This is a genomic window from Shewanella sp. JNE2, assembly GCF_023159115.1.
In the GTDB taxonomy this organism is placed as follows: domain Bacteria; phylum Pseudomonadota; class Gammaproteobacteria; order Enterobacterales; family Shewanellaceae; genus Shewanella; species Shewanella putrefaciens.
In genome coordinates this window covers 3,575,626-3,690,968 of sequence record NZ_CP096169.1, presented here as the reverse complement: position 1 = coordinate 3,690,968, position 115,343 = coordinate 3,575,626, and the positions used below count along the sequence as shown (strand labels likewise).

Annotated in this window: 92 protein-coding genes, 3 pseudogenes and 1 other annotated feature (2 of these 96 only partly in view); of the genes and pseudogenes, 57 read left to right on the top strand and 38 right to left on the bottom strand. The window is 44.6% G+C overall.

From position 1 onward, the window contains the following. The 3 genes in view from MZ182_RS16505 to MZ182_RS16495 are tightly spaced (at most 13 nt apart) and all read right to left on the bottom strand, a layout consistent with a single transcriptional unit that may run on beyond the window. Window positions 1-1,572 carry the 5' portion of a polyamine aminopropyltransferase gene (locus MZ182_RS16505; RefSeq protein ID WP_248069173.1) on the bottom strand. 153 nt of this gene lie to the left of the window's left edge, so only the first 1,572 of its 1,725 coding nucleotides appear in the window; it begins with the start codon at window positions 1,570-1,572; its stop codon lies beyond the left edge, outside the window. A gap of 4 nt (window positions 1,573-1,576) precedes the next feature. Then, window positions 1,577-2,476 carry a DUF350 domain-containing protein gene (locus MZ182_RS16500; protein WP_011919909.1) on the bottom strand — a complete coding sequence of 300 codons (900 nt, stop codon included), beginning with the start codon at window positions 2,474-2,476 and terminating at the stop codon, window positions 1,577-1,579. Between the two features lie 13 nt (window positions 2,477-2,489). Beyond that, the gene (locus MZ182_RS16495) at window positions 2,490-3,473 is read right to left on the bottom strand and encodes a hypothetical protein (protein ID WP_011919908.1); all 984 of its coding nucleotides are present in this window, start codon (window positions 3,471-3,473) and stop codon (window positions 2,490-2,492) included. 225 nt (window positions 3,474-3,698) lie between these two features. Between MZ182_RS16495 and glnE the strand changes: the two genes are divergently transcribed. Beyond that, window positions 3,699-6,563: a bifunctional [glutamate--ammonia ligase]-adenylyl-L-tyrosine phosphorylase/[glutamate--ammonia-ligase] adenylyltransferase gene (gene glnE, locus MZ182_RS16490; protein WP_011788235.1), complete on the top strand. Its 2,865-nt coding sequence runs from the start codon at window positions 3,699-3,701 to the stop codon at window positions 6,561-6,563. Window positions 6,564-6,639: 76 nt separating this feature from the next. After that, on the top strand, window positions 6,640-7,611 hold the full coding sequence (locus MZ182_RS16485; protein WP_011788236.1) for a sensor domain-containing diguanylate cyclase: 972 nt from the start codon (window positions 6,640-6,642) through the stop codon (window positions 7,609-7,611). Between the two features lie 82 nt (window positions 7,612-7,693). Here MZ182_RS16485 and MZ182_RS16480 read toward each other — a convergent pair whose 3' ends face one another. Further along, window positions 7,694-8,653: a sodium-dependent bicarbonate transport family permease gene (locus MZ182_RS16480; protein WP_014611238.1), complete on the bottom strand. Its 960-nt coding sequence runs from the start codon at window positions 8,651-8,653 to the stop codon at window positions 7,694-7,696. 138 nt (window positions 8,654-8,791) lie between these two features. Here MZ182_RS16480 and MZ182_RS16475 point away from each other — a divergent pair, with 138 nt between their 5' ends. The 8 genes and pseudogenes from MZ182_RS16475 (at window position 8,792) to MZ182_RS16445 (ending at window position 17,793) form a co-directional block, all read left to right on the top strand. Then, window positions 8,792-9,787, top strand: a complete 996-nt coding sequence (locus MZ182_RS16475) for a LysR family transcriptional regulator (protein ID WP_115017249.1) — start codon at window positions 8,792-8,794, stop codon at window positions 9,785-9,787. A gap of 569 nt (window positions 9,788-10,356) precedes the next feature. After that, a complete protein-coding gene (locus tag MZ182_RS21480) occupies window positions 10,357-10,437 on the top strand; it encodes a potassium-transporting ATPase subunit F (RefSeq protein WP_105252297.1) in 81 nt (26 codons plus the stop codon). Window positions 10,438-10,445: 8 nt separating this feature from the next. Further along, window positions 10,446-12,170: a potassium-transporting ATPase subunit KdpA gene (gene kdpA / locus MZ182_RS16470; RefSeq protein ID WP_248069175.1), complete on the top strand. Its 1,725-nt coding sequence runs from the start codon at window positions 10,446-10,448 to the stop codon at window positions 12,168-12,170. Window positions 12,171-12,172: 2 nt separating this feature from the next. Then, entirely contained in the window at window positions 12,173-14,191 is a 2,019-nt protein-coding gene (gene kdpB / locus MZ182_RS16465) for a potassium-transporting ATPase subunit KdpB (protein WP_198780649.1), read from the top strand. 9 nt (window positions 14,192-14,200) lie between these two features. Next, window positions 14,201-14,799, top strand: a pseudogene (gene kdpC, locus MZ182_RS16460) (potassium-transporting ATPase subunit KdpC). Window positions 14,800-14,833: 34 nt separating this feature from the next. Then, on the top strand, window positions 14,834-14,965 hold the full coding sequence (locus MZ182_RS21315) for a hypothetical protein (RefSeq protein ID WP_262917363.1): 132 nt from the start codon (window positions 14,834-14,836) through the stop codon (window positions 14,963-14,965). A 15-nt stretch (window positions 14,966-14,980) separates the two neighbouring features. Beyond that, the gene (locus tag MZ182_RS16450) at window positions 14,981-15,604 is read left to right on the top strand and encodes a TorF family putative porin (protein ID WP_248069178.1); all 624 of its coding nucleotides are present in this window, start codon (window positions 14,981-14,983) and stop codon (window positions 15,602-15,604) included. Between the two features lie 2 nt (window positions 15,605-15,606). Further along, complete coding sequence (locus MZ182_RS16445) at window positions 15,607-17,793, top strand: DUF4118 domain-containing protein (protein ID WP_248069179.1); 2,187 nt, start codon at window positions 15,607-15,609, stop codon at window positions 17,791-17,793. A 272-nt stretch (window positions 17,794-18,065) separates the two neighbouring features. On the opposite strand, the gene MZ182_RS16440 is transcribed toward MZ182_RS16445, so the two are convergent. Beyond that, on the bottom strand, window positions 18,066-19,100 hold the full coding sequence (locus MZ182_RS16440; protein WP_248069889.1) for an IS110 family transposase: 1,035 nt from the start codon (window positions 19,098-19,100) through the stop codon (window positions 18,066-18,068). A 102-nt stretch (window positions 19,101-19,202) separates the two neighbouring features. Here MZ182_RS16440 and MZ182_RS16435 point away from each other — a divergent pair, with 102 nt between their 5' ends. Together MZ182_RS16435 and MZ182_RS16430 are read left to right on the top strand one after the other, a co-directional pair. Further along, complete coding sequence (locus MZ182_RS16435) at window positions 19,203-19,706, top strand: sensor histidine kinase (RefSeq protein WP_248114729.1); 504 nt, start codon at window positions 19,203-19,205, stop codon at window positions 19,704-19,706. 49 nt (window positions 19,707-19,755) lie between these two features. Then, on the top strand, window positions 19,756-20,439 hold the full coding sequence (locus MZ182_RS16430; RefSeq protein WP_011788245.1) for a response regulator: 684 nt from the start codon (window positions 19,756-19,758) through the stop codon (window positions 20,437-20,439). Between the two features lie 27 nt (window positions 20,440-20,466). On the opposite strand, the gene zapE is transcribed toward MZ182_RS16430, so the two are convergent. Then, window positions 20,467-21,684, bottom strand: coding sequence for a cell division protein ZapE (gene zapE / locus MZ182_RS16425; protein ID WP_248069382.1), 1,218 nt, complete (start codon window positions 21,682-21,684; stop codon window positions 20,467-20,469). A 256-nt stretch (window positions 21,685-21,940) separates the two neighbouring features. Here zapE and MZ182_RS16420 point away from each other — a divergent pair, with 256 nt between their 5' ends. Then, on the top strand, window positions 21,941-22,768 hold the full coding sequence (locus MZ182_RS16420; protein WP_011788247.1) for a M14 family metallocarboxypeptidase: 828 nt from the start codon (window positions 21,941-21,943) through the stop codon (window positions 22,766-22,768). A gap of 63 nt (window positions 22,769-22,831) precedes the next feature. On the opposite strand, the gene MZ182_RS16415 is transcribed toward MZ182_RS16420, so the two are convergent. The 3 genes from MZ182_RS16415 to MZ182_RS16405 form a co-directional block, all read right to left on the bottom strand. After that, window positions 22,832-23,746 (bottom strand): L,D-transpeptidase family protein, encoded by a 915-nt coding sequence (locus MZ182_RS16415; RefSeq protein ID WP_011788248.1) that lies wholly within the window; start codon window positions 23,744-23,746, stop codon window positions 22,832-22,834. A gap of 171 nt (window positions 23,747-23,917) precedes the next feature. Further along, window positions 23,918-25,471, bottom strand: a complete 1,554-nt coding sequence (gene norR, locus MZ182_RS16410; protein WP_011788249.1) for a nitric oxide reductase transcriptional regulator NorR — start codon at window positions 25,469-25,471, stop codon at window positions 23,918-23,920. 226 nt (window positions 25,472-25,697) lie between these two features. Then, window positions 25,698-27,983, bottom strand: coding sequence for a nitric-oxide reductase large subunit (locus tag MZ182_RS16405; RefSeq protein ID WP_248069384.1), 2,286 nt, complete (start codon window positions 27,981-27,983; stop codon window positions 25,698-25,700). Between the two features lie 611 nt (window positions 27,984-28,594). On the opposite strand from MZ182_RS16405, the gene MZ182_RS16400 reads away from it, so the two are divergent. Then, window positions 28,595-30,319, top strand: coding sequence for a potassium/proton antiporter (locus MZ182_RS16400; RefSeq protein ID WP_011788251.1), 1,725 nt, complete (start codon window positions 28,595-28,597; stop codon window positions 30,317-30,319). A gap of 66 nt (window positions 30,320-30,385) precedes the next feature. Here MZ182_RS16400 and MZ182_RS16395 read toward each other — a convergent pair whose 3' ends face one another. Then, window positions 30,386-31,312: an LpxL/LpxP family Kdo(2)-lipid IV(A) lauroyl/palmitoleoyl acyltransferase gene (locus tag MZ182_RS16395; RefSeq protein ID WP_248069386.1), complete on the bottom strand. Its 927-nt coding sequence runs from the start codon at window positions 31,310-31,312 to the stop codon at window positions 30,386-30,388. A 103-nt stretch (window positions 31,313-31,415) separates the two neighbouring features. Between MZ182_RS16395 and hldE the strand changes: the two genes are divergently transcribed. From hldE to MZ182_RS16380, 3 genes are all read left to right on the top strand, one after another. Next, the gene (gene hldE / locus MZ182_RS16390; RefSeq protein ID WP_011919901.1) at window positions 31,416-32,846 is read left to right on the top strand and encodes a bifunctional D-glycero-beta-D-manno-heptose-7-phosphate kinase/D-glycero-beta-D-manno-heptose 1-phosphate adenylyltransferase HldE; all 1,431 of its coding nucleotides are present in this window, start codon (window positions 31,416-31,418) and stop codon (window positions 32,844-32,846) included. Next, a complete protein-coding gene (locus MZ182_RS16385; protein ID WP_248069388.1) occupies window positions 32,843-33,670 on the top strand; it encodes a hypothetical protein in 828 nt (275 codons plus the stop codon). The genes hldE and MZ182_RS16385 overlap by 4 nt, the downstream gene beginning before the upstream one ends. A gap of 152 nt (window positions 33,671-33,822) precedes the next feature. Continuing rightward, window positions 33,823-34,302 (top strand): TetR family transcriptional regulator, encoded by a 480-nt coding sequence (locus MZ182_RS16380; protein WP_248069390.1) that lies wholly within the window; start codon window positions 33,823-33,825, stop codon window positions 34,300-34,302. A gap of 107 nt (window positions 34,303-34,409) precedes the next feature. Here the strand turns inward: MZ182_RS16380 and pntB are convergent, their stop codons facing one another. Both pntB and MZ182_RS16370 read right to left on the bottom strand, forming a co-directional pair. Next, window positions 34,410-35,894, bottom strand: coding sequence for a Re/Si-specific NAD(P)(+) transhydrogenase subunit beta (gene pntB, locus MZ182_RS16375; protein WP_248069392.1), 1,485 nt, complete (start codon window positions 35,892-35,894; stop codon window positions 34,410-34,412). Window positions 35,895-35,905: 11 nt separating this feature from the next. After that, window positions 35,906-37,432 (bottom strand): Re/Si-specific NAD(P)(+) transhydrogenase subunit alpha, encoded by a 1,527-nt coding sequence (locus MZ182_RS16370; protein ID WP_248069394.1) that lies wholly within the window; start codon window positions 37,430-37,432, stop codon window positions 35,906-35,908. A gap of 420 nt (window positions 37,433-37,852) precedes the next feature. Here MZ182_RS16370 and MZ182_RS16365 point away from each other — a divergent pair, with 420 nt between their 5' ends. From MZ182_RS16365 to MZ182_RS16345, 5 genes are all read left to right on the top strand, one after another. Beyond that, complete coding sequence (locus MZ182_RS16365) at window positions 37,853-39,652, top strand: assimilatory sulfite reductase (NADPH) flavoprotein subunit (RefSeq protein WP_248069396.1); 1,800 nt, start codon at window positions 37,853-37,855, stop codon at window positions 39,650-39,652. Window positions 39,653-39,751: 99 nt separating this feature from the next. Continuing rightward, the gene (gene cysI, locus MZ182_RS16360; protein ID WP_248069404.1) at window positions 39,752-41,449 is read left to right on the top strand and encodes an assimilatory sulfite reductase (NADPH) hemoprotein subunit; all 1,698 of its coding nucleotides are present in this window, start codon (window positions 39,752-39,754) and stop codon (window positions 41,447-41,449) included. Beyond that, window positions 41,442-42,224 carry a phosphoadenylyl-sulfate reductase gene (locus tag MZ182_RS16355; RefSeq protein WP_115017280.1) on the top strand — a complete coding sequence of 261 codons (783 nt, stop codon included), beginning with the start codon at window positions 41,442-41,444 and terminating at the stop codon, window positions 42,222-42,224. The genes cysI and MZ182_RS16355 overlap by 8 nt, the downstream gene beginning before the upstream one ends. A gap of 581 nt (window positions 42,225-42,805) precedes the next feature. Then, window positions 42,806-43,591, top strand: coding sequence for a monofunctional biosynthetic peptidoglycan transglycosylase (mtgA, locus tag MZ182_RS16350; RefSeq protein ID WP_248069405.1), 786 nt, complete (start codon window positions 42,806-42,808; stop codon window positions 43,589-43,591). A gap of 255 nt (window positions 43,592-43,846) precedes the next feature. Next, the gene (locus MZ182_RS16345; RefSeq protein WP_011788262.1) at window positions 43,847-45,583 is read left to right on the top strand and encodes a hypothetical protein; all 1,737 of its coding nucleotides are present in this window, start codon (window positions 43,847-43,849) and stop codon (window positions 45,581-45,583) included. Between the two features lie 116 nt (window positions 45,584-45,699). Here MZ182_RS16345 and MZ182_RS16340 read toward each other — a convergent pair whose 3' ends face one another. From MZ182_RS16340 to MZ182_RS16330, 3 genes are all read right to left on the bottom strand, one after another. Beyond that, window positions 45,700-45,885 carry a hypothetical protein gene (locus MZ182_RS16340; RefSeq protein ID WP_011788263.1) on the bottom strand — a complete coding sequence of 62 codons (186 nt, stop codon included), beginning with the start codon at window positions 45,883-45,885 and terminating at the stop codon, window positions 45,700-45,702. An 84-nt stretch (window positions 45,886-45,969) separates the two neighbouring features. Beyond that, a complete protein-coding gene (locus MZ182_RS16335) occupies window positions 45,970-47,391 on the bottom strand; it encodes a cytochrome c biosynthesis protein (protein ID WP_011919895.1) in 1,422 nt (473 codons plus the stop codon). Window positions 47,392-47,618: 227 nt separating this feature from the next. Further along, window positions 47,619-48,044 (bottom strand): organic hydroperoxide resistance protein, encoded by a 426-nt coding sequence (locus MZ182_RS16330; RefSeq protein ID WP_115017283.1) that lies wholly within the window; start codon window positions 48,042-48,044, stop codon window positions 47,619-47,621. A gap of 134 nt (window positions 48,045-48,178) precedes the next feature. Between MZ182_RS16330 and MZ182_RS16325 the strand changes: the two genes are divergently transcribed. The 5 genes from MZ182_RS16325 to MZ182_RS16305 all read left to right on the top strand — a co-directional run bounded on the left by MZ182_RS16325 (window position 48,179) and on the right by MZ182_RS16305 (window position 54,292). Then, on the top strand, window positions 48,179-48,685 hold the full coding sequence (locus MZ182_RS16325; protein ID WP_011788266.1) for a MarR family winged helix-turn-helix transcriptional regulator: 507 nt from the start codon (window positions 48,179-48,181) through the stop codon (window positions 48,683-48,685). Window positions 48,686-48,790: 105 nt separating this feature from the next. Next, on the top strand, window positions 48,791-49,966 hold the full coding sequence (locus tag MZ182_RS16320; RefSeq protein WP_248069407.1) for a glycerol-3-phosphate dehydrogenase/oxidase: 1,176 nt from the start codon (window positions 48,791-48,793) through the stop codon (window positions 49,964-49,966). A gap of 76 nt (window positions 49,967-50,042) precedes the next feature. Beyond that, window positions 50,043-51,212: a 23S rRNA (uracil(747)-C(5))-methyltransferase RlmC gene (gene rlmC, locus MZ182_RS16315; RefSeq protein ID WP_248069408.1), complete on the top strand. Its 1,170-nt coding sequence runs from the start codon at window positions 50,043-50,045 to the stop codon at window positions 51,210-51,212. 128 nt (window positions 51,213-51,340) lie between these two features. Further along, entirely contained in the window at window positions 51,341-52,492 is a 1,152-nt protein-coding gene (gene chrA / locus MZ182_RS16310) for a chromate efflux transporter (protein ID WP_011788269.1), read from the top strand. Window positions 52,493-52,627: 135 nt separating this feature from the next. Further along, window positions 52,628-54,292, top strand: a complete 1,665-nt coding sequence (locus tag MZ182_RS16305; protein WP_011788270.1) for a methyl-accepting chemotaxis protein — start codon at window positions 52,628-52,630, stop codon at window positions 54,290-54,292. A gap of 75 nt (window positions 54,293-54,367) precedes the next feature. Here the strand turns inward: MZ182_RS16305 and fdhF are convergent, their stop codons facing one another. After that, window positions 54,368-58,642, bottom strand: coding sequence for a formate dehydrogenase subunit alpha (gene fdhF / locus MZ182_RS16300; RefSeq protein ID WP_248069417.1), 4,275 nt, complete (start codon window positions 58,640-58,642; stop codon window positions 54,368-54,370). 496 nt (window positions 58,643-59,138) lie between these two features. On the opposite strand from fdhF, the gene prfB reads away from it, so the two are divergent. From prfB to MZ182_RS16285, 3 genes are all read left to right on the top strand, one after another. Further along, window positions 59,139-60,237, top strand: a protein-coding gene (gene prfB, locus MZ182_RS16295; RefSeq protein ID WP_014611215.1) for a peptide chain release factor 2 whose coding sequence is annotated in 2 segments (ribosomal slippage) — window positions 59,139-59,213 and window positions 59,215-60,237 — 1,098 coding nt in all. Because the reading frame shifts where the segments join, the coding sequence is not laid out codon by codon here. A gap of 29 nt (window positions 60,238-60,266) precedes the next feature. Further along, window positions 60,267-61,769 (top strand): lysine--tRNA ligase, encoded by a 1,503-nt coding sequence (lysS, locus tag MZ182_RS16290; RefSeq protein ID WP_011788273.1) that lies wholly within the window; start codon window positions 60,267-60,269, stop codon window positions 61,767-61,769. Window positions 61,770-61,947: 178 nt separating this feature from the next. Beyond that, a complete protein-coding gene (locus tag MZ182_RS16285) occupies window positions 61,948-63,321 on the top strand; it encodes an IS4-like element ISSpu9 family transposase (protein WP_014610643.1) in 1,374 nt (457 codons plus the stop codon). Window positions 63,322-63,379: 58 nt separating this feature from the next. Here the strand turns inward: MZ182_RS16285 and MZ182_RS16280 are convergent, their stop codons facing one another. Continuing rightward, window positions 63,380-63,718 (bottom strand): DUF2846 domain-containing protein, encoded by a 339-nt coding sequence (locus MZ182_RS16280; protein WP_264302499.1) that lies wholly within the window; start codon window positions 63,716-63,718, stop codon window positions 63,380-63,382. 461 nt (window positions 63,719-64,179) lie between these two features. Between MZ182_RS16280 and pbpG the strand changes: the two genes are divergently transcribed. Continuing rightward, entirely contained in the window at window positions 64,180-65,148 is a 969-nt protein-coding gene (gene pbpG / locus MZ182_RS16275) for a D-alanyl-D-alanine endopeptidase (protein ID WP_248069880.1), read from the top strand. A gap of 52 nt (window positions 65,149-65,200) precedes the next feature. On the opposite strand, the gene MZ182_RS16270 is transcribed toward pbpG, so the two are convergent. The 3 genes from MZ182_RS16270 to MZ182_RS16260 form a co-directional block, all read right to left on the bottom strand. Then, entirely contained in the window at window positions 65,201-66,574 is a 1,374-nt protein-coding gene (locus tag MZ182_RS16270) for an IS4-like element ISSpu9 family transposase (RefSeq protein WP_014610643.1), read from the bottom strand. A 127-nt stretch (window positions 66,575-66,701) separates the two neighbouring features. Beyond that, window positions 66,702-68,267: a S41 family peptidase gene (locus MZ182_RS16265; protein WP_011919890.1), complete on the bottom strand. Its 1,566-nt coding sequence runs from the start codon at window positions 68,265-68,267 to the stop codon at window positions 66,702-66,704. Between the two features lie 241 nt (window positions 68,268-68,508). Further along, window positions 68,509-69,390 (bottom strand): phospholipase A, encoded by an 882-nt coding sequence (locus MZ182_RS16260; protein WP_248069501.1) that lies wholly within the window; start codon window positions 69,388-69,390, stop codon window positions 68,509-68,511. Between the two features lie 438 nt (window positions 69,391-69,828). Between MZ182_RS16260 and cobA the strand changes: the two genes are divergently transcribed. The 5 genes from cobA to cysC all read left to right on the top strand — a co-directional run bounded on the left by cobA (window position 69,829) and on the right by cysC (window position 75,571). Further along, complete coding sequence (cobA, locus tag MZ182_RS16255; RefSeq protein WP_248069499.1) at window positions 69,829-70,662, top strand: uroporphyrinogen-III C-methyltransferase; 834 nt, start codon at window positions 69,829-69,831, stop codon at window positions 70,660-70,662. 65 nt (window positions 70,663-70,727) lie between these two features. Then, entirely contained in the window at window positions 70,728-71,636 is a 909-nt protein-coding gene (gene cysD, locus MZ182_RS16250) for a sulfate adenylyltransferase subunit CysD (RefSeq protein WP_011788279.1), read from the top strand. Window positions 71,637-71,718: 82 nt separating this feature from the next. After that, window positions 71,719-73,161 (top strand): sulfate adenylyltransferase subunit CysN, encoded by a 1,443-nt coding sequence (gene cysN, locus MZ182_RS16245; RefSeq protein WP_248069506.1) that lies wholly within the window; start codon window positions 71,719-71,721, stop codon window positions 73,159-73,161. A 3-nt stretch (window positions 73,162-73,164) separates the two neighbouring features. Further along, window positions 73,165-74,889, top strand: coding sequence for an SLC13 family permease (locus MZ182_RS16240; protein WP_011788281.1), 1,725 nt, complete (start codon window positions 73,165-73,167; stop codon window positions 74,887-74,889). Between the two features lie 64 nt (window positions 74,890-74,953). Then, window positions 74,954-75,571 carry an adenylyl-sulfate kinase gene (gene cysC, locus MZ182_RS16235; RefSeq protein ID WP_011788282.1) on the top strand — a complete coding sequence of 206 codons (618 nt, stop codon included), beginning with the start codon at window positions 74,954-74,956 and terminating at the stop codon, window positions 75,569-75,571. A 57-nt stretch (window positions 75,572-75,628) separates the two neighbouring features. On the opposite strand, the gene MZ182_RS16230 is transcribed toward cysC, so the two are convergent. Then, complete coding sequence (locus MZ182_RS16230; RefSeq protein ID WP_011919885.1) at window positions 75,629-76,468, bottom strand: TIGR03899 family protein; 840 nt, start codon at window positions 76,466-76,468, stop codon at window positions 75,629-75,631. 468 nt (window positions 76,469-76,936) lie between these two features. Between MZ182_RS16230 and hemG the strand changes: the two genes are divergently transcribed. After that, the gene (gene hemG, locus MZ182_RS16225) at window positions 76,937-77,458 is read left to right on the top strand and encodes a menaquinone-dependent protoporphyrinogen IX dehydrogenase (RefSeq protein WP_011788284.1); all 522 of its coding nucleotides are present in this window, start codon (window positions 76,937-76,939) and stop codon (window positions 77,456-77,458) included. 33 nt (window positions 77,459-77,491) lie between these two features. Then, window positions 77,492-78,037 (top strand): cytochrome b/b6 domain-containing protein, encoded by a 546-nt coding sequence (locus MZ182_RS16220; RefSeq protein ID WP_014611208.1) that lies wholly within the window; start codon window positions 77,492-77,494, stop codon window positions 78,035-78,037. Between the two features lie 48 nt (window positions 78,038-78,085). Here MZ182_RS16220 and MZ182_RS16215 read toward each other — a convergent pair whose 3' ends face one another. The 3 genes from MZ182_RS16215 to MZ182_RS16205 all read right to left on the bottom strand — a co-directional run bounded on the left by MZ182_RS16215 (window position 78,086) and on the right by MZ182_RS16205 (window position 80,751). Beyond that, window positions 78,086-78,838: a DsbA family protein gene (locus MZ182_RS16215; protein WP_011919882.1), complete on the bottom strand. Its 753-nt coding sequence runs from the start codon at window positions 78,836-78,838 to the stop codon at window positions 78,086-78,088. Between the two features lie 303 nt (window positions 78,839-79,141). Further along, window positions 79,142-79,786, bottom strand: coding sequence for a DNA-J related domain-containing protein (locus MZ182_RS16210; protein WP_011919881.1), 645 nt, complete (start codon window positions 79,784-79,786; stop codon window positions 79,142-79,144). A gap of 311 nt (window positions 79,787-80,097) precedes the next feature. Beyond that, window positions 80,098-80,751 carry an oxygen-insensitive NAD(P)H-dependent nitroreductase NfsB gene (locus MZ182_RS16205; RefSeq protein WP_011788288.1) on the bottom strand — a complete coding sequence of 218 codons (654 nt, stop codon included), beginning with the start codon at window positions 80,749-80,751 and terminating at the stop codon, window positions 80,098-80,100. A 203-nt stretch (window positions 80,752-80,954) separates the two neighbouring features. On the opposite strand from MZ182_RS16205, the gene MZ182_RS21475 reads away from it, so the two are divergent. The 4 genes from MZ182_RS21475 (at window position 80,955) to MZ182_RS16190 (ending at window position 82,818) form a co-directional block, all read left to right on the top strand. Then, window positions 80,955-81,044, top strand: coding sequence for a hypothetical protein (locus tag MZ182_RS21475; RefSeq protein ID WP_372931182.1), 90 nt, complete (start codon window positions 80,955-80,957; stop codon window positions 81,042-81,044). Window positions 81,045-81,121: 77 nt separating this feature from the next. Next, window positions 81,122-81,478 (top strand): DUF6547 family protein, encoded by a 357-nt coding sequence (locus MZ182_RS16200; RefSeq protein WP_248069497.1) that lies wholly within the window; start codon window positions 81,122-81,124, stop codon window positions 81,476-81,478. Window positions 81,479-81,668: 190 nt separating this feature from the next. After that, complete coding sequence (locus MZ182_RS16195; RefSeq protein ID WP_248069495.1) at window positions 81,669-81,962, top strand: hypothetical protein; 294 nt, start codon at window positions 81,669-81,671, stop codon at window positions 81,960-81,962. 118 nt (window positions 81,963-82,080) lie between these two features. After that, complete coding sequence (locus MZ182_RS16190) at window positions 82,081-82,818, top strand: hypothetical protein (protein WP_248069493.1); 738 nt, start codon at window positions 82,081-82,083, stop codon at window positions 82,816-82,818. A 477-nt stretch (window positions 82,819-83,295) separates the two neighbouring features. Here the strand turns inward: MZ182_RS16190 and MZ182_RS16185 are convergent, their stop codons facing one another. From MZ182_RS16185 to MZ182_RS16170, 4 genes are all read right to left on the bottom strand, one after another. Beyond that, window positions 83,296-84,021 (bottom strand): amino acid ABC transporter ATP-binding protein, encoded by a 726-nt coding sequence (locus MZ182_RS16185; protein ID WP_025007605.1) that lies wholly within the window; start codon window positions 84,019-84,021, stop codon window positions 83,296-83,298. Then, window positions 84,014-84,694 (bottom strand): amino acid ABC transporter permease, encoded by a 681-nt coding sequence (locus MZ182_RS16180; protein ID WP_011788294.1) that lies wholly within the window; start codon window positions 84,692-84,694, stop codon window positions 84,014-84,016. Before MZ182_RS16180 ends, MZ182_RS16185 begins: the two co-directional genes overlap by 8 nt. A 7-nt stretch (window positions 84,695-84,701) precedes the next feature. Continuing rightward, on the bottom strand, window positions 84,702-85,436 hold the full coding sequence (locus MZ182_RS16175) for a basic amino acid ABC transporter substrate-binding protein (protein WP_106649620.1): 735 nt from the start codon (window positions 85,434-85,436) through the stop codon (window positions 84,702-84,704). 425 nt (window positions 85,437-85,861) lie between these two features. Then, window positions 85,862-86,752, bottom strand: a complete 891-nt coding sequence (locus MZ182_RS16170) for a LysR family transcriptional regulator (protein ID WP_011788296.1) — start codon at window positions 86,750-86,752, stop codon at window positions 85,862-85,864. A gap of 122 nt (window positions 86,753-86,874) precedes the next feature. On the opposite strand from MZ182_RS16170, the gene MZ182_RS16165 reads away from it, so the two are divergent. The 5 genes from MZ182_RS16165 (at window position 86,875) to MZ182_RS16145 (ending at window position 92,208) form a co-directional block, all read left to right on the top strand. Further along, the gene (locus MZ182_RS16165) at window positions 86,875-87,309 is read left to right on the top strand and encodes a CidA/LrgA family protein (protein WP_011788297.1); all 435 of its coding nucleotides are present in this window, start codon (window positions 86,875-86,877) and stop codon (window positions 87,307-87,309) included. Between the two features lie 2 nt (window positions 87,310-87,311). Continuing rightward, the gene (locus MZ182_RS16160) at window positions 87,312-88,031 is read left to right on the top strand and encodes an LrgB family protein (protein WP_248069491.1); all 720 of its coding nucleotides are present in this window, start codon (window positions 87,312-87,314) and stop codon (window positions 88,029-88,031) included. 147 nt (window positions 88,032-88,178) lie between these two features. Next, a complete protein-coding gene (locus MZ182_RS16155; protein WP_011788299.1) occupies window positions 88,179-88,682 on the top strand; it encodes a GNAT family N-acetyltransferase in 504 nt (167 codons plus the stop codon). 112 nt (window positions 88,683-88,794) lie between these two features. Next, entirely contained in the window at window positions 88,795-90,267 is a 1,473-nt protein-coding gene (locus tag MZ182_RS16150; protein ID WP_011788300.1) for a carbon starvation protein A, read from the top strand. A gap of 258 nt (window positions 90,268-90,525) precedes the next feature. Further along, the gene (locus MZ182_RS16145) at window positions 90,526-92,208 is read left to right on the top strand and encodes a glucan biosynthesis protein (RefSeq protein WP_041408330.1); all 1,683 of its coding nucleotides are present in this window, start codon (window positions 90,526-90,528) and stop codon (window positions 92,206-92,208) included. 73 nt (window positions 92,209-92,281) lie between these two features. Here MZ182_RS16145 and MZ182_RS16140 read toward each other — a convergent pair whose 3' ends face one another. Next, entirely contained in the window at window positions 92,282-93,010 is a 729-nt protein-coding gene (locus MZ182_RS16140; protein ID WP_248069489.1) for a type 1 glutamine amidotransferase, read from the bottom strand. A gap of 84 nt (window positions 93,011-93,094) precedes the next feature. On the opposite strand from MZ182_RS16140, the gene MZ182_RS16135 reads away from it, so the two are divergent. Continuing rightward, entirely contained in the window at window positions 93,095-93,910 is an 816-nt protein-coding gene (locus MZ182_RS16135) for a helix-turn-helix transcriptional regulator (RefSeq protein ID WP_317246820.1), read from the top strand. Between the two features lie 248 nt (window positions 93,911-94,158). Further along, on the top strand, window positions 94,159-95,628 hold the full coding sequence (locus tag MZ182_RS16130) for an inorganic phosphate transporter (protein ID WP_248069504.1): 1,470 nt from the start codon (window positions 94,159-94,161) through the stop codon (window positions 95,626-95,628). Window positions 95,629-95,837: 209 nt separating this feature from the next. Here the strand turns inward: MZ182_RS16130 and MZ182_RS16125 are convergent, their stop codons facing one another. Beyond that, complete coding sequence (locus MZ182_RS16125) at window positions 95,838-96,734, bottom strand: DUF72 domain-containing protein (RefSeq protein ID WP_248069485.1); 897 nt, start codon at window positions 96,732-96,734, stop codon at window positions 95,838-95,840. A gap of 393 nt (window positions 96,735-97,127) precedes the next feature. Here MZ182_RS16125 and MZ182_RS16120 point away from each other — a divergent pair, with 393 nt between their 5' ends. Continuing rightward, entirely contained in the window at window positions 97,128-98,555 is a 1,428-nt protein-coding gene (locus tag MZ182_RS16120; protein WP_025007610.1) for a GGDEF domain-containing protein, read from the top strand. A gap of 127 nt (window positions 98,556-98,682) precedes the next feature. Here MZ182_RS16120 and MZ182_RS16115 read toward each other — a convergent pair. Beyond that, window positions 98,683-99,681: pseudogene (locus tag MZ182_RS16115) on the bottom strand (methyl-accepting chemotaxis protein); the annotation flags it as partial. A gap of 45 nt (window positions 99,682-99,726) precedes the next feature. Between MZ182_RS16115 and MZ182_RS16110 the strand changes: the two are divergent. After that, a protein-coding gene (locus MZ182_RS16110) for an IS3 family transposase (protein ID WP_165564867.1) occupies window positions 99,727-100,943 on the top strand; the annotation gives its coding sequence in 2 pieces (ribosomal slippage) (window positions 99,727-100,009 and window positions 100,009-100,943; 1,218 coding nt in all). Continuing rightward, window positions 100,005-100,121: a sequence feature (AL1L pseudoknot), on the top strand. (Overlaps the previous gene by 117 nt.) A 39-nt stretch (window positions 100,944-100,982) precedes the next feature. Here the strand turns inward: MZ182_RS16110 and MZ182_RS16105 are convergent. The 7 genes and pseudogenes from MZ182_RS16105 to MZ182_RS16075 all read right to left on the bottom strand — a co-directional run. Further along, window positions 100,983-101,885, bottom strand: a pseudogene (locus MZ182_RS16105) (cache domain-containing protein); the annotation flags it as partial. Window positions 101,886-102,094: 209 nt separating this feature from the next. Then, window positions 102,095-104,728 (bottom strand): aminopeptidase N, encoded by a 2,634-nt coding sequence (gene pepN / locus MZ182_RS16100; protein ID WP_248068148.1) that lies wholly within the window; start codon window positions 104,726-104,728, stop codon window positions 102,095-102,097. Between the two features lie 256 nt (window positions 104,729-104,984). Further along, window positions 104,985-105,578 (bottom strand): penicillin-binding protein activator LpoB, encoded by a 594-nt coding sequence (gene lpoB, locus MZ182_RS16095; RefSeq protein WP_014611191.1) that lies wholly within the window; start codon window positions 105,576-105,578, stop codon window positions 104,985-104,987. Window positions 105,579-105,647: 69 nt separating this feature from the next. Beyond that, on the bottom strand, window positions 105,648-107,051 hold the full coding sequence (locus tag MZ182_RS16090) for a COG3014 family protein (protein WP_011919866.1): 1,404 nt from the start codon (window positions 107,049-107,051) through the stop codon (window positions 105,648-105,650). Next, window positions 107,051-107,596, bottom strand: coding sequence for a peptide deformylase (gene def / locus MZ182_RS16085; RefSeq protein ID WP_011788312.1), 546 nt, complete (start codon window positions 107,594-107,596; stop codon window positions 107,051-107,053). Before def ends, MZ182_RS16090 begins: the two co-directional genes overlap by 1 nt. 53 nt (window positions 107,597-107,649) lie before the next feature. Further along, window positions 107,650-107,862, bottom strand: a complete 213-nt coding sequence (locus tag MZ182_RS16080; RefSeq protein WP_248068155.1) for a SlyX family protein — start codon at window positions 107,860-107,862, stop codon at window positions 107,650-107,652. A 9-nt stretch (window positions 107,863-107,871) separates the two neighbouring features. Then, window positions 107,872-108,822: a WD40 repeat domain-containing protein gene (locus tag MZ182_RS16075; protein ID WP_025007612.1), complete on the bottom strand. Its 951-nt coding sequence runs from the start codon at window positions 108,820-108,822 to the stop codon at window positions 107,872-107,874. Window positions 108,823-108,976: 154 nt separating this feature from the next. On the opposite strand from MZ182_RS16075, the gene fkpA reads away from it, so the two are divergent. The 6 genes from fkpA to MZ182_RS16045 form a co-directional block, all read left to right on the top strand. Next, window positions 108,977-109,747: an FKBP-type peptidyl-prolyl cis-trans isomerase gene (fkpA, locus tag MZ182_RS16070; protein WP_011788315.1), complete on the top strand. Its 771-nt coding sequence runs from the start codon at window positions 108,977-108,979 to the stop codon at window positions 109,745-109,747. Window positions 109,748-110,225: 478 nt separating this feature from the next. Further along, entirely contained in the window at window positions 110,226-112,856 is a 2,631-nt protein-coding gene (gene exeM / locus MZ182_RS16065; protein WP_248068157.1) for an extracellular exonuclease ExeM, read from the top strand. A gap of 226 nt (window positions 112,857-113,082) precedes the next feature. Next, window positions 113,083-113,520 (top strand): PaaI family thioesterase, encoded by a 438-nt coding sequence (locus tag MZ182_RS16060; protein ID WP_011788317.1) that lies wholly within the window; start codon window positions 113,083-113,085, stop codon window positions 113,518-113,520. Between the two features lie 115 nt (window positions 113,521-113,635). After that, window positions 113,636-113,863 (top strand): YgjV family protein, encoded by a 228-nt coding sequence (locus tag MZ182_RS16055; protein ID WP_248068160.1) that lies wholly within the window; start codon window positions 113,636-113,638, stop codon window positions 113,861-113,863. A 233-nt stretch (window positions 113,864-114,096) separates the two neighbouring features. After that, complete coding sequence (locus tag MZ182_RS16050; protein ID WP_011788319.1) at window positions 114,097-115,092, top strand: dienelactone hydrolase family protein; 996 nt, start codon at window positions 114,097-114,099, stop codon at window positions 115,090-115,092. Window positions 115,093-115,271: 179 nt separating this feature from the next. Continuing rightward, window positions 115,272-115,343 carry the 5' end (the start) of a type II CAAX prenyl endopeptidase Rce1 family protein gene (locus MZ182_RS16045; protein ID WP_227498142.1) on the top strand. Its footprint extends 672 nt past the window's final position, so the window shows 72 of its 744 coding nt (coding positions 1-72); its start codon is at window positions 115,272-115,274; its stop codon lies beyond the right edge, outside the window.

The following is a 115,343-nucleotide window of genomic DNA, read 5'->3' as shown; positions in this document are numbered from 1 at the left end:
CCAATCATCTTTGATAGGGAATTCCGTTAACTGCGCAAGCCTGTACTGTGCATCCCGTCCACCAGCGGTAGCAATGCTCCATCCCCATTCGCCAAAGCTGGGGACATTATGGTGATATTGCTTAACGTCAAATCCTGCTACAACTAAGGTTTTTGCCACTGAAATAAAGGCCTTAGGAGCATGATAAGGCGAGGTTGACTGTACAGTCAGTGCGCCATCACTGCTCATTAGTTCCTTTAATTTACGGTAGAAATAATCTGAGTACAGCTTATTGAGATCGGGGTGGCTCGGGTCGGGTAAGTCCACAATAATGGCATCGTATTTCACGCCTGTGGCAATTAGTTTATCGACGCCGTTAAAGGCATCATCATTGATGATTGTGACACGGGGATCATTCAGTGCGTCGCCATTTAATGCCAGCATAGCTTGAGTTAAATTTGCAGGCATATCTGTATCGGGTGACTTAAATAACTTAACCAGATCAGCATCAAGATCGAGTAGGGTAACCTGCTCCGGTTGCCAACGCAGTACCTGTTTTAATCCAAGCCCGTCACCACCGCCAATAATGAGTACTTTGTTATGGCGGGCACTGGCGGCGAGTGTGGGATGCACGAGAAATGTATGGTAGATGTGCTCATCTATGCTCGAAAATTGTAAACGGCCATTGATATATAAAGCATATACAGGTGCTAATCCATTACCCCGTAGGCGTTCAGTAAACGTCAGTTGTTGGAATCGAGTTGCCTTGCTATAAACCACTTTATCTTTATAAAGCAGATTGTTAAATTCTTGCTCCCAGCGTGGGCCGTGTATCGCTAACACCAACAAGACGCCTGTGACAACAAGATGCCCGATTAACAGCAGTTTAGCTTGGCGGATTTTCGGCCAGAATCGCCAGATAAACACAAAACCCGCTAATAGGTTAAAACTGGCGGTTAAGGCGGCGGCGAGCTGAATATCAATGGCAAGCATAAAACCCACCCAAATGGCGGCACCTATGCCTGCACCTATGTAATCAGCACCATAAATAGTGCCAGCATTATGGAGCAAATGTTCATCAGAAAGGGATTGGCGTACCCTTGCGATAAGGGGGATTTCCATACCAATCATCAAGCCTAGCAACACACCCCACATATAGGGTAAGTATTCACTGAGTTTTTGCAGCGTACCTATCACACCGCCATCCGGTAATTGATCCGGTGGTAACCCTAATGTGCTTGCAATGATTAAAGGCAGTTGTTGACCAAAACCAATCACCGCCGCGGTGATTAAAATGGCGAGTGAGCCACAAAGTGCGACGGTGAGTTCTAATATGACAAAACCTGTAAAGGCATCTCGGATTTTACGTGCAGCAAAGGCCCCCAATCCCATAGAAACGATCATCAAGCCAATCATAGTGTAGATGGCGGCTTCTAACGCCCCTAAAATACGCCCCGCATAATGTGACAGTAGATATTCGTAAATCAGGCCGCAGCCTGCTAATACGGCCATAATGCCCAATAATAGGACATCGTCAAACCAACCTAAGCGGCTAGGTTTAGCCGCTAAGGGAGCTAAACTGTTTTCTTGCATTCGATTAGGCCATCAGTGCCGTAAGAATAAGCGCGATAGCGATACTGATCGCCATTTCTACTGCAGCAATACCAATATTGTGCTGTCTTTCCACTTCATTAGCCAAATCGATGCGAGCCAAGACTAATTTTTTCACCACAAATATCAGTAGTGAAAGCACAATCAGCATAATGATTGAAAATACCAACCAGCCAATCACATTTGTTACGTATGCTGTTGGATTAAAAATAATAAAATGACTTGCGGCATTAAAGCTCAATGCCATTGCAATCATGTAGCCCGCGTGGCGAATCGCCAGCGCAGTGTGCCCTTGTTCGAGCGCATGTTGCATAGAAGAGTCTTGGTTGCGGCTTGCAAAACGGTTTTCACGCCAGCGAGTCAGTAATACTAGCATTAATTGCGAAATCGCAAATGCACTGAAAATTGCGATGAAAGTATCGACCGTTAAATCCTCAGCCCAGAGCAAAACAGCGCGGATAATAATGGCGGTCGCAATGGCGGCGCTTGCATCAACGATGGCAACAGAAATATTTCCTTTAATGATTTGCTGATTTTTATCCAGTTCATTTAAGGCGATTTTATCGTGCAAAAAACGTCCGAGCTTGATTAGTACTAAACCAAACAGTCCATAGGCGCTCATGCCTATCGCCTCGGTCATATAGGAGTGAGCTGCAGCCCCTGTTATTGCCCCAGTTAATACAATGCCGAGAGCAGCAACTGCGCCAGCGGTACTGATACCAAAGGCAAAATTATCTCGCTCGGCGAGTTCTTTACTGCTATTAACTTTTACACTCCAGCCTTGTAAATAACGCATTAAGGTTAGCAAGATAACTGCAATAGTAAGATCGATAGCGAGTATCGTGACTAGCTCTGATGTGATACCGAAATCCTGAAATAGTGTCATTGGAAATCCTTAGTTACTTGCCCCGGCGCACACTGCGGGTCGTACGATTGCTGGAATTACGGAAACTACTGTCTTTAGAATAGTTTGAACGGAACTTACTGCTTGAATTATTCGCAGAACTTTTACTCGCGCTCGTTGTATTGGCTTTGGGTGTACTCGTGCTTTCACGGGATAATGCCGTGGCTCCTGTACGTGGTTTCGCATAGGGACTATCAAAACGCTTACCTTGAGAGTCAAATCGTTTTTTAGTTTGTTCAAATGTTTTCGCTTGGGCATCGGCTTGCTTTGGTGAGGTATAGCGATAACGGCCTACGTCATTGTAATAACTATAGCCACGATTACCTGACCAGCGGTCATAGGCAATGGGACGATTAAAAATATTTGAGAACATGGAATACATGCCGTACCAAGCCCAAAATGACGTACCACTGGAATCGGTTTGCCAACTGCCGTAGGCAGGGTTACCAACAAGTTGGCTACCAGGGCCAAAGTCTTCTGCGCCATTGGCTAATGCTGCGGCTTCACGGCTAATCGCATTTACGCGGGCGAGCTTACCCTCGGACATATCGGCAACCACGTTAACGGGATCGGACAGCATATCGTTAAACAGGCTCGGATCTGCCGCTTGATAGAGGTTTTCAGCTTCGGCTAATTGCTGATCGAGATCGGCAAAATTTGCCGCATTTTTAGACTCTTCTAAGCGACGTTTTAGTGATGTATACATAGGCCCTTTGGGGCCTGAATCCTTCGCTAGTTCATCAAGCAGTGGTGCTAAATCGGGTTTTTGCTGTTTTAACAGTGTGCTGTATTGTTTTAGCAGATTGGCGTTACGCAATTGCCCGTCATCGAGCATAGTGCCGAGCGACGCGAGACGCTGCTCAGTGAGTTGTTGATACTTAGCTATTTTATCCGGTCTATCATCACCACATCCCGTCAAGGATAAAGTCACCGTAATCAAGAGTATCGATATGAGAACATGCCTTAGCATTCCTGCCATGTTGTCTCCAAAAGGGTTGAAATAAAACTCAAATACTTGCGGGCAAATAATAATCCTCTTGCCCAATATGCCTGTTGCACAGGTTATAGTACCCTTAAACAGCACTGATAAAAGGGCATTCCTTTATTTGTGTGTTACATCAGGTAGCTGCAAGTCTCGTTGAACATGTCAATCTATATCATTTACGACATAATATGTCGATAGTTTAATTTGTTAGGGATTATTATGACCATGCAAAAAGACAGTAAGAAGTCATTGTCTACACTCATCACACAAACCGCAGAGCGCCATTGGCAGCGGCTAGAGGATGTATGGTCCGATGGGCTGTCACATTTGACACCAACAGCTAAACAAGAATTAAAAACGGTACTGGGGTTAAGTGATTATGTGGCCGCGCAGTTAAGTAGACATCCCGAATGGATTAATCGACTATTCATGGGAGACTTAACGGATGTTAATCGTAAACATTATGATGTTGAATTACATGAGTTGCTAAGTAATGCGACTAGCGAGGATATGGCTAAATCCGTATTACGTCGTTTTCGTAATTATCAAATGGTACGCTTAGCTTGGCGTGATTTTTTAGATTACACCAGTTTAGAAACCTCCCTTCTCGATTTATCTGCACTGGCTGAAGCGTTAGTGATCTGTGCCCGCGATTGGCTTTACAAAGAGATGTGCGCGCAATATGGCACACCAATGGATAAAGCAGGTAATCCGCAACCGCTGCTGATTTTAGGTATGGGGAAACTCGGTGGTCGTGAGCTTAACTTTTCCTCGGATATCGATCTGATTTTCACTTTTCCCGAGCATGGCGAAACCCTTGGTGGCCGTCGGAGTTTAGATAACCAACAATTTTTTATTCGTATGGGGCAAAGGCTTGTCAATCTACTCGATCAAATAACGGTCGATGGTTTTGTTTTCAGAGTCGATATGCGTTTGCGTCCTTATGGTGAGAGTGGTCCACTGGTGGTGAGTTTTAGTGCACTTGAGGATTATTACCAAGAGCAGGGGCGTGATTGGGAACGCTATGCCATGGTTAAAGCCCGCGCACTTGGTCCGTGGAATCATTTTTCCGATGAACTACACAGTTTACTTCGCCCCTTTGTGTACCGCCGTTATATTGATTTTTCGGCTATCGACTCCCTACGAAAAATGAAGCAGCTTATCGCTCAAGAGGTACGTCGTCGTCAGCTAACTGACAATATCAAACTCGGTGCTGGCGGTATTCGAGAAGTGGAATTCGTGGTGCAAAGTTTTCAACTTATTCGCGGTGGAAGAGAGCCAGCACTTCGCCAACAGAGTTTATTTGGCGCTATGGACACGCTTTATAGTCTTGGGCAGTTTGAATACCTGGCGGTGGACGAATTAAAACACAGTTACTTGCTGCTGCGCCGAGTCGAAAATCTACTACAAGCGATTGATGATAAACAGACTCAAACCTTACCGAATAATCCCCTCGATTGGGCAAGATTATGTCATGTACTCGATATGGCAAATGAGGTTGAGTTACGCAGTCATATTGAAGCGGCAATGGCGAAAATACACCGTCATTTTAAAGCGACCGTTGGGGGTGAAGAAGGGGAAGAAAAAACAGAGCATTGGACTGTGCAATTGTGGAATGTACAGCAGGATGATCATGCACTTGCATTGTTTGCCGAGCAACAGATCGAAGATGACAAGCTATGGCCTATGCTTAGCTGTTGGCGTGAAACGGTGATAAAGCGATCTATTGGACCTCGAGGCCGGGAAACTTTAGATAAATTAATGCCAAGATTATTGGAGGAGCTTCTCAATCAACACAGTCCGTCGGCGGCCTTCGAACCCGTTTCTAAGGTACTTGAACAGATTTTAACGCGCACCACTTACCTCGAGCTTTTATGCGAAAACCCTGGTGCGCGTCAACAATTAGTGAGCTTGTGTTGTGCAAGTCCTTGGATTGCCACTCAGTTAGCTAAATTTCCTATGTTATTGGATGAGCTTATCGATCCCGCGCATTTGTACGACACCACTTCATTGGACGATTATCCCAGCGAGTTGCGCCAATATCTGCTTAGGGTGCCGGAAGATGATATGGAGCAGCAAATGGAGGCGCTGCGACAATTTAAACTTTCACAACAACTTAAGATTGCCGCAGCCGATGTCACAGGCGTATTACCTGTAATGCAAGTCAGTGATCATTTAACCTTTTTAGCTGAAGCTATTATTGAGCAGGTTGTGATGCAAGCATGGCAACAGGTGGCGCAACGTCATGGTGTGCCTGGGTATCTTGAGAGCAGTGATACTGGTTTTGCCGTTATTGGCTACGGTAAGTTAGGCGGTATTGAACTTGGGTATGGATCGGATCTGGATTTGGTATTCCTATACGAAGCCCATAAAAATATGGAAAACAGCCTAACTAATGGCGATAGACCGATAGAAGTAGGACATTTTTACCTTAAACTTGCCCAACGCATTTTGCATTTATTCTCCACTCGCACCACATCAGGAGAATTGTATGAGGTCGATATGCGTCTGCGCCCCTCTGGCGCCTCGGGGTTGATGGTCAGTGAGATTGAACGCTTCGGGGAATATCAAGCTAATGAGGCTTGGACTTGGGAGCATCAAGCCTTAGTTCGCTCACGTTTTGTTTTTGGTGACAATAGTTTAGCGGTTAAGTTTAGTCATATCCGAGCCTCAGTGTTAGAACAGTCGAGGGATAAAGCGGAGCTTAAAAAAGCCGTGCGTGAGATGCGCCAGAAGATGCGTGATCATTTGTTAAAAGTGACCGAAGGCCAATTCGATTTAAAACAAAGCATTGGTGGAATCGCCGATATTGAATTTATTGCTCAGTATCTTGTGCTTGCTAATGCCCATGAGTATCCAGAACTATCGATTTGGTCTGATAATGTGCGAATTTTTGCTGTGTTAGCCGAACTTGCGCTTTTACCTATTATGAGTGCGCAACATTTAACTCAATCCTATTGTTGGCTAAGGGATGAGAATCACCGACTTACACTACAGCAAAAGTCGGGGCAGTTGCCTTACATTGAGGTTGCAGAACATGCAGAGCGGGTACTGAACATCTATCGAGCCGTGCTTGAATCGTAAACTTTTGTCTATTCAAATTCTCTAGGTCGGGGGATTTGGTCTAAAGTTTAATGCAGAGCAGCTATTAGAGAGTGCCATGGAATTACCTCCCATCCCAGAAAATGAGCTGCAACGTTTAGCCACGTTGCGAGCTCTCAATGTGTTAGATACCGATGCAGAGGAGCGCTTCGACCGTATCACTCGCCTGACTCGGCGAATTTTTTCGTTGCCAATTTGTGTCATTACCCTTGTAGATGCTCAGCGCCAGTGGTTTAAATCTCGCCAAGGACTTGAAATAACTGAAACATCACGGGATATTTCCCTTTGTGCCCACGCAATAAACTATGAGGGTATTTTTATTATTAACGATACTCTCCTCGATCCGCGGTTTTGTGATAATCCTTTTGTGGCACAAGAACCCTTTATTCGTTTTTATGCAGGTTACCCACTCACGATAAATCATCATTACCGAGTAGGAACACTATGTGTAAATGACACTGAACCTCGGGAGTTTAGCCAAGAAGATATTGAAACCTTGACAGATCTCGGCCAAATGGTTGAGGCCGAGTTATTATCTATCGCGCAGAATACCTTAGATCCTTTAACGGGCATTTCAAATCGTCGAGGATTTGAGTTATTAGCACATCAGGCCATAGCGAGTTGTCGACGCACTGAATCGGAGGCGGCTTTAGTGTTCTTCGATCTCGATTTTTTTAAAGAAGTGAATGATAGCTTTGGTCATCGTAAGGGCGATCAGGTGTTATATGATTTTGCCCATATCTTAATGACTGCTTTTAGGGAGTCGGATGTGATCGCAAGGCTTGGCGGCGATGAGTTTGTGGTGCTGTTAAGTTTTGTGCATAGAGATACAGTTAATCGAGTCATCGAGCGCTTTACGCAGTTACTTGAGCAATATAATCAACAGCATCCTAAGCAACATCGATTGGCGACCAGCATAGGTATCGCCCATTGGACGCCGGATTCAGATATGGGCTTAGAGGATCTGTTAGATTCCGCCGATAAAGCCATGTATCAGAATAAAGCCGCACATCACAGTGATGCATCTTAAATTGCTTATGCCAGATGAAAAGGGAGACAATAATGTCTCCCTTTTCATTGGATCTGATTAGGCGAAAAACTAAACACCGGCGTTAAGCCGTAATGAGCATGACCCAATGTTGATATAAAGGTAAGCCAATTAATACGTTAACTGGAAACGTGATCCCAAGAGAAGCTAGCATTGCTAAGCCTATATTGGCTTCAGGGATTGCGGCACGTATGGCTGCAGGTGCCGCGATATAGGATGCGCTAGCACTTAAGCCCGCTAATACTAAAATACTGCCAGCGGGTAGATCTAGCCATACACCCACACCAATGCCGAACCAGGCTAAAACGAAAGGAACCACCGCCGCAAATACGAGTAGGCGCCATTGTTTGAGGGGCAGAGGTAAGCATACCTTGGCCGTGACTAAACCCATCTCGAGTAAAAATAAGGCCAATAAGGTTTTAAAGCCACCGAGTAGCACGGGCGTTATTGGTGCCAGCCCATTTGGGCCATAGAGCCAACCAATAGCGACACCACCGAGCAGAAGGACAACACCACGACTGGTTAAAGCTTCGTGCAATACATTTGATTGTGCCTCCACTTTAGGCATTGTTTCTGTAGCATTTTTAGCACTTAAATATCGATGTAGCCAGAGCATCACAATAATTGCAGGCAGTTCGAGTAACACTAAATACAGTGTTGTTTCGGGTCTTAAGGTGAGTCCGGTATTTTCCACGATCGCCATGACTACCGCAAAAGTCCCCGCACTCACAGAGCCATAATGGGCGGCAATGCTAATGGCATCGGTGCGGCCTATGCGTACCAGTTGGGTTAATACTGGATATAGGACTAATGGAATGATTAAACCTAGCGCAATGACGGCTAAGAGTTCACTAAGCACTAAGTTTTGGGTGTGCCCATGGAGTGACATCCCTCCCTTTAATCCCAAAGTCAGCATCAACAGAATAGATAAGGTTTCGTAAATAGCTGGGGGGACTTTAAGATCTGATTTTACGAGGCCAGCTAATAAACCTAAAGCGAAGAAGGCAATCACAATATCGGGCATAAGTATCTCATTAGTTTTGACTTTTACCCCCTGCTATACAGGGTGAGTAGTCGAGTGATCCTGATGGCTGGTGATTTTGAACCTAATTGGTTATATTGGAAAATAAATTGTTTACCACTTAGGTATAGAACATTATCTATGGAAAAGCATTCGTCATTGACCCCATTTAAATTGCGGCACTTAAGTTTTCGTTTATTGCAGGTCTATGTGCAGGTTGTTCGGCTTGGCAATATTTCCGCAGCAGCAAGGGTTTTACATTTAACTCAGCCGACAGTGTCATTGCAACTTAAGAAACTGGCCGATGTGTTGGGCGAGCCATTACTGGAGAGCCGTGATGGCCGCATGTTGCCTACTTTGGTAGGTAATGAACTTTACCGCGCCGCCTGCGATACCTTAAGTCGTTTTGAGGATGTTGAAGCCTTTATGCAGCAGGCTAAAGGTGGCAGCGTTGGTCATATCAATATTGGCATAGTCACCACTGCAAAATACGTATTACCACGGATTTTAGGTGCATTTTATCGGCAATTTCCACAGGTTAAAGTGACCTTAAATATTGGTAATCGTGCCCATGTGTTAGGCCGATTTGAACGCCAAGAAGATGATTTATATCTGTTTAGCCATCCACCAAGTGGTGATAATGTGTTATCCGCGCGCATCATTAAAAACCCACTGCAATTGATTGTGCCTAAAGATCACTGGGCGGTGGGCCGCGAGCAAGTGAATTTTAATGAGCTTAAACATGAGCGTTTTATCGTGCGCGAACCAGGCTCAGCCACGCGCTTGATGTTTGAGTCTTGGTGTAGTGCTCAAGGCATAACCCTAAGCGATACGATGCAAATTGAGAGCAATGAAGCCATCCGTTTGAGCGTTGCGTCGGGTTTAGGATTATCCGTCATATCAGCACACACACTGCAAGAAGGGCGTGAAAAACCAGCGGTTTTGCCTGTTATTGGTTTTCCTCTTGAAAGTAATTGGTATCTGGTTGGTCGTAAAGATCGCCGCTTACCCTATGCGGCCATGCAGTTAGTGGATTTTATGGCAGCGCACTTGGCCGAATGTATTGAACCAGAGTGGGTTGCTACGGATATCCAGCAGCTTAGCATGCATTTTAATCCTGCAAGTCTATCTAGGTAGGGGGAATCTAGCTGAACTTTTTTTAGTGATAGCAAGATTTAATAGGACTTTCATCTTGATAGGATGATGAAATATGAATAATTGGGTTTTACTGAATCTTGGCGATGCGCTATTGGCTGGCAATCAGCTCAGCAGATTACAAAAAACTTAATTGATTTATATCATCGGTATAAACAGCCTGATTCATTTGCCGCCTATTATCGATATGAGTCATCGTGATAAAAATAAACTCGGCAAAAGAATGATGGCTTTTTTATTTTACTTTTACAGCTAATTCTATGGCTTTTTGCGGCCTTAATTACCACTGATTATGATGATTCAATCAGCTTTGGCTTGGAATGATAACTTATTGTTAATTGGAAATAGAATCCTAATTGATATTCTGCTGTTTGAGTGACTTTATCATCCGCAAAAAACACACTAATTTTACATGTTCCTCATCATGTTTATTCTCTGATAGTTGATGATTTTTACGTATTCTTTACGGGATTAGTCATTTGAACTCTAGAGACTTTACACCGTTAATTCATATATTTGTCCCGTTACTCAATTTCTTAAGGACAAATTATATGGACTGGATATTTCTAATACTTTCCATAGCACTTTTCATTTACTTAGCAGTGGCAATGTTTGCCCCTAATAAGTTTTAGGAGTCGTTATGTTTGAAATTACCCTTATTTTCATTACTGCGCTTGGGCTCGCATGGCTGTTGGGATCCTATATGACAGGGGTTTTCTCTGGTCAGTCCCATTTTTCAGATCGGTTATTTAATCCCATTGAAAAGTGGATTTATCGGGCTATAGGCGTCAAGGCCAATACTGGAATGAGCTGGAAATCCTATGGTGCGGCTTTTCTTATCAGCAACTTAGTACTTGGTATTTTGGCGTTTCTTATCCTTCTATTCCAACATCTGTTACCGCTCAACCCCGATGGCATAGGGCCATTATCTTGGGATCTGGCTTTGCACACTGCGGTGTCATTCCTCACTAATACCAATCAACAGCACTATTCCGGGCAGGCACAGCTCAGTTATCTATCCCAAGGTTTTTTAATTGTCACGCTGCAATTTGTCACTCCAGCCATGGCGCTGGCGGTTTGTGTGGCGACTTTACGGGGAATGTTAGGCGGACTTAATAATGACAGCGCCAAAGAGGGCGAGGCTCGAAATCTGGGTAACTATTATGTTGACCTAGTGCGCGGTGTACTCAGACTTATGCTGCCATTAGCGGCTATTGTGGCGCTGTTACTGACTTGGCAAGGCGTACCGAGTAGTTTTGACGGTGCACAAAAAGTGAACACCTTAGATGCGGCAGCACCTATCTCTGAGCAGGTCGTTCCGATCGGCCCCGTTGCTTCAATGGTTGCTATCAAGCAATTAGGTACTAATGGCGGTGGCTGGTATGGCCCCAACAGCAGTAACCCGCTTGAAAACCCAACGCCAGTCAGTAATGCCATCGAAACCATAGCCTTAGTGCTGATCCCTATGGCCGTCGTCTTTATGGCTGGCGGAATGCTAAGACGCAAAAAATTTACCCTAATGGCTTTAGTTGCTATGGGTCTATTGAGCGTCAGTTTTCTGGGGGCGACTGTGTACAGCGAGTTGCAACCCAACGCCGCCTTTACGGGATTAAGCGCCCAAGGGCCGAATATGGAGGGTAAAGAAGTTCGCTTTGGACCTGAGCTATCGGCGCTCTGGGCTTCTTTTACCACACAAACCTCTAACGGTTCGGTCAATGCCATGCACGATTCCTTCAATCCAATCGGGGGATTGATGACGCGATCAGGCATGTTACTCAATGCGATATGGGGCGGTATTGGCTGCGGTTTTGTTAACTTTATCGTTTATGTGTGGATTGCTGTTTTCTTATCGGGATTGATGATTGGCCGTACGCCAGAGATATTTGGTCGTAAGCTCGAAACCCGTGAAATCACCCTTTTGGGAAGTCTATTAGTTTTACCTACCTTATGCGTCTTAGGTTTGACGGCGATCAGTGTGGCTATCCCGAGTATTACGGGCAACAGTAACCCCGGCTTTCATGGGATTTCGCAAGTCTTTTACGAATATACCTCCGCTTTTGCTAATAACGGTTCGGGTTTTGAAGGCTTAGGTGATAACACGCCTTGGTGGAATATCAGTTGCGTTATCGCCTTACTACTCGGTCGATACCTGCCGCTGTTTTTACCGCTGGCGATTGCGGGGATGATGTCGAGTAAAAGAGTGAGCCCCGACAGTAACGCGAGCTTGAAGCTCGAGAGTCCCACCTTTTGTTTCACCCTTATTGCCGTGATTTTAATCATTAACTTCTTGTCTTTCTTACCTGCGGCGGTATTAGGGCCTATTGGCGAAGCTTTAGAACTTGCCACTATGAGTCTGGAGAAATAGTCATGCATAAACCTGCTCAAATATTAGATAGCGCCGGCGTGAAGCAAGCTGCCTTTGGTGCTGTAAAGAAAATGTCCTTAGTGAGTATGGCTGGCAACCCTGTGATGTTCGTGGTGATGGTGGGCGCTTTACTCGCCGCTTTGATCACTGGACAAAAGTTCTTCAATGGCGAGACGGTTGCTTTTGAGTTAACCACGACCCTTATTCTTTTGCTTACCGTGTGGTTTTCTAACTTTGCTGAATCGGTGGCAGAGGCAAGGGGTCGCGGACAAGCGGCCAGCTTAAAGTCGGCGAAAGAGGCCTTGCAGGCGAGGCGCATACGCCACGGTGAGTTGGAATCCGTATCCGCAACTTTGCTTGTCAAAGGCGATAAGGTGAAGGTTTTGCAGGGTGATTATATTCCTGCCGATGGTGAAATCATCGAAGGGATAGCCACTATCAATGAATCGGCGATTACCGGTGAATCTGCGGCTGTGCTGCGTGAAGCAGGCACAGATCATTCAGGTGTGATTGGCGGCACTAAGGTACTTACGGGTGAAATTACCGTGCTGGTTGCCAACGATCCTGGGAATAGCTTTTTAGATCGCATGATAGGGCTGGTCGAAGGGGCGAAGCGTCAGAAAACACCGAACGAAACGGCGTTGACTGTGCTACTTGCATCATTGACTGCGGTTTTCCTGATCGTGGTGGTGACTTTGCCACCCATGGCGGGTTTCGTCGGTGCAAGCCTTGATTACACTATGTTAATTGCGCTGTTAGTGTGTTTGATCCCAACGACGATTGGTGGCTTGTTACCCGCTATTGGGATTGCAGGCATGAACCGCGCCTTAGCCGCCAATGTGGTCGCTAAATCGGGTAAAGCCGTGGAAGTTGCGGGGGATATCGATACGTTACTGCTGGATAAAACGGGCACTATCACTTTCGGTGATCGTCAAGCGACCGCATTTTTACCCGTGAAAGGCATTGCAGCTGAGATGTTGCGTGATGCGGCGGTGCTTTCTTCCCTCGATGACCCCACCCCTGAAGGGAAATCTGTACTCAAATTGGCCATAGATTTGGGCGCGGTATTGCCCGTCAAACCTACGGATGCGACTTTTATCCCATTTACGCCAGAGACTCGGGTTTCTGGGGTGATTTTAACCGATGGTATTCAAGGCATTAAAGGCGCTGGCGATGCGATGCAGTTTTGGGCGCAGCAGCATCAAATTCACTGGCCTGAATCTGTTAACGCGCTTATCCGCAAAGTGGCGTTGCAGGGGGGCACTCCCTTAGTCGTCGCCAGTGGCACACACATTTTAGGGGTTATAGCTTTAAGTGACGTGATTAAGCCGGGCGTTGCGGAGCGGTTTGCTCGTTTAAGGGCGCTCGGTGTACGGACCATCATGGTGACAGGGGATAATCCGCTAACGGCTGGCGTGATTGCCGCCGAAGCTGGGGTCGATGATTTTGTCGCTGAAGCTAAACCTGAGGATAAACTTGCCCTTATTCGTGCAGAGCAGGCCAAAGGTCGATTAGTGGCTATGGTGGGGGATGGCACTAACGATGCGCCAGCATTAGCGCAGGCCGATGTAGGTCTTGCGATGAACTCGGGTACCCAAGCCGCTAAAGAAGCGGGCAATATGGTGGATTTGGATTCTGATCCCACTAAATTACTGGCTATCGTTGAAGTCGGAAAACAATTGCTGATCACCCGCGGCGCCTTGACTACATTCTCCCTCTCCAATGATGTGGCTAAGTATTTTGCCATTATTCCAGCGGTATTTGCGGGGGCTTTGCCTGCGATTGGTGCACTGGATCTGATGCAGCTTCACAGCCCAACCTCAGCCGTACTCGCAGCGCTCGTATTTAACGCTCTTATCATTCCCGCCTTAATTCCATTGGCTTTAAAAGGCATCAAACTCAAACCCATAAGTGCAGAAAAATTACTGCGAAATAACATGCTGATTTATGGCTTAGGCGGGGTGATTTTACCCTTTGTCGGCATTAAAGCGCTCGACTCAATCATTGCACTTATGCTCTAGGAGACAGTAATGAATTCAATCGTATATGCCACTAAAACCCAGCATGCCGTTATGGGATTGAGAGCCAGTTTCGCCCTGTTATTTGTGTGCGGCGTTGTCTATACCGGCACTGTGACTCAGCTCGGTGGCGCTTTATTTCCCGTACAAGCTAAGGGCAGTGTGATCCACAGGGATAATGTCGCTATGGGTTCTGAGTTCATCGCTCAGCCCTTTGTTAATCCAGCCTATTTTTATAGTCGGCCGAGCGCTGTCGGTTACGATCCTATGGCGACAGGCGGTAGTAACCTTGCACCGAGTAACCCGGCGTTACGTGAACGTGTGATGGCAACGAGCCAAGAAATCCAAGCTAGGGAATCCGTTCAGGCCGCTGATATCCCAGTCGATTTACTCGCCACATCGGGGGCGGACTGGACCCTCATATTTCACCCGCTGCAGCCAAACTGCAAGTCGCGCGCGTGGCTCAGGCTCGACAGTTAGCCGAACCACAAGTGTTGACCTTAGTGGCGCAATTTATCGAACCACCGCAGTGGGGCATTTTTGGGCAAGCGCGCGTCAATGTGCTCAAGCTCAACCTCGCTCTCGACCAGATTGCTAAACACGCTCAATAAAACAATATTCTACTGAATTTAAGGATAAATTTTTATGTTACATATTAAGTCGGCTCTTTGTTCACGTTGTTCGCGCCTCTGCGCGAGTGTGATGATGGCATTATCTTCACTCTCTATGGGCGCGCTTGCCAACACTGAGGCGCAAGGGGGCAATGCCTCTTGGTAGAGTCAAGGGAGTGTGATGCTCATCAGTGATTATGCGTTTCGCGGTATTTCTCAAACCGATGAAGGACCTGCAGTTCAAGCTGGATATACCTTAAACCATGATTCTGGCTGGTATGGCTCACTTTGGGGCAGTAACATCGAATTTGGGGATGGAAGTTTAGAACTCGACTTGTCCGCTGGCTGGGCCAAAGATTGGGATAATGGCTTAACAACGGACCTAGGCGTGATACGTTACCAATACTCGCAGGACGATACCGACCTGAGTTATAACGAAATTTATGCTGTGGTAAGCTACGCCGATGCTAAGTTAGGGGTGGTTTATTCTCCTGATTATTTCGGCGAGAATGTGGACGATTTTCAGTATGTCTACGTAAGCTATGAGCCGCAACTGTTCTCTAATGTAAGCCTCGCTCTGCATCTTGGGAGTAATTTTTTTGCGTCCCAGCAAGATATGGCGCAGTTCTTAGGCTCTATGGTCGCAGACAATAACCACTATTGGGATTGGCGAGTGGGGCTGAACCTCAATATGACTGAGCAGGATGTGTTGAGTGTCGGTTATGTCGATACGGATTTATCGCAGAGTCAGTGCCAGTCCCTGTGTGATGCGCGCTGGCTAGTGAGTCTTTCAAGGAGTTTCTAATCGTGGTTCCAATCAGTCAAACACAGCAAGCCAATGCGCTTTTAAGTCAGATACAGCAAAATGATAAAGGTAAACTGACGGTTTTTCTTGGGGCGGCACCTGGCGTGGGCAAGACCTATGCAATGCTCAGTGCGGCAAGGGAAATAGCGCAACAAGGTGTCGATTTGCTGGTTGGACTGGTGGAAACCCATGGGCGTGCCGATACCGAGGCCATGCTAGCAGGTTTTGAGGTATTGGCGCGTAAACCCATTGATTATCACAATAATCGTTTAACAGAATTTGACTTAGATGCGGCGCTGCTTCGTCGGCCTAAGCTGATCCTCGTCGATGAACTGGCCCACACGAATGTTCCCGGTAGTCGCCATAAACGGCGCTATCAAGACGTTGCAGAATTATTGGCTGCGGGTATCGATGTCTATACCACAGTTAACATTCAACATTTGGTCAGTTTGAATGATCTGGTTTTGCAAATTACTCAAGTGCGGGTACGGGAAACCGTACCTGATCGCTTCCTTGATGAAGCCCATGAAATTATATTTGTCGATTTACCGCCATCAACACTTATCGAACGCTTACAGCAAGGCAAAGTTTATCTGCCGGAGTATGCTCGCTCAGCCTTAGATGCTTTTTTTTCGGTCTCGAATTTGACGGCTCTGCGCGAATTGGCAATGAAAAAAGTCATAGAGAGAGTCGATGCAAAACTGATTTGTGAACTCGATGCCAAAGCACAGGGAACAGATTTTGTTCTCAAAGACAGATTGTTGGTTTTAGTCAGTAACAGCAGTGATCATCAATATTTGATCCGCATAGGTCGGCAGATTGCTGAGCGGCGGCAAATTCCTTGGTTAGTGCTTTGGGTCGATACCGGTAAAGCGCTGGGCCTTTATCAGCGAAAAAGACTAAATGAGGCCTTTGCCTTAGCCAAAGAACTCGGTGCGCAGACCGAAGTATTACGTGGCACGAGCAGTTATCAGGCCATTTTACCCTACATAGCCCTACATCGAATTAATACAGTGTTAGTCGGCGCGGGTGTGAAACGCACCTATCCTTGGTGGCGTAAAAGGCTCTACCAACGCTTGATTGAATCTGGTTTACCCGTTGAAGTCAGCGTATATCACGCCCCCGACAGTCAAGTACAAGTACGAGACCCTATCAAGCCTAAAGTCAGTTTTGGTGATCTTCGAGGCCATATTCTTGGGCTGATTGGTGTGGTGGTTATTTTCCCGCTGGTGGCATTTTTAGATACTTGGCTCAGTAATGGCAATCTGGTGTTGTTATATGTTTTCTTGATTGTCAGCATTGGCTTAACCTATGGCGCTCGGCCTGCGATGGCGACGGCGGTATGGTCATTTTTTAGTTTTAATTTCTTTCTCACTGAGCCTAAATTCACTATGAATGTGAATAGCCAGGATGACATTGCCACCTTAATCTTTTTGGTTTTTATCGGGCTTATCAGCGGCCCGGCCGCTTCTCGGATCAGGAACCAGTTTATTTTACTGCGCGAGTCAAATCGTTATGCAGAAACGTTAAAGGATGTCGCCCAAGAATTATCGGTCGCCGATGATGAAAAAGCCCTTTGGCAAACGATAGGACGCAAGATTACAGGTTCAGTGAATGCCGATTGTTATATTGTTTTGCAGCGTAAAGACGGTCAGCGATCCTATTTACCGCTGCTGAATACGCCATTTAACGACCTCGATTTGGCGGCAATCGATTGGACCCTGCGCCATGGGCAAGCTGCGGGGCGTTTGAGCGATACCTTGAGTGCATCGGGTGTCAGTGTGTTCCCCATTGAACTTGAAGGTACGACGATTGGCGCGGCGATTTTAGATTGGCAACCCACAGTCAACGAACTCAGTCCGTTTGATAGAGAGCTTATTCTTGCCATGTTACAGCAAGGCGCTAATACTTGGCGGCGTATTCAGTTAGTGTCAGATCTTGAATCGGCACGGGTGAAAACAGAAATTGAGCAGTTACGTTCGGCATTATTATCATCAGTATCTCACGATCTAAAATCACCACTCTCAGCTATGATGGGGGCGGCGGAGAGCTTAAAACTATTGAATAAGCAATTGCTAGAGGCCGACCGAAACGAGCTACTCGATACTATTTTGCAAGAAAGCCGTCGCTTGGACATATATGGTCACCTTGGGGTTAGCAAGGTCAATGTCCTACTTTATTCAAACTAATTTGTGCTAATCGATAAATCACCTTTCACAACGGGGTATCAGTCGTTAATGGTTCGCGGTCTTGCGACATATATCCGGCGTCTGTTGCGCCCTAATGAGATCCAAATTGACGTCTTACCCTCCTTGGCAGCCATATGGCCTCGAAGGCCACTGTCCCGGTCAGGTTTTGGGTAAGACAAACCGTTTAACTCATTAATACCATTACCGCTGTTGTGCTTTGATGGACATTTATCTATTTACATTTTGAGTCTATTTACGCAAAAAACGCTGTATTATGCCGCCACTTTACATGCCTTATTCATATCAAATACTTGTCCGCGGCTCATCACCACAAACACCATCCGCGCCATCTTATTTGCTAAGGCAACCGTCACTTTGCAGACGTGTTGGCGTTGTTTAAGCCGTTGGAGCCATTGACTAAGTGAGTCGTCTTTCTTATCGCACCAGTTCATCACGGTTCTTGCACCATGGATAAGTAACCGCCGAAGCGTTTGATTTCCGCGCTTGGTTATCTTGCCGAGCCGATTGGTCGTGCCACTACTGTATTGTGAAGGGGTTAGTCCTAGCCATGCCGCCAATTGCCGGCCATTTTTAAAATCATTCACTTCATTAATACTGGCTAATAATGTGGATGCGACCATAGGGCCGACACCGGGGATGGTTAGCAATAATGGATACTGTGGCATGGCTTGGGCAAGGGCTAATATGTCCTGTGCAACTTGGTCGATTTGTTCATTTAAATACAACTGAAACTCATAGAGTCGTTGAATAAACCCTCTGGCAACCGTGGATAATTCGTTGTCAGCATCTTCAAGAATGAGCGGAATGGCTAACATCAACTGGCGGCGGGTCTTTGCGACAATCAGGCCGTATTCCGCAAGGAAACCACGCAGTTGATTGCAGTTAGCCGTGCGATTCTCCACCAAGCGTTCACGAATGCGCAGTAAAGATTGAATATCCTGCTGCTCGACCGTTTTTGGACGAAGTAGACTCACTTTAGGGCGACTAGCCGTTTCTCCGATAGCAACCGCATCATTGGCGTCATTTTTATTACCAACCAGCATAGCTTTCACCATTCTGGCGGGGATAAGCTTGACGGTATGGCCGAGCTTTTCGATAGCCCGTCCCCAGTAATTAGCACTGTAACAAGCTTCCATCACCACTAATGTCGGCTCGCATTGCCTGAGCGTATCAAGCAATGCTGGGCGATTGATTTTACGGTTAAAAGCAATCGTGTTATCTGGGTTAAATGCTGCCACTTGGAAGACTGTTTTTGCCAAATCAATGCTGATAAGTTTATAGTTCATATCGGTCACCTCGAGTCAGATTTTGTGCACCTAAATCATGGCACATTGCGATGCCGAGACCGAGGTGACCATCTCAGCAGCTATATCCAAAATTTACTCGACATGACACGCCTAGGTCATGGCACTTTGAGCATAGAGCGTGATTGGGTTTCGGCAGATGACATTATTGGCAGCGTACTTGGTAGGCTTAAACGCTATTTCCCTAACGCAATCGTTGAATATCACAGAGAAAAAGAACCCCCACTCCTCTTTGTGCATGCGGCGCTGATCGAACAAGGATTATTTAACATTCTAGAGAATGCCGTTCGATTTTCACCACCAGAAGAGCCTATTTGTATTGAATTAACCATTTCCAATCACCGTTGCTGTATTGCCATTGAAGACAGAGGGCCGGGGATCCCCGTCAGCCATAGGGATCAAATTTTCGATATGTTTTATGTGGTTGCCGATGGCGATCAGAAAAAACAGAACACAGGTATGGGGCTGGCTATTTGTAAAGGCATGATAGCTGCACACGGGGGGAGTGTTCGCGTTACCGATTGCCTACAGGGGCAAGGCACTCGTTTTGAAGTTGAATTGCCGTTAGACTACCCTGTTCCTGGCTAATTATTTTTAGTCAAAATATCCTTACTAAACCACAGAATGGACTAGAGACGTGGCAATAAAAATCGTGGTTATCGATGATGAGACCCAAATACGCCGCATGTTGCGGATTGCACTCGCCAGTGAAGGTTATGATGTTACTGAGGCAGAAAATGGTCAGCAAGGACTCTCAGCTGTCGCTCGCCAGCAACCTGAATTAGTGATTTTGGATTTAGGCTTGCCGGATATGGAAGGCCATCAAGTGCTACAGGAGTTACGGGGATGGTCCGATGTTGCTGTGATTGTATTGTCGGTTCGCAATCAAGATAAGGAAAAAGTCGCAGCATTAGATGCAGGCGCGCAGGATTATGTAACTAAACCCTTTAGTGTGGAAGAGTTACTGGCAAGGGTGCGGGCAATTTTAAGGGACCATATCAAACCTGAAAAATTACCCATATTAGATGATGGTAAGTTGCAGATTGATTTAAGTCGTAGGTTAGTGAAAGTTGATAACCAAGTTATCGAACTCACACCCAAGGAATACGCGGTATTGTCTAAATTGGCGTCGTCACCTAACTGCGTTGTTACTCAGACTCAGCTACTAAAGGAAATTTGGGGGCCAGCCCACACAGAAGACACACATTATCTACGAATTGTGGTCAGTCACTTAAGGCAAAAATTAGGCGATTCCCCGAGTGAGCCTCAGTATATGCGGACTGAACCTGGTGTCGGTTATCGTTTATATTTTGAGCTATAGGTTATAGATATATTTTTACTTTGAACCTTAAGTGCTGCGGCTCATTTCGATTAATCGACTGTAGGTTCTGCGAAATTCGAAACTGAGCGCGCCACCTTGGTAGAGTTCATTAAGTGGTATATTGCAACTCAGATATAAACGGACGTGTTGATCGTACAGTTCATCAATTAAACTGATAAAGCGCCGTGCTGGGTCGTCGTTGACGGCATAGGAGAGTTTACGCTCGCCTGTCGCGGCGGCTTGGTTTTCTCCTGTGCCATCCTCGGTACCGCGGGCGCGGATCCAACCTTTGACTTCACCGCCTAGTTTAGGGACACCGCTTACCATTACGATTTTAAATCGACTTGCGATTTCGATGTAATCGAGCTGGGATCTTGGGCCGTCACAGAGAGCATGAAAGTCGAACCAAGCAATTAAGTTGTCTGTGTGGGCTAATGTAGCGCGGATAACTGGGATTTCACGGTTGCAGATGGTAAGGCTGGTATTGCTTAAGTAGGGAGCATTTGGGGTTAATTTATTCACAATATTGTCAAATATCTGCTCGAAATTAAGCGTTCCACTAAGACCTATATTTAGGGACGTTGAGGCGCTGATATCAGCTATCGAATCAGTATGTACCCTATGGTCTTGATTGCCTGCAAGGTGCAGCATTTGCGTATGTGTTTGCAACAGTTGGATACAGGGCAAAAATCTGTGTCTGGCTAAGCCGTTTTCATATAAGCGCTCTATGGGGATATTTGATGTGGCGACCAAGACCACACCTTGTTTGAATAGGCACTCAAACAGCCCTGCGAGTATCATGGCATCGCCAATATCTGAAACAAAAAACTCATCAAAACAGAGCACCTTGCACTCTTTCGCTAGATTTTTGGCAATCACAGTTAAGGGATCTCGTTTACCCGAATGTTCGCGTAATGCTTGGTGGATCATCGCCATAAATCGGTGAAAATGCAGTCTTAACTTTCCCTCTGTTGGTAAACAGTCGAAAAATAAATCCATCAAAAATGTTTTGCCCCGACCGACATCACCCCACAAGTACAGACCTTTAATCTGCGAGTGCTGTTGCTGGCGTCTATTTTTAGTGGGTGAAGTCAATTGATGGAATAAATCTTCTAGGGCAAAAACGGCCTGTTGTTGGGCAGGATCTACAACCAAATTTACACCAACTTGAGCTTGGTAAATGGCCAGTGGAGATATGTTGGTATTTTTAGTGATTTTTTGATTTAAAAGCATAGTATTAGCCATATTCACAATCTAGTTTACTCTCACCTTTTCAAGCCGCCACTCCAAGTCGTCGCCACGCAGGCAGCTTAGCTGCTAAGTCGGGGGATTATTCTGCCTGCTCTGGTTAAAAATGTCGCACTTTACTTTGTGAGTATTGGTAAGGCGTAGGGTAAAGTCAGAGACTCGTCGGATTTCATCGAATTCAGTTGAATATCATTCAGTTTTCTAAAAGAACTGCTATGATGGCACAGTTCTTTTTCTGGCATAAGTACAAGATATGGTAAGCAGATCTCCGTTCGAATCCTTTCAGTGGAAAAGCGATATTTTTAACTGTGAAAGCACTGATATTGATAATTTTTATCTACTGCTTGAGCAAGAAATGTCCCGTTTGGGCATGGTTGAGAAGGTATTGGGTGAAGTAGGTAAATATAAGGTTAGCTTGTATCAATCTCCTGCCGCTAAATCGAGCTTACCGTCTTTATTAATCAGTGCTGGTTTTCACGGTGAAGAATCCGCTGGGCCATGGGGGTTATTGCACTTCTTAAGTGAGGCTTCCTCCGAGTTATTTGAGCGCGTTAACCTAAGTTTACTGCCCCTCGTTAATCCAACAGGATTTAATCGCGGCCATAGATTCAACAAATTCGGTGAAAACCCTAACCGTGGATTTGTGTTTGAAAATGGTAAACCAAAGGCGAATGAAACCACATCAATAGAAGGTAAATTATTACTCGAACATGCACAGTTACTGATTGCTGCGAGCCGAGAAGGGATTTTAACTTGCCATGAAGATGTGTTAAGCCATGAAGCCTATGTGTATTCGTTTGAACCAAGCCAAGTACCTGGGCGTTTTAGCCTCGATTTACGCGACACTTTAGGGGGATATTTCCCTATTGCACCCGATGGTGAGATAGACGGTTGTCCTGTAAAGGATGGTTTGATCTTCAACCACTTCGATACTTCATTTGAGGCTTGCTTGGTCCGCAGTGGTGCAAGAGTCGGGGCTTGTACCGAAACCCCTGCACTGCAAAATTTTGATCAACGGATCCTGGCCAATAGTGCGGCGATGACGCACTTTTTAGCACTTTGTGCACCATTATGTGATTGAAAAACCTATTTATAGATAAAAAAATACCCGCGAATAAGCGGGTATTTTTTTAGCTGTGCAGTATTACTGATTGATAACGGTGGGCACGCCAGTACGTTCATCAAGCAGTTTTTTAATCACAGAAGAATCGGTATCCGCCTTCGCGATAAACTTAACGATATCCTTGGGTAAGGAGATAGCAACAGGTTCATTTGATTCAAACTCTGCAATAGTACGCGATAGCGGTTGATGTACCGCTAAATAGCGTTTTCCATCAGGCTCTTCTGTCGCTTTAATCGGTTGATTAACAAATTGTACACGAGTGCCGACAGGCACTGTTTTAAATAAATGCTCGATATCTTCGTGGCGTAAGCGCACGCATCCTTGACTGACGCGTAAACCAATACCAAAGCTGGCGTTAGTACCATGGATAGCATACAAGTTGCCAATATAGAGCGCATATAAGCCCATTGGGTTATCAGGGCCTGCTGGCCATACCGCGGGGAGAATTTCGCCTTTTGCCGCGTATTCTTTGCGGATACGTGGTGTTGGTGTCCACGTAGGATTGGCACGCTTACGTTGAACGCTAGTCACCCAGTTTTCTGGCGTATCTTTGCCAATTTGTCCAATACCAATAGGCAGGACTTCAACGGTCTTTTTGCCCTTCGGGTAGTAGTACAAACGCATTTCCGCAACGTTGATCACAATGCCTTCACGCGGGGCGTTTGGCAGAATTAACTGGTGTGGAATTAATAACTGGCTGCCAGGTTTGGGTAAGAATGGATCGACACCAGGATTGGCTTCCATCAAGTTACTTAGACCCAGCTGGAATTGAGCCGCGATATCTTCTAGGGTGTGTTTACCCTCTGGCACAGTGTAATAATGGTTTTCGCCAACTAACCGACTTGAAGGCGGCGGTAAAGGGTATTCCGTTGCTAAAGCGGAGAGACTTGGGAACGCTAAAGTCAATAATAAAGCTGTGGTGCGAAGCATACTCATAAGCGGATACTACGATTCCTGTTAATAAAAAAGCGTGTTGAACGCTGCTTTCTCTACCTAAAATAGCGCGGCAAATTGACGGGCAACATGCTCTGGCGCGCGAAGCTCGCATCCTTCCTTATTTTGAACATTATTTCAACTGAAATATGATCCGTACAGCGTATTTATCACTTATTTTAACTTTAGACGCTTAGCCAAGCGATGTAGATTGCCAGGATCGACGCCCAATATCCTTGCTGTGGCGGCCCAATTGTTATCTTGCGTAGCAAAGACGCGTTTAATGTAATCGCTCTGAAATGACTCAGTCGCAAGCGTTAAGTTTAAAAATTCCCTCGTTTCTCGTGCGGACACATCGCTAGTCGCTATTGATTGGCTCGTTTCGAGGGGATTGAGTTTCAGTGGTAAGTCAAAATGCTGTGGCTCAATGGTGCAGCAGCCATTTTCGGCTGATACGCGTGCTAGAACCGTTGCCCTATGGATTGCATGTTCTAGCTCTCGTACGTTACCAGGCCAAGTGTATTGGTTGAGTAGTAATAAGCTAGTGGGACTAAAATTGAGTTGTTTTATCCCAAGCTTTTGCTTGTAACGCTCGGCAAAGAAACCACTTAGTAGTGTGATATCTTGTCCACGCTCCCGTAGTGGGGGCACTAATAGGGGAAATACGCTTAATCTATGGTAAAGATCGGCTCTAAAGCGTCCTTCTAGCACTTCAGTTTTAAGCACTTTGTTGGTAGCAGCAATAATCCGCACATCGACTTTTAGGCTGCGATCGTCTCCTACTCTTTGTAGATCACCGTATTGCAGTACCCGCAGTAATTTTGCTTGTAGTGTGAGTGGTAACTCACCTATTTCATCTAAAAATAAAGTGCCTTTATCCGCCATTTCGAATTTGCCACTACGATGGCTTATTGCACCAGTAAAGGCGCCCTTAACATGCCCAAAGAGTTCACTTTCTGCGACCGACTCGGGGAGGGCGGCACAATTTAGGTAGACTAAGGCTTTAGTCGCTCTTGCTGATTTTTGATGTATGGCTTGAGCGACTAATTCTTTTCCTGTACCTGTTTCGCCTAGGATTAATACATTGAGATCACTGTGGGCAACGACTTCGATTTCTCGATTTAGACTTTGTATGATGGGAGAATGACCAATGAGTTCGCCATCCGTATTCAAGTTTGGGGCATTTTCTTCTGTATGGCTGGCGTGGCTATTAAGGGCCAAACGCTCAAGTTTTTCTACCAATAATGCATTGCTTAATGAAGCGGCTGCGATAGCACTTAAACTGCGTAGCTCGGTATTGCTAAATTGATCAAATTGAAGGGGATCAAACGCATCAATAGTGACAGCCCCGATAAGACGTTCATTGGAAAAGAGTGGCAGACCAATGCAGGCGTGTACTTTTAGTTGGTCAGCTTGATTCGGAATTAAACCATCGTAGGGATCGGGCAATTCACTATCAGCGGGAAAACGCACTATATCCCCCGCCCTTGCGATGGCTTCAAGCCTAGGGTGTTCACTGAGGATAAATCGTCTACCAAGCACATCGTCATTTAAGCCATTGATCGCCAGTGGCGTAAAGTATTGTCCATGGAAAGTGAGCAGTGCCGCGGCATTACAGTGGAGATTTTGTCTTACGGTATCTAGTAAACGTGAGAAACGATCCCTATGACCTAAACCTGAAGTGATATCAAGGGCAATACGGGTCAGTTCGGTTTGACTTAATGCCATACAAACTCCAGTGTATTCAGTGGGTATAAATAATTGTGATATTGACACAGGTAGTTTAAACAATGCCAGTCTGCTTTGAACTGGTAAGTTGAGTTATTATGTAACCGACGCAATAAAATCCAGTTTGATGCATGGTGGCTAGACTGACTATGGCTAGACTCACCGCTGTTAAACTATAAGTCCAAGGCATCGTAAATGATGCCTTGGACAAGTTTAAAAGAGGGCGTTAGCGATTGGGTTCGAGTAATTCATGCTGAACTTGCGGTGTTTTATTCAGTGCTTTTTTAATCAGATCGAATAGGAATGCTCCCATCAACAAACCGCCGACACTAAAAATAACGTCCCCAAACATGCGCATCCAGACGAGCCGTTCGACTAATGGGCTGTGGATAACCTCAGGCGAGCGAGCATACCAATATCCATGGTCGATGACGGCAAAGAATTGTGTAATGCCCACAGGTAGCAGTGACATAAAGACCATAGCGGCAAGACCGATATTGAGGCTCCAGAAGGCTCCTTTTAGCATTTTTTCATTCCATTGCATCTTGCCTGTTAATCCGCGTAGACAGAAGAGCATCAAGCCCATGCCTAACATACCGTATACTCCCATAAATGCCGCATGAGCATGGGTTGCCGTTGTGTTTAAGCCTTGTATGTAATAAAGGGCGATAGGTGGGTTGATTAGGAACCCAAGTATGCCTGCCCCAACTAAATTCCAAAACGCAGTAGCGACAAAGAACATAATGGCCCAATGATATCTTTGCATCCAGTGACTGGCTTTGCGTAGGCGATACGTTTCCATCGCTTCAAAACCAATAATGGCTAATGGGACGACTTCTAATGCGGAGAAAATCGCACCCCAAGCAATAACGGATGTGGGTGTTCCGGTAAAATAGAGGTGGTGTAAGGTGCCAATGAGCCCGCCAGTTAAAAAGATCACAGTGGTAAAAAGTACGGCGCTGTTGGCGCTGCGACCACGTATTAAACCAAGACGCACTAACATCAGGGCGATAACGGCGGTGGCGAAGGTCTCAAAGAAGCCTTCAACCCACAAATGCACCACCCACCAACGCCAATATTCGGCAATCGCGAGGTTAGAGTGTTTCCCCATAAAAAGACCTGCGCCATAGAATAATCCAATAGCGACGCAGGAGGCGTAAAGTACCCATATAACGGGTCGCATTTCACTTTGGACTTTGAGCGCAGGTTTCATTGCCGCAGTGACTAGGGCTAACCAAATTAATAGTCCAATTAACAACAGTATTTGCCATACGCGGCCTAAATCTATGTATTCATAACCTTGATGGCCGAAAAGGAAATTCATATCAAGATCAAAGTACTGCTGTACTCCCATCCACTCACCAGCCATTGAACCAACTACAATTATGACTAAGGCGACCCATAGCACGTTAACACCAAGGCGTTGAAATTTTGGCTCATGACCTGATAATGCTGGGGCAATATATAATCCTGTGCCTAGCCAAGCAGTGGCAATCCAGAATACTGCTAATTGAGTATGCCAAGTACGAGTGACTGAATAGGGGAGGATTTCTGCAAGGGGGAAACCGTAGAATTCTTGGCCTTCCACCGCATAGTGGGCGGTAATACCACCGAGTAAAATTTGTAGTAGAAAGAGGCCAATAGCGGTAATAAAGTATTTACCAACCGCTTTTTGTGAGGCGGTTGGTTTAGCCAAGAATAGTGGATCTTGCTCGGCAGGTTTAGGTAGGCTTTCGTGTTTACCACTGGCGTGATGCCAGATTAAGCCACCAATTCCTGCGATTAAAGTGACAATACTGAGGATTGACCAAACAATATTATCCGAGGTTGGGGTATTGCCTAGCTGCGGATCGAAGGGCCAGTTATTTGTATAAGTATATGAAGCATCTGGACGTTCAGTGATTGCGGCCCACGCCCCCCAGAAGAGAAAAGCATTGAGTTGCTCACGGCGGGCAAGATCGGGCACAGTGCCTTCTTTCATTGCATATTGCTCGCGTAAGTTTTTTAGCTCAGGATCGCTACCAAACAATGAGAGGTAGTGCTGGCTGACCTTATTAATGGCTTCAACTCGTGTTGTAGATAATCTGATAATACTCGTGCCATCAGCATGTTGTTCTACAGTATTACGACGCAAATCATCCCTTAGTGCTTGTTCTAAACCAGCCTTTGCAGGATTAGTCAGTTGTTCAAAGGGTTGTTGATATTGTTCCATTGCGCGTATGTTGAGCCAAGCCTCCGCTTCTTTGTGTAACCAGTCGGCAGTCCAATCAGGGGCAACATAAGAACCATGTCCCCAAATGGAACCCAGTTGATGACCTCCCATAGATCGCCATACTAATTGGCCTTGTTCTATATCTTGTCCACTAAACACTGTGTGTCCACTGGCATCGGTAAAGGCTGTTGGTATGGGTGGTTTTTCTCGATAAATTTCACTGCCAATACTAAGCAGTACCGTAAATGAAGCAATTAACACTAATAATAGTGCAATTACTGTGAGTTTTTGTTTGCTCATAAATCCCCTTAATACAACGTCATTTTGATACCTTTGTGTTATCTATAGCTGGAAATGTGCCAATATTTATCCTATTGAAATTAAATGAATATTTATTGAATGAGTGTCTTTTTGATACGTTTTTAAAGTGTCATAATGACAATTATTGTTTTTATGACACTATTTATTGAGTTGTGTCTTTAAAACAATCGTATTTAGGCTTCTTATCCTAGAACTTACTATTTTTATTGGTATTTTTATTGTTTGTGCTAATTTTCATAGTATATCGGGGTTTCTATTGCGTTATTGCTTGGTTTTAACGTCAATTAGGTAGGTTTTAATTGAATGGTTATTTTCTTAATGTATTGATATTTAGCTATTTTAATTGCAATTTATTGGGTTGTTGGTGTTATCGTGAAATTAGAATTTTTTACTGGTTTTTACATCAAAGCTAATACAAAGTTACTGTTGAAGCTATTTGTCTGTAGATGATTGAAATTTAATATTTAACGCTCCAATAATTCGCTATTTTTGTGCTAATATAAAATCATAAAAATCGTAAGTTGAGTCATTTTTAACCTCGGTGATTTGTCTATCGTTTAACTAAACAACCTGTATTTAAGGAGGCATGTGTGGATGCAGATTCCATCAATAGTTTTTTTCTGATCGGTGCCTTGCTTGCAGCAGTGAGTGTTTTGCTTAGTCCAATGTCTTCCCGTTTAGGCATTCCAATTTTATTGATTTTCCTTGCTGTAGGTATTTTGGCTGGTGAAGATGGTCTTGGTGGTATCCAATTTGATGATTACTCCACAGCTTATTTAGTCAGTAACTTAGCCTTAGCGATTATTTTGCTCGACGGCGGTATGCGCACGCGCGTAGCCAGTTTTAGGGTGGCGCTATGGCCTGCATTATCCTTGGCGACTTTTGGCGTTGCGATTACCACCAGTATTACTGGCTTGATGGCCGCATGGTTGTTTGATTTGCATTGGCTGCAGGGGTTACTGGTTGGGGCTATTGTGGGCTCGACTGATGCGGCTGCGGTATTTTCCTTACTTAAAGGACGAAGTCTTAATGAGCGGGTTGGGGCAACCTTGGAAATTGAGTCCGGTAGTAACGATCCTATGGCGGTATTTTTAACCGTCACATTAATTGCTATTTTGGCTAATGTTGATACTGAGCTTTCGGTTAGTTTTATGCTGGTAAGCTTTATTAAACAGTTTGGTTTGGGAATTTGTTTAGGTTTAGGCGGTGGTTGGCTGCTATGGAAACTGGTTAATTTAAGTAAGCTTGCAGAGGGGCTTTACTCAATTTTAGTCTTAAGTGGCGGACTGATTATTTATGCTGTATCTAACAAGTTGGGTGGAAGTGGCATTTTATCCATTTACTTAGTCGGATTATTCCTCGGTAATAAACCCACTCGTGGTCGTCATTCTATTTTAAACGTACTCGATGGTATGACTTGGGTCAGCCAAATCGGTATGTTCCTTGTCTTAGGCTTGCTACTTACCCCTTCTGATTTATTTGATATTTTGCTGCCTGGTTTTGCCTTGGCATTTGGGATGATCTTATTCGCCCGTCCTCTGGCTGTGTGGCTGAGCTTATTGCCCTTTAAAAGCTTTAGTAGCCGGGATCGTTGGTTTATTTCTTGGGTGGGGTTACGCGGCGCTGTACCGATCATCTTAGCAGTATTTCCTATGATGGCGGGCCTGCCAGGGGCTCAGTTATATTTCAACTTAGCTTTCTTCGTCGTGCTAGTCTCGCTGCTGATCCAAGGAGCTTCGTTAACTACGGCAGCGCGCTTGGCAAAGGTGGAACTGCCCCCAAAGCCGCTCCCCATTTCACGCTCGGGTGTTGAAATTTATCCGAGTAGTGAATGGGAGGTCTTTGTTTACTGTTTGAGCGAAAATAAATGGTGTGTTGGTGAGCCCTTAAAACGGTTATCGATGCCTGATGGTACGCGTATTGCGGCTGTTTTTAGGGGAGACAAACTATTGCATCCCTCTGGTAGTACTTGCTTAGAGGCGGGAGATATACTCTGTGTTCTCGGTCAGGAGCGAAGTTTAGATGCATTAAGTCATCTTTTTAGCCAAGCACCTGAAACTAAGGAAGTTCCACGTTTCTTCGGTGATTTCTTTATTGAGACTGATGTCAAGTTAGCTGATCTGGCCCCTATCTATGGTTTGGACTTAGATGAGGAGGCGAGTGAGATGACAGTGGCTGATCTTGTGGCATCTGAGCTTGGTGCACATCCGGTTATAGGGGATCATTTCCAATGGCAATCTTTACACTGGGTTGTTGCAGGATTGCATGAAGGCAAAGTGACGAATATTGGGATTCGCTTACCGCCAGAAACCTAGCATTCTAGGGCCTATAAAAAATGCCAGCTTAATTGCTGGCATTTTTGTGTTAAAAAGTGTGTTAGGTTACTGATATACAGATTTATCAGTGGGATCAGGACGAGTCTTAAAGCGGCGATGCAACCACATATATTGGGCGCGGTTTTTATCTATGATGGACTCGATAATCTTGTTACCGCGAATGGCATCGGCTAATTCATCTTCGCCGGGGAAATTATCCAGCGGTGGCATGATTTCAATTCGATAACCTTCATCACCTTCAGTACGCTCTACAAAAAAGGGTAGCACTTTAGCTTTACCGAGTTTGGCTAAGGTCGTCGCGCCCGTAATCGTTGCCGTATCAGGCATGGCATAAAAGGGAATAAATACGGCACTTGAACGGCCAAAGTCCTGATCGGCAGTGTACCAAATTACATCGGGATTACGTAGGCAGCGCACCATTTGGCGTAAATCCCGTTTAGAGACCAAACCTTTGTTGGAACGTAAACGCCCCTCGACCTGCAGATATTCCATGACTGGGTTATTGTGTGGGCGATAAACGCCAACACCGGGTTGAAATTGGCCGAAGATACGTGCCCCCATTTCTAGCGGTAAACAATGCACGGCAAAAAGGATGACTCCGTGGCCAGCATCGAGTGTGTCTTGTACATATTCTTTGCCTTTAATACTCATGTGTTGTTGCACTTTTTCATCGGACCACCACCACGCATTAATCGTATCAAAAATGGCTTTACCCGTTTCTTCAAAGTTACGTTTGAGCAGATTTTCCCTTTCAGTTTCAGACATATCTGGGAAGCAAAGGGTTAAATTGCGGCGTGCGGTATGGGTGCGGCCAGCGGCAAATTTCATCACTAAGCGACCTAACCCCTTACCCAGTTTCATCTGCCAAGACAGTGGTAGAAACTGAGTTAAACGCATCAAAAATACGCCAAACCACATGGGCCAATGCTTGGGATGATATAAAGAAGATGAAAATTCGGCTTTCTCGACCACAAAAATACTCACTCGTTTTGAAAATTACTGCTTATTCTAACTCAATTTTTACTGAAAATTAGGTACAATCACGGTTAAATTTCTGCATGAAGATAAGAGCGCTATGAAGGTTTCTCTGCCAGCATTTGAAAAAGCCAGAGTGTTAGTCGTCGGCGATGTGATGTTAGACCGTTATTGGGTTGGCCCTACGGGACGTATCTCCCCTGAGGCTCCCGTACCTGTAGTGAAGATTAATCAGGTTGAAGACAGACCGGGTGGCGCGGCTAACGTGGCCCTCAATATCGCAACCTTAGGTGGCCAAGTCCAGCTTGCAGGGCTCGTTGGCCAAGATGATACCGCCGTAGCCTTAACACTCGGTGTGCAAACCTTAGGGGTTGAACCCCAATGGTTAAGTATTGCGGATAAACCAACTATCACTAAGTTGCGGGTATTATCACGTAATCAGCAGCTTATTCGCCTCGATTTCGAAGAAGCCTTCGACAAGGCTGACAGCGTGCGTTTACTTAAGCAATCCGAAGCCTTACTCGACTCTGTCGATGTGGTGGTGTTGTCCGACTATGCCAAGGGCGCTATCGATCAGCCGCGAGATTTTATTGCCTTAGCGCGTTCTAAAGGTGTGATGGTATTAGTCGATCCTAAGGGCAGTGACTTTGGTCGTTATCATGGCGCGTCACTAATTACCCCAAATATGAGCGAGTTTGAAGCTGTTGTGGGTACGGTGACCTCTGAAGCCGATCTACTAGAAAAAGCCCGTGGTTTACTCAAAGAACATCATTTCGATGCCATTTTAGTGACCCGCTCTGAAAAGGGCATGACCTTAGTGACTGCTAATGCGCCTGAATTACACATCCCAACCGTTGCCCGCGAAGTCTATGATGTGACGGGGGCTGGCGACACTGTGATTTCGGCCTTAGCAACCTCATTAGCCGCAGGGGCCGATTTACCCCAAGCTTGTGCTATTGCAAATACGGCTGCGGGTGTGGTGGTCGGAAAACTTGGCACTTCAACCGTGAGTCGTATCGAGCTTATCGAAGCCTTAGCTTTGCACCATGGAGAATCGGGTTTTGGTGTGGTGAGTGAAGATCAGCTTGCCTACGCCTTAGAGCAAGCCAAACTGCGCGGTGAACGTGTGGTGATGACCAATGGTTGTTTCGATATTTTGCATGCGGGTCACGTGAGCTACTTAAAGCAGGCTAAAGCCTTGGGTGATCGTTTAATTGTCGCAGTAAACGATGATGCCTCGGTTAAACGCCTCAAGGGTGAAGGCCGTCCAGTTAATCAGGTTGATCGTCGTATGGCAGTGCTCGCAGGCTTAGCTTCTGTCGATTGGGTGGTGCCTTTTAGTGAAGATACGCCGCAGCGGATCATCGCCAGATTGCTGCCGGATCTCTTGGTCAAAGGTGGCGATTATAAAATTGAAGATATTGCGGGTGGCGCTGAAGTGATTGCCGCTGGTGGTCAAGTACAAGTACTTGGGTTTGAAGATGGTATTTCAACAACGGCCATTATCCAAAATATTATGGCTAATCAGTGAGTTTAATTGTTCTGACATTGGTTTCAAGCCTGTCTTGGGTGCCTATCGCGGATAAGCAGGCTTTAATTTGTCCTTTGTCGGTGTTAAACAAATGTCTCGATACACTTCCCGCATCTGTGCGAACACAGTTACCCGATACGCTTGAGCAATTCAAGCGTGATATCGGTTTTAGAAGTGCTATGGTGATACCTGTTGATGATAGTCATTTCTCTGGATTAATCCTCGTAAACAAGCAAGAAACACCCCAAATAGAAGTGGTCAATATTGACGGTGTGACCTACCAGTTAGATCTGAGAGAACAGTCGCTGCTAACGCTATGGCACGAGTTAGGGCACCTTGAGAACATTGCTCTGCAAGGAAGCATATTACCAGATGATTTAAGTACTTATCAGCATGAATCCTTAGCTGATATTTATTTAATTTGGCGCATAGCGAGGGAAAATAATAACTTTGCCCTTGCATGGCAGCAATACCATAGGCGTAATCTTGCTGCATTAACAAATGCGCATAATATGTCCCATTGGAGTGCGCCAATGATGATACAAGTGTTAAATAAATACAGCCCGGCACAGGTTGGACAATATGCTCGTTATCGAGATTTTTTGGCAGACTTTTATCCTAAAATTGACCAATTAGAATCTCGAACGTTGAATGAGTTTTCGAGTTTAATCCAACGAACATTTGGGGGAAGCGTTCTGCAATCCCTTCCTGAATACCTGTTTTGGCGTAAATCCGAACTTGGCCTTTACTTAAAACCTACCTTCATTTTGCTTATGGGAGAAGAAAAAGCCCATGACTGGTTGGTACAAAATTCAATGTTGTGAATATGTAAATAAAACAGGCCAAACCCCCTGTTTAAAACTGAACCCTAGCTGAACAAAAGTGAAATACACTCGTTTTAGCCCTTTAGATAGCAGTAATCCCTGAGATGCTTTGGTAAGCTCTGCGCCCAGAAAAAGAAGAAGGGGACTTTACTATGGCTAAACGCTCGCGGGTACAAACTGAGCAAACCATTAATCAAATTATGGATGAAGCGTTAAAGCAGATTTTGACTATTGGCTTTGAGACAATGTCTTATACTACGTTATCTGAAGCTACGGGTATTAGCCGTACAGGCATTAGTCATCATTTTCCGCGCAAAAGCGATTTTCTGGTTCGTTTAGATAGTCGTATTGGCAATCTATTTGTTGCGGCTCTGGATTTTTCTAGCCAAGAGGCATTGGAAACATCATGGATGCAGGCAATGCAGGAAGAACATTATCGTGCGGTATTGAGACTGTTTTTTAGTCTTTGTAGTGGTGCAAATAATGAAATTACCCTCTTTAGAGCGGTGAGTTCAGCTCGTCAGCAAGCGATTTCAGAGCTAGGCTTAGCGGGCGATCGTACAATCAATCATTTATTGGGCCGTACTGCTATGATGTTGTTATCAAACTTTGATATCGCTAAAGCGGCATAAATCATCTGATTGGTGTAAAACAGGGGCCGAATGGCTCCTTTTTTACGCTTGAGATTAAAAAATAAGGGGAGCGATATAGCTCCCCTTACTGGATTGAAAAACACTTGTTAAAGGGCTTTTAGAATCGCCTCAACACTGGCTTTAGCATCTCCAAATAGCATTTGGGTATTTTCTTTGAAGAACAGTGGGTTTTGCACGCCGGCATAACCTGTGTTCATCGAACGCTTAAAGCCAATCACATTTTGCGCTTTCCACACTTCGAGTACTGGCATACCTGCGATGGGACTACCAGGATCTTCCATCGCTGCGGGGTTAACCGTATCGTTTGCGCCGATAACGAGCACGACATCTGTGTCTTTAAAGTCTTCGTTGATTTCGTCCATTTCGAGCACGATATCGTAGGGGACTTTCGCTTCCGCGAGCAGTACGTTCATATGACCGGGTAAACGGCCAGCCACAGGATGGATACCAAAACGCACTTTCACGCCGCGATCACGTAGTTTTTGAGTGATTTCCGCAACAGGATATTGTGCCTGTGCCACTGCCATTCCGTAACCTGGAGTGATGATGACCGAGGTTGCATTTTTCAGCATTTCCGCCACATCTTCGGCGTTGGTTTCGCGGTATTCGCCCATTTCTTCATCACCAGATGAGGCTACACCATCAGTGCCAAAGCCGCCCGCGATAACAGAAATGAACGAGCGATTCATCGCCTTACACATAATGTAAGACAGAATAGCACCCGATGAACCCACTAAGGCGCCGACTACGATTAAGAGGTCGTTCGATAGCATAAAGCCCGCCGCTGCCGCTGCCCAACCAGAGTAGGAGTTCAGCATAGACACAACCACTGGCATATCCGCGCCGCCAATCGATGCCACTAAATGCCAGCCAAAGGCGAAGGCAATTAGACTCATCAGTAGCAGTGCAGGCATAGTGCCGCCTGTCTGAACGAAGTACACCATGAGTGCGAAAGACACTAGCACGGCGACTAAGTTGAGTTTGTGGCGATGTGGCAGCATTAACGGTTTAGAAGAAATCAGTCCGCGCAACTTACAAAAGGCCACGATAGAACCTGTAAAGGTGACCGCACCGATAAAGATCCCGAGGAAGACTTCGACCAAGTGAATATTAAGCATAGCGCCTGTGAGATGCGCTTTGCTGGCGGTGTCGGCTGCTTTAGTAAGGGCATCCTGCACTGCCGCTAGCGTGGTATTAATATCACCACCTACGGCAACCACGACCTGTGAAACGTCCTGTGGATGTAAGTCGATAAAACTATTAAAACCCACTAATACCGCGGCCATGCCCACAAAACTGTGAAGTACGGCCACCAACTCTGGCATTTCAGTCATTTCAACTTTTAATGCTAGACGGATACCAATGGCACCGCCGATTACCATGGCAGTTAAGATCCATGCGATACCATTAGTATCAGGATTGAAAATGGTCGCCAATAGGGCGATTGCCATACCTAATATACCGAATAAGTTGCCATTTTTTGCCGTTTCTTGCTTCGACAGTCCTGCGAGACTGAAGATGAAGAGAATGGCGGCAACGATATAAGCTGCTGTTACCAGTCCTTGAGACACGTTATACCCCCTTAACCCTTACGGAACATCTTCAGCATACGCTGAGTGACAGTAAAGCCACCGAAGATGTTAATACTGGCGATCAGCACGGCGATAAATGCCAGTACAGTGACCAAAGTTGAACCCTGACCGATTTGCAGTAGGGCGCCGACCACGATAATGCCTGAAATCGCATTAGTCACTGACATTAAAGGCGTATGCAGAGAGTGGGATACGTTCCACACTACGTAATAGCCAACCACGCAGGACAACACAAAAACGGTGAAGTGAGAGAGGAACTCTGGCGGTGCAACCGATGCCACAGCGGCGAATCCTAGCGCACCTAAGGCGGCGAGCACATATTTCAGTTTTGAGGGAGCTTTTGGCGTTGTGCTCTTAGGTTCGATTTTTGCGACAGGTTTAGCTGGCGCTGCAGAGACTGAAATCGGCGGTGGTGGGAAGGTCACTTCACCTTCTTTTATCACCGTCATATTGCGCATGACTACATCATCGAAGTTGATGCTGGCTGTGCCATCCTTTTCTTTGCACATTAACTTCATCAAGTTGACTAGGTTAGTGCCGTAAAGTTGTGATGATTGCGCTGGTAGACGACCGGGAAGGTCAGTATAACCAATGACTTTTACACCGTTAGCGGTAATAAATAGCTCGCCAGATTGGGTGTATTCACAGTTACCGCCCGTCGCCGCGGCTAAATCGACGATCACAGAGCCGCTCTTCATGCTATCGACCATGGCTTTAGTGATGAGCTTAGGTGCAGGACGGCCAGGGATCAGCGCAGTAGTGATGATGATATCGACTTCTTTGGCTTGCTCGGCAAACAGTGCCATTTCTGCGGCGATAAATTCGTCCGACATGGTTTTAGCGTAACCGTCCGATGAGCTACCATCTTCGTTAGTGAAGTCGAGTTTAAGGAACTGGCCGCCCATAGATTCGATTTGCTCGGCCACTTCTAAGCGGGTATCGAAGGCGCGCACTATAGCCCCCAGTGAGCCCGCTGTACCAATGGCGGCAAGGCCAGCTACACCAGCACCAATCACTAATACTTTGGCGGGAGGCACTTTACCAGCAGCAGTAATTTGACCAGTAAAGAAACGGCCAAATTGATGCGCGGCCTCAACAACGGCGCGATAGCCACCGATATTTGCCATCGAGGAGAGGGCATCCAGTGACTGGGCGCGGGAAATCCTTGGCACCATGTCCATTGCCATGACATTGATGTTACGTTTAGATAGCTTCTCAACCAACTCAGGATTTTGAGCGGGCCAAATAAAACTGATTAACGTCGCACCATCTTTAATTTGTTCAATTTCAACATCGCTTGGTGCATTGACCTTAAAAATGAGATCCGCTTGCCAGACATCCTTAGTTACACTCGCGCCCGCAGCTTCAAAGGCCGCATCATCGAAGCTTGACAGTTGACCCGCGTTGGCCTCAATAACAACCTCAAAGCCGAGCTTTTTAAGCTGCTCAACGGTGGCAGGGGTCGCGGCGACCCGAGTTTCACCGGCGAGACTCTCTCTCGGTATTCCAATCTGCATGACTACTCCCTGGTGGTTTATATAATCGTTCTGCCTGAGTACTTTCCCCTGCGCTAAACCTAGGTAGGGCTAGGCAGCAACAAGAGTTAACTCGTCTATTTGATTGCGGCAAGTTAGCGCATTAAATCTTGAGTGTGAAATTTGTGCTTTCAAAACAAACTTCTCAGCGAGCAACAGAGGTCACTGTACAGCAGGCTCATACCATTGTGGCAAGACTTTGGTTTGACACAAGCGCATATTTCTCAAGCGAGTCGTTTCTGTACTGGTCGTATCAAAAACTTTTAACCAGCGCACACTTTTGTAGCTTAAATTTTGCCCTTTGCATATTCCAAAATGGAATTAAAAATCAAATTTTATTCTTTTTTGCTTTTCTTAAACCGCGATAAGCTTGTGGACATTACACTGTCATAGGGCCGTCTCATGTTGTTAAAAGAACTTTCATCGCTAGCTTCGCCATTGTCTCAAGGACAAGTCGAGAAGCTAAAACAACTCACTTCTGAGTTAAGTGCAGTACAACTGGCTTGGGTTAGTGGCTATCTTGCTGCAACTGCCAATGCGGGTCAATTAGCGCCTGTTGCGCAGGCGCAAACGGCTCAAACTGTGACGATTCTCTATGGCAGCCAAACGGGTAATGGCCGGGGGGTGGCTAAGGCGCTTGCCGAGAAGGCACAATCCCAAGGCTATGTGGTCAATCTGGCTTCTATGGGCGAATACAATGTTCGCCAATTAAAGCAAGAAGCTGTGCTTTTGCTGGTGGTCAGCACCCATGGTGAAGGTGAAGCGCCGGATGATGCGATTGAATTACACAAGTTTTTAGCATCGAAACGTGCCCCTAAGTTAGACAATCTACATTACTCAGTGCTCGCGTTGGGGGATTCTAGCTATGAGTTCTTCTGCCAAACCGGTAAAGACTTCGATGCCCGCTTAGCAGCACTGGGTGCTAAGTCACTGTTACCTTTGATTGAATGCGATGTGGATTATGAAGCTGCCGCGGGTCAGTGGCACGCCGATGTATTAGAGGCCGTTAAGCCGCTGATCGAAACCTCGTCCGCCAGTGTGGTATCCATCGGCACGGCCAAAGCGATTGGCGAAAGTGAATTTACTAAGCAAAACCCCTATAGCGCCGAAGTGCTTGTGAGCCAGAAAATTACTGGCCGTGGATCAGACAGAGATGTGCGCCATGTTGAAATTGACCTTGGCGACTCAGGGTTAACCTATCAAGCGGGTGATGCCCTCGGTGTGTGGTTTAGTAATAACGAAGCCTTAGTTGAGGAGATTTTAACTGCACTGTCACTCTCAGGTGATGAGCAAGTGGTTGTCGAAAAAGAATCTTTGACCCTTAAGCAAGCCTTAGTTGATAAGAAAGAACTGACTCAGTTATACCCTGGATTAGTCAAAGCTTGGGCCGAATTGAGTGGCAGCGCTGAACTGCTGGCATTGAGCGAAGATAAAGAACAAGTGCGCCACTTTATCCTTAAGCATCAATTTGCCGATTTAGTCACTCAGTATCCGTTATCAAATAACTCAGTAACCTTAAATGCAGCAAAACTGCTTGAGCTACTGCGTCCATTAACGCCAAGACTTTACTCTATCGCCTCAAGTCAAAGCGAAGTTGAAACAGAAGTCCACTTAACGGTGGCCTTAGTGGAAGATGAGCGCCACGGCGCGGCACGTTTTGGCGGCGCGTCACACTTCTTAGCCTCAGCGCAGGAAGGCACGCAAGTTAAGGTTTATGTTGAGCCTAATAAGCACTTCCGTTTACCCGAAAACCCAGAAACACCGGTGATCATGATTGGACCTGGCACGGGGGTTGCGCCGTTCCGTGCCTTTATGCAGGAGCGCGTAGCACAAGGGATCCAAGGTGATAGCTGGTTATTCTTCGGTAATCCACACTTTGAGCAGGATTTCCTGTATCAAACCGAGTGGCAACAGTATTTGAAAAATGGCGATCTCAGCCGTATCGATGTGGCATTCTCCCGCGACCAAGCCCATAAGATTTATGTGCAGCACCGCATTAAAGATCAAGGCCAGGCCCTGTGGCAATGGTTGCAAAATGGCGCGCATATTTACATTTGCGGTGATGCTGAACGTATGGCGAAAGATGTTCACCAAGCCTTGATTGAAGTGGCAGTCGAAGTCGGTGGTTTGAATACCGAAGCTGCCGAAGCCTATTTTGAAACCCTGCGCAGCAATAAACGCTACCAAAAAGACGTGTATTAATCTCAACCGTTGCGCAGATAAGAAACGCATAAGAATAGCCAGAGCTGCACACGTGATGACCTGTGCAGCCAGCGAACCCAATTTTAAGAGGCAGTTGCCATGAGTGAGCAAAAGTTAGCGTTAAACGAATACCTAAAAACCGACAGTGATTACCTGCGCGGGACCATCAAAGAAGGTTTAGATTCTTCTGTGACTGGCAGTTTCAGTGACGGCGATCAGCAGCTGATCAAATTTCATGGCTTCTATCAGCAGGATGACCGCGATTTACGTAACGAACGTAAAGAGCAAAAACTCGAACCTTTATATAGTTTTATGTTGCGCGCCCGTGTACCTGGCGGTATTTGTTCTCCGCAGCAATGGTTAGGCGTGGACAAAATTGCTTCGACGCTCACCAGCTCGAACAGCATTCGTTTGACGACCCGTCAAACCTTCCAATATCACGGTATTCCTAAACGTAACTTAAAGACCATTATTCAAGACTTAGATCGCGAAGCGCTGGATTCGATTGCTGCCTGTGGTGATGTTAACCGTAACGTGATGTGTAACCCCAATCCGGTGGAATCTAAACTGCACGAGCAGGCCTATGCGGTGGCGAAACAACTGTCTGATCATCTATTACCCCACACTCGCGCCTACGCCGAAATTTGGTTAGATGAAGAAAAGTTACTCTCGACCGAAGATGAAACCGTCGAACCTGTGTATGGCAAAACCTATCTGCCACGTAAGTTCAAAATGGCGGTTGCGGTTCCTCCAGATAACGATGTCGATGTTTACACCAACGATTTAGGCTTTATTGCTGTTGCCGAAAATGGCGAGCTAGTTGGCTTTAACTTAACTGCGGGCGGCGGCATGGGCTCGACCCATGGCGAAGTGGAAACTTTCCCACGTCTGGCTGACGACTTTGGTTTTATCAAAACTGAAGATGTGATGAAATTTGCCGAAGCTGTGATGACAGTGCAACGCGACTGGGGTAATCGCTCTAATCGTAAGCGTTCACGCCTGAAATACACCATTGTCGACCATGGCTATGAGAAGTTTAAAGCCGAAGTCGAGGCCCGTGCTGGGGTGAAATTTGAACCTAAGCGTGATGTCGTGATTGGCGATCGCGGCGATCGTTATGGTTGGGTCGAAGGCGTTGACGGTAAGTGGCATTTAACCTTATTTATCGAAAGCGGTCGTATTAAAGATTTACCGGGGCAAACGTTGCAAACGGGGCTGCGTGAAATTGCTAAGATCCACAAGGGCGATTTCCGCATGACCTCGAATCAAAACATGATCATCGCAGGCGTCGCGGCGGAAGATAAAGCCACCATTGAAGGCTTAGCCCGCAAACACGGTCTACTTGGCCAAGTGTTGACACAAACCCGCGGTCACTCTATTGCCTGTGTGGCGTTGCCGACGTGTCCATTAGCGATGGCGGAAGCCGAGCGTTATTTCCCTGAGTTTATCGATCACATCGATGCGCTGCAGGCAAAACACGGCATTAGCGAGCAAGCGATTGTGGTGCGGATGACAGGTTGTCCTAACGGTTGTGCCCGTCCATTTGCCGCTGAAATTGGCCTTGTGGGTAAGGCGCCGGGTCGCTATAACTTGTACTTAGGTGCAAGCTTTGAAGGGACTCGCCTGAACAAGATGCACAGAGAAAATATCCAAGAGGCGGACATTCTCGCCGAATTGGATGCCCTGTTTGGCCGCTACGCCGTTGAGCGTGATGCAGGCGAAACCTTTGGTAACTTCACCGTCCGCGTGGGTGTAGTGAAGGCGGTGATCGATGCCGCTAAGGATTTTCATGGTTGATCTTGAGCAAAAAACCAGTGATACAGTGCCGACTGTGGTCAGCGCTGCCGAACTCAAGGCATTATTGAGTGCGCCAAAGGCTGAGCAAGCGATAGAGCTTGAGCGTATCAATCAGTTTTTAGCTGGACTGAGCGCGCAAGAGCGAGTGCTATGGGGCTTAACTTATTTGCCCGGTAATCACGCACTGTCCTCAAGCTTTGGGATCCAAGCCGCAGTGATGCTGCATATGGTGAGTCAGGCACAGGCGAATATTCCGGTTATCCTCACGGATACGGGTTATTTATTCCCTGAGACTTATCAGTTTATCGATGAACTGACCGAGCGTTTATCGCTGAATTTAAAAGTGTATCAAGCAGTGATGACATCGGCATGGCAAGAGGCACGCTTTGGTCAGTTGTGGGAGCAAGGGTTAGACGGGCTAGAGCAATACAACCGCCTCAACAAAGTTGAGCCTATGCAACGCGCTTTAGCCGAGCTTGAAGTCGGCACTTGGTTTGCAGGGCTGAGACGCAGTCAAGCCAGTACCCGTGAGGCGCTGCCGATATTAGCTATCCATGGCACACGCTTTAAGTTACTGCCGATTATCGAATGGTCGAATAAAGATGTGCACCTCTATTTGACGCAATTTGACTTACCGTACCATCCACTTTGGGAGCAAGGCTATGTTTCTGTGGGGGATACCCATTCGAGTAAACCACTCGAATTAGGCATGACGGAGGAAGAAACCCGCTTTAATGGCCTAAAACGTGAGTGTGGTCTGCACTACGAAATCTAACTATCTTATTGAGTTAAAAACTAAACACCTCGATTTTGCTCGGGGTGTTTTTATTTATGGTCTTTTATTGTTTGATTTTGAAGCGAATTAATAGTTACAAAATTTGGGTTGTCATTCTGCCGTCATTAAAGTGAGTTAGATTGATTTTCATATAGTTAACCAATGTGTTTCTGTTGTTGAAAAAAATTGTACATTTTTACTCACAGACTTATGCACAATTTGTTGGGTATGAACTATATTTTGAAGTCCCCATAGATAGTCTTGGGAGATTTTACTGCATAAATTTGATTAGCTTGCTAGCGCTCGTTAATCGGTTATTTCACCTCGGCGAGCTGCTGTCAAAGCTGCCGAGGTTGAATCCAGTGTGTTCTTAGACGTTAACTGGTTTATCATTCCTTAATTTTTCGTTCCTATATGCCCATTACCATTTTTGACTCGGCTTATTGCGCAGGTTGTGACAATATAATCGTTTGTTTCTGAGCGGCTATTTTTATCGCCTTGAGTGAAGTAGTGAAGAATGGATTAATCATCTGTTTAAATAACAAGTTAATATTAATGATTTTTTTAATGAGACGATATAAATGACCGCACCTTTGTATGCGATGCGGGATCATGTCAATCATCCCCGAGTTAATAGAACGAATCATCCCGCCCACAAGCCAGGTAAGCGTGGCTTTAAGCGCTTAATTTCTTGGTTAGTTAAGATTGTATTTTGGCTGTGGTTAAGCTCGATCTTTATCGTCGTCTTTTTGCGTTTTGTCGATCCGCCTATGTGGACTTGGCGAATTGAACGCGCTTTGTTTCCGCCTGCCACTATCTCTGAGGTTCGTCATCAATGGCGGGCTATTGGGCAAATTTCCCCTGAGTTACAGTTGGCGGTGATTGCCGCAGAAGATCAAAAATTTGCGGATCATACGGGTTTTGATTTAGCCGCAATCAGCGCTGCGTTTGAATATAACCAGAAGGGGAGTAAGGTACGCGGTGCCAGTACGCTGAGTCAGCAAGCTGCGAAGAATCTATTTATGTGGTCTAGCCGCAGTTTTTTGCGTAAAGGAATAGAAGCTTGGTTCACCCTACTCATGGAACTGATTTGGGATAAGTCACGCATTCTTGAAGTGTATTTAAACATTGTCGAATTTGGCCCTGGTATATACGGGGCAGAGGCTGCCGCTCAGTATTACTTTGGCAAATCTGCTGCAAAACTCACCCGTTATGAGGCATCTTTACTTGCTGCCGTGCTACCTAATCCATGGCGCTATAAGGTTTCTCCTCCTTCATCTTATGTTGAACAGCGATCAGCTTGGATCCGTAAACAAATGCGTCAACTTGGTGAAGTGACCCTTAATAAAGTACACGGTGCTGAATAAGCAGAACTAATCGAGTTTATTTTTTAATTGTTTTTACTGACTAAATCTTAGCTGTTAGCCAATAGCCCTGATTAATGCTAAATTATCGGGCAAATTTTGCGTCTTGTAAGAGTGCAATATTTATTGTTACTCAACGGAGGACAATTGATTTTTCGTTTTACATTGCCTTTATCGAACAGGTGTAAACGTGAATGTGCTTTTAAATACCTAAGGGTATTACTGACAAAATTATATGTACTTAAATGGAGTTTTTAGATGAAAAAGATTGTGATAGCTGCGGCAATTATAGCAGCGGGTGCAGGCGCGTATTGGTACACTCAGCATGGAACAAGCTCTAGTGTCTCTGCAAATCCGTTGCTTGATTATGTGCCTGCTGACACACCGGTGTTTTCAGGCCAATTAAAGCCATTCCCGTTAAAAGCGTATTTACAGTCTATTTCTGGAAATTATCAGCAATATCCAACGGATGTTTTTGCTGAGTTAGGCGAATTAGACAACCCAATGGGCAAGTTTTTTGTCAGCGTTTATCAGCAGTATATGGAAGGAATTAAAGAACCTGCCTTACTGCTTAAAACCTTTGGTTTTCCAGATGAAATCAAACCTTATTTTTATACGTTAGGTGCCTTACCTGTCCTTAAAATCGATGTGGATCAAGTCGCTGCATTTTGGGCTGTTTTAGATAAAGCCGAAAAAGACAGTGGTGTTACCCATGAAATGCGTCAGATTGGTGGTGTTGATTACCGCGCCTATGCATTATCCGATGAGAGCTCATCTGAAAAGGCGGATCTGCTATTTGCCCATAAAGATGGCATTCTTACGGTGACTTTTAGTACTTCAGTGACTGAACCTGAATTATTAGAAATGGCATTAGGATTGAAGAAAGCGCCACAATCTTTGGCTGCATCAGGTATGTTGCAAGAGATCATTAAAACCCACGGTTTTATGGATGATAGCATTAGCTTTATCAACCATGTGGAAATTGTAAAAGCCTTAACCTCACCCGATAGCAATATGCTTTCTAAGCAGCTAACTAAGTTATTTGCCGATGAAAACAACGGTGAAGATCCATTAGCTGAAATAAGAACGCCAGAATGTCGTGCTGAATTAACTGCGATTGCTGGCAATTGGCCACGGACAGTTGCTGGTTTAACGGCTTTTTCTGTGACTGAAAAAGAAAGCCATATGGCAGCCTCATTTGTGGTGGAAACGAAAAACCAGCCTATCCTTACCGCTTTGCAAAAAATGCGTGGTTTTATCCCTGCTCATTTAGCGAATATTGATAGCACTATTTTCTCTCTTGGACTGGGTTTTGATGTTAACGAAGTTGCACCATCACTGACTGCCGTGTGGGATGATTTACAAAAACCGCAATTAACATGCGCACCATTGGCCGATTTGCAAGCTGAACTGAGCCAACAAAGCCCTGCTATGCTAGGTATGTTTACGGGGATGGCGAATGGCGTAAAAGGCATGAGTGTTTCATTACTCGATTACAAAATGGGGACGCAAGAGTCTGAACCTCAGCTAGAGAGTTTAGATGCCTTAGTGAGTTTAAGTGCCGATAATCCCGCAATGTTATTTAATATGGTGAAGCCATTTGCGCCTATGTTGGCAGAGGTTCAACTTGCTGAGAATGGTGATGCTACTGATTTATCCCCATTACTGATGTTGCCACCTGAATTAGGCATTAAGCCAATGTTGGCCATCAAAGGTCAGCATTTAGTGGTTTATAGTGGTGATAAAGGCTTGGCGCTTGCAAACAAATTGGCGAGTGAAAAATTGTCGGCCAATGGCATGTATAGCCTCTCAGCAGACTATGGCAAGATGTTTACGCCGGTCATTACGCTGTTAGAAATGAGTGGTGAGCCAATCCCTGAAGAAGTGCAAATGCTAAAAGATTACAATATGCGGATTCAAATGAGTTTTGACGTGAATAAGCAGGGAATCGTTTTAGGTTCTGTCGTTAATTCAAAGACCAGCGATAACAAGTAAGTCATTACACTCCTAAATGCGTTTGAAAAGTGTCAACGCTATTTAGGACGGGTCAATTGCCATAAAAAAAGCGCCTGATTAAGGCGCTTTTTTATTTATCCTTAAGAAACTAAGGACTAGGCTGTTGTGTTGATATTGTGGCCAGTATTACCAACAGGTTGCGGTGTTGCGGCTTGAATTAAATCTACCGCAATCTGCCCTTCAACCTTTTGCTGCTCTTTGGCTAATTGAGCGACTTTAACTCCAATAGCACCATTTTCTAGATTAGGTGTGATTGCTTGAGTGTTTAGTGAAATTGACATAATTAACCTCAGTGATGAGCCAGTCCTGTCTATCGGCAAACTCAGGATTTACTTTAGCTGAATTTGCCCTGTTTTGCACATTTGTTAGCCAGCCTTCTTAGAGCCAAGGAATTTTCTACTCATTACAATAATGGCCGTGACCCCAAGTGAGCCTAAAATTAATCCTAGCGCGAGGCCAACATTTTGCAGCGACGTAGGGTCGATAACGAGGGCGACACCCATACCAAACATCATCACCCCTGACATGAGTTTCAAGGTTTGGCCCTCTTTTTCAGTTAACTTACGCTTACCTAAGGTAGCACTGAATACGATAACAATAATTGCCAGTGGGATCACATAGACAACATTGTATAAAACCAAATACATATAACGCTCAAAATCGGGCAGGTTATGCATAGATAGCACGCTGGTATAGATCATCGGGAAACCTGCGGTGCATAACAGTTCATAGGTGTTAGCTAGAATGGCCAGTACAGTCGAGCCTAAAATCAATGCGCCCAAGCTGCTTGAATTAGAGAGTTTCCCCATACGTTTTATCAGGCTAGTACGATTCTCCGCCGACATAGATAGGGTCACGTCTCCCTTAGTGAAAAAGTAATCCTTCACGTTAATGACACCCGCGATTAACGCTAAACAACCCGCCGCGAAGATGATCATGCCACCATCACTGCCAGCACCGAGTAGCTTAAAGATATTGAGCCATGCGGTCATAAACAGGAAATAAATAAAACCAGAGAAGAACACAAAGATGCCGCCCACTAATAACATACGGCTGCGGCTCTTTGCATTGACCATGATTGACAGTAAAAATAGCAAAACAAAGAAGGCGCAAGGGTTAAAGGCATCAACACCTGCCAGCACTAGTGTGAGTAAGGGCAGTGACATAGTTTCTGGGGTGACAACACCCACTAATGGCAATTCGACAGGTTGAACCTCGGGTTCGCTAAGGCTAGTTGCATCACAAGTACCACTCCCAGTATCGCTGCCACAGGTGCCAAAAAGTGGCTCATTACTCTCTGTATTTGCAGATGTACTCGCAACCCCTTTGGTGGGCATATCCGCCTCACTCAGTGTGCCGCCCAGTGATAAATAGCAATTTTTCAACCGATTAACGAGAAACTCTCCTGTTACCGCTTCACTGGAATAACCTACGATCGCTTTTTCACAGCTTGCCATATAGGGGACTGAACGCGCTTCAGTCGCTGTTTTTGAAGCGATATTTTGCCAAATATCTTGCACGCCTTTTGCGGATATCATATGAGACTCAAGTTCTATCCAAGGATACTTTAGTGGCAATGAGTCGATAAAAGGATGTGCTTCTGCACAGTGCGGACAGGTTTTTGACCAGAAAAAATAGAGCTTTATTTTGAGTTCGCCCTGTTCATTCACATAGTGCCAAGTGTTATCTGTGTTTGGCGTATCTGTGTTGGCCCAACTTGGACTGATAAAGAGTAGCGCAAACATGAGGGAGCAGAGAAAAGAGAATCTTGATAGGTATTTTGTCATAGCGCCTCCCACAAATGTGGGTTAGTGGATCATAGAACGGTTAAATTAGCACTTACTCTACTTAATTCCATTCATTTGATTAAATTGGATAATAAGAAGTGTTACTTAACTCGCGATTAACCATTTTTTGGGAACTCTGGCAGATCTTCTTTTGGCTGTATTTGAGCTTATCGGGATAAAAATAAAGCACCAAAATGGTGCTTTATGGTTGGGATGATACTGATTACTTAGTTTAATTCTGTGCCGTTGACACTGAGTTTCACATCAATATTGTTTCGAGTCGCGTTAGAGTAAGGGCAGACTTGATGGGCGTGGCGAACTAAAGCCTCGGCTTCCGTTTGCGGCAAATCTAAGCTGACTTCTAAAGCAACCGTAAGAGCAAAACCGCCCGTTTCATTTGCACCGATTCCTACAACGGCACTAACAGGGGCTTGCGTAATATCAATTTTACCGATTTTAGCAACGTGTAAGACCGCATTAGAGAAACAGGCCGCGTAACCTGCGGCAAAGAGTTGCTCTGGGTTGGTGGCAAGCCCACTGCCTCCCATGGCTTTAGGATAAGCAAGGGCGACATCGAGTAAGCCATCATCAGTACTGACTTGACCTTGACGACCCGCTTTTGCTGTTGCACGTGTTTCATAAAGTGTTTTCATCGTATTGACCTTTCAAGTTTCGGATTGAATGAGTAAATTGATTGTGCGCAATCTAATTGTGTCTAACTATAATTCGATTTTTAATGTGAATGCAAGTATATTGTGCGCAATATATTTGATTTCTGAGCCTCAAGATGCCGATACATGAATCTCATCTCCAAGTTTATCCCACTGATCTTGGTGAAAATACTAATTCAGACAATGCTTTATGTTTAGAGCATCAAGTGTGTTTCTCACTCTATAGTGCCGCCAATGCGATGGTACGAGCCTACCGTCCTTTATTGGATAAGTTGGATTTAACCTATCCACAGTATTTGGTGATGCTAGTGCTATGGGAAGAACAGGGGATCAGTGTTAAAACCTTAGGAGATAAACTGTTTCTCGATTCAGGCACCTTAACACCTTTGCTTAAACGTCTTGAATCGAAAGGATTAGTGCGCCGAGGTCGCAGTGAGTCAGATGAGCGGGTGCGAGTATTGGATTTAACGCCAGAGGGCATCGCACTTAAATCTCAAGCGAGTGACATTCCCCATTTAATGCGTTGTAAAGTGGGGGGCGAGTTGAGTGAGCTTAAAGCCTTAAAAGCACTTTGTGATAAAGCCCTTAAGCAATTACATGCCAGTGTTGACCAAGATATTTGATCCCAATTCAACCGATTGCCATATTAAAGCCTAACGGCGACAAAGCATCATCAAGGTGTAACGTATGGATGCGTTGGTTATGGCAGCATTATCTAGGGGATATTTATGGCTTCTTTTGATATCGCCATTATTGGTGGCGGGATTAGCGGCGTAGGCATTGCCCAATATGCGGTAGCGGCAGGCTATTCGACGCTCTTAATTGAAAAAGGGGAAATTGGTGGGCAAACTTCGGCTAACTCCAGCAAGCTTATCCACGGTGGTTTGCGTTATTTAGAAACCGGGCAAATTAACTTAGTACGTAAGTCTTTGCTTGAGCGGCGTAATCTCCTCAAGCTTGCGCCTACCCTCGTCAAAGCTGTTCCTTTTTACATTCCTGTCTATGACGACAGTCAACGAAGTCCCTTAACGATACGGGCTGGCCTGAGTTTGTATGCGCTTTTGAGTGAGTTCGATGCCTTGGGGCAATTTAAATCCGTTCCCGCCGTGCATTGGCATCGTTTTAAGGGGTTAAAACTTTCAGGATTAAAAGCGGTATTCCAATATTGGGATGCGCAGACCGATGATAAATTGTTGACCCAAGCTGTAGCGCGCAGTGCTCAAACTCTGGGTGCTGAGGTATATGCCGAAGCCGAGTTTTTAGGGCTCGAGCATCAAGCTCAATGTTGTCAGTTGAGTTTTCGTCATAGAGGCGATATTCAGCAAGTGCAGGCGAGTTTAGTGATCAATGCCGCAGGCCCTTGGGTGAATGAGGTCATCGCTAAAGTGTCGCCTCCGTTGGCGGGTGTTGAGCTCGACTGGGTGCAAGGGGCCCATCTGTTACTCGATATCCCCGCACCCGATGGTATTTTATACCTTGAGTCTTGTTTCGATAAACGGGTCATTTTTGTGATGCCTTGGTATGGTAAGACCTTGGTTGGCACAACGGAAACTCAACTTAGCTCATTAGATGAACCTCTAAAAGTGACTGAATCTGAGGTGAATTATCTCCTCGGTATCTATAGGTATTATTTCCCACTGGCACCTGACATCAATGCACTTAACGCGAAGATAATTGGCACATTTTGTGGTGTAAGAGTTTTACCTAAACAAACTGGTCATGCTTTTGAGCGCCCGCGGGACACCTTGATGCAAACATCACGATCCCATCCACGTATCTTAAGTTTATATGGCGGTAAGTTAACGACTTTTCGAAGTTCCTCTGAAGAAGTGCTTGAATGGATTGAGCGTGCTATAGGTAAACGTCAACCTATCGCCGATGTTGACTCACTCACTTTGAGCTGAATCGCGTGACTTTGGGTGATTTTTACCTGTAAAAACGCTACAGTGTGGCGCTTTTTATTGATATCTAGGAACTGCTGTGAGCGCTGTTATTGTAAATACCGTCGAGCAATGTGGTTATTTTAATCGAGGTCAGTGTCAATCCTGTCGCCATATTCAAGTGCCTATGGCGCAACAGTTGATGGCTAAATCCCTAGAATTACAGCAATTACTCAAACCATTTGTGGCACCATCCGCAGCTATTTTTTACCCTCCAGTGACTGGCGAGGCGACGGCTTTTCGCAATAAAGCCAAAATGGTGGTGTTAGGCGCGGCTCATGCACCTGTACTTGGGATTGTTAGTCCAAGTGGTGAGGCGGTAAGTCTTTGTGATTGCTTACTCTATCCATCTGATATGCAAAAGTTATTGCACCGTTTAACGCAATTTGTACAGCAGGCGGGTATTCCGCCGTATCGTGTTGATAAAGCGAAGGGCGAGCTTAAGTTTATTCTGCTAACGCGTAGCCAAGTTCGTGGCGAATATCTACTGCGTTTTGTATTGCGCTCGCACAATAGTATTGAGCGTATCGAGAGAGCATTGCCTACATTACTGGCCGAATACCCACAAATTAACGTGGTTTCAGTCAATATTCAGCCTATTCATATGGCGATCCTTGAGGGGGATGAGGAAATTTTCTTAACCGAAAATACCCGCCTCGAAGAGCGTTTTAACGATGTGCCTTTGTTTATTCGACCTAAAAGTTTTTTCCAAACCAATCCTCAAGTCGCTGCGCAGTTATACCAAACAGCCCGTGAGTGGGTTGCTGAGTTTGCTCCTAAGTCGCTCTGGGATCTCTTTTGCGGAGTCGGTGGCTTTGGCTTGCACTGTGCGACTAAGGATATCGCGCTTACAGGCATTGAAATTGAAGCAGAGGCCATTAGTTGTGCACAAATGTCGGCTAACTTGATGGGGCTTGAGAAGGTGCAATTTATGGCGCTTGATTCAACTGATTTTGCTCAGGGCAAAAACGCCGCCGATAAGCCTGATTTGATTATTGTCAATCCGCCACGGCGCGGGATTGGAGAGGCATTGTGTCAATCCTTAAGCGAGTTTGCGCCTAGGGCGATTCTTTATTCCAGTTGTAACCCAAAGACCTTAGCTAAAGATCTCGAGCACATTCAAGGTTATCACTTAACTAAAGTGCAACTGTTTGATTTATTTCCGCACACAGATCACTTCGAAGTATTAGCCATGTTAGTGAAGGATTAACAGTATCAATGGTGCTGGTTGTCGGTGACGTCAGTGGCATCTTTTATGTATTTCATCAAAATGTCTTTTTAGTGACATACTCTTTAATACGTTAGGTCAACACTTTAGGCATAGACGGACCACATATCATGTTGCAAATTTTCCTGCGTTTTTTGATCTTAGGTTTGATGAGTTTTGGTGGGCCTGCCGCTCATATTGGGTATTTTCGACACACTTTTGTGAATGAACTGGGGTGGCTCGATGATAAGCGTTATGCCAGTTTTGTTGCGTTAAGCCAATTCATGCCTGGACCGGGCTCTAGCCAAGTGGGTTTTGCTATTGGTTATCAAAGAGGAGGGCTCATTGGTGCGCTAGCCGCTTTTGTCGGATTTACCCTACCTTCTTTCATCTTGATGTATTTACTTGCTGTCACGACAGCCGCTTGGCTGAGCAACCATTATATGCAGGGCATGATCCACGGGCTGAAATTGATGGCCGTTGTGGTGGTAGCAGACGCAGTACTTACCATGTTTAAACAGTTTTGCCAGCGTAAAATCGCTCAGATGTTAATGCTGTTCAGCGCCGCCGCTATTCTGATCGCCCCCTTTATGTGGACACAAATAGGGGTGTTACTACTTGCAGCTATTTTGGGCGTACGTTTACTGAGTGCTCAGGATGGGAATGAGCAGAATCCTATAGCCCCCATTCGCTTAAATTACTTCTATCTATTGTTATTTGTCGCTTTGCTTATCGGTAGCTTTTTTGCAGTGAATATGGGACCCGAAGCATGGGTTTTTGGCGAGTTCTACCGCGTGGGTAGCCTTGTGTTTGGTGGGGGGCATGTTGTGCTGCCTCTACTTGAAACCGCCGTTGGCGACACGCTTAGCAGTGATCGATTTTTAACGGGATACGCTTTCGCACAGGCAGTCCCTGGACCTATGTTTAGCTTTGCTAGCTTTCTTGGCGCCGAGGTGATGTTAGACAATCCCTTTATCGGGGCTTGTATTGCGACAGCCGCCATTTTTTTACCCGGATTTTTATTGATGTTGGTGGGGCTGAAAAGTTGGCATGCCATTGCCGCAAGACCCAAAATCGCTGGTGCAATCGCGGGGGTAAATGCTTGTGTTGTGGGACTGCTGGCGGCTGCACTTTATCAACCTGTTTTTAGCCAAGCTGTGTTATCAGGGCAAGATATGGCCTTGGTATTGCTCGGTTTTGGTGCATTGAAGCTATTTAAACCCCCTGTGTTATTTTTAGTTTTAGGCTTTTGCATCTTTGGCATAGTGACTACCTCTTTGTGATAAGTTAGTCAGTTAAAAGGTACTTTTACAAAATTTATGTAGATTTGTTATCTTCGACGCTTAGAAATTGCCCAGTTTTAGCTATACTTCGCACATACAACAATTATAAGTTTTATCCCCCCGGAGTAATTAAGCATGTCGAATTTTAGTTTGCGCAATAAATTACTATTGTTATCTCTGTTTCCCCTGATCTTAACTTTACTGATATTGATGTCTGTTTCTTACTATGTCGAGAAAGAGGCACTTGATGATGAAGTGGTTACCTTTAAAACTAAACTCGTTGGTGAACGTAAACAACAAATAAAAGAAGCGACGGAAATTGCCGCAGGAATAGTGCAATACCAGATATCTTTAAAAGATCAAGGTAATGTCAATCAAGCCCTGCGGGATATTCGTTTTGGTAGCGCAGGGTATTTCTTTATATACGACTCTAAAGGTAAAAATATTTTCCATGCCCTGCTACCCGCACTGGAAGGGCAAGATAAAATTGACATGACAGACCCCCGCGGAACCAAAATTATTGTCGGTTTGCTTAATGCTGCACAGCGAGGTGATGGTCACTTTTCCTATTACTATCAAAAGCCTAATACTAACGAACAAATTGAGAAACTCAGTTATGTGACTATGGTGCCCGGCACGGATTGGATGTTAGGAACGGGGGCTTATATTGATGATATCGAAGCGGTAGTCGAAGATTATCGCATCACAGTGACAGAGCAAATGGTGGATAAATCCTATGGGCTGCTACTCATTGCACTGTTACTCACGGGGTTTACAGCCTTTATCATCATGATAGCCGCACACCGTATGGTGGTGCCCATTCAAAAAATGGCTGAAAATCTAAATGATATTGCTAAGGGTGAAGGCGATTTAACTAAGCGCCTTCTCGTAAAAGGCGAAGATGAAATTGCCCAATTAGGCCAATCCTTTAACCTCTTTGTTGATAAACTGCAGACTATTATTGGGGATGTAGCGAGTGCGACCACGAAAGTAAAAGAGGCGGCGAATGCGATTCACGATCAAACCAAAGTGATGTCAAGCCAGCTTATCAGCCATAACAATGAAACCGATCAAGTGGTGACAGCCATCACTGAGATGTCTTCCACTGCCAGTGAAGTTGCGCAAAATACCACGCAAGTGGCAGAAGCGACTCAAGCTGCCACGGGGGATGTTGCTAATGCTCAACGCTGTGTTGATGCTTCCCTAGAAGAAATCGCAGGTTTGATGGAGCAAATTAATCACGCGGCGGGCAGCATTCAATCTTTAAGTGAGCAATCCCAGAAGATTAACAGTGTGCTTTCGGTCATTGGTGGTATTGCTGAACAAACCAACCTGTTAGCATTAAACGCAGCAATTGAAGCGGCCCGTGCTGGTGAGCAGGGTAGAGGTTTTGCTGTGGTGGCCGATGAAGTGCGTAATCTCGCCAGCCGTACTCAGGCTAGCACTTTAGAAATTAACGAGATGTTATCTGCGCTGCATAAACTTGTCGCCCAAGCGGTGAAAACGATGGAGGACAGCCAACAAAGTTGTGTGCGTTCGGTAGCGTCTTCCCGTGCTATCTCTGAAAGTTTAGGTTCTGTGACTTCTGCGGTAACGGCCATTAATGATATGAGTACTCAAATTGCGACTGCGGCTACTGAGCAAAGCTCTGTTACCGAGGAAATTAACCGCAATGTATATGCTATTCAAGAAATTGTGAACGAGTTGCTCCATTCTAGCCAAGATGCGGCCAGAATTAGTCAAACCGTATCGCAGGAGGGGACTAACTTAGGTAAATTAGTCGGACAGTTTAAGATTTAACCCTTCAGTCAATTGATAAGCATAAAAACGGGAGACATCTTATCTCCCGTTTTTTATTCGGCGCTTAAAATTGATTTAGCCGCAACTCGTTACCTTTTCTGCTTTGACTGCACACACTTTATATTCGGGAATATAAGCAACAGGATCAAGGGCATTGATGGTGAGCTTATTGGCTGCCGCTTCGACAAAATGGAAGGGGAGGAATAACACCCCCACTTGGGCGCGTTTAGTCACAAAGGCATCAATTTCAATCTCACCACGGCGTGTCGTGAGTTTAATTTTATCGCCATTACTAATCCCGAGCCTCTCGGCATCGTAGACGGAAATCATCACCTTAGGTGAGCCGAGTAAATCGAGTCCTGGTGTTTTACGCGTTAATGTACCTGTATGGAATTGCTCCAATAATCGTCCAGTTGAAAGCGTTAGTGGATATTCACTACAGGGCATTTCGGCGGGTAAGCGGTAACTGACAGGCGTAAATTTGCCTAAGCCGCGTGTAAATTGGTTTTGGTGCATAATGGGGGTTCCGGGATGGTCTTCATCTGGACAGGGCCATTGAATACCTTGAGGAAAGTCACCATTATCCTGCTGACTTAATCGTTGCCAACGAATACCACGATACTGTGGTGTTAATTCATTAATTTCATGCCATATATCTTCTTCGTGGATGTAATTCCAATTCGCGCCCATCGCGTTAGCAATTTTCTGCACAATCTGCCAATCAGGCAATGCTACCCCTGGTGCGGGCATAGCTTGCTCAAGCCGCTGAACCCGTCGTTCTGTGTTAGTAAAGTGACCGCGTTTTTCCACAAAAGAGGCGGCTGGCAATACGACATGAGCTAGTTCTGCGGTTTCAGTTAGAAAGATATCCTGCACCACGAGAAAATCTATTTGGTTAAGCGCTCTTAGCACATGGGCTTGATCTGGGTCGCTTAATACTGGATTTTCCCCCATTACATATAACGCCTTGATTTTCCCTTTGGAAATATCATGCATCATATGGGTTGCTGTAACACCAATCTCACCAGAGAGCGGAGTTTGCCAATAGGCCTCAAAGCGCATTTTGGCATGAATATCGGTCACTTTTTGATAGCCAGTAAAATAGTTAGGTAGTGCGCCCATATCACAAGCACCCTGCACATTACTTTGGCCACGTAGGGGGTTAATCCCCGCCCCTTTGATACCTATATTGCCACACAAGAGTTGCAGGTTAGAAATAGCGGTAACATTGTCATGCCCTGTGGTGTGCTGAGTGATCCCCATTGCATAGTAAATAGCTGTTTTTTCAGCGGTGCCGATGATGCGTGCGAGTTGGGCAATTTCACTTGCATTAACGCCAGTGATAAGTGCGGCGTTTTCTAGGGAGTAATCATCCTTAGCAAGCTCCGCGTATAGTGCGTCCACACCTTCTGTGCGCTCGGCAATATAGGTTTTATCATGCCATTCGTTACGAATGATTTCCGCCATAATAGCATTGAGTAGCATCACATCCGTGCCGGGCCTTTGGGCGACATAGAGTTCAGCGTTATCGGCAATAGCGACACGTTTAGGATCGGCAACGATTAATCTTGCCCCATGTAATGTCACCGCCTGCTTTATCTTGGACGCAATAATGGGGTGCGCGCTGGTGGTATCTGAACCTAAAATAAAAATGACATCAGAGTCTTGGATGCTCGGAATATCATTGGTCATCGCGCCGCTGCCAATACTTTGTTGCAGGCCTGTGACGGTTGATGAGTGGCACAGGCGGGCGCAGTGGTCGATATTGTTGGTGCCAAGTACACTACGGACAAACTTTTGCAGTACAAAATTATCTTCGTTTGTGGCCTTCGCGGAGGCGAGACTGGCCAGCGCATTGCTGCCATATTGTTGCTTTATATCGGTCAACTTTTTGGCGATATAGTCAATAGCCTCCTGCCAAGAACAAGGCTGAAGTTGTCCGTTTTTACGGATGAGTGGAGTGGTCAGGCGTTTTTCGCTGTGAATAAAATCGAAACCAAAACGGCCTTTAACACACAACATACCTTGGTTAACGACAGAGTCCTTATTACCTTCGATATGACGGATGCGATGGGTATTTTCATCGATTTTGAGGTCGAGTCTGCATCCAACACCACAGTAAGTACAGATAGTGGAAGCGGTTTTGAGTGATGTCTTATCCCCTTGGCGTTTGTCTCGGGCGTCAACTAAGGCACCTGTAGGGCAAACTTGGACGCAATTACCACATTGAACACATTGGCTATCCGCCATGGATGCACTAAAGCCGACTCTGGGGGCGCGGCGTTCTTGGGTCAGATCTTCCGTTTGGGGGAGTGCTTGGTAAGAATCATAGGCAAATTGAATGACGCAGTGCCCACTTTGTTGGTTGCACGCATCCACACATTTACCGCAACTGATACAGCGATTGGCATCAAATTGGATAAAAGGGCTTGATTTATCAACCACAAATTGACGAGCAAAATCGGTGTTTAGTTGTTTTGATTCAACTTTGTAGTCAGTCGCATAATCTCTTAGTTTGCAATTTGTATTGGCCTGACAGGCACATTCTAAACAGCGTGCCGCCTCTTGCATGGCCGCATCAGGTGCGAATCCTAGTTCTACCTCACTGTAATTCAGGAGCCGTTGTACAGCGGTTAACTCGGGCATTTTTAAGCGTGCCTGACGCTGAATATTAGGATAAAGATCCTGTGCTATTTGATCTTGTTTACTATTGTGACTAACCGCTTTAGATGAACTAAATTCACCGCTATACAGTTCGCAGCTTAGCCCTTGTTTCAACATTTTATCAATGGCTTGTGCCGCTTTGTGTCCATCACCAATGGCGGCAACAGCGGTGGCTGGGCCTCGGCGAGAATCGCCAATCACAAACAGTTTTTCAATACCCGCGGACATAGTGTGTTCACAGCCGATAAAGGTATTCCAACGGCTAAGAGCAATTTCTCCTTGGCTTAAATGACTCGCAGGATCCTGCAGAAAACTCATATCTGGGGTTTGTGATACCGCGGCTATCACAGTATCAAAGTCTTGGGTAAAGGTTTCCCCCGTATTAATCGGTGCTCGCCTGCCTGAAGCATCGGCTTCACCAAGTGCCATTTTAGCAAAGGTGACCGCGCAGACATGGCCATCTGCATCACTATGGTTTTCAATCGGATTCGTTAAGAAGTGAAATTTGACCCCTTCAACTTCAGCTTCATGGACTTCATAGGCTTCTGCAGGCATTTCAGCACGGGTACGACGATAGATTAAAGTGACATCGCAGCCTTCACGTACTGCAGTGCGAGCGCAATCGATAGCGGTATTTCCTCCACCAATGACGGCTACTTTTTTGCCTAGTGGTAACGATTTTTCGAGGCAATGGTCTTTTAAATAATCCACGCCTAAATAACATCCCTTAAGCGTACTACCGGGATAATCCATCGGCACGGCTTTTTGGGCGCCAATAGCAAGGCAGATGGCATCAAAATCTTTAGCTAATTGGGTTAGATGTACCTCATGCCCTAAGCGGGTTTGAGTGTGTATCATTAATCCGTTACGGCAAAGTAAGTCTATTTCTTTGTCTAATATCGCTTTGGGTAAACGGTATTCAGGAATACCGTAACGTAGCCAGCCGCCCGCTTGGGGCATTGCTTCAAATATCTCAACGCTATGCCCTTGATTTGATAAATAGTATCCAGCACTTAATCCCGCAGGACCCGCTCCGATAATGGCGACCCTTTTACCCGTTTCAGCTTGGCGTTCAGGGACGTAACTCATACCACCATTTTCACCTTCTGCTAAATCTAAATCGGCAGCGTGACGTTTTAATTGGCGAATGGCGATAGGTTCATCGACACTTCCTCGCCGACATTCGGCCTCGCAGAATGCTGGGCAGACACGGCCAATAGATAAGGGTAATGGCAAGGTTTGTTTAATAACTTTAATGGCTTGCGTATGGTTACCTTGGGCAATGTGATATAAATAGCTCTGCACATCGACACCCGCTGGGCAGGCCTGCTGGCACGGTGCCTCACAATCGGCAAAGTGGTCGCTTAGGATATTGTTGAGTGCTTGCTTACGCTTTTTACTAAGGTAGGCTGATTGAGTGATTACCCGCATTCCCATCTCAACGGGTGTTTCACAAGCCCGTACGCAACGAAGGCTTGCATCGGCATTTTCAATTTGAACCACGCATAAGTTACAGGCTTGTTTATCATCATGTTTTTGATTGTGTTTATCTGTAACTAATTGCTGTGAGGCCGCGTTTTGATCGCATAGGCTGGGGATGGTTATCCCTGCATTATGTGCTGCTTGCAGTAGTGTGTTGTTTGGGTTAACCAACAGCACTTGGTCATCAATTTGAAGTTCTATCATCCCATGGCCTTTTATATTTTGTAGGGAACTTGGCTGCTATCGCGCGAGGCTGCAGGCATAGGTTGATTTGAGTATACCTAGGGTAGTTTTGAAGATGCTTATGTACGCAGCAAGTTTAAGATGGAATTGCTGCATTAATCACAAACTGATTTAAGACTGTGCAGTGCAAGGTTTGTACTGAGTGTTGATTGTGATGCTCTTAGCAAAAAATCGTGTTTTAAATACTATCCCCCTTGATATTCGGCACATTTTCTTAAAAGACTTAGGGTCACTTGAGCAGATCTTGATACCTAGCTCAGGGAATGCTTAGCCAAAATTAATTAAGATCACAGTGTTAACTGACTTATCGAGCACAAAATTTAACCTCGAAACATCAACACGTCCTAGGCTTACTGGCGTTGTTAGGTTAAAATGCGCGGTCGCAAATACTGTTAATCACCGCCTCCTTTAATGGGAAATCAATTAAAGCGGCCAAATAAAGTGAAGTTGAAAATTCATGTTTGAAGTTAATCCAGTAAAATTCAAAATTAAGGAGCTTGCCGAGCGTACGCAGCTTCTTAGGGGGTATCTTTGACTACGATGCTAAACATGAGCGTCTAGAAGAAGTTACCCGTGAGCTTGAAAGTTCCGATGTGTGGAACGAGCCTGAGCGCGCCCAAGCCCTAGGCAAAGAGCGTGCAAGCCTCGAAGCCGTAGTAAAAACAATCGACGATATGGACTCAGGTCTTGAGGATGTCGAAGGGCTACTCGAGCTGGCCGTTGAAGAAGAAGACGAAGACACCTTCAATGAAACCACCAAAGAGCTGGATTATTTAGAAAGTCGCCTTGCTGATCTTGAATTTCGCCGTATGTTCTCTGGTCCACAGGATGCCTCAAACTGTTACTTAGACATTCAGTCGGGCAGTGGCGGTACTGAGGCTCAAGATTGGGCCAACATGGTACTGCGTATGTACCTACGTTGGGGTGAAGCCCATGGATTCAGCCCTGAATTGATGGAAGTGACCGATGGTGACGTGGCGGGCATTAAGGGTGCGACCATTAAATTCACTGGTGAATATGCTTTCGGTTGGTTACGCACCGAAACTGGCGTGCACCGTTTAGTGCGTAAATCGCCATTTGACTCTTCGGGTCGTCGCCACACGTCTTTCTGCTCGGTATTTGTTTACCCTGAGATTGATGATGATATCACCATCGATATCAACCCTGCTGACTTACGTATCGACGTATACCGCGCCTCGGGTGCGGGTGGTCAGCACGTTAACCGAACCGAATCAGCGGTACGTATTACCCACTTACCGACCAACACGGTAGTGCAGTGTCAGAACGATCGTTCACAGCACAAGAACAAAGATTCGGCGATGAAACAGTTAAAAGCCAAACTGTTCGAATTAGAAATGCATAAGCAAAATGCTGAAAAGCAAGCGGCCGAAGACGCTAAATCTGACATCGGCTGGGGCAGCCAAATTCGGTCCTATGTATTGGACGATTCCCGTATTAAAGACTTACGTACTAGCGTGGAGACGCGCAATACCCAAGCGGTACTCGATGGCGATCTGGACAAGTTTATCGAAGCCAGTTTGAAATCAGGGCTGTAATTAATTCAAAGGTATAGACGAGAAATAAGATGACTGAACAAGTACAAGATGAAAACAAACTGATCGCCGAGCGTCGTGCCAAGCTAGACAGCATTCGCCCGAATTGTAGCGCTAATGCTCACCCTAATACGTTCCGTCGCACCCACAAAGCGGCAGAGTTGCAGGAAAAATACGGTCAAAACACTAAGGAAGAACTCGAAGCCTTAGGTTTTAGAACCAGCATTGCTGGTCGTATCATGGCAAAACGTGGCCCATTCCTCGTAATTCAAGACGTGTCTGGTCGTATCCAAGCTTACGCTGAAAAGGGCGTTCAAGCGGATCTGAAGGATCGTTACCAAGGTCTGGATATCGGTGACATCATCGGCGTAACTGGTCAGTTGCACTTGTCTGGTAAAGGCGATCTGTACGTCAATATGGAAGAGTACCAACTGCTGACCAAAGCACTGCGTCCACTGCCAGAGAAATTCCACGGCTTAACCGACCAAGAAACCCGTTACCGCCAACGTTATGTTGACTTAATCGTTAACGAAGAATCTCGTCAAGCCTTCGTGATGCGCTCAAAAGTGGTTGCAGCTATCCGTAACTTCATGATCAAAAAAGAGTTCATGGAAGTTGAAACCCCAATGATGCACGTGATCCCAGGCGGTGCTTCAGCCCGTCCATTTATCACGCACCACAATGCGCTGGACATGCCAATGTACCTGCGTATCGCGCCAGAGCTATACCTCAAGCGTTTAGTGGTCGGTGGTTTTGAGCGTGTGTTTGAAATCAACCGTAACTTCCGTAACGAAGGTCTGTCGCCACGCCATAACCCAGAATTCACTATGATGGAATTCTATATGGCTTACGCTGATTACAAAGATCTGATGGACTTAACCGAAGAACTGTTAAGCTCAATCGCGATCGAATTGTTAGGCAGTGCGCAAATGCCATACGGCGAGCACACCGTTGATTTCGGCGGCCCATATGCCCGTCTGAGCATGTTAGAAGCGATTCAGAAGTACAATCCTGATAACGCGACTATCCAAGCCATGACCTACGAGCAAGTGAAAGATCTCGAATTCATGCGTGAATTGGCTATCAGCCTAGGTATCAAGATCGAGAAGTTCTGGACCTGTGGTCAGCTATTAGAAGAAATCTTCGGTGAAACTGCTGAATGGCAATTAATGCAACCGACCTTCATCACTGGCTACCCAGCGGACATTTCGCCACTGGCACGTCGTAACGATGACAATCACTTCATCACCGACCGTTTTGAATTCTTCATCGGTGGCCGTGAAGTAGCTAACGGCTTCAGCGAGTTAAACGATGCTGAAGACCAAGACAGCCGCTTTAAAGCGCAGGTTGATGCAAAAGACGCGGGTGACGATGAAGCCATGTTCTACGATGCAGACTACATCACTGCACTGGAACACGGTTTACCACCAACAGCGGGTCAAGGTATCGGTATCGACCGTTTAGTGATGTTATTCACTAACACTCATACAATCCGTGATGTGATCCTATTCCCTGCAATGCGCCCACAAGCCTAAGTGATTTATTGGGTTGCAGATAAAACCTGCGACCCAATTTGCATTGGATAAATATAAAAACCAGCCTTTTGGCCTGTCTTTTATACAGAAGTCCCTCATATGATATGAGGGATTTTTTTTGAACTAAATTCTTGGCTCACGATCAGATCTTTAACGGCTTTAATTGAGGCTCCCTGAGATGATAAAAAGCAATAATGATTGGGCTGAAGAACAATTTGGTCATGCTAAACTTGGTGACCCAAGAAGAACGGCTAGGCTCGTAAAAATGGCGTCAGACTTAGCTCAGCATCCCGGTAAGTCGGTAGTAAAATCGTCACCTTCACCAGCAAGTATGGAGGGCGCTTACCGGTTTATTCGAAACGATAATGTATCAGCAGACGATATTGCTGAAGCCGGTTTTCGTGCGACAGTCAATCAAGCCCACCGTTACCCCCTCCTTCTCGCTATTGAAGATACAACCACCTTAAGCTACAAGCATCGCTCTATTCGAGCGGACTTAGGACATGTGAACCAAGGTAATCGTTATCGAGGTCTGCTTGCCCATAGTATTTTGTTGTTTGCTCCTGAAACTCTTGACGTTGTTGGATTGATTGAACAACACAGATGGACCAGAGACATCAAGACTCGAGGTATCCGCCGTGAGAATTTAAAACGACCTTACGAAGAAAAAGAAGGTTATAAATGGGAAAGTGCATCACGTAATATGGCTGCACGTCTAGGAACCGCGATGGCTAACGTGATATCGGTTTGTGATCGTGAAGCCGACATCTACGATTATCTCCTTTACAAGATAGCGAACCAACAACGTTTTGTTGTGCGGTCAATGATGAGTCGTCATATAGAAGAAGGTTCAGATAAGCTTTATCATTTTGCATCAGAGCTTAACAGTGTGAAACAACGCCAAATCCAGATAGCTCAAAGGGGCGGTCGTAAAGCTCGAGAAGTCACGCTGGATGTTAAATATGCGGCAGTAACGTTAAAAACCCCGGCTAACAAAAAAGGCTCCCCCATTTCTCTGAACTATGTGGGTTGCTCCGAAGTCGGTGATGAAGAGAAGACGCTCAATTGGCATATTCTGACCAATGAGCCAGTAAACAGTGCCGAAGATGCTTTAAAAATTATCGGTTATTACGAGAAGCGCTGGCTGATTGAGGAGTATCATAAGGTCTGGAAAAGTGAAGGGACCGGAGTTGAAGACCTTCGAGTACAGAGCAAAGATAACTTAGATAGATTAGCGACTATTTATGCCTTTTTAGCGGTAAGGATCTTCCAATTGAAATTTGCCAATGAGCAAATCGAAGACATTAGCAGTGAGAAAATCTTGTCACCAAGAGCGTGGAAGTTACTTTGGCTTAAAAGAATAAAGACGCCACCTCCAGAGGAAGTACCCACTGCAAAATGGGCATATGAGCACCTGGCAAGGCTTGGTGGTTGGAAAGACAGTAAAAGAAATGGAAGAGCATCAGTAAAGACGCTCTGGGAAGGATGGCTCAAATTGCAAGCAATCCTTGAGGGTTACGAACTTGCTCTGTCTCTTGAACAGGACTTGTGATCAAGAGACAGGCCTTTTGGCTGGTTTTTATATGGGCGATTCAAGGGGGAACTAATGACTATTTTGCTAATTTACATTCTTGAATGTTTTTCATCCCTTCGGCATCAGAGACGGCTTTTAGTCCTGCACCGCCTACAAATACACCCATTTTGATATATTGCTCAAAGAAGTCGTTTTTACCGCCTTCTGTTGAAACTTTTAAATCGTTTTCACTAAACTCAGATTCAGTTGAAAGCGTTTGCTCGCCAGGTTCAACTTCTTTGTAGAAAAATACCTTATTGGCTGATTCACCAATCATTTCACCATTGATATAAATGTTTTTCTTGAGTGCTTGTCCGACAAAACTATTACGGTAAATATAAATTCCTGTTTTATTGTCAGCCGGTTTTTTCGCGATATAACTTACGTTGTATCAAAGTACTATGGGGGATGTTGTAAATTTTAATCTGGTGTTGATTTTTGTTTTATTGTTGTTGGGTAGAGTGATTACTAAGATGCCTTGACGGTGTTTGGTTGATTTCAGGCTGGCAACAGATGATTGATTTGCAAAAATTAATCTTTACTCATGTAAAAGTTAAAAAATTATTAATAATTTTTACATTGAAGTATTTAACTTTTAAAGTGCTGTTTTGTAGCATTAATCTCTAATCTAGTTCAAAAGTATGATTTTGAGTACTTTTAAATGCGAAATTTATAATAGGTTAAGCTGGTGTGTGAACTATGGCGCTAGATGGAAATTGCTGATATCACAGATAAAAGTTTAGTTTCATTCTATTCCTTTCTGCATATACCTCTTATACTTGGGCAAGCCGCGTGCGTTAGCACATGTGATCCTTTTCTATTTTTAGTGAAACTTAAATGAAGATCAGATCTTTACTCAGTAGTTTTATCTTTGTCTGCAGCAGTTGTACTGTTGCCGCGACAGCATATTGTGCCGAATCGGCCTCTGTCACTACGAAAAGTACCACTTCTAAATCATCTGCCTCAGCAAAGCCTGTTTTAAATAAACAAGAAGTCGCGGCGAACAGTGCTTTGGTGGTTGATCTCAAAACCAATGAGGTCCTTTATTCGAGTAATCCTAATGCTGTTATGCCAATAGCCTCTGTGACTAAATTAATGACGGCTATGGTGACGTTAGATGCCAAATTGCCAATGGATCAGAAGCTCGCTGTTAATATTAGCGATACCAAAGAAATGCGTGGTGTTTACTCTCGGGTACGCATCGGTAGCGAAATTACCCGTAAAGAGATGTTGTTGTTGACCTTGATGTCTTCAGAAAATCGCGCCGCTGCAAGCCTTGCTCATCATTATCCCGGTGGACATAAGGCCTTTATTAAGGCGATGAATGCCAAAGCGAAAGCATTAGGTATGAAAAATACTCGTTATGTTGAACCGACGGGCTTATCTCATAAAAATGTGTCTAGTGCGAGCGATCTTATCGTTCTGCTTAAAGCGAGTGAGAAATACCCTATGCTTGGTGAGTTGAGTGCCACAGAGAAGAAAACGGTGACGTTTGGCAAACCTAAGTACAGTTTAGATTTTCGTAATACAAATCGCTTGGTTTACAAAGATAACTGGAATATTCATCTTACAAAAACGGGCTTTACCAATGCCGCAGGCCATTGCTTAGTGATGCGTACTGAAATGGCAAAACGTCAAGTGGCTTTTGTTGTGCTTGATGCCTATGGCAAATATACCCATCTAGCCGATGCAAACCGTTTACGTAATTGGTTAGAAACGGGTAAGGTAACACCGATACCTACAGAAGCTAAGCAGTATAAAAAACAGCGAAGTACTCAGCAGATAGCCAAGGTCAGTGGGACCTAGTCTTACATTGCATTGGGTCGTTGATAAAACCAGCTAATTGCCTGTCTCTTGATCACAAGTCCTGTTCAAGAGACAGAGCAAGTTCGTAACCCTCAAGGATTGCTTGCAATTTGAGCCATCCTTCCCAGAGCGTCTTTACTGATGCTCTTCCATTTCTTTTACTGTCTTTCCAACCACCAAGCCTTGCCAGGTGCTCATATGCCCATTTTGCAGTGGGTACTTCCTCTGGAGGTGGCGTCTTTATTCTTTTAAGCCAAAGTAACTTCCACGCTCTTGGTGACAAGATTTTCTCACTGCTAATGTCTTCGATTTGCTCATTGGCAAATTTCAATTGGAAGATCCTTACCGCTAAAAAGGCATAAATAGTCGCTAATCTATCTAAGTTATCTTTGCTCTGTACTCGAAGGTCTTCAACTCCGGTCCCTTCACTTTTCCAGACCTTATGATACTCCTCAATCAGCCAGCGCTTCTCGTAATAACCGATAATTTTTAAAGCATCTTCGGCACTGTTTACTGGCTCATTGGTCAGAATATGCCAATTGAGCGTCTTCTCTTCATCACCGACTTCGGAGCAACCCACATAGTTCAGAGAAATGGGGGAGCCTTTTTTGTTAGCCGGGGTTTTTAACGTTACTGCCGCATATTTAACATCCAGCGTGACTTCTCGAGCTTTACGACCGCCCCTTTGAGCTATCTGGATTTGGCGTTGTTTCACACTGTTAAGCTCTGATGCAAAATGATAAAGCTTATCTGAACCTTCTTCTATATGACGACTCATCATTGACCGCACAACAAAACGTTGTTGGTTCGCTATCTTGTAAAGGAGATAATCGTAGATGTCGGCTTCACGATCACAAACCGATATCACGTTAGCCATCGCGGTTCCTAGACGTGCAGCCATATTACGTGATGCACTTTCCCATTTATAACCTTCTTTTTCTTCGTAAGGTCGTTTTAAATTCTCACGGCGGATACCTCGAGTCTTGATGTCTCTGGTCCATCTGTGTTGTTCAATCAATCCAACAACGTCAAGAGTTTCAGGAGCAAACAACAAAATACTATGGGCAAGCAGACCTCGATAACGATTACCTTGGTTCACATGTCCTAAGTCCGCTCGAATAGAGCGATGCTTGTAGCTTAAGGTGGTTGTATCTTCAATAGCGAGAAGGAGGGGGTAACGGTGGGCTTGATTGACTGTCGCACGAAAACCGGCTTCAGCAATATCGTCTGCTGATACATTATCGTTTCGAATAAACCGGTAAGCGCCCTCCATACTTGCTGGTGAAGGTGACGATTTTACTACCGACTTACCGGGATGCTGAGCTAAGTCTGACGCCATTTTTACGAGCCTAGCCGTTCTTCTTGGGTCACCAAGTTTAGCATGACCAAATTGTTCTTCAGCCCAATCATTATTGCTTTTTATCATCTCAGGGAGCCTCAATTAAAGCCGTTAAAGATCTGATCGTGAGCCAAGAATTTAGTTCAAAAAAAATCCCTCATATCATATGAGGGACTTCTGTATAAAAGACAGGCTAATTGCTGGTTTTTTATTGTCAGTTAACTGAATGGGCTAGCTTGGATTTTAACCCATGTTGAGTTGGCTTGGATGTTGATGTTTTCACTAAACTCACTAACCCCTGCCATTCAATATCATGATTTAGGGGCAATGAAATATCAGGTTCAGTCCCTTTACCAGAGAGCAATTGCCCTTTGGAGTCATAGGTTAGAGAACTGCTTAATCGGACATTTAATCTACTGTTAGGTAAGGTAAAGTGGTATTGCCGAGCAAAGTCACCAGAGGTTCTCTCACCGACCAAATTAACTCTCGACCAAGTTTTAGTACGATGAGCTATCCACTCACATTCTTGTCGACAACGGGGCCCTATCAGTAACACTAGTTGGTTATTTCCAGTCGCTTCTACATCTGGTTTAGTGCGAGCAAACCAAGGACTGAATTTGTCTTTATCGGTTTGCGGTAAATAGCGAGTGAGTATTTTAAGTTTTGGCGCACTGAATCCTAAGGATTCTAAAGGTTTAAAATTTAGCGGTTGTAGGTAATCGTTTCTGAACGCTGCCGAGCGTCGATAGTGAGCAAACCCCATGATGCTTGAGGAGAACTGTCGAGTGCTAAGTGGCGTATTACCAGATTCAATATCTTGATAGCGTGATAGCATGGTAAGCAATTTAGGGCTAAAGCCACTCGCTTCCCTTAGATCGATTACTAATAATGCCTGTTCCATACCTTTGAGCAGCTCTTGTTGTAGCTCTTTATCTAATTCGAAGGTATATAGATCGTCGATTTTAAGCCTTGCTGTAGTTGTGTTGATACTTTCTAACTTATAAACGGATTGAGATGATATTGTGGGGGATGATTTGGTGAGTGGGGTTAGAAACGCATCAAAAACCAGTGGTAATGTTTCATTATCCTTATCAACGATTGGTGCAGGTTGATTTTTTTGTTTAGGGGCTAATGCCATCGTAACCTGCTGTGTTTGTAGATTGTCATTCATTAAAGTGACGACCACATAAGGTTTAAGACTAAGCCCTAAATCCTCCCGCAATAGGTTGAGTTTTTTAAGCCAAGGTAGCTGCATTTCTTGGCTATCTTTCGATGGCTCGGGTAAGTAGGCTTGACTTGCCGATATCCATTTGTTCATAGGTAAGCCATCAATGTGGCTTATAAAGGGAAAATTAGAATTAATCGGACTATTTTTAGTATCTAAAGCAAGCCATTGTTCATTTATGGGCCTGAGTGTTAAAGGTAAATCTCCGCTCTTATCTTCAAAATTTAGCACTTGAGCACCAGGATCTTTGATGCGATTGAGTAGCTTAGTGACTTCAGCCGCAAAACGATCATTGGAGACAATATCTTGATATTGTTCAGCAATATAGGCTGCAGTATCAGTCAATAGTTGAGCCATATCATTGGGTTTAAGGGCATAGAAAGCGGAGTATTGCTCAATTTGACTCAGCAAAACATAGAGGTCTTGGCGTACTTCCTGAGCACTCAATTCTGGAGTTCGTTCTTGTTCTGGCATAGCAAAAATCGCGAGCCTAATTAAGCTCGCGATAATGATAACTGTCAGAAAACTAACAATAGTCCGATAGTTAAAACCCATACTCCTCCGTGATCTTACAATGCCTTTTACTGCTAAAAAGGTGAGCGACTATCGGTGGAAATTCGATTATTTTCAATGAAAATCATATTATCCATCCTTTGGAGCTAGCCCGATTGAGCAATCTAACAGCAGATTGGTTGAGTCAGTATGAAATTATGGCTAATTTTTGTACTTCGTCACTTTATACCCATCGCATTGAATATCTCACCGCTGAATAAACAGAGAGTTAATATTATGGGTATTAGAGGATGTCATTAAGCGAAATCCCTATTCCAATACGTTGGTTGTGATAGTTGTAGTCGATTAAACTTTCTCCATAGCCATTAAAATATTGGGTATACAGACGTAAATTCCCCACTATTGGATAGCTCCACGTGAGCTCTGCTGAGCCGCGATCGATATCTTGTAGATTGCTTCTGAGGGTGAGGGTGAATCTGTGTTCATCAACGCCATAAACACCGATAAATTCGGCATTGCCTACATAGTCTTCAATATTTGGGTTGTCATCACCGCTTGCCTGATAGGGATCGGTTTTTTCATCTTCGGGAATACGCCACCAAATTTTGGTCGCGAAAGCGAGTGGACCGGCATCAAAAATCATGGTGCCATAAATCCGATTCCAGCTTCGAGAAAGTAGGCCAGATTTACCATTAGATTGATGTACCACACCAAAACCCCAAAAAGAATTGGTCACACTGCCAATTTTCCAATCGTTATTAAACAGCATAAATATTTCGGGTTCGTGATTGGTTTCGCGAAAGGGTGAAGAGGTTTCTTTGTTATACACTTGCCAATAGGATTGATTGGTATAAGCAAAGAATAGATGCCCATTGTCACCAAATACGTTGTACCAAACCGGAAATTTAAAGCTTATCTGAAACTTAGCCTCAAATTTATCTAAGGTATAGGGATCTTGAGCCATTTCTTCAAGAAAAGGAGCAATATTAGGATCAGGATTATAGGTCGCTGGCAGTAAATAATTGACATGATGCGGGGTGATCACAAATGGACGTTCTGCAGTGGCAAGTTCATCTTTAACGCGTCCTTCTACCAATGATTCTGCATTTAGCCCTGAGCACATTAGCAATCCTATTAACGGGATATTTTTATAAAACAGATTCATTTACCCTCCTTGATGTGTTTGTTGATCGTACTTGTAACGCTCGATTTGTCAGCTTAACACTAGTTAATGAATTTACGGTGATTGGTTGAAGGAACTGTTAGTTGCATCTGCATCAGTTGGGTTAAGCAAAAGTGAGTTTTCCTCAAAATATGACATTTAGGTAGAATTTTTCGCACTAACATAGTGCCAAAATGATGGATATACCCTTGTCACAATAGCGTTTACCATGAATGCTGTAAATTAAAAATCATTTAAATTTAGTGTGTTACCTAATCTCTACTTGTATTTTATTTTAAATAGACCTGTTTTTCCGTTGTTGCTCCCTAATGATGATATTAGTTATATTCCTAAATGATATAAAAACTAATAATTATCTATTTATTATGGAATATAAGACGCGCTATATTTCTACAGACTAAAGTGATCTTGGGGATTCTGATGGAAATTTTCTCTTTACCGGGCCAAGCGGCCAAAGGCAAAGTCTGGCTGGTGGGGGCTGGTCCCGGTGACGTTGAGTTATTGACGTTAAAGGCATGGCGTATCCTTAAAACCGCCGATGCAGTGCTATACGACGCTTTAGTCAGCCAAGATATCCTCGATCTTATTCCCAAAGACGCTGAGAAGATTGCTGTAGGTAAGCGTGCGGGCAAGCATAGCGCCGCACAGGACGAGATTAATCAGTTACTCGTCACTAAAGCCTATACCCGTAAAAATGTGGTTCGCCTTAAAGGTGGCGATCCTTTTATTTTCGGCCGCGGGGGGGAAGAGTTACAAACTTTAGTTGATGCTGGGGTGGAGTTTGAAGTCATCCCCGGCATTACCGCCGCCAGCGGCACGTCAGCCTATGCGGGAATTCCCCTAACCCATAGAGATCATGCCCAAGGCGTCACTTTTATCACTGGCCATTGTCAGTTAGAGAGTCGCCCTATGGACTGGCAAGGTTATGCTAATCCCAACAATACCTTAGTCGTGTATATGGGGATTCTGAACGCCAGCATTATTCGCCAAGGTTTAGTCGATGCGGGCCGAAGCCCAGAAACACCCGTGGCGATAGTGTCAAAGGCAACCACTAAAGAGCAACGTCGTTTTATCGGCCGTTTAGGTGAGCTTGAACAGCTTGCCGCCGATCCAGACTTACACATGCCAGCCTTGATGATCATAGGTGAGGTCGTCACGCTTTCTGAGACGCTCAATTGGTTCATACCTGAATCCATCGACAACGCACAATACCAACATGAACTGACTCAGACTGCAAAAGTATCGATAAATTAGCAAATTATAAAATTAAGTAATCATGCTGTATCAATGCAGCAAATTTTAGGTAAACGGAGAATAGTATGGCCGGGCGTGAACTAAGCCACTTACAACAACTGGAAGCTGAGAGCATCCAGATCATTCGTGAAGTTGCAGCCGAATTCGATAATCCTGTGATGTTGTATTCCATCGGGAAAGATTCTTCCGTTATGTTGCACTTAGCGCGTAAAGCCTTTTATCCGGGCAAGATCCCGTTTCCGTTGCTGCATGTCGATACGGGTTGGAAATTCAAAGAGATGATCGCGTTTCGTGATACGCAGGCAAAGAAATTTGGCTTCGAGTTACTGACGCACATTAACCCAGAAGGTTTGGCGCAGGGGATTAACCCCTTCGACCATGGCAGTGCGAAACACACTGACATCATGAAAACCCAAGGTTTAAAGCAAGCACTTAACCAATATGGTTTCGATGCGGCTTTCGGTGGGGCTCGTCGCGATGAAGAAAAATCTCGCGCCAAAGAGCGCGTGTATTCTTTCCGCGACCGTCACCATAGATGGGATCCTAAAAACCAACGTCCAGAACTGTGGCGCACCTATAACGGTGCAGTGAACAAGGGCGAAAGTATTCGCGTGTTCCCGTTATCTAACTGGACTGAGCTGGATATTTGGCAATATATCTATCAAGAAAACATTGAGTTAGTGCCTCTGTACTTTGCAGCTAAACGTAAAGTGGTTGAGCGCGGTGGTCAGTTAATCATGGCCGATGACGAGCGGATGCAATTAGCCGAAGGCGAGCAGATTAAAGAAGAAGTGGTACGTTTTAGAACCTTAGGTTGTTACCCACTCACGGCCGCCATGCATTCCGAGGCCGACAGTCTAGAGAAGATTATTGAAGAAATGCTGTTAACCCGTTCAAGCGAACGCCAGGGCCGATTGATCGACTCAGATCAAAGTGCCTCGATGGAGCAGAAGAAGCGTCAAGGCTACTTCTAATATCTTCAGGGTTAACCCTATTTCGCGAAGGTGGCGCTAGTCAGTGCGACCTTCAGCCAAGCAGATCAAGAGTGAGAATAAGATGGACAAAGCGGTCAATAAAACCAATCTCATGGCGGCAGAAATTACCCTCCATGGTGTGAAAGAATATCTAGCCCTGCAGCAGCACAAAGGTTTACTGCGCTTTTTAACCTGTGGCAGTGTGGATGACGGCAAAAGCACTTTAATTGGCCGCCTGTTACACGATAGCGCGCAGATCTATGAAGACCAATTGGCGAGCCTTAAGAGCGACAGCGCTAAGATGGGCACCACAGGTGAAGCGATTGACTTAGCTTTGCTGGTGGATGGTCTGCAAGCCGAACGCGAGCAGGGCATTACAATCGATGTGGCTTACCGTTATTTTTCAAGTGATAAGCGCAAGTTCATCATCGCCGATACGCCAGGGCATGAGCAGTACACTCGCAATATGGCGACAGGTGCATCGACCTGTGATTTAGCGGTGATTTTAGTCGATGCCCGCTACGGCGTGCAGACTCAGACTAAGCGCCATGCGTTTATCGCGTCATTACTCGGTATTCGTCACTTTGTGGTTGCCGTGAATAAGATGGATTTGCTGGGGTTTGATGAGCAAGTATTCAATCGTATTCGTGCCGATTTTACGGATTTCGTTAAAGATTTCGGTAGTCTCGATATCCACTTCGTGCCCTTATCCGCGCTTAATGGTGACAACGTGGTTGAGCGCAGTACCCAAAGTGACTGGTATCAAGGCGGAACACTGCTTGAACTGCTAGAAACCATTGATACTCAACGCGAACTCAGTGCATTGCCCGTGCGTTTCCCTGTGCAATATGTGTCGCGTCCTCACTTAGATTTTCGCGGTTTTGCGGGCACGTTAGCCTCTGGCATCATCAAGGTCGGCGACGAGTTAGTCGCGTTGCCATCGGGTAAATGCAGCAAGGTTGAACGTATTGTCACCTTCGATGGTGATCTAGAGGAAGCGGTTGCAGGCCAGGCTGTGACTATCACGCTGGAAGATGAAATTGATATTTCCCGTGGCGATTTACTGGCAAAACCCGACTCAGCTCCCGCCGTCGCTAACCTGATCAGCGCTGATATAGTGTGGATGGATGAAAAGCCATTACAACTCGGTCAGTTATACGACATCAAAGTGGCCGGTAAGAAGACGCAAGCCTCTGTAACAGCTATCGATTATGTGGTTGATGTTAACACCTTAGCGCGCAGTGCGACGGACACGCTTGGGTTAAACGCGATTGCCCGTGTGACCTTAGAACTGACCGAAGACATAGTATTTGATGCCTATTCGTTAGTGCGTGATACGGGCGGAATGATCTTAATCGACCGTCTTACTAATGCGACGGTTGCCGCGGTGATGGTGGTGTCGGGTCAACATATTAACAAGCAAACAGCGTCACAATTTAGTGCCTTTGAAGTCGAGTTTAATGCCTTAGTGCGTAAACACTTCCCCCATTGGCAAGCGATAGATATCACTCAGCTTGGAGCTTAATTTGTGAGTGACTTGTGGCAATTAGCGATTATTTTGATAGGGCTTGTGGCTGGCTTAATTAGCGGCCGTATCAACCCAGCGGTATTGTTTTTATTTGCATTTTTGCTCTGTTATCTCTTGGGCATGGTTGCGCTCGATACCGCATTAACAAGCTTTACCAATATTGGCTTAGTCACACTTGTCCTGTTGGTGTTGGCCGCGACGGCGTTAGAAAAAACGTCCTTGCTGGGAAAGTTGAGTCAAGTCATAGGTAATAGTTCTTTGCCTATGACAATGGCAAAACTCGGTTTTTCGACGGCTTTGCTGTCGTCTTTCACTAACAACACTGCGGTGGTGGCATCGCTTATCGGTGTTGTGCGCCGCAATCAGGCACACGCGCCAGCTAAGCTATTGTTGCCACTAAATTATGCGGCAATTTTAGGCGGCACACTGACCCTGATTGGTACCTCGACTAACCTGATTGTGAACTCCTTTGTAGAAAACGCTGGTTTACCCGCCTTAGGGTTCTTCGAGTTTACGCCGGTGGCTGTGATTATTTTAGTGGCTGGAATGCTGTTACTGACCTTACTGGCGAATATTCTGCCTGATAGAAGAGAAGATTCAAACGAAGAAACGCTACCTTATTTGCTCGAAGCCCATGTGGCGAAAGGTTCGTCCTTGGTTGGTCGCAGTGTGGTGGATAACAAACTTAGGGCGCTGAAAAAGTTATATTTGGTTGAATTAGAACGCAGTGGCATTTGTATTTGCCCTGTGCCGCCCCAGTTAGTGCTACAAGCGGACGACGTGCTGCGTTTCAGTGGCGCGGTGGAATCGGTCGAGTTATTACACCAATTCGATGGTTTAGATTGGTTTGGTAAGCATCAAGCTAAGGGACAAAATTTAGTTGAAGCCGTACTCGCGCCATCATCTCGTTTAGTGGGCAGTTCGTTAAAAGCAACGCGTTTTCGTGAGCAGTTCGATGCGGCTGTGATGGCTATTCGCCGCGGAAATCATCCACTAAAGGGTGGGCTTGGTGACATAATCCTGCAACCTGGTGATGTGTTGTTATTGACACCAGGTGATGGTTTTAGTAATAGCGCAAAGCTAAGTTCAGAGTTTGCGGCGATCAGCGGTTTAGATTTGAATGTGCGTTTAGACAGTCATCGTGGTCGCTGGGTGTTGCTGGGCTTTGCGGCAACGATCGTCCTGAGTGTTACTGACGTATTGCCATTGGCTAAAGGTTTAGTGATATTGCTGCTGAGTTATTTTGCCATCGGCGCTGTCACACTGTCTGAGCTGAAACGCCGTTTTCCATTTGAACTTGTCATCATTGTTGGCAGTGCACTTGGTCTTGCTAATTTGATGATGAGTACAGGCCTTGCGAACAACTTAGCCCAAGGATTATTGAGTGTAATCAATGGTTATGGGGTCTTTGGTGCCTTTGTAGGTGTGTATTTTATGACCTTGTTACTGACTGAACTGGTGACCAATAACGCAGCGGCAGCGCTGGCGTTCCCTATTGCCTACGCGATTGCGCTTAATTATGGTGTCGATGCAAGACCCTTTATTATGGCGGTCGTCTTTGGTGCCAGTGCGAGCTTTATTTCACCCTATGGCTATCAAACGAACTTAATGGTGTTTAATGCGGGTAATTATCGCTTTAGTGACTTTGTCCGCCTTGGATTGCCGTTATCTGTGCTGTATTCCCTGATAGTGATATTTATGGTGCCGATCATCTTTCCATTTTAGTGATTAGCTTGTGTTTATAGCCCTTATGTTAGCGGTTAGTCAACATGGGGATTGAGGAGTTTTTATGACAAATATCGTGTGGCATCAACATCCTGTAGACCAAGCCGCCAGAGCCGAGCAGAAAGGTCAAAACCCTGTGCTACTTTGGTTTACCGGACTTTCTGGCGCGGGCAAGTCAACATTGGCTGGTGCATTAGAGCGGGCCTTATTTGAGGCGGGATTCCACACTTATTTGCTCGATGGCGATAATGTGCGCCATGGCCTGTGTAAAGACTTAGGGTTTACGGTTGAGGACCGTGACGAGAACCTGCGCCGTGTTGGCGAAGTGGCTAAATTGATGGTGGATGCGGGGCTTGTGGTGTTATCTGCTTTTATATCACCGACTCGCGAAGAACGTGATGGTATTCGCGCCCGTTTTCCTGCGGGGCAGTTCATTGAAGTGCATGTGTCGACGCCATTAAGTGTGTGCGAACAGCGGGATCCTAAGGGGTTGTACGTTAAAGCGCGCAGTGGCGAGATCAGCAATTTTACAGGGATTTCATCGCCCTATGAAGCACCACTGGCCGCGGAATTAACCATAGATACCAGCAAAGGTGATTTAGCGACCCAAGTGCGTGCCTTAATCGATTATTTAACTGCGATCAATGTCATCAATACCGATAAGACAAAGACAGTCGCTTAACATTTAGCCTTTACCTTGCTAAAAAGGAGCTTTTTGCTCCTTTTTAGGGCGTGATACCTATTCTATTTTGAAATCTTTGGCAAATAGTAGTTGCAGTGCTTTTACGTATTCTTGATCTGTTTTGGGTTGTACAAGTAAAGCCAGTTCATCACCTATGGGGGTTAAGCGATAATAAGTGAATAGTAAATGGCCGCTCTTAGGTGTTAACTTCATTTGAATACTAGGCATGGCAAATTGGATTGGGGTTTTGCTATTAAGAAGCCCAGTTTCAAACTCGCTACTGTGCAAAATACCCGCATCAACTAAGGTCAAAATACTGGAATAAGGCAGGCCAAATTGAGATAGGCCAAGATTTACTGTGGTGTTTTTTCTAAAGTATTGCCCAATCCCCCCAGATAACCGATAACCACTGATCAGTTTAAGACGTTGTTCATTATTCACTTTAGCCGCCATGCCAAGGGCTTTTTCAAGAATTTGTGCTTCCCTGTGGGTCAGTTGCTTGAGAAGCGCTAAGGTACGTAGACTGAAGTTTCCCGGATTCACTATCTCGCTCGACAATATCCGAGCCCACAAATCTTGCATCTTACGGTTATGGATTTGTTCCGCCATCAAGAAGAATTGATGACTCCAATCGGGATCGAGATCGACCCCAGTGACATCTGAGTGGGTGTAACTGAGGGCTAAGGCGAAAATGGTTTCCACATTGGCCTGATATTGGCTCGATAACTTGCGGGCTCTATGTTCTGCACGTTCGGCTATTGAAGCGTTCGCGGGGCGATATTCTTGCTCACTGGCGAGCCCTAATTGGCGACCGAGTAGCAGGGCTTTTTTGCGAGCGGATACCTCGGATGCTGACTCGCCTTCTTCTGCTAGCATTAAAATGTCTGAGTCCTTCATCCGAATCAATCCTTGTTTGTATGCTGATATAGGGAGTTAAGTGAATTGTCTTACCAAAGCTGATTTTGCTTAGATAATAGCGAATCCTTAATCACGGTTCTGGCTATATTAACCCAATCTATTGACGATTATTATGTTGAAATCGTAAATTTTGATACTCGTTGGCTAAGGTGAATTGCGGAATCATGGTAAGTCTATTGACGTACTATGAGGCAACGATGCAAGGTCATTTTTGAATTCTCAATTTATTACCGAGTCTATTTTTGTGAGCAAGCTAAAATTACTGTGTATGCATAAGCCCTATGGGGCTAACCCCGTGATCTATTTCATGTAAATTGATATTTAAATCACCTAGTATGCAATCTCGTAATAGGCTGTTTGCTTTTTGCGTTATCCATCTAAGCCGCCTTTCACTATCATTTTTCAGGCCGCTTTTTCTTATTTTTGTTGAGATGAATCGAGGCTAAAGTGAAAAAAATTCTGATCATTTTCTCTAGTGTTCACGGTCAAACCCGTAAGATCACTAATCAGCTAGCACAGCAACTTAAGGACTTAGGCAATTCGGTTGTTATCGCCGATATTAAGGCTGTACCCGCAATGGAGTCGTTCGACAAAATCATTATTGGCGCCAGTATTCGCCATGGAAAACATAATCCGACGTTATATGAATTTATTCAAAAGCATCAAAAACTACTAACACAAAAAGTAAGTGGTTTTTTCTCGGTTAGCTTAGTGGCGCGTAAGCCGGAAAAAAATACGCCTGAGACCAATCCTTATATGCAGGCTTTTTTAAGCAAAACGACTTGGAGACCTCAGTTATTGCAAGTGTTTGGTGGTAACTTGAACTATCAAGGCTATAACGCTTTAGATAGGAATATTATTCGTTTTATTATGTGGTTAACTAAGGGGCCGACGGATCCAGTTACCAATGTTGAATATACAGATTGGCAGAAAGTAAACGAGTTTGGTGAGCAAATCCATCAAGCATAAAAGTGGCTTGCTATAAGTTTAAGGGCATGGATCATGACGGATAAACCGACTGCGGCAGTAAAACTCGGCAACGTGTTTCGTATATTGATAACCCATTTACATGTGTGGCTTGCGACTTGCTGTGCGGTATTGGTATGTACTAGCCCATGGATTTTTATAGGACGAAGCCTGAGAAAAAATGCCAGTTTTTGGGATTACCTGCATGTTTACTTAGGATTGGTCTGTACGGTTCTTGCATTATTATTCTTACTTCACAATACCTTCAATGGAAAATGGCGCTCGTATTTTGGTTGGCTAGTGGGGGATTGGGCACAACTGAAACAAGATATCGCTGGTGTAATCAAAGGTAAGTTCCCTGTTGCGGGCGGCAAAGGGTTATTCAGTGTGGTTGAAGGCATTGGAATGTTATTGCTGGTCGCAACGGGGTTGACTGGTGTTGTGTGGTTTGTATATCAAGGTACGCCAATCGCAATGGACTGGCGTGGTTATCATCTTATTTGTGCACAGGCTTTTATTGGCTTTTTAATTGTGCATATCGTGCTGGCAGCAACCCATATTATTGAATTTATTAGGCAGTAATCTGTGGTCTTGAGAAGAGATGGCCTCCGTTGGAGGCCATTTTTTTACTTAACGGATTCGCTTTTGGCGGCTTAGTCCAATGACTGCTGCAAAGGCGAGGAATAGCCAAGTTAAACTGCCGCCTGAACTTTTAGGTGCTTGGGCATCTTTTTCAATAGCAAGATAGTTAATTAAGCTAATCAATTCATCTAAAGTTTTGATACTGCTTAAGTTAACAGCGTATTTATCATTGACAATAAACGCGGGCACACTTTCTACTTTGAACTGATTTTGCTGTGCGCGCCATAGAGCGAGTTTTTCATTGGTATTTTTACTATCGGCAAGTTCATCGTATTTAGCGGCATCGATGCCAAATTTAGCAAATATTTGTTTGATATCATCACGGTTGTTGATTTGCGGCTCGTGTTTATGCCCTGGCGCACTGTGATCGTGACCGTTTGCGCCTTCTTCACCTTGGATTGCTGCAAACATGGCATGGGTTAAGGCATCTTTATTGTCAACGCTTTGGATCACGGCCAAAGAGCGCATGACTTCGGTGCCAATATCGCTATTCATAAAGTCGACATGTTTGCTATCAAATGCCACTTTTTTATCTAAGTTTGCTTTTATATCAGGTAGATAATTAGTTTCCATATTAAAGCAATTATGGCAATAGAAAGAGAAAAACTCAGTTAACTTAGGTTCAGCGCTAGGGGCTTTATCCGAAATTTGGGTGTAATGAGTACCTTCGGTAAAGTTGGCCGCAAATGCACTTAGTGGTGCCAAAATGAAGGCTACAGCCAAGGTTAATGGTTTAATCATATTTTCCTCAAAGTCGGTTAGATTGAATGAATGATATTGATATTCTGCGTGATTATAAACCTAAAACAGATCAGTTAAGCTTCATCATCGAAGCCAGACGGATATCGCACTGTCGGCGTATAGCTTCAGGTTAAATTGGAAGACTTAATTATCGCTGAATTGCGTTGAGGATATTAGACTAAATCTGTGATCCCACAGGAGGTTTCCCCCTTAGATTTACAAGACTGTAAACAGGATCACATTTATTGGTAGAGATGACTGAGGACTAAATCACCGTGGCTTAGCAATGGTTACATCACGTTTCTAGGCTATATCCCTTAGTGATTGCCAAGCCTCACAGACTTCACGAAATCTTGCTGCATCGCCGTCTGGTCTATCGGGGTGCCACTTAAGGGCCAAGCGGCGCCATTGCTTGCGAATATCCCGCGCAGTGGCGCTTTCATCTAATTCAAATACGCTAAGAGCATGCCCTTTATTCATGAGGTTAATGTTAAGGCCAATATAACTTTTGTAACTGGTCCAGAAGGCTTCTAATAGCTCCCTGACCACGTTTTCGCTTGTGTCGTAGTTGTTCCAGTCAAGGTAATATTCTCTAAGCGATGTTTCTTCCATCATCAGTAGATTGACGTTGGATGGTACTAAACGAAAAATTTGAATATCCATAGCCTTCACTTGAAGCCACTGCCGAGGAAGCAGGATTTCTTGTAACTCAAATAGGGCATTCATCAATAAGAAGTTTCGCTTAAACAAATCGTTACCTGGATTCTCATCCAGTGGATGAATCAATCCTTTGCTTTGTAATTCAGTCGCGAGGTGGTGGATTTTCCAGCTTTGATTAGAGGCTTGCAATACGGAGAGAAGGGGCCAAATCAGTGGATTATCACCTTTGGTGGTGGATAATCTTGCCGATTGTGCTTCTGCATTGAGCGAAGGTTTAGCAAGTAACATACTGACTTTTCCATCCTATGTTGTGGTTTGCAAAACAGTGTTATAAAGCTTGTGCTTTGAGGCTATTGTTTTTCAGCGTTGGATTGGTATTCGCTAGGTGCAACAAAAATATGATTGCATTTAGACTATGCCATAGAGCAAAAGTGTAGGCAAAGATGGATTGTAGAGCAATCTGGCTTAAACGTGCGTCCGACTTGCAAGCATTAGTCGATAAGAAGAGGGATGCTGTAGATTAGCAAACGCAATAATAAAAAATGTCCTTATTTAAATTCAATTAAATCAAGGACATTTTTGAAGAACTTAAGCCGTTTTTAGATCTCGGTAAAGATAACGTCTTGTGCTAAACGTGATTTAGGTAATTTAGCGTTGAAGTCTTCCTCTGAGCGATAACCGAGGGCAACGACCACTGAAGCACATAGGCCTTTTTCCCGCAGACCTAAAACTTGGTTCAGTTTAGTGGCATCAAAACCTTCAATTGGACACGCATCAATATCTAACACGCTTGCGCCGAGCATTAAGGTTCCCAACGCTAAATAGACTTGTTTTTCCATCCAATGCTGGGCATCTTTCAGTTCATATTTATGCATATTGGCAAAAAATGAGCGCCCATTATGTTGACCTTGCTTGGCTTCTTCATTAGCAAAACGACCATCTTTTGCTTCTTGCTCAAGTACTTTTAGCAAATGCGCTTCATCTAACTGGGTGCGAGTACAAAGCACGACAACATGGGATGCATTAAGAATTTTTTGAGTGTTAAAGGCGTAATTTTCAGTTGCTTGGGCAACTAGAGCTTTACCCTCTGCCGTGCTTGCTAATACAAAATGCCAAGGCTGTGAGTTGGTTGAAGATGGGCTGAACTGCAATAAGGTTTTGATTTCTGCTATTTTCTCCGCAGGAATCGTCTTAGTTGGATCAAAGGCCTTAGTGGTGTAGCGCTTTTTGGCGAAGAAACTTAAATCACTCATGTAACGGCTCCAAATCATTAAGGAATACAAATTCAATGGCAGCATTTTAAGCAGGTTTACGTAAAAAACAATGTGATCAAAGCAGGTATTAGTTTCAAAAAAAATTTGAAACTCCTGGCTGTAAGATTTTTGTGAATGTGAGTGAACTTGATAAATTGTTTGCTCATGTGACTTCTAAACCATATAAATACAACTAACCTAGTATTGAAGATGCGCCTTGGGGCGATCGTTGCTTTACTGTAACAGATCCGTTTTCAAACAGGATTTTGTTTAATGAAGCTGCAGACACATAACAGAGTGAGGCATTCGAGACCCGCGGCATTCACAAGTTCACGCGGATGGGCACTGCGTTATGCTCTCAGGAGAAAAAATGAGTTCAGTTGAATTGTGGAAAAGCTTTGTTGATGAGTTTGCTCAGTTACATGATGGAGTATTTGAAAAATGGGTCTTGCAAGAAGGGAGCTATCCAAACAAGCAGGAAAATTCAGAAATAAATGAGTTCTTAAAGTCACTAACTGTCCAGCAAAGAGAGATTCTCGTCAAAATGCTTATTAATGCTAGACGTGGTGGTATTCATGATGCCTTAGTACGACTTAATGACAGAATGGACTGCGAAAATGGTCAGTATTACGAAAACGGCATTGAGATGGAATTTCAGCCCTTTGGTTCCACCCTTTACTATGACTATGTTTGCCGCCGAGAAGGAGATAATTGGGAGCAAGAATAGGTATTATCGGAATATCTTGCTTCCAATGGACACCCTGCAAAGCTGAATAATTTCAGTTGCTTAACAAAGTCATCGCTGGTTGAATGCAAACCAAAAGTGCATTATGTTGTTGGTTTAGAATGGATGGCTTGATTTATTATTCGCTAACGCGGATCCGCTTATACCCAACGTTATGTGTAAGGGAATCTTAATGATCGAAAGACCCAAAGTAATAAACCTCATAGAAGCCAGAACGATTCGAAAAGTCCATTGCGGAGAGTGTAACTGGGAGCAGGAAATAGCTGCTATCACTGAAGCTGAGATAAAATGTTGTCCTTGGTGCGGCTGGAGCGATCTGGAAATCAGTACTTTAAAAGCAGAAGGTGGCTTCCAAGAAATAGAATGTCAAAAGCACGGTAGAGTTACGGTTCTACTACCTAGCTCCAATATTAATCCACTAGACTTCATGAACAACTATTTTGTCCATTCTGTGAGTAACACATAACAATGCAAACCAGCCTGATGGCTTTTTCGTTCCTTGTTTTGCTACGCTACCGCAAAACAATCCACTACAAAGCAGCAGCTGTTTTCGGCTTATGCGTGAAGAGAGATCGGATATATAAATGGAAAAAGCATTAATAGATATTAGGTATTACGCTAGCGACTCCCTATATGAGACAGGTAAAAGTCTACCTTCGAGTTGTTCTAGCTTTTTCAAATTTCCTAAGCTGCTTCATTACTGGGGTGCTCGTATAGCCACAATACTTGGTGCAAATGGATTATCCCTCGGAGAATTCGATCACCTATATGTAAACTACACAAATGCTATTCCAGAAGGCACGATGGTTTTTTCTGATAGAACACCAGAAAAGTGGCTTAGGTATATAGACTGTGGTGTAAATTTTGAGAAATTAAAATCATTTAATGAGTCCGAACTTGAACAATTTGTAATTCGCAGTACCTTTGAGTGTCTTGAGCACCTTTGTAAGTTGAGCATAGAAAAAACCGAAAAAATCAAGCTTGCTTCAAACGAGGTGGAAAGATTTGGTTCTGCGGTCGAGCTTCCGGTTAAGGCAAAACATACTAAGTCATATTCGGTTCTGGTTTCATATAAATTGCGCCCAAATGGCGAAGCATCTCATGGGCTTGTAAAATACATTAACCACAAAACAGGTGCTACTTTCACTAAAAGGTTTGTTGATCTTAAGGGGCCATCGGATATATTTCCTCTGGTAGGTACAATTTCAGTAAAAGATGGAAAAGTCCTGATCACGCCGAGGGCATCATTTAAAGCTAGCCTTTACACAAATTCATATCAGATTCCAATGGAGATTGATTTAAGTGAAGTGGCAAGCGCATAACAAGGCGCTCTGGGACAAACCTACGCTGCGCTTTGTCCAGAGCGCGGCGTTAATCCATAGCAATTTTAATTCGAAAATCATAGATTAGAGCAAGAATTCTAACCCATTTATGTCTACTAGCTTTTTACGTATATAGCAAAACTGGTAGTTAAAATTGGCATTGGGGCACCAGTGACCGTTGGCGACATGGATGTCGCCGTCGAGCCTATAAGGACATATTCATGGCGTGTCGCTGGAGACACAATGACAATAAACTCCCTGAACTGATAAACGGCTATTTAGCTTTAGTTCAATTCCTGTTAATTCAACGGCATAATTTTTATGGTGTTGTGAAAGATGATTGTATCCTGACTTGTCTAATTTAGTCTTTGTCATGAACGTTGAATGTTGGGATCCTAATTTGAATCCTTTGCTCACTGCACGTACTTATAAAGGTCATGACAGTGAGCATGAGGGACAGGACTTAAGCCGCTTAAGCTAACGCAATACTTTGCTTAAAAATGCTTGGGTACGGGCTTCTTTCGGATGGGTGAATAGCTCATCTGGCGGACTAGATTCGACTACATAACCGCCGTCCATAAAGATCACGCGATCGGATACATCCCGTGCAAAGCCCATTTCATGGGTGACAATCACCATGGTCATGCCCTTTAGTGCTAGGTCTTTCATTACATCTAGCACATCGCCGACCATTTCGGGATCGAGTGCCGATGTCGGTTCATCAAATAGCATCAAATCAGGCTCCATCGCCAGTGCGCGGGCAATGGCGACCCTTTGCTTTTGGCCGCCCGATAAACTAGCGGGATAAGCATTGGCTTTGTCACTTAAACCAACCTGTGCCAGTAGGTCGAGGGCTTTGGTCTCGGCTTGATCTGGCGTCATCAGTTTTAGACTAATGGGCGCTAAGGTGATGTTTTGGATGACGGTTTTATGGGGGAATAGGTTAAAGTTTTGAAACACCATGCCCACTTTTTGCCGCAGTTTATCGACGCAGGCGTTTGGCGCTGTGATCAATTGACCTTCAATCTCAATATCGCCTTGGCTTGGCTGCTCTAACAGATTGATACAGCGCAAAAAGGTACTCTTGCCACTGCCGCTTGGACCGATCACGCTCACCACTTCGCCCTGACGAATATGCTCGTTAATGCCTTTAAGCACTTGGTTATCGCCGAAGTTTTTATGCAGGTTGGTTATTTTAATCACTTTGTTTCAACCTCTTTTCAAATTTCGACAGCACAAACGTGAAGCTGTAGGTTAGGAATAAGTAGATGAGTGCGCAGGTAAATAAGGGCACGCTGTCCTCGAAGGTCCGACTACGAATAATTTCACCGGCGCGCATAAGGTCAACACCACCGATAAAGCCAATGACGGCGGTTTCCTTGAGGAGCACGATAAATTCATTACCAAGTGCGGGCAGAATATTCTTAATCGCTTGGGGCAGAATAATCGATTTCATGGTCATTGCTTGGGACAAGCCAAGTGAACGTGCCGCTTCGGTTTGACCTTTATCAACGGCTTGAATCCCTGCGCGGATTATCTCAGAAATATACGCGCCGCTATTGAGACCAAAAGCGATAATGGCGGCAGTGATCTTATCGACATCTAAGGCTGAAAGCACGATGAAGTAAAGGATCACTAATTGCACAACTACTGGGGTGCCACGGATCACACCGACATAAAGATTGGCGGGGAAGCGGATATACCACTTAGACGACATCTTCATAAAGGTGGTGCCAATGCCTAACACTGCGCCTAATAACATGGCGAAGAAAGTGACGACTAACGTCACTTTTAAACCATTTAATATCAGTAGCATGCCTATCATGCCATCTTCGCCAATCGGGCTAAACAGCGAGGTATTAATTGCGTCTATCATGCTGATATCACTTTATATGGGCAGAAACGAGCGTCTGATATTGGCCGTCAGCTTTCATGTTAGCCAGTGTTTTATTGATGCTCGCCAGCAGTTCAGGTTGTTCTTTTGAGACCGCAAAGCCATAAAACTCAGCAGGAAAATCCAGTTTGATCATCTTTAATTCAGGATTTTTAGCCAGATAGTTAGCGGCAGGTTCGCTGTCGAATAACACTAAATCTACCTTGGCATTTTTAAGCTCCATGATGGCTTCAAAACCCGTATTAAAGGCGGTGATATTTTGGGTGTATTTTTTCGACATAATGTCAGCGGTTGTGCCTAACTGCACCGCAAAGTGTTTGCCTTTAATATCTTCAAGCGTATGAATGCTATCGTTATCTTTGTTGACGAGTACCACTTGGGTCGCTTCGTAGTAAGGGTCAGAGAAGTTTACGTTTGCTTGACGTTCAGCGGTTATCGTCATACCTGAGGCGATAAAATCAATCTTGCCTGAGTTGAGCGCGACGATCAGTGAATCGAACTTCATATTCTCGACTTTGAGCGTCTTGCCTGCATCTTTAGCGATTTGCTTGGCCAGATCGATATCAAAGCCTTTGATTTCATCGCCACTTTGGCCGCCAACATATTCAAAAGGAGGGAAGGCGGCATTAGTACCAACGACTAACACGTCATCACTTTTTCCGCATCCAGCTAACAACAAGGTGGCAGTTAAGGTCAGGCCGCCTAATAACATGGATTTTTTCATTTAAAACTCTCTTGTCGATTTCACTATCAGTGTGCAGTGTGGCGACTATAGGCATAAGTAATTAGCGTGTCAATAATTATGCTTTAAATGTGACTATAAATTCATTTTAAAAAAGAGCGCTTCATAAGGTGGTCGTATAAACGGTTTAACCAATAGGGGCTGTGTTTAAATTGTACTCAAGAGGTTGAATGGTTGTTATAGAGAATTTATTTTATTTTAGTTTATATTTTTCAATTAACTATTTGGTTTAATGTTTTTATTTAAACATTGGTTAAATAGATATTGTTATCTGTATTTATCCTTTGTCGCGGTGAAAACGGGCCTGTTTTGATGGTGTCTCTTATTAAGGTTTTTGTGAATTTATGCAATTTCACTCTAATGGATTAGCTTGGATAAAACAAAGTGAGATCACTTTTATGGGGCGATTAGGCTTTCGCCAAATGTTTCTTAACCAAATTGATCATGGCTTGGGCTGCAAAGGATAGAACTTGCTCCTTACGCCAGAAGAGTGATAGTTCCCAGCGTAATTCGTCACTCGCTAGGGGAATATTGACTACCCCTGAGACACTGTAGCGCCGCGCAATTGAGCGTGGCAGCACCATAATGCCCGTTCCTGCCGCGACTAAAGCAATGCCGAAATCAGCTTGGCTGACTCGAGTGATATTTTGAGGGGTAAATCCTGCCGCTTGGCAAGCCGTTAGAACTAATTGATAAAGTGTATATTCAGTTTCAAACATCACTTGGGGCTGATGGTTTAAGTCGGTAATGAATAGATGTTCTCTGGAGGCTAATGGATTTTCCTTGGGGAGCACGACCACCATTGGATCGTTAAATACGCGGATACCATCATAGCCATCATCGAAATCAATAATACCGGTAGCCAGTTCTATTTCCCCTTTTTGAATCGCCGAAGTTTGTTCTACACCACCACGCACGAGCAAATGCATTTCAATTTGTGGGTACTGCTGGCGGTATTTGGCAATGATGGGGGCAAAAATTTCGGCGCTGCCTAGGGGGGCTAAACCGAGGTTAAGCTCTCCTGCGCTTAAATTACGTTGCGCAGCAAGCTCCGCTAACATGCGTTTGCGGCCATCGAGTAAGTCTTTTCCGTGGCGGTAGACAACTTCTCCTGCTGGGGTGAGTTTAACTTGGGTGCCACGTTTGCCACGTTCAAGCAAGGTGAGATCGAGTTCTTCCTCTAACTGACGCACGGCTTTAGAAAGCGCTGGCTGAGTTAGGTGCACTTTTTCGCAGGCTTTACCGAAACCGCCCGCATCAACAATTTCAATAAAATAGCGGATAACCTTTAGATCCATTATGCCTCACTGTTAACTTCATTCTTTAAATTCATGGATTACATTCTTAATATTCATTTTTTTTATTGAATAGACAAGCGGTAAAATGGTGTTATAGAAATTTAGTGTTGATTGAGAACATCATGTCATTCCTACAAGCCACAATATGTCGATGTCGTCATGGGGCTTTGCTGTTAATCCAAATCGGTCTCTTTTGTTTACTGTCTCTTGCTTGTCATTGGTTTGCTATTTGGGCGCACTTACCCCTACCTGGCAGTGTACTAGGATTAGGTATCTTATTGATTTTACTTATATCAAAATTGATACCTGAGCGTGCTGTACAGCTTGGCGCTGCTTGGTTAATTGGTGAGCTATTACTGTTTTTTATTCCACCTGTGATATCGGTTATCAAGTACGAAGGGCTGTTTGAGCAGTATGGTGTCAATATCATGTTTACGCTTGTCATGGGGAGTATCTGTGTGATGGTGGGAACGGGCTTTGTTGTGGATAGAGTGTTTCGTTTTGAACGCCAGTTGAATATCAAAAAGCATGCTCGTCGCCATGCTAAGGTTGTTTAGCCATGGCCGATTCAAAAGTGATGGATTTTCTAATGTCGCAAACCGTTTTAGCCTTAATCAGTTTATTGTTAACGGTATTTTGTTACTACGGAGCTAAAAGTTTATACAAGCGCCATAAAGTATGGTGGCTCGCACCCATAGTATTTGCGCCTGTGATGATCATTTTGCTGGTGTTTAATCTAAACATTCCATTACCCACTTATTTTGAATATACCCATTGGTTGATGGCGATGTTAGCTCCCGCAACAATTGCTTTTGCACTGCCTATTTACCGTGAGCGCAAATTAATCTGTCAGTATCCACTCACTATCACCCTTGGTGTTGTTGCTGGATTATTTTTGGGAATGATATCAACGTGGTTGCTCGTCAAATTTATTCCTTTACCTGCCGAGCTTTCTAAAAGTTTATTAGTTCGTTCGGTTTCAACCCCCTTTGCTATGGAGGCAACGAGCGCCTTTGGTGGTGTGCCAGAGCTGACCGCTATGATGGTACTGATCACGGGGATTATAGGGATGTTAGTGTGCGAACCCTTATTTAAACTAATGCGCATTCGTACTTCTTTAGGTAAAGGGGTTGCACTGGGAGCTTCCGCCCATGGTGCAGGCGCGGCTAAAGCGACTGAGCTTGGTCAGCAAGAAGGCGTAATAGCGAGTTTAACCATGATCTTTATCGGTATTGCTATGGTATTAGGGGCGCCCGTTTTTGCGCTTATTTTTATTTAGTCTGTCAATTTTAAAACTTCAATTTCGGCAATTTTGCCTCTTCGGACGCTAACTTATTCTCGGTTATGCGTCTATTTTTTTGCTTGAGCTTAATCACCTAGAATGTGGCATGCTGTCTTTTATTGAGATAGAAAGGGAGGTAAAGCAATGGGAAACGGTGCACAAACGGATCCAGAAATGCATTCTGTAACAACGCAAAGCGTCAATCTGCGAGCCATCGAAATCAGTGATCTTGAGGTATTTTTTAGCCATCAAAGTGATCCCATAGCCCATCACCTTGCTCAGTTTCCACCTCGGGAGCGCGAAGCCTTTTTTGCCCATTGGCAACAGAATATTTTGTATAGCAAGCAAGTGTTGTCTCGTGCTATTTGGGTTGACGGGAGGCTTGTGGGGAATATCGTCAATTTTCAACACAAAGGGCAGTCACTGCTCGGTTACTGGATCGGGCGTGAATACTGGGGGCAGGGCATTGCGACTCAGGCATTGAAGGTATTTTTGCCCCTCACTTCAGTTCGACCACTATTCGCCCATGTCGCTAAGCATAATCATGCCTCGTTACGGGCACTTTTTCGGCAGGGATTTATTTTGACAGGTCAACAAATCAAAGAAAGCGAAGATACTCAGGCCTTGCTTGAACTGAGATTAAGCTGATTTCGTATTAGCAACCCTACCTTAGTCTAATGCTGAGTTGCTTGACCTCACGGCATAACTCAATGAAACTCGTCATTTAATCATCTCCCACTAAAGTATGGGTAATTAAATAATGTTAATTTTCTTCATTTGTCTTGTGCTGTTAGCGCTTGCATACCGGTTTTACAGTCCATTTGTTGAACGCCAAGCGGGTATTGATCCTAAGGCACTGACTCCTCAAGCCAGATTTAAAGATGGCGTGGATTATGTTCCTGTTCACCCCGTCAAAGCGTTTTTGATCCAGTTCCTCAATGTGGCTGGGGTAGGTCCAATTTTTGGTCCTATTCTGGGTGCTCTCTATGGTCCAATTGCTTTAGTGTGGATTGTGCTTGGTAATATTATTGGCGGTGCTGTACACGATTATTTTTCGGGCGTACTCAGTATTAAGGAAGATGGTAAGAGTCTGCCGGAAATTGCAGGCCATTACTTTAATATCTATTTTAAAGGCGTGATGCTGCTCTTTACTGCCATGCTGCTGTTTTTTGTGGGTGTGGTATTTATTATGAGTCCTGCGGGGCTTTTAAGTAATCTCGATTACTTTAAAGACACTATTTTTGGTAATAATACCTTCTGGGTGTTAGTGATTTTAGCTTATTACTTTTTAGCGACTATGTTGCCGATTGATAAAATTATTACCAAGCTATATCCCGCATTTGGTTTGTTAATGGTCGTTATGACCACCTCAATTGCAGTTGCATTAATGCTCCATGCTCCGCAGTTACCAGAAATGGGTGATGTGTTCGCCTATTTTGACCATAGCCACTATAACAATGACTTACTCGAGCCTAACCCAGATGGTTTACCTGTATGGCCACTGCTGTTTGTGACTATTACCTGTGGTGCAATTAGTGGTTTCCATTCGACTCAAGCACCGATTATGGCCCGCTGTTTAACCAACGAGAAATACGTTCGTCCTGTTTATTATGGCGCTATGGTTGCTGAAGGTATTGTGGCATGTGTCTGGGCAACGGCGGGTATTGCCGCTTTCCCAGGTGGATATGTTGAACTGAAGAGCCTGCTGGATCAAGGTGGTCCGGGTTTAGTGGTTAACCAAGTGGCGACAACCTATCTTGGTGTACTGGGCGGCGTGATGGCGATTATTGCTGTTGCTGTATTCCCTATCACTTCGGGAGATACTGCTTTCAGATCCTTACGTTTAACGATAATTGACGCATTTAATATTCCACAAAGTATGCGTAATCGTTTATTAGTCGCAGCACCTATCCTTACTATTGCTTACTTTATGACTAAGATCGATTTTTCATTGATTTGGCGCTACTTTGCCTTCTCAAATATGTTGTTATCGACCAGTGTACTGTGGCTAGCGACGAAATATTTATTCGATAGAGGCACTTTCCATTGGATTGTGAGTTTGCCTGCCATCGCTGGAACCTGTGTGACGGTTTCCTATATCGTTACCGCGGGCATAGGGCTTGGTTTACCTCAATCTTTGAGCCAACCTGTGGGGATTGCGGTGGGCGTTATCTGCCTCGTAGCGCTGATTATTGCCCATAACAGACGTAAAGTGGCTGTTGATCTGAAGTAATTCAGTTTGTGATTAACCGTTTATTAAGGGCTACATTATGTAGCCCTTTTTAATACTATTTTCATAAACTGACGGCAGTATTGAAAATAGCCGCCGTGCCGTATTCCATTGTGCTGAAATTATGTTAGATTCTGGCGAACTGATGGAGATAAAGGTATGGTTATCATTGTCATCAACAGTTCTCCACAGGGCAGTCATTGCATATTGCTTATATGTGCAGCGAAGTGTCAGGAAGTTACACCAATTCAGAGTCTGCTTATGCAACCCAATTTATTTCCCGAACAAAGAAATGTTAACCGTGAATTGATGGCTATGCCGTCATCAGTTGAAATTCAATCTACTCGTGGACGTTTGCAACGTATGGTTGGCAGTGTATTGCTGACCTGTAGTGTATTGCTAAGTCTTTCCGCCTGCGCTGCAGGTAAGGCGAGCGCGCCGCAAGAGGGCGAAGAGTTCAGTTATGCATGGCTTAAGGGTCATGCTCGTACACTTGCTGCTGAGTCCTATGTTAGTCACAAGGGCGAACTGCCTAAAAGCCTGCAGGGGATGAGCTGGGATGATTACCAGCAGTTCCATTTTAAGAAAAAAGCGGCAATGTGGCGTGATCAGGATTCTGAGTTTCGTGCCGAATTATTTCACCTAGGTTTGTATTTTGATACGCCAGTACATATCTATGAGTTAGATGAGAGTAAGGCCAAACTTATCGAATACTCACCATCGATGTTTGATTACGGCAAGTCTAAAGTGAAAGGAAGTCAGCTACCTAAAGATCTCGGTTTTGCTGGATTTAGAATGCAGTTTAATACCGATTGGCAGCGTGATGTGGTGGCTTTCCTTGGGGCGAGTTATTTCCGAGCAGTAGGTCAAGAGATGCAATACGGTTTATCAGCCCGTGGTTTGGCGGTTGATACTGCATTACCAAAACCTGAAGAGTTTCCAATGTTTACTCATTTCTGGTTAGAGAAACCTAAACCAGGCTCGAATATTGCCACCGTCTATGCATTGTTAGATTCTCCAAGTGTGACTGGCGCTTACCGTTTTGACATTGAGCCAGGTGAGCGTTTGAAGATGAAAGTCGATGCGGCGATTTATCCCCGTAAAGCGATTGAGCGTTTAGGTGTCGCGCCACTAACCAGTATGTATATGGTGGGTGAAAACGATCGCCGTACTGGTTATGACTGGCGTCAAGAGATCCACGATTCGGATGGCTTAGCAATGCATACAGGGAGTGGCGAATGGATTTGGCGTCCACTCGCTAACCCAGAAAATCTGCGATTCAACGCCTATAGCGATGAAAATCCAAGAGGTTTTGGTTTAATGCAGCGCGATCGTAATTTTGATCATTATCAGGATGACGGTGTTTTCTACGAAAAACGTCCAAGTTTATGGATTGAACCTACGGGAAGTTGGGGTAAAGGTTCTGTACAGCTAGTGGAAATCCCAACGCTGGATGAAACCTTCGATAACATAGTGGCATTTTGGAACCCTGCAGAGCCTATTTTACCAGGTCAAGAGTTGCTTTATAGCTACAACATGTATTGGGGAGGCATTCCACCTGTGCAATCACCTCGTGCCCGTGTTGTTGATACTTTCACTGGTTTAGGTGGTGTGGTTGGTCAGAAGCGCAAATATTACAGTAAGCGCTTTGTTATCGATTTTGCTGGTGGCACTTTACCTATGTTAGGCAAAGATACTCAAGTAAAAGCGGTGATCAGTACCTCACAAGGCCGTGTAGAAATCGAATCAGCACGTCCTTTAGCATCGATTAATGGCTATCGTGCTATGTTTGATGTAGTGCCTCCAGAGGACAGCGTTGAGCCAATTAACCTAAGAGTTTACTTAGAAGTCGATGGTCAACCACTGTCTGAAACTTGGATGTATCAGTGGAATCCGCCCGCTAAGGATGATCGTGAACTCTATAACGCGGGCCATCTGCAATAAGCGATTTGTGAGTCATTAATCTAAAATGCCAGCTAAACTTAGCTGGCATTTTTGTTTTGGCTTTAGCCACTTTTTACTTAGGGGTATATACGGCTTGATAGGCTAAGACTAGATTATCTAAAAAATGCCCCAGCAACTGATTCATTCGAGTCGTTGGTTGTTCCAGGATGAACTCAGGGCTTTGAATATATGGCATTTTAGGCAGGCTGGAAAAAGCATTTTCTTGGGCAATGAGTGGCGTTAATTGGCTACTGATAAATTCAAGATGGCATTGAAATCCAAAGACTAAATGTGTGTAACGTACAATTTGCCGTGGGCAAGCTTCACTTGTGGCGAGCACTTCGCAATCGGGAGTGAGGCCAGGCATATCGTTATGCCAGTGGCCGACCACTTCAGTTGTCGAAAATGCCTTAAGGTTAATATCACTTTTTCCTGCCGCAGTCAGTTCAATGGGGAAGTAACCAATCTCGGCATGTGGACTCTTTTGATAACGGGCACCCAATGCCTCACCGATTAATTGTGCCCCCAGACAAACCCCCACAACGGCTTTATTTGTTTGGATAGCTTGCCTGATAAGTCTTTGTTCTGCTTGGCTATCAAAATATGGACAATCGCTTTGGCATGTCGCGGGAGACTGGGGGCCACCGAGGATAATTAATAGATCAAAACCATCACTATTGTCAGGTAAAGCTTCATTTAGATAGATTCTGCTAAAGCTCATACTGTAGTTTTTGCTTGCGGCCCAATCGCTAAAATAGCCTGGACCTTCATAGCTTTCATGGATAATGCAATGAATGCGCATCGAGTTTTCCTGTGTCTTTTATGGGATAACGCTATGCTACAATCCTTTTTATTTGGCTGAATAACGTTATATGGACAAGTAATGATGCTAAATCGCCAACTCGATTCGATTAACGCCATGATTGAGCAAGCGCCTAATATGCCTTCTTTTGTAAAAACGATTGAGATGCAGAAGGGTTATGTGGATGTTTTACACCAGCACTGCTGGCATCAGCTTATTTTTCCGCTCCAAGGTCTGTTACAGACAGAGGCAAATGGGACACTGTTTTTAGTCCCCCATACCACAGCGCTTTTTGTGCCAGCTGGTGTGATACATGAGTCTGTTGCGATTACAGATACCTGCTTTATTGGTGTCTATTTGAATCCTATGTATGGGCGAGATTATGGCGCCACAATTAAACCCGTCGCTATGAGTGCTTTTCTAAGGGAGTTAGTGCTAACGCTCAGAAAACAATGTGCTTTTAATATCCCAATGAATGTTGAGCCAATGGTTCTGGCGCCAATACTGCGTTTGCTTGAGGTGTTATACGATCAAATTAATAGTGCGGAAGGACAGACGTTTAAGTTACTGATACCGCAAGATAGGCGTCTAAAATTGATTTTTGAGCATTTAACCCAAACGCCAGCTTTAGATTTCTCTTTAGCGAAATGGGGGGAGATGGTTGGGGCATCGGAACGAACATTGTCGAGGTTATTTGTGAGAGAGTTTGGTTCTTCATTCGTATTATGGCGTCAACATTTGCGGCTGATCTATTCGCTGTCATTATTGGCCACTGACCTATCAATACAGAATGTGGCCCACCAAATTGGTTATCAAAATGATTCATCCTATATCAAAGCCTTCAAGGAGCGTTTTGGGATGACGCCACAGCGATTTCGCTTAGGCGATCATGGGGTATAGCGCTGTTACGACTTATGATAACGAGCACTCTCTTTAAATATATTTTTACATGTATAATCAATATTTTGGGTGTTTTCCGTGCACTGTTGTTCATATAGTTGAACAAAATGAAGCCCGTGTTAATTGCAAGCATGCTACTGAGTTATTGAGGGCTAATTCACTTTTTGACAATCTAAATAATTTTTCACTGTAAAAGAGGTTAAATATAGGCGTAATCTGTGGGCGTTCTCGCCATGGGTCAGTATGTTATGTTTGAAATGTTCACCACGTTAGGCTTTGCTTGGTCTGTGGGTTTAGTGCTTGCGATACTGTTTGTATTGGCATACGAGTTCATCAATGGTTTCCACGACACTGCCAATGCGGTGGCTACGGTCATTTATACCAAGGCAATGCCAGCCAATTTTGCCGTTGTTACCTCTGCGCTCTTTAATTTTGCAGGTGTGCTATTAGGTGGCTTAGGTGTGGCCTATGCGATAGTGCATTTGTTACCTGTCGATTCCTTACTAGGCATGGATTCTACCCAAGGGTTATTAATGGTGTTTTCCCTCTTAGTTTCGGCGATTATTTGGAACTTAGGCACTTGGTATTTTGGCATTCCTGCATCAAGTTCGCATACCTTAATAGGCTCGATAATGGGAGTGGGTGGAGCATTTGCATGGCTACACGATCAACCGATCTTACATGGCATAAACACCACTAAAGCCACGCAGATTATGCTGTCTCTGATCATTTCTCCGACATTAGGTTTTGTGATGGCAGCGTTTTTTTTACTGCTGATGAAATCGATTTGGCAAAAACATAAAATCCACCGAACACCCGATGAACAAATCCAAATCAATGGCAAAAAGCATCCACCATTTTGGGCGAGAGTCAGCTTAATTGTATCTGCCATGGGGGTCAGTTTTGCCCATGGTTCTAACGATGGTCAAAAGGGGATTGGCCTAGTCATGCTCGTATTGATCTGTATGGCTCCTGCATATTTTGCCCTCGATATGAATAGTCAGCCCTATGACTTAGAAAGAACGCAGGATGCGAATCGGCGTATTATGGCTATTTATGATCGTAATCAGACCGCTATTGGTGAGCTGGTTGATTTTAAGGCTGATGTCCATGTTGCCGATAATATGTTGACTCATTGCTCGGCAGAGACAGTGTTACCTGCGATGTCACAACTCGATCGTCATTTGGGCAAAGTATCCACTTTTAAAGAGATGGGGGTTGAAGAGCGCCGTGAAGTACGCCGTTTATTGCTCTGTATCGACGATACGGCCCGTAAAGTATCCAAGCTCGAACTGCCTAAAAAAGAATTAAGTTCACTCGCCAAGTGGCGTAAAGATCTGACTATCATCACTGAATATGCTCCCTTGTGGGTCATTATCGCGATTGCAACCGCATTGGGTTGTGGCACCTTAGTCGGTTGGCGCCGAATTGTGTATACCGTGGGTGAAAAGATTGGTTCATCTGGCATGACCTATAGCCAAGGTATCGCTGCGCAGGTCACGGCCGCGGCATCCATCGGTGTGGCGAGTCTGACTGGTATGCCTGTTTCTACGACCCATATTTTATCTTCCGCAGTAGCGGGCACTATGGTGGCGAATCGTTCGGGCTTACAAAGCCAGACAATTAAGCAGATCATGCTTGCTTGGTTACTTACCCTGCCGATTACCATTCTACTTTCTGGTGGTATGTTTATTTTAGCTAATGCAATGTTTGGCTAATGCAATAATTGGATTGTGCGCAGCAGCTTGACGATAAATTTCGCAGTATTTAGTGCATCATTGAGTACCGTTTATGTTGAATAACGGTACTGCACGGACGTTACCTTGCAGAAAAGTGAGTTCACTTGCGACAGGAATAATCCTGAAGCGTCCACACACTCTAGCACATCAAAAATGTATATATCCGTCATCGTGTTGACTGTGAGTTTTCACCAATCTAACCCCATTTGTGCACTCTTTTCCTCTGCTTTTTTCTCAAGCAGTTTGATGTCGGCGAGTTGAATGTGCTCTGCAATGTGGAGCTGCAGTTTGCGATATAAACGAGCGGCGAGTTCAGGTGCAGTTTGATTATCTGGGGTATGAATAAATAAGTAGGGCTCACGGCCTTCGTTCAACCAGAGTGTGAGTTGCTTAAGCCAATGGGTAAAAAAGGCATCATTATCCTTAGGTAAAGCTGTGGTTCCGAGTTGTGTCAGCAGAGCCAGCGTACCGTCGGCTTGGCCGATAAAGCGTACAACGGGATTATTCGCTGTGGCTATTGGGTGCACTGGAACTCGTGGTTTTTTCTTGTGGGCATCAATAATGGTTTCATTGAAAGGCGGTAGGGCAAATACGGGTCGGCTATCCATAATGATTCGATTGACTTTTTTATCTATTAACAATCGATTGAGTGTTCGCTCTGCATCACCTTTGGCAAAAAATGCAAGGTGCCTGACTTCGACGCCATAGGTCAATCCTTGGGGAACGTGATCTAAAAATCGTGCCAATACTGGAAGTTGTTCAGGCCCAAAATGAGCGGGGAGTTGGATTTTCCATATGCCTGTTTTCTCGATTAATGGCGCCATAATATGGAAAAAATCCCGCAGATCTTGATTACAATCTTGAAGCTGTTTCTGATGGGTAATACGTTGAGGCAATTTGAACGTGAAGCGAAAATTATCGGGAGTCGCACTGTGCCAATTTAAAACGGTTTGTGGTGCTGGAGTGGCATAAAAACTGGTATTACCTTCAACAGAATTGAAAATATGAGCATAGTGTGCGAGCCGCTCTGTTGCTTTAGTTTGATGGCCGTAAACACTGTCTTGCCAGCTTTGATGTGACCACATCGCTAACCCCAAACGCAACTGTCTGGGACGATAAGGTGGTGAGCTTAATGAATTCAATCGCAAATCTCTAGCATCATTAAAATGGATTAATCATCTATTTATATCAAACAACTTAGTATGTTCAAAAGAGTCATGTATTGTAGTTATGACTATCTTTGTTTGTCGATATCAGTGAATGGCAACCTAAAGCCAATAGAGAATGGATTGGTTTTGCAAATTAACCTACTCTAATAGTGTGTTATTGTTGGAATAAGCAAACAAGTTGATAAATCACTCTATGCAAAGACGGATAAGGTTAAGCTAATTTGTAGGCTATTTAGATTTAAGCATATGTCTTAGTTAACTTTTTAGCCAATAAAGACACTTGCTTTCTGGATGTCATTGGAGATCTGCGTGAATAATGATGAATACACTTCCCTAAGTCAGTTTATTGATCTGCTGTTGGATGCGATCTGTGTTGTCGATAAAACGGGGCGGTTTGAATTTGTTAGTGCAGGAGCAGAACGAATTTTTGGTTACACCCCAGAAGAAATGATTGGTATGCAGATGCTAGAGCTTGTATTACCTGAAGATAGAGAGCGTACGTTAGCGACAGCTAAAGAAATTATGGATGGTCGTTTTAAGGTTGACTTTGAAAATCGCTATGTGCGAAAAGATGGTTCAATAGTCGATATTCTTTGGTCTGCTCGTTGGTCAGAGGACCATCAGCAGCGTGTCGCTGTTGCTCGAGATATTACGAAGAGAAAAAATGCCGAGCGTAGACAGGCGGCCTTGTATGAAATCTCAGAAGCTGTGCATGTGACAGAGGATTTACTGGCACTATACCAACATATTCACCAAATTATGGCAAAGTTACTCCCTGCAGAGAATTTTGCTATTGCACTTTATGATCAAGATTTACAAGAGCTTAGTTTTCCGTATCGGGTTAGCACCCAAGAAAACTCGGCTGTAGACATCGAAAGTTTTCGCGTATTTACTGAACAAGTGATCCAAAATGCAGAATCGATATTACTTTGCCCTATTAGCTTAAACGAGTATCCAAAAGGCGCCGCAGCCGAGTTAGGTAATAGCCGTTTAAGCTGGCTTGGCGTACCGCTTAAGTTACAAAAAGGGGTTATTGGTGCGTTAATGATGCATACTGACCCGACTTCTGCACCTTATACATATCAAGATTATGAGTTAGTTGAGTTTGTTTCAACCCAAATAGCCTTTGCTATTGAACGTCGACAAATGCTAGCTCGCCTAGAGCATATTGCTTTGTATGATCAATTAACTCAATTACCGAATCGAGCGTTGTTTTACGATCGGTTCCAAAAAGCCCTATCTCGGGCTCATCGGGAAGGGAGTTATTTTTCCTTACTGTATTTGGATCTTGATAAGTTTAAGTGGGTAAATGATACCTATGGACACAGTGTTGGGGATTTATTACTGCAAGTGACAGCGCAGCGTATACTTGGCTGTGTGAGAGCCTCTGATACAGTTGCCCGTTTTGGTGGCGATGAATTTGTGATTTTACTCGAACGAGTCGATTCTGCTAAAAATACCTTAGTAACGGCTCAAAAGATTTTACAAGTACTTAATCAACCCTTTGAGCTTATTGATCAGCAAGTTCAAATATTACCTAGCATCGGCATTGCTATGTATCCGGAACATGGTATCGATGAGAAACAACTGATTTCCTGTGCAGATACGGCTATGTATAAGGCCAAAAAGAACGGTGGTAATCGTATTGAGATGGGATATCAAGGTTTAAGATCTATCTTTGTTGATACGATACTGCCGCTCGAGCTACACCCCACTAATGCTAAAAAAGTCATTTAACATTTGATGTTAAAGCATCAATTATTGGTTAATGAATAAGACTTAGTTATTAAAACTTAGTGATTAAAACAATGCCCGATAATGTTATCCATTGTCGGGCATTGTTTTATCAGAAGATTTTTCTTTCTTATAGCTTAAAGCGGTTTACTTCCTGTTGGAGCGAAGCCGCTAAATGGGCGAGTTCTTGTGCTTGAACCATAGAGGTTTGCGCCTCAATTGAGAGATTTTCAGAGACTTCACGAATAGACTCTGTATTGCGGTTTATCTCACTGGTGACAGAGGTTTGTTCCTCGGCGGCAGTGGCAATTTGGCTCGCCATATCTGAAATATCATTAATCGCTTTACTTATCTGCAATAAACTTTCGCTAGCAGAATTGGCATCGGCAACACTGGTTTCTGCCATTCCATGACTTTGTGTCATCGATTTTACGGCTTTGGCTGCCGTTTGTTGTAGGGTTTCGATCATGGCTTGAATTTCTTGGGTTGATGAATGTGTTCGTTGCGATAATACGCGCACTTCATCGGCAACCACGGCAAAACCACGACCTTGTTCGCCAGCTCTTGCAGCCTCAATCGCCGCGTTTAAGGCGAGCAGGTTGGTTTGCTCTGCAATGCCACTAATAGTCAACAAAATACTGTTGATCTTCTGCGAGTGCTCATTAAGTTCACCTATGATACGGCCTGCGGTTTCCACCTCATTCGCTAGGTTGCGAATGGATTGCTGGCTCTGTACTACTTGTTTTTGGCCATGATTAGAAAGACTAACTGCATTTTGTGCCGTTTGCGCAGTATGCTCCGCATTACTGGCTATCTCTTCGGTTGCACTGGCCATTTCGGTAACTGCAGTCGCAACCATTGTCACTTCATCCTGCTGAACGGCAATACGTTGACTATTATCCGTCGCAGAAGCACTGCTGCCTTGGGCTTGATACTCAAGTTGCCCCGCAATTTTATGCATGCGGGAGATCATGCCATGAAGACGTTCCACAAAACGGTTAAAGCCTGAAGCCAACATCCCTATTTCATCGTGACTGTTTGCTGTGTGAATTCGTACGGTTAAGTCGCCATCACCTTCGGCAATATCATTAAGGGCTTGGGCAACGCGTTCGAGATCTTTAAACTGAATCATACCGGGTTTGTCGGAGGCTAATTTTCTTGAGAGAATTAGTCTATGAACAAGAGAACAACTTATTCCGCAGAAGTCCGCGAACGCGCAGTTCGTATGGTTTTAACCTCAGAGCATGATCACCCTTCCAGGTGGGCAGCGCTGGTGTCTATTTCATCAAAAATTGGCTGTACACCTGAGACATTAAGGGCTTGGGTTAATCGAATTGAGGTGGATTCAGGCAAAAGGCCTGGAGTTACCACCGATGCCGCAGCCAAGATCAAACAACTTGAGCGAGAGAACAAAGAGCTTAAGCAGGCCAACGAGATCCTGAAAAAAGCTGCTGCGTTTTTTGCCCAAGCGGAGCTCGACCGCAAACCGAAGAAATAGTCCAGTTCATTGATTCGCACCGAGCGTTGCATGGTGTCGAGCCGATTTGTCGTGTGCTGCAAATCGCGCCATCAACGTATTTCCGGTGCAAGTCACTTGCAGCCCAGCCACAGCTGCGCTGTCAGCGTTATCATCAGGATGAGGCGTTAAAGCCAGAGATTCTGCGCGTATGGCAGGACAATCGGCAATGCTATGGCATCAGGAAGGTCTGGAAGCAACTGAAGCGAGAAGACTTTACAGTAGCCCGCTGTACTGTTGCCAGACTGATGAGCACTCTTGGGATCCAGGGCGTGCGACGAGGACGTCGTTGTGTCACAACGATCCCTGATGAGAGTGCTGCTAAGCCGCTGGATCTGGTTAACCGGGAGTTTACGGCAAGTCGGCCAAACCAGCTTTGGGTGGCAGATATTACCTATGTGGCCACTTGGTCAGGCTTCGTTTACGTCGCCTTCGTCACCGACGTGTTCTCCCGTAAAGTTGTGGGCTGGAGGGTAATGAAGTCGATGCAGACGCAGTTAATTCTGGATGCACTGGAACAGGCTTTATGGGCCAGGGGCAAGCCTAAAGGCGTTATTCATCACAGCGACAGAGGAAGCCAGTATGTCTCGATACGATACTCAGAACGATTATCAGAAGCAGGCTTTACCGCGTCTGTCGGCAGCGTTGGTGACTCGTATGACAATGCATTAGCCGAGACGATAAATGGCCTGTACAAAGCCGAGGTCATTTATAAAGACGGCCCTTGGCGAGGGTTGGAGCAGGTCGAGCTTGCAACGCTGGATTGGGTTGACTGGTTTAACAACAGAAGATTACTGGGCTCGATTGGCGATATCCCGCCAGCTGAATATGAGGAAAACTATTATCGACAATTAAGGCAAGATACGGCAGCATGACTCAAACAAATCCGCCTCCGAATTTACCGGTTCGATTCAAAACTGAATTTTAAAAATACCAATTAAAATCAAACCAAATAGAATTAAAAGTGCGATCCCCATCACTGACATCCACCAGGCGAGATCCGTTGCCTGTGACATGATCTCCTGCTTATCCATCACGAAAATCAGCGCCCAGTCGGTCGAAGGAACGGCGGCAACATACACCAGTTTGGTTGCGCCATCTAAATAGCGTTCTTCCATCGTATTGGCGCTTGCGTTTTTGGATAACCAGCCAGAGGTAAAATTACTATCTATTTTATCCATTTGCTGGGTATTAAGCTGGCTATTGGGGTGACTAATAATGAGTCCAGCATTATCGACCATGACAGTGTAGCCTTTGCCTGGTACTTGTAAGCGCTGCACTGCATCTGTTAGCTGATCGATTGTTAAGTTAGCCGCCGCAACACCGAAAAGTCGGCCTGATACCATAACGGGCTCAGCAATAGTGACGACTTGTTTTTTCAGCGTCGCGCTGACATAAGGTGCTGTCATAACCATAGCGTTCGCAGCTTTAGCGTCCATATACCAAGGCCGAATTCTAGGATCGTAATTTGCAGTATTGAGTGCAGGATCTTGGCGGTACATTTCACCTTGTTCATCGCCAAAATAAGTGAGTGCAAACCCCATCGCATTATGGGCTTGAAGCAAATAGGGTGTCACTTGCACACTGGGATCGGCTTCTATGGTTTTTTTAAGGCTAGTAATAGCCGTTTTCCTATCTTGCATCCACAAACCGATACCTTGAGCAAAAGTGTTTGCCAGTTGGTCGATTTCATGTCGGGTATTTTCTAATGCATTATTGCGAATAAAGTAACTTGAAATGCTCACTAACACAGCAACAGTGATCAAAACGGCAGAAAGACTACTGAAAAGTAGGCGAGTTTTAAGTGTGGATCGCATATTTCATTCCTTAATATTCCGTTAGCACTCTAACGTCTATTGAGTATAGCGGCTGAAAATGTCAACGCCTTAATAGGTAACGAAATATTTAAAGGATATGTGATCGTGATTGAGCCTAAGAATTAGACACTCATTTTAATGTAGCTTTATCTCCAAATATAAAAAGAGGCTCCTAGGAGCCTCTTAATTGTATGGTTCTTTAATCAAACTTAATGGGTCATTTTATTTTTTATTTGTACACATTGCTGTTCTCTTTGGCGCTTTTCGAGCAAGGCGCGGCGGGTGAGATTGGTTAAACCTGTCTGGCTATCCAGCACTTTATCCAATGCGGCAATACTTGTGTAATTGCAGTCGGTTGGGATCAAATTATGGCTATAGCTACGCATAAAGACCGGCCCCTTTTTATCCATATCGATAAGGCTTGCCAAGCGTTCTTCTGCCGTGGCAGCACTGAGCAGTTTTTGCTCCGCAGGGTACAAGTTTTCCATCACGATACGCTGTTTAGCGAAAGGCAATGCATCTAAGTGGACTTTACTTAACCAGCGGCGTTTGGCTGTTGCTTCTGGACGGATAACCTCTGCTGCGAGGGCGGCTTTCTGGCCTGAGTCTGAGTTATCCTTTGCCGCTTCTTGAGTCAAGCGTTGCAAGGCATTAGGGAAGTCATAGCGATTCAGCTGAGTAATAATTGCCCAGCGTAAATCTTGATCTAGGGTTAAACCTTTAATTTTCGAAGTCCCATCTAACAGTTGTGCGAGATGGCGCAGTGAATCGCGATCGCTTGCCAGTTTTATATAGGCATTAAACCAACGGCGCTGGAAATCATTATCGCCCCTGCTTTCCATGGTTTTTCTAAGGCTCATTTGAGTTAAGCCTTTCACTGCATTTTCGGCATAATTTTGTTGAATGGGTGCGATTTGCGCGAGGTATTCTTTTGAGCTCAATAGACTCGAAATAATTTGACCGACAACGGTGTAATCCGCCTCTGCTGGTGCATTTACAAATACTGTGCTGAGGTATTGCTCTAAACTTAAATGGCCTTCACGCACACTGTCCCAGAGACTCTGCCAGAGCATGGAGCGTAGCAGGGGATCTGACACATTACTCAGTTGTTGTTTTGCCGTAGTAAAGGATTTGTCATCGAGTGCTACTTTAACAAAGCCCCAATCATCAAAGTTTGGATACACTAAATCGGGGCAGCGTTCGCCGACCAGTTGTTTGACTTCGGTACGAGCCCCTTTATAAGTGACGGGGACGGTAATCTCATTTCTGAGGTCATATCGCCCTTGAGTAAATAAAGCGACTTGAACCTTTTGTTCACGCAACGTGGGAAGGTCGGCACTGGCGGGGAACTGTAATAGATTAAATTCAGTAATACGATTACCTTCGCAGCGATAGTCGGCTTTGATGGTATTGACTCCAGCACTATAGAGCCATTCCTGCGTCCATACCTTTAAATCACGGCCAGCAGCTTTGGCTAGGCTATTGATAAAGTCGTCAAGTTCCGCATTTTTATAGCTGTACTCTTTTAGGTAGTTGCTTACACCACGCCTAAATACCATATCACCTAATAAGTGTTGTAATTGCTTTAGGGTCGATGCCCCCTTTTGGTAGGTGATGGCATCAATATTATCGAAGGCATTTTGGGTGGTAGCCACAGGCACTTCAATGGGATGTGTCGTCACTAAGCTGTCTTGCTCATAGGCTTTTTGTTTACCTTGGGCATAAAAACTACGCCAAGTATTGGTAAATTCGGTTGCTTCTTGGGTCGCTAGCATCCCCATAAAAGAGGCAAAACTTTCGTTTAACCACAGGCCATTCCACCATTCCATGGTGACAAGATCGCCAAACCATTGGTGTGCCATTTCGTGCATGATAACACTTGCCAAACTCTGCTTTTGATCCGCTGTCATCGCAGCTTTGTAAAGAAAATGATCTTCTGCAAAGGTGACTGCGCCTGCATTTTCCATTGCGCCATAGAGAAAATCAGGCACGAGAAGTTGATCATACTTTTTAAAGGGATAAGGGATACCAAAGTAGTTATCGAAGAAGGTCAATCCTTGTTTGGTATAGGTGAACCAATCTTCTGGCGTAACTTGTTTTGCCACTGATTCCCTTGCAAATAATCGCATGGGATAGCGGCCAGAGTTATCTTGCCACATATGATAAGGTCCGGCATGCATCGAAAAATTATACGGGCTTAATTTGGGGGTTTGCGGAAACTCCCAGCGATTAAAGGCGCCTGCTGGGGTGACGCTCGTTTCACGCATCGTGCTTATCACTTGCCAATCTTTGGGGGCCGTAACGGTAATTTGATAATTGGCTTTGAGATCGGGCTGGTCAAATACGGCAAACATTTGCTGGGCAGCAGCGGGTTCAAAATGGGAATAAAGATAGACCTTTCCATCGACAGGATCTTGGAAACGATGTAAGCCTTCGCCATTGGTGCTGTGTGCGCGGGTAAATTGTACTTCCACCGTGTTCTCGCCCGAGGTGAGTAAACGTGGATTTAGGCTGATATAGGCACCATTGTAGTTGGGGTAAACGGCAGTGCCGTTGATAGTAAAGCGTTTTATTTGGGCTTTGCTTAAATCTAAACTCAGCTGTTTTGGTACTTCACTTAAACGAAAAGTGACCTTAGTGCTGGCAGAGAATTCTGTTTCACCTGTCAGTTGAAAATCCAGTTCATAGCGGACATCTGAAATTACCTGCGATCGCAGGCTTGCCTGATACTGGCTGATATACGGGCTGGCATCTCTAGGGCCTGTATTAAGCGTGCTTTGGGTGGCACATGACATTAATGCGCCACAGGTTAAGGCAATTAGGCTAGTTTTAAACAAATTCACAACATAAATCCTTCAACGATTTGTTTTTCTTGTTTACGTTTGAGATGTGCGACGCTTTTTTAATCGCGCCAGTTACTTTAGCGGTTAATAATAGTTCACGCTATAGCGGGGCTGGGGCGCAGTCATCGCAGTGTATTTTGGCCGAGTACACTACCTTATTTACCTTGGATAACCAATGTTAAAAATGTAAAAAAAGCCAGTAATGATGCTGGCTTTTGTATGAATGTTAATTACTGCTGGGTATTCAGCGTGATAATTACATACCTAAGAAAGACTTAGATTTCGTTTTACGGATTTCTTTTTCGTCAGACCATTCAATCAGCCCTGTTTCTAAATCCATTAAACGCATGGTCATTTTATAGTAAACATCTTTGGTGCTGCCATCTTGCTTCACTATGCTAGATAGATTGCCGTACAGCATGTATTGAGCACCAATTTGGCGACCGAATTTAATAGCTGTAGATGGATCAACCATGCCAGTATTGTTTTGGTAGTCCAACTGTTTGCGAACGGAGTCAACTTTAGTCATATCGATAAAGCGGAACTTGCCAGAACGCAGTAATTTGTTGCTGATAGAGTCTGTAACTGACTCAGTATCAATATGTTCAGACGTTTTGTTTTTGATGCTATCAACAAATAAAATCGGGCGGTTATTAGCCGTAATTGCCACGATAGGAGGGAAAGTCATCATACTATCGACCATTTTAGCTGCAATAGCCTGAAGATCGGTTGAGCCAAAGTTTGCGTTGACGGTTTCAACTTCAGTTGCATCGCCATATTCGACTTTAGATTGACATGCAGCCAGGCCCATTACGGCAGCCAGCACAAAAATCAGTTTAAATTGTTTCATAGTCAGTTCCATTTTGTGATTGTATAAACTTAATGACACTCGTTTTATCCAAAAGTCTTCACCGCTAGGTTAAATGATTATTGAATAAATTCGAGTGTAATTACCAGTATCAATTGCCCAGACTAAGGTGGTTTTGCCTGCTGCAATGTCAATTTTAGCTGGCGGCGCCTTATCTAATTGCAAAGTGTATTCCCCTGCATTGAGATAACGCCTGCCGATTTGTGCTTGTTTAGGGAGCGTCAACCAACTGCGACGGTCCGCTTGTTCCGTTACTACGTTAAAGATTTGCATCGCTATGCTGCCAATATCGGCGGCATTATTCCCTGGTCGACCACTTTTTTCTATCTGATAGGCCATTTCTGATTTTGCATAGACACGGGCGACTTGACGCACAAGTGTTGCAGGTAAATCTTCTTTCAATGCCGTGATGGCTAAGGCATCAATATTGGCAATGGGTTCCGTTTTTAGCACTGTACCCAAACCCTGAATTTGCGTCTCTGGTACAAAAGTATTGTTTGGGCCATAGGTTGCAAGTGATACGGTTTGCCAGTTGCCATGTATGGTAAATGGCACAGTAAGCGCTTGCTTTTCGGGGACAAAACCGCGCTCAACCATAAGGATCACTTGCCCTTCATTCGGCTTAGGTAAAGTTGCTTCACCCCAACGTCGTTTAAATTCATCGTATTGTGGCATACCAAGTTGTTTGGCGAGGCGAACTAAATCCTGTTGTAAATAGGTATTATCAGGGGTAATTTGCGCCGCTTTTCGGTAATCAATAAAGGCATCGTTGGGTTCACCTAAGACTTCGTGAAGCACACCTGTAGTGTAATAACTGTAGGCGTTTAAGAAGGAGCTTGTGACAGTGCCTGCTGCTTGCCCAAGGCGATTGACCTCGGCATCCACAGTACCATTAGCCATAGCCTGTACCGATTTTTGTGATTTTTCATAGCGTTCTTGTTCAGAGCCTTGTAGCTCATTACTGCGACGAACTTCGACTAACGCACCTTGAAAATCACCACTGAACAAATAGTTAAGTGCTTGATATTGATGGAGCATAATGCGCTCATAACCCGGTCCTCGGTAGGGGATGGCATTGTCGTTTAAGACTAAGCTACTGGCTGTTGCACCTAAGTCACTAGCACTAATTTTGGCTTTATCATCGAAGGCGGTATAGGCACTGATGGCTTGCTGATAATATTTTTTACTATTGGCAAAGTCTCCTGCAACTTGTGCGACTCGGCCTGCTTCTTGGGCGTAGAGTAAGCCGTCGTTACCTTGAATATTACTCGCGAGTTTATTGATGTCCGCCATCGGTGTTGCGCTATTGAGTTCTTGTTTTATCGGCGCGATTTGCGATGGATAGTTAATAAAAATACTGTTGTAGGCGCAGCCACTTACTCCCAGCGTAAAACTGATTGCAAATATGGATGTGATGACAGGCTTAATGAAAGATGTGCTGAAGGTGGGTTTCATTATTGAGCATTACCTTCCGTTACTGTGTATTTTGAGTCTATGGGTATATGTGAGCGCTCAAGCAAGGTTATTCCCTGCAAATGGTCAAATTCGTGCTGAAAAATCCGCGCAATAAATCCCGAAAGTACCGCCTGTTGCCATTCACCCTGTAAATTTTGATAGCGTACTTCAATTCTGTCATGTCTTGGTATGATAAATCGTTGTTCTGGAACCGATAAACAGCCTTCTTCCCCTGCGTTGAGTTCATCCGATACGTTTAGGATTTGTGGATTAACAACGACGACAGGCGCCATATGAGGGGCGTCTGGATAACGAGCATTGGGACGAGAAGCCATAATAAACATCGCCAGCGGACTATGCACCTGAGGCGCGGCGATACCCACACCTTTAGCGGCCATCATACTGGCTGACATTTGTTCGGCTAAGTGAGTCAGTTTGGCGTCGAATTGACGGACTTCGATGGCGGTCTGCCTTAATATGGCTTCGCCATACTGCGCTATTGGGAGCGGGGCAGACATCTCTTTTAACTTCTCATCTCTAAACATCGCATATCCCTGGATATTCGTTTGCTATTTAGGGTGAACAAATTGGGTGAACATTAATAGTGTGGTGGTGGCGTTTCTTCTGCTTGCGTCGCAATATTACTCGGTTCCATTGCATGTAATTTGCCCACTAACAGTTGAATTTGATGCTGTTGATAGGCCACCAGTCTATTGAGTTTTATCACTTCTTGGTTTAATTCTTCGACGGTGAGTTCCTGAAAAGCCAATTTAGTTTGTAGCTCTTCAATCTGTTCTTGTACGCCTTGCATGACTAACCTCTATTGTTGCCAAGTCTCGACTAAGCCTTGGCTACTGATACTAACGACTTTATTGGTATCTCGAATTGCCACAGAGTATACAACGGCTCCACGTGTTTGGCTGTTTTTAGTGAGCGCAACTTGCCATTTACCAATTTGCTTGCCTGTATCTCGTTGCCAGAGTATGACTTCACGGGCGGGAGTTCCCGTTAACAACTGGCTGTCTTGCTGAGTAAAACGTACCGCTGAAAAGGTCATTTGTCGACGGTTAATCTTTAATTGATTTAAAAGCTTACCGCTTGCATTGTCCCATATTTTTGCTTCATTAGTACTGCCATTGGTAAAGCTTAAGCTGCCACTGTCGTTCAGTGCCACCTTAGTCACTCGACTGCCAAGATCCCAAGTGTGGATAGGTTGTCCGGTTTGTGCCTGCCATAGTATGGCCTGCATATCATTTGACCCCGTCAAGGCTATACGACCATCGGCAGAGAGTGCAACACTGTTGACCCTTTCGGTATGCCCAAGAAATTTAATCAGTGCAGTTTTGTTAGCATTAAGCGACATAACACTGCCATCGTTTAATCCTATCAGTAGGGCGCCATTATCTGCGACAGCGACACTTTCTCCCGATGAGGGTAATGACCACCAACCGAATGATTTTCCGTCGGCTATTGTCCATAATGCAACTGAATCTCGGCTTAATGATGCCCCATAAAGTCCATTAGGTGATATCGCCGTACTTGTTACCCCTGTATTAATATCACCATGTATCCACTGATACCTTAAGGTGTGGCTGGTGAGATCCCAGCATTGCACACCATTATTTTGGGTGGCGACTAGGGCAAATTTGCCATTGTTTGACAGACTGGCGCTATAACTTGAATCAGTAGTGAGCACTTGAATATCTTCAGCTTTAGGCTGACAAGCAGTCAGAAAAGTTGTGCAAAGAACCAGCAGTAGAATTTTCTTCATGAACTTGCTCCTAAAGTCGGTGTCTCTAGTCTCGAGAAAGTGAGATTAATCACTATTAACCCATAAAGAATCTAGTTGGTATAACCAAGATAACTAGTATAAAGTTATCGCGCTTAGGTTATTGTAACCGCTTGAGGATGCTGAGGAAGCTTTAATGAAATCGATTTATAAATTATCGTTAGTTGCATTGGCTGTGATTGGCCTATCTGCTTGTAATAAAGAAGAAAAAGCAACAGACGTAGGCACAAATGTTGAATTAACGACAGAAGCTCAAAAAGAAGCTTACAGTGTAGGCGCTTCCATCGGTCGTTACATGTCAGGCCATATTAAAGAGCAAGAAGAATTAGGCCTACCCGTTGATCGCTCTCTGATCGTCACTGGTTTTACGAATGGTTTGAACGACCAACTCAAGCTAACAGAAGAAGAGATGCAAACCCTTCTGCAAGGTTTGGATAAAAAGTTGAATGATAAACGTCAGGAACAAGCGATAGCGATTTCTGCGAAAAATATCGAAGAGGGTAAAAAGTACCTTGAAGAAAACAAGGCTAAGCCCGGAGTTGTTACCACTGAATCAGGCTTACAATACGAAGTCTTGACGCCGGGTTCAGGTGAAAAACCGGCTGCTGAAGATACCGTTGAAGTGGACTATGTAGGTACACTGCTCGACGGTAAAGAGTTTGATAGCTCATACAAGCGTGGCCAAACGATTAAGTTCCCACTGGATCGCGTTATTCCCGGTTGGACTGAAGGGCTTCAATTAATGCCTGTTGGTGCTAAGTATAAGTTTGTCATCCCTGCTGAGTTAGCTTACGGTGAGCGTGATAATGGCACTATTCCACCCAATTCAACGCTCATTTTTGAAGTTGAACTGAAATCAATTGAGAAAGCGCAAGCAGCACCTGCTGCTGAGCCCGCTAAGAAGTAATAGATTACATCTCTTAGTGTTTTAATAAGTGCTCTTATTGTGCACATGAAAAATACCGCTCCTCACTGAGCGGTATTTTTTTATCCTATTGACTTTAATAAAGTCATCAGCTTTTTTAGCTTTAATTAAAGTATTCGTATTTTAAGGAGATACGTTCTTTATATTTTATTGGGTATGGCGTTCTGGAAGTTTTCATTGAAATATAATATTTATCTTCTGGTGATAATTTAGTCATTTAACAATCTAAATTGAGTCTATATGTATTGCTCTTACTGATTGTTTTTATTTGGCTAATACTTTTGATTTATTAGCTTGTTCCATCTAATGAACAATGTCATGTGTATAATTGCATATTCATCAATATGTTACATTGGCAATGTGCGATCTCGCCCCCTTTTTTTACGCCGTCAACTCTGAAATAATCCGCCAGCACGTTAATAGAAGTTAGCGGCAATATTATAATAATGGGGTTGATAATATGGATAATGTTAATAAATTAACGGCTATTTCTTTAGCTGTTGCAGCCGCTTTGCCTATGATGGCAAGTGCTGAAGTGATGATTACAGAGTATGTAGAAGGTAGCTCTAATAATAAGGCGATTGAAATTTATAACAGCGGTGATACTGCGATTGATTTGGCAGGTTATAAACTGGTTCGTTATAAAGATGGTGCAACTGATGCAACCGATATGGTGGCCTTAGATGGTCAAACCATTGCGGCAAAATCGACAAAAGTTATTTTAAATACTAGCGGTACTATTACTGTTGCTCAAGGCGTTGATAGCTTCTCTGGTAGTTTAAGCTTTAATGGTGGTGATGCGGTTGCTTTAATGAAAGATGGCGCCGTTGTCGATATTATTGGCGATGTGCCAACGCCAACGGGGTGGGGGCTTGATGTTACACTACAACGTAAACTCGATGCCCTCGTTGCCAATACCGTATTTAATGCCGCGCAATGGGAACTCTTACCCAAAGATACTTTTATCGGTTTAGGATCCTTAGAAAAACCCGCAGAACCTGAAGCTCCGATGTTTAGCTGCAGTGGCGCTAAAATTGTGCCTATTTATCAAGTACAAGGCGCGGGTGAGTCGAGTCCACTTGTACCTGCTGGGGCATTTGAATCTGAAACTGAAGTGACAGTACGTGGTGTTGTTACTGCCCGTGGTGAAAGTTTATTTAAAGGTTTCTATCTTCAAGAAATTAAAGGCGATAACTCACCCTATACCTCTGATGGTGTATTTGTCTTCCTCGGCGAAGCGGCACCAGAAGCAATCCAACCAGGGGTTGAAGTCTGTGTGCAAGGTAAGGTTAAAGAGTATTTTGGCTTAACCCAAATCGATATCAAAGCGGATAAAAAATTTGAGGTTGGTGCTAAGGTCGGTATCCCTGCTGCGGCACCTTTCTATGTTGCCGATGGTGAAACACTGGCTCAAGCCTTAGAGCGTTACGAAGGCATGAATGTGGTTTTAGATGCGGGTAGCGATCTTAAGATCAGCCGTACCTTCAGCTTTGACTATGCGAGTAGCCGTAACAATATGTTAGTTTCATATAAAGCACCTTTAATGAAGCCAACACAGCTATATCCAGCACTTTCCCCTGAAGCAATAGCACTGGCGAAATCAAACCTCGACAATCAGCTTTTTATCGAGTCGGATTACAAACCTGCTAATGGCGTGATCCCATATTTCCCTGATTTTAACGTGGAAACAGGTTATATCCGTGTAGGCGATCAACTGACTAATTTGCAAGGTGTCATTGGCTATAGCTATGGGGCTTATCGATTAGTCGCCACTAACACCATTACCGCAGGTGATTTCATCCGTGGTGACGATAGAACTGACGCACCAAGTGTGGCAACAAAAGGGGATATCCGCGTAGCCAGTTTCAACGTCTTAAACTTCTTTAATGATGTTGTGGGTGGTGATACAAATCCTTCAGGCAGTAACCGTGGTGCGCTAACTGAAGAAGAAATGCTGTTACAACGTACAAAAATTGTGAGTGCAATTACTGCCATGAATGCCGATATCGTCGGGTTAATGGAAATTGCTAATAACGGTTTTGGTGAGAAGAGCGCACTTAAAAACTTAGTCGACGCACTGAACGAGAAGCAAACAGCGGATAATGCTTATAGTTTTATCGAATTGGCTGATGCTGATAAGTATGATGGTAAGTATTTTGGTAGCGATGCCATTACTGTGGGTATGCTTTATCGTGCGGGTAAAGTCACTCTAGAAGGGGCTGCTCGCGTTATCGAGACACCAGAGCAACATGCAACGGCTGGTAGCGTGACTCGCACTAAAGCGGATAAGACTGAGACAAACCCTGGTAACGATGCTTATCAACGCCACAGCTTAGCGCAAACCTTTAAGATCCATAATGAGCCATTAACTGTGGTGGTGAATCATCTAAAATCAAAAGGTTCGGGCTGTTTAGAAGATTGGGTTAATTTTGAAGAATCTGTCGATCCTGCCGATCAACAGGGGAAATGTAACGCTTTCCGTGTTTCTGCGGCCAAAGTATTAGGTGAAGCGTTAAAAGATGTGAAAGGCGATCTACTGGTTATCGGCGATATGAATGCTTACGGTATGGAAGATCCTATCCGTGTGCTGACCGATTTTGATGCCAGTAAATCAGAGCGTGACATAGTCACAGCTTCATGGACCACTCTGGGTGGTAAGGTGTATGAGCGTCAAGGGAGTAAGATTGATAAGGGCTATGGTCTTATCAACTTAAATACCCAAGCCCACGGTGTGGCGACTTACTCTTATAGTTACAATGGCGAATTAGGTAATTTAGACCACGCCTTAGCCAATACAAGCCTCGCTAAACGCTTAGTGGATATTGAAGATTGGCATATTAACTCAGTTGAATCTAACCTGTTTGAATACGGTAAGAAATATTCAGGTAATTTAGCTAAATCTGAAAATGCCTTTTCAGCATCGGATCATGATCCTGTGATTATCGCCTTAAGCTATCCAGCGCCAGTTGTGCCTCCAACGCCGGAACCAGAACCCGCGCCTCAGCCTAAGCATGATGGTGGCGCACTAGGTTACTTAGCTTTGGCTTTAGTATCGTTATTCGGATTACAACGCCGTCGCCGTTCAGTTTAGGCAATAATGAGCAAGTATAATCAGTGAGTTAAACTCAAACAAAGGGATGGATAACCATCCCTTTTTTATGTGCTTCTGAATGCTTTCGTGTTGGAGGGTTATAACTGCAAGGTTCACTCAAGGTTTTTTCCTTACGTTTTTTTGCGTATGTGGTATTTGTTAATCAGTTGAACTTCATTCACTTCACAGTAAACTAGCTACTGGTTTTTTTCACTAGGATGTTGAAATGAGTATTTGGTTTAGACCTATCACCTTAGAAGATTGCACTCGTTTAGATGCTGGCATGGGGGGGAAAGGCACCTTGATGCAAACCCTAGAGATTGAGATAAGTGAAATCGGTGATGACTACTTAAAGGCAACGATGCCTGCAACACCCGCAGTCCATAATCCATTAGGGATAGTGCACGGTGGCGCAAATGTGGCACTTGCTGAAACGGTTGCCAGCTATGCGGCTAATTTTGCAGTGGATTTTGAGCAATATTATTGTGTGGGGCAAGAGATTAACGCTAACCATCTTAGGGCTTCTCGTAATGGATTGTTAACCGCTACCGCTAAGCCAATTCATTTAGGAAAACGTAGCTCTGTCTGGGAAATTTTAATTCACAACAGTGCAGGTGAGTTAACTTGTATCTCTCGTATGACGGCGGCGGTGGTAAAACGCTAAGAGTGCTTCTTTAATCCTGTTAAACACGTGTGTTTATATGCCTAATTCTTGCGAGCAAGCTATGATGTAAGGACACTTATTCAAGGATATAACTGCAGCGAGATTAGGAGTTTCTATGGAGAACGCCACAATTTGGGAATGGGTAGGTTATCTAGCATCGGTTGTGGTTGCTATCTCATTGATGATGTCGAATATCAAAAAGCTGCGCTGGTGGAATCTTATTGGCGCGGCATTATTTGTCGCTTATGGGGTGGCAATTGATGCCTACCCCGTTGCTCTAGTTAACTTTTTTATTGTTTTAATTGATATTTATTATCTCGTTAAGCTTTACCGTGAGGTTTAACGCTATTGTCTTGCCTTTTATGCTGCTTAGGCAGTGTTTTGAAATACTCGAGAGCTAAACCTCCTCATCCCATAAATTTTGCGATAGCAGTTTATGGTGCTTACTGGCTAACAGCCCTTATCTCGATACGCTTGCCTTCGTTGTGTTTAATCCTTTACTCTTTATTAACACTAAGAACCACAAGCTAGGTAAGATCAATACCTGCGGTTAGCTTGTTTAATGGAGTTTTATCTATGACACAGCGACCAACGCAGCCTCACCCCACCGCTAGCCAATCTAGTGCGATTACAACTAATCCACAACAACCTATTCCACAAGAAGCCTTCGATTGGTATGACGAATATGCCCACGGTATTATCGATCGTCGTGAGTTTATGGCTCGTCTTGCTGGGCTGGTGGCGCTCGGTTTTACCCTGACAAGCCTCACCAGTGCATTGCTGCCTAACTATGCCTTAGCCGAACAAGTTTCCTTTAATGATCCCAGTATTAAAGCCAGCTATGTAAAGTTTCCTTCTCCAAATGGCTATGGTGAGGGGCGCGGTTATTTGGTAGTACCTAGCAGCCTGCTTAAGATTGAAGTGGATGGTAAACCTGCTGAAACATTGATTTACGACACCGATAAAAAAGCCCCTGTGGTACTTGTGGTGCATGAAAATCGTGGTCTTAATCCTTATATTGAAGATGTTGCCCGCCGTTTAGCGGCGCAAGGCTATATTGCTTTCGCACCCGATGCGCTCTACTCCCTCGGTGGTTACCCGGGCAATGACGATACGGGCCGTGCGATGCAAAGCAATTTGGATCGCGCCAAAATGGAGCAAGATTTTATTGCCGCTGCACTCTTTTTAAAGTCCCACCCCCAAAGTAGTGGCAAACTCGGCGCTGTGGGTTTTTGTTTTGGTGGCTATATCGTCAATATGTTAGCCGCCACCATTCCAGATGATCTTAATGCTGGTGTTTCTTTCTACGGTACGCCCGCCGCACCCGAACTGCGTAGCCGTGTAAAAGGGCCGTTAATGCTGCAGTTTGCTGAGCTTGATCAGCGGATTAATGACACTTGGGCAGAATATGAAGCGCAGCTAAAAGCCAATAAAGCCGATTATGTTGCTTACCTTTACCCCAAGGTGAACCACGGTTTTCATAATGATTCCACCGCAAGGTATGATAAAACGACCGCCGAATTTGCTTGGTCACGCAGTTTAGATTTCTTCTCGAAATATCTAGGTGGTTAACTCAGATGAGTGCACTTAGTGAATGAGTTGCACTCTTCTATCTACGCGTCATCCACGACTTGCCTATTTGCTTAATATTACCGCTCAGGCGACTGGGCTAAGTATTTAACGCCCGCTAACGGAACACAATTTCTGAACCAATGAAGAATGATCAATAACAAAACTAAGGAGAGAATATTTTGGATTTATTGATTTCGATAATGATTAATGTCGCTATTGTCGCTCTAATAGCATTTGTGCTTGAGCGTAAA

Excerpts from the sequence above, each read along its gene's own strand:
- MZ182_RS16500 (WP_011919909.1), bottom strand. The coding sequence starts at position 2,476 with ATGACACTATTTCAGGATTTCGGTATCACATCAGAGCTAGTCACGATA.
- MZ182_RS16495 (WP_011919908.1), bottom strand. The coding sequence starts at position 3,473 with ATGGCAGGAATGCTAAGGCATGTTCTCATATCGATACTCTTGATTACG.
- glnE (WP_011788235.1), top strand. The coding sequence starts at position 3,699 with ATGACCATGCAAAAAGACAGTAAGAAGTCATTGTCTACACTCATCACA.
- MZ182_RS16485 (WP_011788236.1), top strand. The coding sequence starts at position 6,640 with ATGGAATTACCTCCCATCCCAGAAAATGAGCTGCAACGTTTAGCCACG.
- MZ182_RS16480 (WP_014611238.1), bottom strand. The coding sequence starts at position 8,653 with ATGCCCGATATTGTGATTGCCTTCTTCGCTTTAGGTTTATTAGCTGGC.
- MZ182_RS16475 (WP_115017249.1), top strand. The coding sequence starts at position 8,792 with ATGGAAAAGCATTCGTCATTGACCCCATTTAAATTGCGGCACTTAAGT.
- MZ182_RS21480 (WP_105252297.1), top strand. The coding sequence starts at position 10,357 with ATGGACTGGATATTTCTAATACTTTCCATAGCACTTTTCATTTACTTA.
- kdpA (WP_248069175.1), top strand. The coding sequence starts at position 10,446 with ATGTTTGAAATTACCCTTATTTTCATTACTGCGCTTGGGCTCGCATGG.
- kdpB (WP_198780649.1), top strand. The coding sequence starts at position 12,173 with ATGCATAAACCTGCTCAAATATTAGATAGCGCCGGCGTGAAGCAAGCT.
- MZ182_RS21315 (WP_262917363.1), top strand. The coding sequence starts at position 14,834 with ATGTTACATATTAAGTCGGCTCTTTGTTCACGTTGTTCGCGCCTCTGC.
- MZ182_RS16450 (WP_248069178.1), top strand. The coding sequence starts at position 14,981 with ATGCTCATCAGTGATTATGCGTTTCGCGGTATTTCTCAAACCGATGAA.
- MZ182_RS16440 (WP_248069889.1), bottom strand. The coding sequence starts at position 19,100 with ATGAACTATAAACTTATCAGCATTGATTTGGCAAAAACAGTCTTCCAA.
- MZ182_RS16435 (WP_248114729.1), top strand. The coding sequence starts at position 19,203 with ATGACACGCCTAGGTCATGGCACTTTGAGCATAGAGCGTGATTGGGTT.
- zapE (WP_248069382.1), bottom strand. The coding sequence starts at position 21,684 with ATGGCTAATACTATGCTTTTAAATCAAAAAATCACTAAAAATACCAAC.
- MZ182_RS16420 (WP_011788247.1), top strand. The coding sequence starts at position 21,941 with ATGGTAAGCAGATCTCCGTTCGAATCCTTTCAGTGGAAAAGCGATATT.
- MZ182_RS16415 (WP_011788248.1), bottom strand. The coding sequence starts at position 23,746 with ATGAGTATGCTTCGCACCACAGCTTTATTATTGACTTTAGCGTTCCCA.
- norR (WP_011788249.1), bottom strand. The coding sequence starts at position 25,471 with ATGGCATTAAGTCAAACCGAACTGACCCGTATTGCCCTTGATATCACT.
- MZ182_RS16405 (WP_248069384.1), bottom strand. The coding sequence starts at position 27,983 with ATGAGCAAACAAAAACTCACAGTAATTGCACTATTATTAGTGTTAATT.
- hldE (WP_011919901.1), top strand. The coding sequence starts at position 31,416 with ATGAAGGTTTCTCTGCCAGCATTTGAAAAAGCCAGAGTGTTAGTCGTC.
- MZ182_RS16380 (WP_248069390.1), top strand. The coding sequence starts at position 33,823 with ATGGCTAAACGCTCGCGGGTACAAACTGAGCAAACCATTAATCAAATT.
- MZ182_RS16370 (WP_248069394.1), bottom strand. The coding sequence starts at position 37,432 with ATGCAGATTGGAATACCGAGAGAGAGTCTCGCCGGTGAAACTCGGGTC.
- MZ182_RS16365 (WP_248069396.1), top strand. The coding sequence starts at position 37,853 with ATGTTGTTAAAAGAACTTTCATCGCTAGCTTCGCCATTGTCTCAAGGA.
- cysI (WP_248069404.1), top strand. The coding sequence starts at position 39,752 with ATGAGTGAGCAAAAGTTAGCGTTAAACGAATACCTAAAAACCGACAGT.
- MZ182_RS16355 (WP_115017280.1), top strand. The coding sequence starts at position 41,442 with ATGGTTGATCTTGAGCAAAAAACCAGTGATACAGTGCCGACTGTGGTC.
- mtgA (WP_248069405.1), top strand. The coding sequence starts at position 42,806 with ATGACCGCACCTTTGTATGCGATGCGGGATCATGTCAATCATCCCCGA.
- MZ182_RS16345 (WP_011788262.1), top strand. The coding sequence starts at position 43,847 with ATGAAAAAGATTGTGATAGCTGCGGCAATTATAGCAGCGGGTGCAGGC.
- MZ182_RS16340 (WP_011788263.1), bottom strand. The coding sequence starts at position 45,885 with ATGTCAATTTCACTAAACACTCAAGCAATCACACCTAATCTAGAAAAT.
- MZ182_RS16335 (WP_011919895.1), bottom strand. The coding sequence starts at position 47,391 with ATGACAAAATACCTATCAAGATTCTCTTTTCTCTGCTCCCTCATGTTT.
- MZ182_RS16330 (WP_115017283.1), bottom strand. The coding sequence starts at position 48,044 with ATGAAAACACTTTATGAAACACGTGCAACAGCAAAAGCGGGTCGTCAA.
- MZ182_RS16325 (WP_011788266.1), top strand. The coding sequence starts at position 48,179 with ATGCCGATACATGAATCTCATCTCCAAGTTTATCCCACTGATCTTGGT.
- MZ182_RS16320 (WP_248069407.1), top strand. The coding sequence starts at position 48,791 with ATGGCTTCTTTTGATATCGCCATTATTGGTGGCGGGATTAGCGGCGTA.
- chrA (WP_011788269.1), top strand. The coding sequence starts at position 51,341 with ATGTTGCAAATTTTCCTGCGTTTTTTGATCTTAGGTTTGATGAGTTTT.
- MZ182_RS16305 (WP_011788270.1), top strand. The coding sequence starts at position 52,628 with ATGTCGAATTTTAGTTTGCGCAATAAATTACTATTGTTATCTCTGTTT.
- fdhF (WP_248069417.1), bottom strand. The coding sequence starts at position 58,642 with ATGATAGAACTTCAAATTGATGACCAAGTGCTGTTGGTTAACCCAAAC.
- lysS (WP_011788273.1), top strand. The coding sequence starts at position 60,267 with ATGACTGAACAAGTACAAGATGAAAACAAACTGATCGCCGAGCGTCGT.
- MZ182_RS16285 (WP_014610643.1), top strand. The coding sequence starts at position 61,948 with ATGATAAAAAGCAATAATGATTGGGCTGAAGAACAATTTGGTCATGCT.
- pbpG (WP_248069880.1), top strand. The coding sequence starts at position 64,180 with ATGAAGATCAGATCTTTACTCAGTAGTTTTATCTTTGTCTGCAGCAGT.
- MZ182_RS16270 (WP_014610643.1), bottom strand. The coding sequence starts at position 66,574 with ATGATAAAAAGCAATAATGATTGGGCTGAAGAACAATTTGGTCATGCT.
- MZ182_RS16265 (WP_011919890.1), bottom strand. The coding sequence starts at position 68,267 with ATGGGTTTTAACTATCGGACTATTGTTAGTTTTCTGACAGTTATCATT.
- MZ182_RS16260 (WP_248069501.1), bottom strand. The coding sequence starts at position 69,390 with ATGAATCTGTTTTATAAAAATATCCCGTTAATAGGATTGCTAATGTGC.
- cobA (WP_248069499.1), top strand. The coding sequence starts at position 69,829 with ATGGAAATTTTCTCTTTACCGGGCCAAGCGGCCAAAGGCAAAGTCTGG.
- cysD (WP_011788279.1), top strand. The coding sequence starts at position 70,728 with ATGGCCGGGCGTGAACTAAGCCACTTACAACAACTGGAAGCTGAGAGC.
- cysN (WP_248069506.1), top strand. The coding sequence starts at position 71,719 with ATGGACAAAGCGGTCAATAAAACCAATCTCATGGCGGCAGAAATTACC.
- cysC (WP_011788282.1), top strand. The coding sequence starts at position 74,954 with ATGACAAATATCGTGTGGCATCAACATCCTGTAGACCAAGCCGCCAGA.
- MZ182_RS16230 (WP_011919885.1), bottom strand. The coding sequence starts at position 76,468 with ATGAAGGACTCAGACATTTTAATGCTAGCAGAAGAAGGCGAGTCAGCA.
- MZ182_RS16220 (WP_014611208.1), top strand. The coding sequence starts at position 77,492 with ATGACGGATAAACCGACTGCGGCAGTAAAACTCGGCAACGTGTTTCGT.
- MZ182_RS16215 (WP_011919882.1), bottom strand. The coding sequence starts at position 78,838 with ATGATTAAACCATTAACCTTGGCTGTAGCCTTCATTTTGGCACCACTA.
- MZ182_RS16210 (WP_011919881.1), bottom strand. The coding sequence starts at position 79,786 with ATGTTACTTGCTAAACCTTCGCTCAATGCAGAAGCACAATCGGCAAGA.
- MZ182_RS16205 (WP_011788288.1), bottom strand. The coding sequence starts at position 80,751 with ATGAGTGATTTAAGTTTCTTCGCCAAAAAGCGCTACACCACTAAGGCC.
- MZ182_RS16200 (WP_248069497.1), top strand. The coding sequence starts at position 81,122 with ATGAGTTCAGTTGAATTGTGGAAAAGCTTTGTTGATGAGTTTGCTCAG.
- MZ182_RS16195 (WP_248069495.1), top strand. The coding sequence starts at position 81,669 with ATGATCGAAAGACCCAAAGTAATAAACCTCATAGAAGCCAGAACGATT.
- MZ182_RS16190 (WP_248069493.1), top strand. The coding sequence starts at position 82,081 with ATGGAAAAAGCATTAATAGATATTAGGTATTACGCTAGCGACTCCCTA.
- MZ182_RS16180 (WP_011788294.1), bottom strand. The coding sequence starts at position 84,694 with ATGATAGACGCAATTAATACCTCGCTGTTTAGCCCGATTGGCGAAGAT.
- MZ182_RS16175 (WP_106649620.1), bottom strand. The coding sequence starts at position 85,436 with ATGAAAAAATCCATGTTATTAGGCGGCCTGACCTTAACTGCCACCTTG.
- MZ182_RS16170 (WP_011788296.1), bottom strand. The coding sequence starts at position 86,752 with ATGGATCTAAAGGTTATCCGCTATTTTATTGAAATTGTTGATGCGGGC.
- MZ182_RS16165 (WP_011788297.1), top strand. The coding sequence starts at position 86,875 with ATGTCATTCCTACAAGCCACAATATGTCGATGTCGTCATGGGGCTTTG.
- MZ182_RS16160 (WP_248069491.1), top strand. The coding sequence starts at position 87,312 with ATGGCCGATTCAAAAGTGATGGATTTTCTAATGTCGCAAACCGTTTTA.
- MZ182_RS16155 (WP_011788299.1), top strand. The coding sequence starts at position 88,179 with ATGGGAAACGGTGCACAAACGGATCCAGAAATGCATTCTGTAACAACG.
- MZ182_RS16150 (WP_011788300.1), top strand. The coding sequence starts at position 88,795 with ATGTTAATTTTCTTCATTTGTCTTGTGCTGTTAGCGCTTGCATACCGG.
- MZ182_RS16145 (WP_041408330.1), top strand. The coding sequence starts at position 90,526 with ATGCAACCCAATTTATTTCCCGAACAAAGAAATGTTAACCGTGAATTG.
- MZ182_RS16140 (WP_248069489.1), bottom strand. The coding sequence starts at position 93,010 with ATGCGCATTCATTGCATTATCCATGAAAGCTATGAAGGTCCAGGCTAT.
- MZ182_RS16135 (WP_317246820.1), top strand. The coding sequence starts at position 93,095 with ATGCTAAATCGCCAACTCGATTCGATTAACGCCATGATTGAGCAAGCG.
- MZ182_RS16130 (WP_248069504.1), top strand. The coding sequence starts at position 94,159 with ATGTTTGAAATGTTCACCACGTTAGGCTTTGCTTGGTCTGTGGGTTTA.
- MZ182_RS16125 (WP_248069485.1), bottom strand. The coding sequence starts at position 96,734 with ATGTGGTCACATCAAAGCTGGCAAGACAGTGTTTACGGCCATCAAACT.
- lpoB (WP_014611191.1), bottom strand. The coding sequence starts at position 105,578 with ATGAAACAATTTAAACTGATTTTTGTGCTGGCTGCCGTAATGGGCCTG.
- MZ182_RS16090 (WP_011919866.1), bottom strand. The coding sequence starts at position 107,051 with ATGAAACCCACCTTCAGCACATCTTTCATTAAGCCTGTCATCACATCC.
- def (WP_011788312.1), bottom strand. The coding sequence starts at position 107,596 with ATGTTTAGAGATGAGAAGTTAAAAGAGATGTCTGCCCCGCTCCCAATA.
- MZ182_RS16080 (WP_248068155.1), bottom strand. The coding sequence starts at position 107,862 with ATGCAAGGCGTACAAGAACAGATTGAAGAGCTACAAACTAAATTGGCT.
- MZ182_RS16075 (WP_025007612.1), bottom strand. The coding sequence starts at position 108,822 with ATGAAGAAAATTCTACTGCTGGTTCTTTGCACAACTTTTCTGACTGCT.
- fkpA (WP_011788315.1), top strand. The coding sequence starts at position 108,977 with ATGAAATCGATTTATAAATTATCGTTAGTTGCATTGGCTGTGATTGGC.
- exeM (WP_248068157.1), top strand. The coding sequence starts at position 110,226 with ATGGATAATGTTAATAAATTAACGGCTATTTCTTTAGCTGTTGCAGCC.
- MZ182_RS16060 (WP_011788317.1), top strand. The coding sequence starts at position 113,083 with ATGAGTATTTGGTTTAGACCTATCACCTTAGAAGATTGCACTCGTTTA.
- MZ182_RS16055 (WP_248068160.1), top strand. The coding sequence starts at position 113,636 with ATGGAGAACGCCACAATTTGGGAATGGGTAGGTTATCTAGCATCGGTT.
- MZ182_RS16050 (WP_011788319.1), top strand. The coding sequence starts at position 114,097 with ATGACACAGCGACCAACGCAGCCTCACCCCACCGCTAGCCAATCTAGT.